We start from the raw sequence: 85,173 nt of genomic DNA, 5'->3' as shown, positions 1-85,173 counted from the left end.
TCCACGAAGCGCTGCATGTTCTGCATGCCGATGTTGTTGTACGGCTGCTGGAACACGAAGGTCGAGTTGTCGGCGTAGTCGTAGGAGACCGAACCGAGGCCCCCCTGCAACGTCGCCGACGGCAGCGGCGTGTTGTTCAGGCGCGGCTGCGCACCGTAGTAGGGGCGCAGGCCGGCGCCCACCACGTAGCTCAGCTCGTTGGTGTAGTAGCGATGGCCGTCGGTGGTGCCGAGCCCCCTCATGATCGCGACGGTCGAGAAGAACGACGGCGAGAACTCGACCACGTCGCCCGTCTTCAACGAGCGTGCCGCGACGGTCTTGCCGGCGACCGGGGTGGCGGTGGTCACCTTGTCGGTGGCCGGGTCGAAGCTCACTGCGTAGTCGTAGAACTGGGTGGCGCCGGGCACGTCGGCGCTGCGGGCCAGCACGCCGTTGGCGTCGGTCGAGAGCGCAGCATGGCCGGGGAACGAGTCGAACACCACGCTGCAGCCATCGTTCGCACCGATGATGTTGTTGTAGCCGCTCGTCGGCTTGGCCAGCGCGTTCTGCGGCGGCTTGGGCACCACGGGGCACGCGGCGATGCCCTGGCCGCCCAGCGTGTAGGTGTTGTCGTCCAGCAGGTCGCCCGGGCTCATCCAGCCGAAGCCGGTGGTGTTGGGGTTGTCGAACCCGCGAACGAAGGAATGACCGCCGCCGTACTGCGGTTGCTGGAAGTACTCGTTGACGATCACCTTGGGCTTGGTGACGCCGGTGACCTTGCTGTTGTCGATGAACTCGACACCCCAGGTGCGGAAGGCAAAGTAGTTGGCCACGAAGTTCAGGTGCGCGCCGGGCCCCTTGTCCACCGGTTTTCCGGCGGCATCGACGGTCTCGTTCGCGCCGTAGCCGGCCTCGTTCCAGTCCTCGCCGCGCTCGCGTGCATGACGCGAGCGGCCGACGAAGCCGACGCGGGTCACCAGCGTGCCGTCCGGCAGCGAGAACTGGATGGTGTCGATCGGCGCCTGCGGGGCCGCCGGCGGGATCAGGTTGCTGCCGTCGGCCGGGTGCGGGATCACGGAGGTCGCGACGGTGGAGCCGAGCGTGTTGTCGCTGCCCGGCGACTTGAAGCTCGCCTCGATGATCGAGTAGCCGTAGCCGGTGGCGCGCTTGACGCCGTTGATGCGCACGTAGCGCACATTGGCGTTCAGGTTGTAGAACTCTTCGGTGCCGCCCTTGCCGTCGGCCACGTAGCGCAGCTGGTACCAGGTGTCGCCGTCGTCGGAGACGAGGATCGCGTATTCCTTGGCGTACGCGGCTTCCCACACCAGCTTCAGGTAGCCGATCTGGGTCTTGGCGCCGAAGTCGAACTGCAGCCAGTTGGTATCCGACTGGGAGCTTTCCCAGCGGCTGTTCTGGGCGGCGTTGCCGTCGATGGCCTTGTCGGCGGTGTTGCCGCCGTTGGCGCTCGATGCGGTGGCCTTGACCGGCACGACCGCGACGCCGGGCTTGCTCATGTCGACGCCGGTCGGCAACTGCTGCGCGGGCGTCGGGGCCGGCGCGGCGGGTGTGCCGCCGGACGGGATCGACGGCGGCGGAGCCGGTGTCACCGGCTCCAGCACCGGCTCATTGGGATTGCCGCCACCGGAGGCGGGCGGTTGGGCCGGTGGTTGCGGCGCGGGCGCGCCGACGTCGGGGCTCGGTGCCGCGGCGGAATCCGCATCCTTGCCGCCGCACCCGCTGAGCACGGCAGCTGCGAGGAAAAGGGAACCCAGTGCGACCAGCGCTGCGCGCGGCCGGCCCGGTTCCTCGGGACTCTGATGCTTCATGTTCTCGCTCCTTGGATCGTCTTGTGGCTTGGGGCTTCGGCGCCGGGAAATTCAGCAATCCTCAGCGCCGGGTGCATGCGAGAAATGATGCGCAGGTTTGATGCCAGCATCAGGGCTGGTGCACGGCAGCGGGACCGGTTCCACCGTGCATGCGCTGCGGAGCCCGCGAGCGTGCGGTCCTGCCGCCGGGAGCGTGCCTTTCAGGGCAGAGACAGCCAGATACAAGTCTGACCGTTTGGGGTCGTCCGGCAGCAGTTCTGGGCGGCCGGTCCGAGGGACGTCATCGGACCGCGAGGGTGGTGCCGAAGCGGAAGGCGCCCAGCGACGCGTCCCATCCTTGTCGGCTGGCCGCATTGTCTGCATTGGCCGGCCGCACGGCGAAGCGCGCATCGCTGCCGAGCTGCCCCGCGCCATCGGGCAGTGCGATGTAGACGTCGTGCTCGCCGGCCTGCGTGCCCGCAGGAACGGTCACCGACACATCGTGCGTGAAGGTGTTGCCCGCGGTCCAGGTGCGGGGATCGACGGAGGTCGACAGCTTCACCACCGTACCGCTGGTTCGATGCTTCAGCAGCAGCAACACCGGGCGCGCCTTGAACGGCCGCGCCCAACCGGCATTGCGCACCGTGAATCGCACGGGCAACGCGGCACCGGCCGGGGCCGTCGCGGCATGTTCGGCCGAGACGAACTCCAGCCGGTAGCCCATCAGGCGCTTGACCTCGTCGTAGCACCCGTCCTGTTTCCAGCGGGTGTGGAAGGCTTCGGTGTAGTAGTCGTTGTTCAGGTAGGTCAGCGAGAACTGCCTGCCTTCCGCCAGGATGTCCGCGCAGCTGGTCCGCGGCTGCGCGCCGGCGTCGTCCGCCGGGTTGCAGGTTTCACCGCCGAAGGGCGTGACCTTCGCGAGCGCCATGGTGTAGTTGCGCTGCTGCTGCCTCGTGGTGGCGTTGTCGCTGTAGGTGCCGACGTCGGTGGCGCTGGCCAGGAAGCAGTCGTTGTGCACGCCCGAGCGCGAGGCGGCCGACCCGTTGAACGCGGTCGACTCCGCCGGTGGCGTGGCGAACCACTCCATCACGTAGGGCGGGTAGCGGAACTGGACGAACTGCTCCTGGGGCAGGGCGCCGAGCAAGGCATCGCGGATGCTCGTGCGGTTGCCGGCACTGGTCAGGCCGTTCGACGAGGTGTGCCACTCGCCCCAGGCCCCGATGAAGCCCGCTTGCAGGTAGGCGATGACGTCGGTGTTCTCCTGCAGCACCGGCTTGAGCTGGGCGATGTGGGCGAGCACCTGGCTGAGCGACGCATCGGTTGCGTTGCGGTATTCGGTTTCGCCGTCCGGGTAGTTGTAGACGAAGCGGGGGATGATCTTCACGCCCGATTGCCGCGCGTTGGCGAAGCCGGTGCGCAAGCCGTCGAGCAGCGTGGCGGGCAGGGCGGTGCTCTTGTAGGCGTCGAGCCGGACCATCGCGTAGAGAACGCGGAAGCCGTTCGCGTACGCATCGGCGCCGTCGTCCTTGCTGAACTGGTCCAGGTTCGACCAGGCCCAGCGGTAGAAGCCGCGCTCGGGGTTGGGGATCTCGGCGTTGCTCGCGGTGAACTGCGCGGACGCCATCGGAGCCGGAGAAGGTGCTGGTGCTGGTGCTGGTGCTGGTGCTGGTGCTGGTGCTGGTGCTGGTGCTGGTGCTGGTGCTGGTGCTGGTGCTGGTGCTGGTGCTGGTGCGGGGCCACCTTTCTGCGGGGCGCTCGAGCTGCCATCGCCGTCCGAACTGCCACCGCAGCCCGCCACGAGTGCCGTGCTCGCGCAAAGCGCCATCAAGGCCCTCAGCTTCCGGAATTGCGCCTTGTTTCTGTTCATGGAGTTCACGGCGTTTGCCGATGGCTTGCAGGAGCCCGGATTGTCTTGAAACTCATCCTGCGCCCTGCCATCGATGAGGCTTGGTTGCATGTCTTACTTCAGATCGCCGGGCCCGCAGCCCGCGCGATGGCGTCTGTCGGCGACTGCCCGGCATGCGCCCGATGACTGAAGGAATGCCCGATGGAAGTCCTGGCACTCGAGCGCACGCTCACCGAACTTGACCATGTTCGACTCCTGAACCTCCTGCGCCGCGACCGGCGCAGCGATGGCTCGTCCACACCCCAGCCGGCGATCGCGCAGGTCCTCGATGCCTGCGCCATCGTGCCGTCCCGCCAGGCCCCGCCGGACTTGGTGACGATGTACTCGCAGGTGCTGCTGAGGGATCTCGAGACCGGCCAGCTCAGCAAGCTCGCGCCGTGCTACCCGGCGGACGCGCAGCCCGCGGCCGGGTTCGTCTCGGTGCTGTCGCCCGTTGGCGCCAGCCTGCTCGGCCTGAGCGTGGGCGCCGTGGCGCGCTGGTCCACACCCGCGGGCGAAGCGCGGGCCGCCGAGCTCATGCACATCCTCTTCCAGCCCGAGGCGAGCGGCGACTACGCGATGTCGCCGCAGGGAGAACGCAATGAAATCATTCAATTCCATGGTGGTGGCCACCGACTTCTCGATCGATGGAAACAACGCGGTGCGCCGCGCGGCGCTGCTGGCACACGAGCACGGTGCCAGGCTGAAGCTCGTGCACGTGCTCGATCCGGCCGGCTGCAAGCCGCTGCGGGACTGGTCCTCGCCGCGCATCGACATCGATCTCAAGGCCGCGCAGGCACGCGAGTCGCTGCGCCGTTTCGCGATCGAGATCGCGGCGTTGGCGATGATCACGGCCGTCGTGCCGGGCACCGTCTGGGCCGAGCTCGCACCCGACCGCAGTGCGTTGCTCATCCATGTCTTCGATCTCGACGACGAGGCCGCCTTCATCCGGCACTTCAAGACCGACTACGAACAGCCCCTGAAGGAGATCTTCGAATGAGCGATCTGTTGTCGTTGGCGATCACCGTCACGCTGATCCTGTACGCCGTCGCCATGGGCATCGGCACGGCACGCCTGTTCCGCGGCCCCAGTGCGCAGGACCGCGTGCTGGCGATGGATTTCATCTACGTGGTCGGCATGCTGGCGATGCTGGTGCTGGCGATCCGATACGACAGCGAGATGGTCCTGGAAGGCGCCCTGCTGATGGTGCTGTTCGGCTTCGTCGGGTCGTTGGCGATGGCCAAGTTCCTGCTGCGCGGCGAGGTGATCTGAGCATGGCCGCCGTGGCCGAGATCGTGGTGGCGGCGCTGCTGGTGACCAGTGGCGCGGTGGTGCTGGTGGCCGCGCTCGGCCTATGGCGCTTGGGGGACTTCTTCCTGCGCATGCATGCGCCCGCCCTCGCGTCCACGCTCCCGGCCTGGACCGTCACCCTGGCCTCCATCGCGCACTTCAGCTCACAGGGCGCCGGCCTCAACCTGCACGCGTGGTTGATCATCATCGTGATGTCGATCACGGCCCCGGTGACGACCATCGTGCTGGCGCGTGCCGCGCTCTTCCGCCGCCGGCAGGCGGGGGAGCCCGTGTCGGGTCCCTTGAAGCGGCGCGGTTGACATCCGCTGGGTGTGGGCCTTGTCATCGGACCTGACGAGCACCGCCCTCCACGACGAAGGGGACGGCTGCATCGACCGCGAGCCCGGGCGGTGAATGGAGGGGCGCCTCGAACCGGCTGCCCAGCCGGTTCCCCGCGGGGTCCTCCAAGCTGCCATGAGCGACCAGCTTGTACGTGCCGGCTCGCCACGGCGAGTCGGGAGTGAACGTCCAGGTGCTTTCGCCAGGGGCCAGCTCGACGCGCCCGGCCACCCGGCGGTCGCGTTCATCCGCGATCGCCAGGTAGCCCGCAGCGCGGCCATCGATCGGGCCATCCAGCGTCACGACGACCGGCTGCCTCGAACCGGCGCGCACCACCGAGACCTGCCAGGCCGAAACCGCAGGGCCGGTCGTCTTCGCCGGCCCCACGTGCCACTGCTTGATGGGACGTCCGTCGAGCGCCAGCGTCACGTCTTCCCCGGCCGACAGGATCGGCCCGCGTTCGTCGTGCGCGGTCAACCCGCTCTTGACGCGTCCGGGATGCATCAGCACCGTCAGCAGCGTGCCGTCCGGTGACCAGAGCTCCTGCTCGAGAAACGGCTCCTGGACCGGCGTTCCATCGGCGCGCAACAAGGCGAGCCGGCGAAGCACCGGGCCTTCGACCTGTGCCTCGAATCGGATCGAAAGCCGCAGCAGGTTGGCGGGGACCTCGGGGCCCGAAGGCTGGACGAGGGCCACCCGGGCGGGCGGCTGCCGGGCGTGAGAGCACCCCAGCGCCACCGCGAGAGCGGTGGCGCCCAGCCACTGATGGCAACGCATGGCTCACTCCGAAGGCTGGATGTGGTCTTCGAAGCCCTCGTCCTTCATGATCATGTCCAGCCGGGGCTTGACGTACTTCAGCTGGAATGCATCGGCCTTGAAGCTGTATTCCTGGAAGGCGTACTCCGACACGTGATCGCTCAGCCGGAAGCTCAGCTCCTTGCCGATGGTGACGAGCTGCAGGGTGTCCTTCTCGAGCTGGCGGCGCACGACGATGAACGACTTCTCGTCCAGGTTGTCCACCCGCAGCACACCGGCCAGGGGCGCGGTCGATACCTCCAGGCCGGCGATCTGGCCGAACGGCACGATCTTGTCCATGCCCGGGCGGCCGCTCGCGGCCTCGACCTCGGACAGCGGGATGATGTTGGCCGCGCGTCCGAAGTTGACCAGCAACAGGAAGTCCTCGGTCTTGCCCTGCTCGGTCTTCGAGTAGGAGACCAGGCCTGCGGGCGTGTTCCCATAGCCGAGCTCGGCGATCGTCTTGCCACGTATGTGCGCGCCATCCTTCAGGTCATCGAGCGGGATGGTGACGATGGGCGTGCACGTGTAGGCCGCGACGAGGTAGGACTTCCCTCCCCAGTTCGCGAAGCTCAATGCCCGGATCGGGGCACGCGTCTCGATCAGGTTGTGGCCTGTGTGATAGATCTCGATGGAGGTCGTCGAGTGCCGGGCGTCGAACGGATACCTGACCCGCCGCAGCGTCGAGGCGAAGTCCTGGTTGGACAGGCCAGCGATGAAGATCTCGCCATCGCGCCACTTCATGTCGGTGACCGTGAAGCTTCGCTCGGGCGCGTCGTTCCAGAACTTCTGGTTCGACGTGGGCGCGTCATGAAGCGGGATCGACGTCGACTTCGCCGCCYTGAGGTCGATGCGGCGAGCATGGTGGTCGTTCGTCACCGCGAAGAGCGCGGGCGTCTTCGCGGCGCCGTAGCTGATCGCCACATAGACCTCCGCCGTTCCCGGGCGGGCGACCATGTCTTCGACCGTGAGCCTGGCGCCGCCGACCTGCCTTGAAAGCAGCGCATCGAGATCGAAGATGTTGAAGGTCGTGCCGGCCGACCTTTGCGGCGCCTGCGACAGCGTGATCGCGTGGACGCGCCCGGCTTTCCAGTCGGCGACGAACAGGACATTGCCGGGTCCGGCAGCCAGGCGGGATATCGACTTGATTTCTGCTGCCGAAGCATTCATGGCGAGACTGAGACCACAGGCAGTGGCAAGGTAAAAGGAAAGGGAAGGGGCGATGACGGAGAGACGCATGGGGAATCCTTCGTTCAACGCACGGGCGTCAAGACCGGAGCACCCTTGTTCTTCACAAGGAACACCACGAACTTCGCCGGCCGGGTCGTGCTGGCATTGCGGCCAACGACATGCACGTCGTCGGGCCCCTCGTAGAAGCTTTCACCTGCCTGCAGCGCCACGGGCTGGCCACCCTTGAGCTGCATCACGATCGAGCCCTCCAGGACGTAGACGAATGCGTGCGCGTCGTGGCGATGAACTTCGTCCGTGCTGCCGGGCGGGTAGACGACTTCCAGCATCAGGCCTTCCTTGCCCGGCAGGTCGGGGAGATCCTTGAGCGCCACCTCCTTGACCTGTGCATGCGGCGCCGCGTGCGAGTGGGGCGCGGCCAGCACGCCCAGCAGCAGCGCGCTGGCCACGGCAAGGGACTTTGCGTAGAGGGGAGGCTGCCTGTGAAGGGTGTGCTGAGTCATGGAGGCTCCTGAAGGTGTGATGGGATGGAATCGCAGCCATCGTAGGAATTGGAGTGCCGGCGCGCTAGACGCGTCGGGGGGATCGGTCTGTTGCCCGTGGGGCACCAATCGCCTGCTCAGGTCGGCGCGGCGCTGGCAGCCAGCCAGTCCTCGAAGCGGATCGCACCGAGGCGAGCGTTGTCCCCGGCTGTGAGCGACCGATCGGAGAGGAGAGCGCCGAAGTAGCGCGCGTGAACGTCCGCCACGACCTTGCGCGAATCACGCGTCGCGCGCAGGAAACGCCTGCCCAATTCGTCGAGCGGAATGGCCTCCGGGCCGCCGACTTCGACCGTGCCGTTGAGCGGCGGTGCCACTGCGAGCTCGGCGAGCGCCGCCGCCACGTCGGTCGACGCGATCGGCTGGATCAGCGYCGGCGACAGGCGGATCTCGTCGCCGACCACGCCCGCCTGGGTGATCCCGCCGACAAACTCGAAGAACTGCGTCGCACGCAGGATGGTGTAGGGGAGGGTGGACGCCTTGATGAGCCTTTCCTGCGCGACCTTCGCTCGGAAGAATCCGCAGTCGGGAAGCCGTTCACTGCCGACGATCGACAGGGCGACATGGTGGCGCACGCCGGCGGCAGCTTCTGCTGCCAGCAGGTTGCGGGTCGACGTCTCGAAGAAATCGAGGACGGCCTGGTCTTCCCAGTTCGGCGCATTCGCCACGTCGACGACCACATCGGCACCGTCGACCGCCTGGGCCAGGCCCTCGCGGGTGATGGCGTTCACGCCCGTGGCGGGCGAGGCTGCGAGCACGTCATGGCCGCGCGCCCTGAGGTTCTTCACCAGTTTCGTTCCGATGAGGCCGGTGCCTCCGATCACGACAAACTTCATGGCTTCTCTCCGATTCTTTCGACCGCAACCGTTGCCGTCGATGTGCATGGAGATTGCCTGCGCGCTCCGCGGAAGTCCTTGCCATTGCCTTGGATTTCCCTTCAGGAACGCCTGCTTGTTCGTCCAGAACGCGTTGCCGTACCATCCTCCGACGGGGGACGACACCGTGCAGTTCATGTTTGGAGACTACGTGCTCGACCCGGAGCGCCGGGAGCTTTCGCATCGCGCGCAAGTCATGCCGGTCGGGCCGCAGGTGTTCGATCTGCTACTGCATCTCGTCAGGAGCCGCGACCGCGTCGTCAGCAAGGACGACCTGCTCGCGGCGGTATGGAGTGGCCGGGTGGTCTCGGAGTCGACGATCACCAGCCACATCAACGCGGTTCGCAAGGCCATCGGCGACAGCGGCGAGGAGCAGCGCCTGGTCCGGACGATCGCCCGCAAGGGGTTCCGCTTCGTCGGCGAGGTCCAGGTCGGCGAACACGCCCCCGGCGAACCAAGGGAACTGCCGCCCGCACTCGCCCTTCCGGACAAGCCCTCGATGACCGTGCTGCCCTTCCACAACCTGAGCGGCGATCCCGAGCAGGAGTATTTCGCCGACGGCGTGGTGGAGGACATCATCGCCGCGCTGTCGCGCCTGCGCTGGCTGTTCGTCATCGCGCGCAATTCGAGCTTCACCTACAAGGGCAGGGCGGTGGACGTGAAGGAGGTCGGCCGCGAGCTGGGCGTGCGCTACGTGCTGGAAGGCAGCGTGCGCAAGACCGGCAGCAAGGTGCGCATCACCGGGCAGCTCATCGACGCGACGAGCGGCACGCATCTGTGGGCCGAGCGCTTCGAAGGCACGCTGGACGACATCTTCGAGCTGCAGGATCAAATCGCCGAAAGCGTCGTCGGCGCGATCGCGCCGCAACTCGAGCGGGCGGAAATCGAGCGAGCCAAGCGCAAGCCCACGGAAAGCCTCGACGCCTACGACTACTACCTGCGCGGCACCGCCAGGCTGCACAGCGGAACGCGCGAATCCATCGAGGCGGCACTGCCCCTGTTCTACAAGGCCGTCGAGCTCGATCCGGAATTTGCATCGGCCTATGGCATGGCGGCCTGGTGTCATTTCTGGCGCAAGGTGAACGGCTGGATGACCGATCGGCCCGCAGAGATCGCCGAGGGCACCCGCCTGGCGCGGCGGGCGGTGGAGCTCGGCCGCGACGATGCGGTCGCCCTCACGCGAGCAGGCCACGCGCTCGGGCATCTCGCCGGCGACCTCGATGGCGGCATCGCGTTGCTCGACCGGGCCGTGCTGCTCAATCCGAACCTCGCCCCCGCATGGTTCCTGGGCGGATACCTGCGCGCCCTGCACGGCGAGACGGACGCCGCGATCGAGCACCTGGCGCGTGCCGTTCGCCTGAGTCCGCTGGATCCGGAAATGTTCAGGATGCAGGCCGGCATGGCGCTGTCGCACTTCTTCGCGGGGCGCTTCGATGCCGCTTCGGCCTGGGCGGAAAAGGCCGTCGGAAATCTACCGAGTTTCCTGGCCGCGGTCAGCCTGGTGGCGGCGAGTCATGCGCTTGCCGGGCGAATGGACATGGCGAGGCAGGCGATGCAGCAGGTGCGCACGCTCGACCCGTCCCTGCGCGTCTCCAATCTCAAGGACTGGCTGCCGATTCATCGCTCGCAGGACCTGGCGCGATTCGCGGAAGGACTGCGACTGGCCGGATTGCCGGAGTGACCACGGCTGCCAGTGCGCAGTCCACACGACGTTTACCGAAGTGCTTCCTCTGTGATGCGAACGTGCGCATCGGTCAGGTGCAGCCCGTATGCCTCGATATCGTCGAGACACTGATTCGCATCGACGCCAGGTGTTCGCTCGTCCCTGACGAGCTCGATGGTCTTGAATGCCGTCCAGGGCGCGTACTTCCGAGGCAGGTTCTCACCAGATGCTTGTGCGGTGAAACCGAATACGCGACCAGGACCTCTGAAGATATGTATTTGCATTTGTCGTGTCAGTAGTTGTGATCCGAAACATCGAACAAACCTCCTTTCCCCGGTTGATGAAGTGAATTCTCTCAAAGGGGCGATGCCTTCAGGGCGAGGTCCCACGGCGCCTCCTCTCCCGCGAAGCGCTCCGCGAGGAAGTCCACCAGCATGCGCAGCGCCAGCGGTTGATGCTGGCGTGAGAGGTAGAGGGCGTGGATGCCCAGCACGTCCGGCTCGTGGTCGGGCAGCAGCGGCACCAGGCGGCCGGCGCGCAGGTCGTCGCCGAGGTAGTAGGTAGGCAGCATGCCGATGCCGGCGCCCGACAGCACGGCGCGCCGGAGCACCGCGGTCTCGTTGGTATGGAAGGCCCAGTCGACCGACACCACGATCTTCTCGCCACCGCGCGTGAAACCGTAGTGCTTGCCGATGCCGAAGGCATGGGCCACGCAGCGGTGTCGACGCAACTCCTCGGCCACCTGCGGCACGCCGTGCTGCTGCAGGTACCCGGGTGAGGCGCACAGCATCGATCGGCATTGCGCCAGCGGCCGCGCGATCATCGTCGCGTCCAGCGTGTTGGTGATGCGCACCGCGAGGTCGACGCGCTCCGCGACCAGGTCGGTGACCTTGTCGCCCACCGACAGCATCACCTCCACCTGCGGGTGCAGGCGCTGGAAATCCACCAGCGCGCTGGTGAGCTGGGCCTCGGCGAAGGAGCCGGCGGTGGTGACGCGCAGCAGCCCCGCCGGCTCACGGCTGCGCTCGCCGGCCAGGTGATGGACCTCGTCCGCGATGCCGAGCAGCTGCCGGCACGACGGCAGTGCCGCCGACCCGGCATCCGTGAGGCTGACGCGCCGCGTGGTCCGGTGCAGCAGGCGGGCGCCGAGCCAGTCCTCGACCGCCGCGAGGTAGCGGCTGACCATCGCGACCGACATCTCCAGGCGCTCGGCAGCCTGGGTGAGGCTGCCGAGATCGGCCACCTCGACGAACACACGCACGGCGGTCAGACGGTCCATTTCATCGATCCATGCAACAACGATTCAACTGTAGCAAGCTTTATCTACTGTATCGATGCAAATAGAGTTCGTCCGGTCGCAAACAGTGTTTCAACCCTCACGGAGATCTCCATGTTCCAGTTCAGCACCTTCGTCCGCGTTTTCCTGCCCGCCCTGGCGCTGGGCGTCGTCGCACCCACGGCTGCCGTGGCGCAGAGCCAGCCTGCGCTGAGCCTGAAGGTCTACAACGCCGACGGCAACAGCTTCAACGTCAACGCCGTGGTGGTCAGCGGCAAGACCGAGGCCATCGTCATCGACAGCGGCTTCACCCGTGCCGATGCGCTGCGCGTGGCGGCCAACGTGCTCGACAGCGGCAAGTCGCTGCGCACCATCTTCATCAGCAACGCCGACCCGGATTTCTACTTCGGCGCCGAAGTGCTGAAGGCGTATTTCCCGCAGGCCCAGGTGCTGACCACCCCGGCCGTGCGCGAGAAGATCCAGGCCAAGCTGGCGGGCAAGCTGGCGTTCTGGGGCCCCAAGATGGGCACCAATGCGCCGCAGAAGCCGATCGTGCCGGAACTGCTGCAGGGCACGACGCTGAGCGTCGATGGCGAGACGATCGAGGTTCGCGGTATCACCGGTGAACTGGCCCATCGCCCCTACGTGTGGATTCCGTCGATCAAGGCCGTCGTCGGCAACATCGCGATCTTCGGCAACCTGCACGTGTGGACCGCCGACACCCAGAAGGCCAGCGAGCGCAAGGCATGGTTCGCCCAGCTCGACGAGATCGAGGCGCTGAAGCCCGCCACCGTCGTGCCCGGCCACATGGCCGCCGGCACGGCGCTCGACGGCAGCAGCATCCGCTACACCCGCGACTACCTGCAGCGCTTCGATGTGGAAGCGGCGAAAGCCAAGAGCGCCGCGGAGCTGATCGACGCGATGAAGAAGGCCTACCCGCAGGCCGGGCTGGGCATCGCGCTCGACATCGGCGCCAAGGTGGCCAAGGGCGAAATGCAGTGGTGAACCCGGGGCAGTGGTGAACCCGGGCGGCCCGGCGGGCCGCCCGCAAGCGTCACCAGCCGGTGCCTGCCGGGCTCGTCGACGACGGGAAGTCGACGTAGGCGCGACTGCAATCCACGACCCTCGACGGATGGACGTAGGGCGTGGCCTTGCCGGTGACCGTGACCCGGTTGTCGGCTGACGGCAGGATCGGCAGGTTGACCCGATCGAGGGTGAGCTGAGCGTCCGACGCGATGACCCGCACCGCATCGGGCGAATCGGTCACCACATTGGTCAGCGACATGACCAGCGGATGGGCCGGGAGGCTGAAGCCGCCCGTGTCGGCCGCGAAGCCGCGCAGCGTGATGGCCGTCTGGCCCTCGATGGAGATGCTCGCCAGGAAGATGTCGTGGAAGTTGGGGACCAGCGGCCCGCCAGCAGGCAGTGCCTTGGTGCTGTAGTACGGCGTGTACAGCAGCGCATTGGTCACGTTGCGCATGCAGATGTTGTCGACGTGGATGTTGCTGACCTCGCCGCCGCGCGCGTAGTCGGACTTGATGCGCAGGCCCTCCTCCGAGCCGTCGAAGCTGTTGTCGTACACGTGGACGTTCTTCACGCCGCTGTTCGTCTCCGAGCCGATCGAGATGCCATGACCCCAGTAGATGTGGTTGTGGGCGATGACGATCCCCCACTTGCGGTCGGAGCGCACGTCGCGGTCGCCGTCGATGCCCGCGAGGCCTGAATTGGCGGGGCTCGGGTTGTTGCTGCCCTTGAGCACGATGTCGTCGTCGCCGGTGCTCACGAAGTTGAACGCGAAGACGACGTTCTTCAGGTAGCCGTCGAACGAGATCTTCGCGGCGGACTTCGTCGTGCTGCCGGTGGTCAGCGCTGCCGAGGTCGCGCTCTTGGCCGAGCCGGGGTCGAAGGCGTCGGTGTTCTTCACGTTGTCCCGCGTGAAGGTCTCGCCGGTGTAGAGCGGGTTGCCGTTGCCGGCAGGGTTCGCGTAGGCCGCCAGCGACGGCGTCTGCACCTTCACGCCCCAGACCGTCAGGCCGTCGACGCCGCTGGGAACGACGTGGAAGTTCGCGCTGTTGTTCAGCGTGATGCGGTGCAGCGTCAGGTTCTTCGCGTAGTTGAACACCATCATGCGGAAGTTCGACTGCGAGGCCGTGCCGGTGGTGCCGTTCTGCACCATGTTGCCGAGGTAGGCCAGGTCCCACCACGTCATGTTGCGCACCGACGATTTCGAGTCGACCAGCGTGCCGCCGTCGTCGCACGGCGTGCCGTCGACGGCCTGCAGGCCCTGCGCATAGGCGGCGTAGGTGTTCGAGCAGCTCATGTCGACCTTCATCAGCGGGTACAGCTTGTTGGTCGTCACGATCTCGGCGTAGCCGCGGCTGTCGATCGCGCCGTCACCGACCACGGCCGAGTTCACGAGGTTGTCGCCGTTGATCAGCGCAGTGCAATTCCCGGAGCTGCCGGCCTTGGTGGCGCTCACCGCGGTGTTCGCGCAGTACGGTCCGGCCGGCTTGGGCGAGTAGGCCATGACGTCGCGGCTGGCGAACAGCGTCACGCCCTTGTCGATCCACAGCGTCACGCCGGAAGGCAGCGTGAGCGGGCCGCTGATGAAGGCGTTGCCCGGGCCGCTGCTGCTGACCACGAGGCGCACCGCGAAGCGGGTCGCGCGGTACTGCGGTTTGGCCAGCTCTTCTCCGGACGCGCCGGCGATGTTCCTGCCCGGATCGGCCGCTGCCTGCTGCTGCGCAGTGGCGGCTGCGTCGGCCGCCGCGATCGCGGCACCGACCTCGGCATCGACCCCCGCGCCACAGGCATCGAGCGCGGCCTGGATGCGGGCCTGGTCGGGGTTGGCCGTCGCGGCGCTGACCGCAACGCYGACGCCCGGGAGCGACGGATCGGCTTCCGGCGGCAGTGCGCCGTCGGGGCGCCGCACCAGCTTGTTGCCGGCTTCCAGCGTCGCGCAGACTTGCGCGTCGACCGGCAGCACCGGCGCGGCCGGCAGGTTCGCGTCGGTGCTGGTCGTGCCGACCTGGAAGGCGTTGCCGATGCCCGGGGATGAGCTCCCCTGGGTGCTCGCCTCGGTGGCCTCGCTCCCGTCCGCGCTGGCCTCGCCGCCTCCGCCGCAGCCGCAGAGCAGCGACACCAGCAGGCAGGCGCTCAGCGCATTCACAGACAGGAAGCGTGTGATCGACGTGTTCGAGTTCATCCGTGCTCCTTGGCGACAGAAGTGAGGGGACAACCGAATACCCGGCGATCAGTGACCGTCGTGCGAGATGTCGTGTGAGACCCGGGCTCGCAGATCACCAGGTGGGACGCGCATGAAGACCGCAGGTCGCACGGACCACCTCCTGGTGGCGTTCCGTCGACCGGCACAAGGCGTCAATTAATGCCTGACATTGTTTCCCTGGCGGGATTCATGTCAAGCAAATGTGATCAGGACAAACCCCTTGTCCATGCCTGGCGGGTCCGGTGCCGATTCAGGGCAGTTGCGTCGCTTCGAAGATGCGCCGCTTCGCGTTGCGGATGTGGCTGCGAACCGCTTCGGCCGCGTCGCCCGCAGCCCGGCGCACGATCGCGTCGATCACCGCACGGTGCTCTGCCTGGGTCTCGCGCACGCGCTCGGGACTCTTCTTGTCGTGGGCGTTGCGCGCGAGCTCGATGAACTGCCGGATGGGCGCAACGCTGGTCTCGATCGACGCCACGAAGAAGGGGTTGTGCGAGCAACGCGCCATCGCGAGGTGGAACTCCACGTCTTCGTCGATGCCTGCGTGTCCGGACTCCATCGTCACGTTGAGCGCCTCGTAGGCGGCATTCAGCGCATCGATGTCGTCGCTGTTGCGGAACTCGGCGGCAGCGGCCGCCGCACCGGCCTCCACGCAGGACCGGAAGGCGTAGTAGCACTCGATGTCGGCGAGGTTGCGAATCGGCGTCATCGCCACCACCGGCGCGCCCGGCGTGCGGATGACGCTGGTGCCGGCGCGGCGCCGCGATCCGATCACGCCGTCCGCACGCAAGCGCGACAGCGCCTCCCGTATCGTCGGCCGCGACACGCCGAAGGTGGCAGCAAGTTCGCTTTCGGTGGGCAGCTTGCCGGACGGTCCGAACTCGCCGCGAAGGATCGCCTCGACCACGAGCGCGTAGATCTGCGAGGACAGGGGCCCGACGCCCCCGGCGGGAAGCAGCAACTCGTTCATCGGCGGCAGTATAGGTGTGCCCCTGGAGGCCTCTCCGGAATAATGTCAGGCATTTATGGCGGCACCTGGAACCCGAATTCCGTCTTCGCATTTCGTGCGCGGATCGCCTCTTCGGTTCGAGGAACCAGCGTCTCGAGTCCCGTCCGCACCGCCGCGGCTTGAACTTCGTCGACGAACGGGCGGAACTGCTCGTCGTAGAGGCGGAACGCCTGCGCGTGGTCGCCGCCCGCGGCTCGCATCGCCTCTCCCAACGCGGCCGCGCCGTCGATGGCGAGCGACCCGCCCATTCCTGCCGCGGGAGACGCGCAGAAGGCCGCGTCTCCCACCAGCGCGACCCTGCCCCGCGACCACGAGGGCATCCGGACCTGGCACAGCTTGTCGAAGTAGAAGTTGTCCGAGCCGGCCATGGCCCTCAACACCTCCGCAGTCCGCCAGCCCAGGCCGGCGAACTGCTCCGTCATGATCCTGCGCTGCTGCGCCTCGTCGCGGCGGTCATATGCGATCTCGCGCTCGCAGGCAAAGCCCAGGATGATGTCGGTCCTGTTCTTGTAGGCATTGAGCATCACGGCCTTGCCCGGCACGTTGAACATCTGCGCGGTATCGCGTTCGATCAGCAACTGGTCCACGATCGCGATCGAGAAGTACTGCTGGAGAAAGTGCGTGTACTGCGCCTCCTCGCCGAACCAGAGCCTGCGCACCCCCGAATGCATGCCATCGCAGCCGAGCACGAGGCCGAACGAGCGCCGGCCGCCCTTCCTGAACGTGACGTCGACGCCGTCGATCGTCTCGACCAACCCTGCGATGCTGTCCCCGAAGACGATCTCGCATCGGTCTCCCACGGCCTCGAGCAGGATGTTCAGCAGCACGTCCCGCTCGATCTCGAATTCATCCTCCGGAGGAGGATCGCCTTCCGCTCGCAACACGAGTGCGCGCTCGGTCCGGTCATCGGCGTTCTTGAATTCCCAGCGCCGCAGGCTCAGGCGATCCGCGCGGATCCGTTCGAGGATCCCCATGCGCCTGACGATGTCGACCGTGTTCCCGCGGATGTCGACTGCCGTGCCGCCGGTGCGCAAGCCCGGACCGATCTCGACGATGGTCACGTCGTAGCCCAGCTGGCTCATCCAATGCGCGGACGAGAGCCCCGCGAAGCTCGCACCCGAGATGAGCACCTTCCTGTCGTTGCCACGGGTCATCCGCCGGTCCTTTTCTCTCTGGCGCCACATCGGGCGCGATGAGTGAAAATTGTGTACTCGATAAAAGTTTAGTGCAATACATTTTTGACTGAGTCAAAAAATGTGGCTTGACGACGGGTCTCCGGCGCGAGCTTCGGCTAAGCTTCGTGCCCATGGGCGACAGACGCGAGAGCAAGAAGCGGGAGACCCGACAGCGGATTTCCGACGTGGCGACAGCGCTGTTCTTCGAGCGCGGCTTCGAGGCGGTGACGATCGACGAAATCGCGGTGGCCGCGAAGGTGTCGAAGATGACCGTCTTCAACTACTTCTCGCGCAAGGAAGAGCTGATGCTCGATCGCGAGGACGACCTGAAGCTGCTGTCCTTCCGTCAGGCGCTGCGCGAGAGGCCCGACGGGAAACCTCCCATCGAGGCGCTGCGCGCGCTCGTCCAGGAACTGAGCGGCCAGAAGCATCCGCTGTGTTCCGTCAACACGCAGGCGGTGAACTGGTGGCGGGTTCTCGCCGCGAGCCCGTCGCTTCAAGCGCGCCTGCGCGAGCTCGGGGACGAAGCGGCCGAAGGGCTGGCGATCGAGCTGGCGGGGCCGAAGCCGGACGGCCTCACGCGACTCATGGCCGGGATGATCGTGCTGACGCTGCGCACGGCGCGCGAAGAAGCGATACGCCTGATGGAGCGCGGCGGGTCTGCGAAGAAGGCGAACGCTGCGTTCCTCGCGTTGATGGAGCAGGGCCTCTCGGCGGCCGAGACGCTGGCGGTGAACCTGGCTTAGGGTGCCTTGCCCAGGACCTTCAGCGCGTTCTCCGCCGCAGCCACACCCATCTTGACGTACGCATCCGCGGTGACGCCGCCGATGTGCGGGCTGAGCGTGATGCGCGCCTCGCCGTGGAACGGATGCGGCGAGGGCATCGGTTCGGTCGCGAAGCTGTCGAGCCCGGCCGCGGCCACCTGGCCGGAGCGCACCGCGGCGAGCAGCGCCGCCTCGTCGATGAGGCCACCGCGCGCGGTGTTGACGATCAGCACGCCCCGCTTGCAGGCGGCCAGGGTCTGCGCGTTCAGCAGCCGTGCGTTGTCGGCCGTCAGCGGGCAGTGCAGCGAGATCGCATCGGCCTCGCGCCAGATCGTCGCCAGATCGGTGCGCGCGACATGCGCCGGCAGGTCATTCGCGTACGGGTCGAAGCCGAGGACGCGCATGCCCATCGCATCGGCCACGCGCGCGAAGCGCCGGCCGATCGCGCCCAGGCCGATCACGCCGACGGTGCGGCCTTCGAGCTCGATGCTCTTGTGCGTCGCCTTGTCCCAGTGGCCGCCATGCATGCGCTCGTTCAGCATCACCACCGACTTGGCGGCGGCGAGCAGCAGCGCGAGCGCCTGCTCGGCAACGGCAGCGGCATTGGCCCCGGCCGCGGCGACGACCTGGATGCCGCGGGCCCGGGCAGCGGCCTTGTCGATCGTGTCGGTGCCGCTGCCATGCTTCGAGATCACCTTCAGGCTCGGCGCAGCGTCCATCGCGGCGGCGCCGACCTGGCTGTAGCGCACGATGATCGCCACCGGATCGTGCCGCTGGCACAGCGCGATCACGTCGTGCTCCGTCGGCGTCCTGCCGGCGAACACGACCTCGAAGTCGTCGAGCAAGGCCATCGCCTGCGGCGCCAGGTCGGCACCGGTCACGACGAACACCGGCTTGCGGCTCACAGCGTCTCTCCGGCCTGGATCACGCCGGCCGCACGCAGCGCGTCCTCCAGCCAGGCGGGCCGCAGTGCCTTGCGACTCCTGATGTCGGCAATGCGCCGCGCCTCCGCGGCGACCTTCTCGGCCGCCAGCGGCAGCAGCGCCGCGGCCCGGGCCCGCTCGATCACCGTCACGCCATCGGCGTCGCCTACCACGAGGTCACCAGGGTGGACGGTCACGCCGCCGACGGAGATCGGGTGGTTGAGCCGCCCCGGGACGAACTTCGTCGGGCCGTTCGGGTTCAGGCCCGCCGCATACATCGGGAAGCCCAGTTCGCGGATGGCCTCGCTGTCGCGCACCGCGCCGTCGATCACGACCGCCGCGATGCCGAGCGCCACGCACTGCTGCGACATGATCTCGCCCATCAGCGCGCTGCCGAGGTCGCCCTTGCCGTCGACCACGATCACGTCGCCCGGCTTCGCGATCGCCATCGCGGCATGGATCATCAGGTTGTCGCCGGGCCGGACTTCGACGGTGAGCGCCGGGCCGGCGAACCGCATCGACGGCGACAGCGGCGCGATGCGGCCGTGCAGCGCGCCGCGACGGCCGGCCACGTCGGCGAGGATCGAAGAAGGGAACTTCGAAGCGCGCTCGACGGTGGCGGCGTCGACGCGTTCGATGTCGCGCATGACGTCGGGCAATGCAGCGGCCTGGCTCATCGGGATCTCCTGGATGGGTGGTTGAACGTGCCGGCGACCCGGGGTCAGTCGACCCTGGCGCCCGATTCCTTGACGACCCCGCCCCAGCGCTGGACTTCCGTCCTGATCAGCGCGGCGAACTGGTCGGGCGTGCCGCCGGCGGCATCCGCACCCTCGTCTTCGAGCTTCTTGCGCAGGTCGGCCTGGCGCAGCGCCTTGTTGAACTCGGCGTTCAGCTTCGCGATGACCTCCTTCGGCGTGCCGGCGGGGGCCAGCAGGCCGAACCAGGTGACGGCGTCGAATCCCTTGTAGCCCGACTCGTTGATGGTCGGGACGTTCGGCAGGTCGTCGACCCGCTTCGCCGAGGTGACCGCCAGCGGACGCAGCTTGCCCTGCTTGATCTGGCCGAGCAGTGTCGGCACCGACGCCATGTAGAGGTCGACGTTGCCGCTGATGACGTCGGTCAGTGCCTGCGCGGCGCCCTTGTACGGCACATGCTGTGTCCGGATGCCGGCGGCCTTCTGGAACAGCTCGCCGGTCAGGTGCGCGACGGTGCCGTTGCCGGGCGACGCGAAGTTCAGCGCGTCGGGCCTGGCCTTCGCCGCGATGACGGCATCGGCCAGCGTCTTGTGCGGCGTGCCCATGCCGGTGACCATGACCAGCGGTGCATTCGCCAGCAGGACGATGGGCGACAGGTCCTTCTGCGAGTCGTAGGGCATCTTCGCGTACAGCGTCGCGTTGATCGCCAGGTTGCTGGTCTGGCCCAGCACCAGCGTGTAGCCGTCGGCCGGGGACTTGGCCACCGCGTCCACGCCGAGGTTGCCGCCGGCCCCCGGCTTGTTGTCGATCACGAAGGTCCAGCCCGTCGCCGCGGCGACCTTCTGCGTCGATTCGCGGGCGATGATGTCCGTTCCGCCGCCGGGCGGGAACGGCACGATGACGCGGATCGGCTTGGCCGGCCACGCTTCGGCGGACGCGCCGCTGCAAAGGGCTGCCAGCGCCAGGGCGGGCAGGAGGTGTCGGCGCAAGTGCAAGTGCAAGGGCGGGGGCAGGGGCATGTCGTCTCCGTCGTGAATCGTGTCGATCCGTCTGCCCGGATCGGTGTCGCGGGTCTGTCGATGGGCTTGAGTATTGGTGCGGCGACCTCTACAGTCCAATCGATAGTTTTTTGAAATCCATCAATGGCGCTTTTGACATGGACCTGCGCGACATGCGCTACTTCGAGACCATCGCCGAGCTGCAGCACATGGGCCGTGCGGCGGCGCGGCTGCACCGCACCCAGCCCGCGCTGACGAGTTGCGTCCGGCGCCTGGAGGAGGACTGCGGGGCCGCGCTGTTCGAGAAGGCCGGCCGGGGCATCCGGCTGACGGCTGCGGGTCGCGTGCTGCTGAAGTGGGCCCAGCGCATGCGTTTCGACGTGGAAGATGCGCAGCGCGAGATCGGTGCCATCGGCCAGGGCCTGGCCGGGCATGTCCGCATCGGCATCGTGCCGACCGCGGCGCAGTTCGTGCTGCCCTCGGTGGCCCGGCAACTGCTGCAGGAGGCGCCCGAGGTGACGCTGCGCACCGTCGTCGGCCTGGTCGACACCTTGAAGCCGCAACTGCATGCCGGCGAGATCGACATGATGGTGGGAACCGAGGGCCCCACCGAAGCCGGCTACGTCTCGAAGATGCTGGTGGAGGATGCGATCGTCGTCGCCGCGAGCGCGAGCCACGAACTGTTCCGCGGCACCCCGACGCTGAAGGACTTGTCGGGCTATCGTTGGGCGCTGYAACCTCCCGGCGCGCCGACGCGCGACTGGCTCGACCACACCTTCGACCGCAAGCGGTTGCCGCGGCCGCAGGTCCAGGTCGAGAGCACGATGCTGCTGATGCTGCCCTTGCTGATCGAGCAGACCGGCCTGCTGAGTTTCATCTCGCGCCACCACCTGGGCAGCCGGCCGGGACGGTCGGGCCTGAAGGAGATCCCCCTGAAGGAGGCCACGATGCACCGCCGGCTCGTGGTGACCTACCGCGCCAACAGCTACCTGTCGCCTGCCGCAGCGCGGCTCATCGAGCTGTTCTCCACGCTCGGCGACAAGCTGTGAGGGCAACCGACCGATGCGCGTGTCGGAAGACGCCTGCACGGGATCGGCCTGTGCGCCTCTGTGAATGCGCGCGGCCACCCCTCAGCATCGAACGATGAGCAAGCTGTACAAACCCTTTTCCCCGCCCTTCGATGCGAACGCGATCAACGAGACGATCCAGCGGGCGCTCGCGTCCGCGGGGCTCGACACCTCGACGGGCCCGATGCGTGACGTGACCGAGACGATCCGGCGGGCGCTCTCGCCGGATGCGGTTCCGTACGCACCGCCCGCTGGAGTGGCGCAGCCGTCGATGGATGAAGCGCAGGTCGCGGGAAGCTTCGAGACCTGCCAGTTCAGCAACCACGCCGGGAGCCGTGCCTACAAGCTCTATGTCCCCGCGGGGAATCCGGCCGAGGCGCGTCCGGTGATCGTGATGCTGCACGGCTGCACCCAGTCGCCCGACGATTTCGCGACCGGCACGCGGATGAACCGCCTGGCCGACGAGCAGGGCTTTCTCGTCGTGTACCCCGAGCAGCCGGCGCAGGCGAACCCGTCGAAGTGCTGGAACTGGTTCAAGCCGCAGGACCAGGCGCGCGATGCCGGCGAGCCGTCGCTGATCGCGGGCATCGTCCAGCAGGTGGCGCAAGGCCACGGCGTGGATCGGGGCCGGATCTTCGTGGCCGGGCTGTCCGCCGGCGCCGCGATGGCCGTGGTCCTCGGCGAGTGCTACCCGGATCTGTTTGCCGGCGTGGGCGCGCATTCGGGCTTGCCGTATGGCAGCGCGAGCGACATCCCGTCGGCGATGGCCGCGATGAAGGGCGGGCGCAGCGGGATGCCCGGTGTGCGAGCCGCGGCATCGACGGGCCGCGCAACGCGCCCGGTGCCCACGATCGTCTTCCACGGCGATCGCGACCACACCGTGCAGCCGAGCAACGGCGCAGAGATCGTCAGGCAGGCGCAGGACGCCTACCTGGCACGTGCCGGCCAGGGCCCGTTGAATGCGATCACGCTGGAAGACGCGTCGGACGCCGGCCGGGCCTGCCGCCTCACGCGCTATGTGGACAGCGCGGGCGAGGTCCGGCTCGAGTCGTGGATCGTCCACGGGGCCGGCCACGCCTGGTTCGGCGGGGATGCCCGGGGGTCCCATGCCGACCCGCGAGGTCCGGATGCGTCGAAGGAGATGGTTCGCTTCTTCTTCGCGTTGCCGCGCGCGGGGCTCGGCGCGAGCGGTTGAAGCCGGATGGCACGCGGCAGCGGGCGCCTGTGTGTTCCATCGCACGGACATGCCGCCTGTCGGCGCGCAGGCTGCAGGGAACTCCAGGAGACCCCATGGCAAAGAGATACCGCGACAGCTATGCCGCTGCAGAAGATGCCTTCACGTCCGAGGGCGGGCACCTCGCCGACCGGATGGATGCCGGCCCGATGCGGCCCGGTGAAACCCTGCTGGAGCGCGCCACGCTGATGGCGACATTCGCCATCCGCTACAACGGCACGCACTACAGCTGCCAAGGCGTGCGCTTCCTCCACCTCACGGATGCCGTGAACCACGCCCGCCTGGTGCTGGTCCGCGAGGCGGACAGGGTGCGGCAACGCGATGCGACGACGCACCCGGGCATCGATGCGCCCGACGAGGCCGAACGAAAGACGATGTCGCAACTGGCGATCTCGTACCGCAACGGCGTCTATTCGTTTGCCGGCTTCGACTACCACCACCTGAGCGATGCCGTGCATTTCGCGACGCTGCGGCACAGCTCGGACGTCGGCGAGCATCCCGGCTGAACGAACGGGCGGACCGCCCGGGAGGGGCGGCCATCGCGACGCTATCCTGGCGCGCATGATGGATCACCTCACCCTGGTCGTCGCCGTCGGCGCGATCTGTGCCGGCTTCGTCCAGGGCCTGTCGGGTTTCGGTTTCGGCCTCACCGCGATGTCGTTCTGGGCCTGGGCGCTCGACCCGATGCTGGCGGCCGTGCTCGCGGTGTTCGGCTCGCTGACCGGCCAGGTCATTGCCGCGGTGACGGTGCGCCGCGGCTTCGACCTGCGGCGCCTGCTGCCCTTCGTGCTGGGCGGCCTGGCCGGCATTCCGATCGGCGTGGCGATCCTGCCGCGGCTCGACATCCTGATGTTCAAGGCGGTGCTGGGCACGCTGCTCGTGCTGTGGTGTCCGGCGATGCTGCTGGCCGGCAGCCTCCCGAAGATCCGGGCCGGCGGCAGGGTGGCCGATGCCGTCGCCGGCGGCCTCGGCGGCGTGATGGGCGGCATCGGCGGATTCACCGGCACGATCCCCACGCTGTGGTGCACGCTGCGCGGCTTCGCGAAGGACGAACAGCGCGCCATCATCCAGAACTTCAACCTCGCGGCGCTGGCGGTCACGATGACCGTCTACGTGGCCAAGGGCATCGTCACGCGCGACATGCTGCCGATGTTCGCGATCGTCGCGCCGGCGATGCTGGTGCCCACGCTGCTGGGCGCGCGGCTGTACATCGGCATTTCCGAGGCGACATTCCGCAAGGTCGTGCTGGGCCTGCTGACGGCGTCGGGCGTGGCGCTGCTGTGGGCGTCGCTGCCTGCCCTCATCGCGAGATGAGCGGGCCGGCGGCTGGCGCGACAATCCGCCGATGACCTCCACCGCCCTCGACGCCTTCATCGCCCAAGCATCGGCCCGCAGCGGCCGCCAGCCCGACCCGGCCGATTGCGTGCTCGCACTGGCGCCGCTGATGCTCGAGCTGATCGATCATGCCGGCAGCTTCCTGGAGCCGCAGCACTACCGCAGCAACGCGTCGGGCTACACCCGCAACCTGATCTACGACGCGCCGGATGCGAGCCTGTCGCTGTACTCGATCGTCTGGCTGCCGGGCCAATGGACGCCGGTGCACGACCACGGCAGCTGGGGCGTCGTCGGCGTCGTCGAGGGCGTGCTGGAAGAGCGCAGCTACGTGCGGCTGTCGCCCGACCGCGGCGCCGACGAAGACATCGACCTCGCGCGCGGCGGCACGATCCTGCTGAGCCACGGGGCCGTCACGAGCTTCGTGCCGAACCCGGACCACATCCACGTCACCGGCGTGCCGGCCGAGCGGCCGCGTGCGGTCAGCCTGCACCTCTACGGGCGCACGATGAACGACTTCAACATCTACGACGTCGCCGCGCGCTCGCGCCGGCGCATCAAGGTGGCGCACAACGAGAGTTGAACGCGCGCGCCGAGGGCCGTCACGGCAGGTCGACGATCTCCACCCAGTTCGGGTTCTTGCCGACCGGCAGCCGCGTGGCCTCGCCGAGCGCGCCGGTGCGCGGGTCGATCGCATGCACCGACACCGAATGCGACTCCTGCCCGGCCGCGATCAGGAAGCGGCCCGATGAATCGATCGCGAAGCCGCGCGGCGTCTTCTCGGTCGGCGTGCTGCCAGCCGGCTCCAGCTTGCCCGTCTCGGCATCCACCTTGAAGCGCGCGATCGTGCTCGACGTGCGCTCCGACGCATAGAGCTGCCGGCCGTCCGGGCTCAGGTGAAGGTCGGCGGCCCACGGCTTGCCGGTGAAACCCTCCGGCAGCGTGGTCGTGCGCTGCAGTTCGCGCAGCGTGCCGCGGCCGGCATCCCACGCGAAGACGTACAGCGACGCATCCACCTCGTTGAGCAGGTACAGGTGCTTCTGCGCCTTGTCCCAGACGAAATGGCGGGCGCCGGATTTGGGTGCTGCCTGCACGATCGCCGGATCGTTCGGCGTCAGCTGCCCCTTGGCCGCATCGAAGCGCCAGACCGACAGGTTGTCGCCGCCGAGGCTGGTGGCCAGCACGAAGCGGTTGCTCGCGTCGGCATGGATCGCATGCGCGTTCGGCGCCGTCGGGATCAGTTGCTGGATGGCCCCGACCACGCCGTTGCCGTCGATGCTGTTGACGGTGATCTTGTGCCCCGGGTACGAGGCCGCGAACAGCCATTTGCCGCTGGCGTCGACGTCGATGTTGGCCATGCTGTCGGCCAGCGGCGCCTCGCCCAGCTTCTTGAGGCGGCCACCGGCCGGGTCGATCGCGAAGCTCACCACGCGGAACGGCTGCGAGCGCAGCGCGGCGTAGAGAAAGCGCTTGTCGGGGCTCACCGCGAGCGGCATCACCGTGCCGCCGACGGCGAGCGTCTCGACCGGGCTCAGCCGGCCGGTGCTGCGGTCGAAGGCCAGCACCGACAGCTCCTGGCTGTCGGCGTTGGAGACGTACACGAAGGTGCCGGCCATCGCGGGGAGGGCGGCGGCGAGCAGCCCGCCGGCCACGATCGCCGCACGCAGCGGCGTTCCGAAGTGCAGATCCAAGTTTGTCTCCTCAGTACGCCGCGATGTGGCGGTCTGTGTGGCCAGTGGCAGCTCAGTTGCAACCCAGCCCGGCCAGCGCCTTGCCTGCACCCGCCACCGCGGGCAGCTTCTGCTTCACGCAGGCCGGGTCGTGCAGAGTGTAGGTGTACGGAATGCCGACCGGGAACGTGCTGGTGCTGACCCAGTCGGTCGCGTCGCGCGACGGCGACGACTCGCTGGCCACCCAGGTGATGCCGTAGCGGCTGAAATCGGCCGGGCTCTTCACGTTGTTGTTGCGCAGCTCCCACCAGCCGATGGTCGAGCTGTCGCGCGAGGTCACCGGGTTCTGCGCGTTCTCGAACCAGTTGCCCTCGATCAGCGAGAAGCCGCCCATGCGGATGTTGGCGCCCGAGGTGTGCACGCCGCTGTACAGGTTGTTGTACAGGTGGGTGTAGCCACCGCGTTGCAGCGGCAGCCGCGACTTCACGTTCTCGTAGAAGTTGTGGTGGTAGGTGATGAAGCGGTCGCTGGAATCGCTGTCGCTGGAGCCGATCAGCCCGACCTTCTGGTGGTCGTGGATGTGGTTGTACGAGTAGGTGATGTGGTGCGCGCCGGCCTTGTTGTCGACCAGCCCGTCGAACTCCATGTCGCCGGCGCCCGCGCACTCCTTGATGCTGCTGAACAGCGTGTTGTGGTCGACCCAGATGTAGCCGGGGGACTTGCCGCCCTGGCCCTCGATGCCGATCGCGTCGATCGAGCCCGGCAGCAGGCCGATCGTCATGTTGCGGATGATGACGTTCGTCGCGCCGCTCTTGATCGCCAGGCCGAAGTTCGCGGCCGAGCCGTCGGCCCCTTCGATCGTCACGTTGCTCTTGTTCTTGACCTCGACGATGGCGCCGGCCGGCTTCGTGCGCTGCGCGCAGGAGTCGGTGATCGACGCGAAGTCGAAGCTGCCGGTGTAGCGGATCACGAGGCCGGCCGAGCCGGTGTAGGCATCGATCGCTGCCTGCATCGCGGCCGCGGTGCTCACCGTCACGGCTGCGGCCTTGCCGCCGCCGGTCACGGTGCCGGCGAAGCCGGCGGTCAGGCCGCTCGGCGCGGGGGCCGGTGCGGGTGCGGGAGCCGGGGCCGGGGCGGGTGCCGGCGAAGGGGCGGGTGCAGGGGCCGGTGCGGGCGCGGGCGAAGGTGCCGGAGCAGGCGCGGGCGCCGGTGCAGCCACCGGTCCGACCGCGCACTTCTCCTTCTTGCCCGCGTTCGGATCCACGCCGCCGAAGGTCGCGCCGGTGCAGGCCACGGTGCCCGACAGCGTCTTCACGACCCACTTGTTCTTCACGCCGAACGACACCTGGCGGGCCGTCGTCCCGATCTTGCAGCTCTTGCCTTCGTCGGCGCACTTCGAGAAGCCGGCCGGCCAGTCGATGGCGAAGGCGGGCGTGGCGGCGGCGCAGGCGATGGCGACCAGGGTCAGTCGCAGCGGGGTCATTCTGGTTGTCATGGGGAGCTCATTCGCAGTTTGAATGGGCCGCAGGCTACCGCGGGACCCCTGTGATGAAGCGCGTTCCCAATACTCTGAAACACTGCTTGCAGCGGCGAGAGGTGCATGCCCGAGCCATCGCCGAGCCATGACCGCGCCGTGACCGGGACGCGGGCGTTGCCTCAGGGGCTCCAGAGGACGACGCGGTGCTTGCCGGCCCGCTTGGCGACGTACATCGCCTGGTCGGCGCGGGCCGTCAGCGCGTCGCCATCGTCGCCGTGTTCGGGCCCGATCGCGACGCCGATGCTCGCGCCCACCGTCACCACCTCGCCGCGGGCCAGGTGGATCGGCAGCTCGATCGCCTGCAGCACCCGCTGCAGCACGCGTTCCACCTCGCGCGCATCCTGGATGTTGCTGAGGATCAGCGCGAACTCGTCGCCGCCGAAACGGGCCACCACGTCGTTGGTGCGGATGCAGCCGAGCAGCCGCTTCGCGACCTCGCGCAGCACGGCGTCGCCGGCGTCATGTCCGTGGGCGTCGTTGACGGCCTTGAAGCCGTCCAGGTCGAGCCAGCTCACGGCCGTCAGCTGCCGGCGCCGCTGCGCATCGGCCAGGATGTAGAGCAGCCTTTCGGCGAACAGCATGCGGTTCGGCAGCCCGGTCAACGGGTCGTGCAGCGCAAGGTGGCGGGCGTGCGCCTCGCTGTCCTTCAGCGCGGTGATGTCGGTCATCGACCACAGCGATTCGTCGGCCGACACCGCCGCGCCGCTCAGGTCGATCCAGATCGCATGGCCCTGCTTGTGGCGCATGCGCAGCTGCGCCCGGAAGCGGCCGCGGGCCTGCAGCATCGGGTAGGCGCGGCGGCCGATGTCGTCGAAGGAGTCGTCGTCGAGGTAGAGCAGCCGCGCCGGCGCGCCGACCAGCTCGTGCGGCTCGTAGCCGAAGATCCGGTCCAGCGCGCGGTTCTTCCAGAGCGCGACGCGATCCTTCAGCTTCACCATGCCGACGACCTCGTTGTCGAGCATCACGCTCTGCTCCTGGGCCAACCGCGCGATCTCGCGGCGTGCGATCACCTGGCGCCGTTGCTGCACGAACAGCAGCGCGGAGAAGCCGGCGATGGTCGCGATCGCGATCGCGAGCAGTGCCGCCATCTGGCCCGCCTCGCGCCGCCAGCCCGCGAGGAAGTCGCTGGTGCCGAGTCCGACGAACACCCGGAACGACGAGCCGGGAATGCGCTGGTACGCGGTATAGCGCTCGATGCCGTCGAGCGCGGTCGGGGTCAGGTACGAGCCGCGCTCCGGGCCGGTCGCGAGGCGGCGCATCATCTCGGCGGAGACCACCACGGTGCCCAGGTTCTTCTCCTGCGCGCCGTCGATCACCGAGTAGCGCGCGATCAGCTTCAGCCCGCCCGATCGCAGCGACACGGCGCCCGCGCTGCCCAGCCCGATGCGCTTGAACCGGTCGATGAAGTGCTCGCTGGGCAGGCTCGTGTAGACCACGCCGGCAAACGATCCGTCGGCGCGGCGCAGTTGGCGGGCCACGGCGATGCCCCATTTGCGGCTGATGCGGCTCTGCACCGGCTCGGAGACCACCATCCCCTCGTGCGACTTCGCTTCGAGGAAGTAGTCGCGGTCGGCGATGCTGACCGCCGCCGTGCCTGCAGGCAGGCCGAAGCTGACGATGCCGGGTTCATCGGCGATGCGGATCGAATCGACCTGCGGCAGCAGCGAGCGCTGCTCGGCGAGGCTCTGCTCGATCTCGGCACGGCCGTCGGCATGGGTGGCGTCGAGGGCGCGCACGCGCAACGCGACGGTGGCCAGCGCGTTGTCGAGCTGCTTCAGCTCGGCGCCGAGCTCGATGGCCAGGCTGTTCGCGAGGTTCTCGGCCGATTCCCGCGCCCGCGCCTCTTCGGATTCGCGGCCCGCCTGCAAGGCCACGCCGGCGGCCAGCACCAGCACCAGGATCACCACGGCATTGCCCGCCACCAGGGCGAGGGCCAGGCGGCGCAGCGGCAATGCGATGGAGCGGTCGGGAAGCGACGGGTCGGTCATGGGCAATGGGCGGATCCTAAGGCACGCTGCCCGGTTCGCGCACCGCCCTTGCCCGGCCGGACGGCGCCGCTATTTCAGCTGTGCCGTGTAGTCCACCGGCAGCCAGCGGTACCCCGCGCCGGCCCGGCGCAGGTGGCCGAGGCCGGGGAACGGCAGGTGGGGGGCGCCGATCAGCGTGTTCTGCGCGGCTGCCTGCGCGAACACCTGGCGGCGCGTGGCGGCCGCGGCGGGCTCGTCGCTGTCGTACGCGATCGTGACGCGCGGGTCGTCGAGCTGCACGGCACCGACATGGATCAGGTCGCCGATCAGCAGCAGGCGCTGCCCCTGGCTCTCGACGGCATAGACCGTGTGCCCGGCACTGTGCCCGCGTGCCGCGATGGCGCGGATGCCGGGCAGCAGCTCGGTGCCGGCGGCGAACGGCTTCAGCCGGCCGGCTTCGGCGTAGGGATTCAGCGAGGCCATCGCGCCCTGGAAGAAGCCCTTGGCCTGTGCCGGCGCGGCCTCCATCTTCGCGGCCGACAGCCAGTACTGCGCGTCGGCCTCGTCGAGGCGCACCGTGGCGTTCGGGAACGCCACGCCGCCCGGCCCCATCAGGCCGCCGACGTGGTCGGGGTGGGCGTGGGTCAGCAGCACCTCGTCGACCTGCTCGGGCTGGTAGCCGGCGGCCCGCAGGCTTGCGGTCAGCTTGCCGAGCGTGGGCCCGAACAGCGCGCCGGCGCCGGTGTCGACGAGCACCAGCTTGTCGCCGGTGTTGACCAGGAAGCCGGTGACCGAGGTCTCGACGGGGCTCTTCAGGTGCGCGGCAGCGAGCCGCGAGGCCATCGCGCCGGACGGCGGGTGCAGCAGCGTGTCGGCCGGCAGGTCGACGGTGCCGTCGCTCAGTGCAGTGACTTCGAAGGCCCCGAGCATCACGCGGTAGAAGCCGGGTGCCTGGGTCTTGACCATCGGGGCGGCGGCCCGTGTGGCCGAGGGCGTGACGGCAGCGCCGAGTGCGGCGAGCGCGATGGCGGTGGAGGCCAATGCGCCGGCTGCGGCACGCAGGGAGAACAGGGCAGAAGACATGGGAAGCAATCTCTCGTTCAAGGAGGGAGGGAAAGGTCGATCAGGCCGAGGCGGCCAGGCCGAGCGCCGCAATGGCCCGCTCGGCCACCTGGTGGTCCTGCTCGGCGTCGCCGCCGGAAATGCCGATGCCGCCGACCAGCTGCGTGCCGTCGAAGATCGGGCAGCCGCCGCCGACAGCGACGAAGCGCGGCCGGTGCGCGAGCTGGGCCGCCATCGGGCGCTCGAGGATCGCGGTCCACTGGCGGGTCGACACGCCGTAGGAGGTCGCTGTCCAGGCCTTGTCGACCGCGATCGACGCGGTCAGGAAGCGGGCGCCGTCGTCGCGCTCGAAGGCCTTCAGCTCGCCGGTCGCATCGGTCACCGCCACCGTCACGTGGATGCCGAGCGAGCGTGCGGCGGCCTGGGCGTGGGCTATCAGCGTGGCGGCGGCCTCGCGGGTGATCGACGCCAGCGGGCGGGTGTGGATGGAAGAAGTCATGGGCATTGCTCCGTTGAAGGGTGGCCCATGATTCAATCGAAGCCTTCATCACGCAAATCGATTGAAATGATCGGAACTATCAGAGAACGTGATTTCAGGGGCGTCGACCTGAACCTGCTGGTGACGCTGCTGGTGCTGCTGCGCGAGCGCAGCGTGTCGAAGGCGGCAGCGTGCCTTCACCTCGGCCAGCCGGCGGTCAGCGGCGCATTGGCGCGGCTGCGCGAGCTGTTCCACGACGAGCTGCTGGTGCGCGGCAAGGGCGGCATGCAGCCGACGCAGCGCGGGCTCGAGCTGCAGTCGGCGCTGGCGCCGGCGCTGGCCGAGCTGCAGGCCGTCGTCTCCGATGCCCCGGCCTTCGATCCGGCGCGCAGCGACCGCAGCTTGGTGATCGGCATGCCCGACTGGATCGACACCTGGCTGCTGCCCGGCCTGGTCGCGCGGCTGGCGGCAGAGGCGCCGCAGGCGCGCATCGCCGTCGTCGCGACCGACCGCTTCCGGATCGCCGACATGCTGCTGCAGGAGCAACTCGATCTCGCGATCGGCGCCTTCCCCGCCGGGCCGGCCTGGCAGCGCAGCCGGCCGCTCGCGACGGTGCCGTACTGTTGCGTGGCGCGGCCGGGCGTGATCGGCGTGAAAGGCACGCTGACCTTGAAGCAGTTCGCCGTGCTGCCGCACCTGATGGTGACCTACCGCGGCGCGTTCCATGGCACGGTGGACGACGCGCTCGACGCGCTCGGATTGAAGCGCCGCATCGTCTGCACCAGCCCGCGCTTCTCGTCGCTGCCGCGGGTGCTGCAGCAGGTGCCGGCGATCGCCACCGTGCCGCAGGTGCTGGCGCCCGGCTGGCAGCGCGACTTCGGGCTGGTGCGGGCGGCGGTGCCGCTGAAGCTGCCGCCCAGCCCGGTGGCGATCGTCCACCACGCGAGCCGCGACAAGGACCCGGCGCTGCGCTGGCTGTGCAGCCTGATCGAGGCGGTGGTGGCCGAGTAGGGGCTGTTGCCGGGATTTCGCCCCGGCAGGGCGAAACCCTGCCAGAGCAACAACCCAGCGCCCCCTGCGACAATCTCGCGAGGAGACCCCATGACGCCGTACAAGACCCTTGAAGACGTGATCGGACAGACGCCGCTGGTGCGGCTGCAGCGCCTGCCGGGCGCCGACAACGAGCGGCGCGGCAACGTGATCCTGGCCAAGCTCGAAGGCAACAACCCGGCCGGCTCGGTGAAGGACCGGCCGGCCATCAGCATGATCCGGCGCGCCGAGGAGCGCGGCGACATCCGCCCCGGCGACACGCTGATCGAGGCCACCTCGGGCAACACCGGCATCGCGCTCGCGATGGCGGCCGCGATCCGCGGCTACCGCATGCTGCTGATCATGCCGGAGGACCTGAGCGTCGAGCGCGCGCAGACCATGAAGGCCTTCGGTGCCGAGCTGATCCTCACGCCGCGCAGCGGCGGCATGGAATACGCCCGCGACCTGGCCGAGCAGATGCAGCGCGACGGCAAGGGCCGCGTGCTCGACCAGTTCGCGAACGCCGACAACCCGCGCGTGCACTACGAGACCACCGGCCCCGAGATCTGGGCCGACACCGGCGGGCGTGTCACGCACTTCATCAGCGCGATGGGCACCACCGGCACCATCACCGGCACCTCGCGCTTCCTGAAGGAGCAGAACCCGGCCGTCCGCATCATCGGTGCGCAGCCTGCCGAAGGCTCGCGCATCCCCGGCATCCGCAAGTGGCCCGAGGCCTACATGCCGAAGATCTACGACCCGAGCTGCATCGACGAGACGGTCAGCGTCAGCCAGGACGCGGCCGAGGAGATGGCGCGCCGCCTGGCGCGCGAGGAAGGCCTGTTCGGCGGCATCTCGGCGGCCGGCGCCTGCTGGGTGGCGCTGGAGATCGCCAGGCGGGTCGAGAACGCGACGCTGGTGTTCGTCGTCTGCGACCGCGGCGACCGCTACCTGTCCACCGGCGTCTTCCCCGCCTGAGCCCACCATGAATTACGACACCCGCTTCTGCCCGAACTGCGCGACCGGCCTGCAGCCGGTGACGCTCGAAGAAGACGGCGGCCCGAAGACGCGGCTGCGCTGCCCGGCCTGCGCCTGGACGCACTGGAACAACCCGACGCCGGTGCTGGCCGCGGTGATCGAGCTGGCCGATCGCGACGGGCAGCTGCTGCTGGCGCGCAATGCCGCCTGGCCCGGCAGGTACTTCGGGCTGATCACCGGCTTCATGGAGGCGGGCGAGACGCCGCAGGAGGGCATCACCCGCGAAGTGATGGAGGAAACCTCGCTGACGGTCGATCGCCTGTCGATCATCGGGGCCTACGACTTCCAGCGGATGAACCAGGTGATCATCGCGTACCACGCGGTGGCGCGCGGCGAGATCAAGTTGTCGCCGGAGCTCGTCGAGTACAAGCTCTTCACCCCCGAGGCCGTGCAATGCTGGCCGGCCGGCACCGGCTATGCGCTGGCCGACTGGCTGACCGCGCGCGGCATCACGCCGCAATGGCGCGAGCTGATGCCGCGGCCGGTGGAACCCACTTGAAAGGACTCGCGATGGAAGCGCAGAAAGAAGTCGATGCCCGCGGCATGAACTGCCCGCTGCCGATCCTGAAGGCCAAGAAGGCGCTGGCCGACATGAACAGCGGCGAGCTGCTGAAGGTGATCGCGACCGACCCGGGGTCGATGCGCGATTTCCAGGCGTTCGCGCGGCAGACCGGGAACGAGCTGGTCGAGCAGAAGGCGGTGAACGACGAGTTCATCCACCTCTTGCGTCGACGTTAGAACTCCAGGTTCTTCAGGTACTTCCGGAAATCCGCCCCCAGCACCGGGTGAGCCAGCGCCAACTCCACGTTGGCCTCCAGGAAGCCTTCCTTGCTGCCGCAGTCGTAGCGGCGGCCTTCGTAGCGGTAGGCGAACACCTTCTCGCGGCGCAGCAGCCCGGCGATGCCGTCGGTCAGCTGGATCTCGCCACCCACGCCGCGCGGCTGGTTCGCGATCTCGGTGAAGACGCCCGGCGTCAGGATGTAGCGCCCGGCCACGCCCAGCCGCGACGGCGCTTCTTCCGGCGCCGGCTTCTCGACGATGCGGGTGATGTCGATCAGCCGGTCGTTCACTGCGCGGCCGTCGACGATGCCGTAGCGCTTCGTCTGCTCCGGCGGCACCTCCTGCACCGCCAGCATCGAGACGCGCCATTCGGCGAACTGCTCGACCATCTGCTGCAGCACCGGCTTCTGGCCCACCATCAGGTCGTCGGCCAGCAGCACCGCGAACGGCTCGTTGCCGATCAGCCGCTGCCCGCACAGCACCGCATGGCCCAGGCCCAGCGCCTGCGGCTGGCGCACGTAGACGCACTCCATGTCGTCCGGCTTCACGCTGTGCACCACGTCCAGTAACTCTTGCTTACCCGCCTGTTCGAGGGCTACCTCCAATTCGAAGGTCATGTCAAAGTGATCTTCGATGGGGCGCTTGTGCCGGCCGGTCACGAAAATCATCTCGCGGACCCCGGCGGCGTAGGCCTCCTCGACGGCGTACTGGATGAGGGGCTTGTCGACAACCGGCAGCATTTCCTTCGGTTGGGCCTTGGTCGCGGGCAGGAATCGCGTGCCGAGGCCCGCTACCGGAAAGATCGCCTTGTTGACAAACATGTGTGTCTGGTCCCTTTAAACTGTGATTTAGTCGACAAAAACCATTGTGTCACGGGCTCTTTGGAGGGCATGTGACACCGGGGCAGAGCCTCTCGAAGCCGCATGGACTTGCTGATCATCGAACCGCTGGAAGCAGAAGTCATGCAGTGGCTCGATGCGCGCTATTCGCTGCGGCAGGCGCCGGAGCTGGCGCGCGACACCCGCGCATTCCGCCAGGCGCTCTACAACGTGCGGGCGCTGATCCTGCCGCCCACCGTCGCGCTCGATGCGCAGGCGCTGCACTACGCGCCGGTGCTGCGCGCGGTCGGCCGGGTCAGCGCCGGCGCCGAGAACATCGACCTCGACGCCTGCGCGCGCGCCGGCATCGAGGTGGTGCGCAGCCAGACCGCCACCGCGCAGGCCGAGGCCGAGTTCATGATCGGCGCGCTGCTGTCGCTGCTGCGCCGCGTGCCGGTGGTCGGCTCCGACGGCATGCTGGTCGGCCGCGAGCTGGGCGCCTGCACCGTCGGGCTGATCGGCATGCCGCCGGCCGCGAAGGCGATGGCCCGGATGCTGAGCGGCTTCGGCTCGAAGCTCATCGGCTACGACCCGTCGCTGCATGCGAGCGACAGCGTGTGGAACCGCTGGCAGGTCGGCCCGGTGGGCCTGCGCGAGCTGCTGGAGCAGTCCGATGCGGTGTGCGTGCAGCTGAACTACTTCAGCCGCTACCACGGGCTGCTGGGCGAGCGCTTCCTGCCGTTCTGCAAGCCGAACCAGGTGATCGTCAGCATCGCGCACTCGGGCCTGTTCGACGAGAAGTCGCTGGCCGACGTGCTGTCCAGCGGGCGCGTCTCGGCCGTCTGGCTCGACAGCCTGGAGCCCGGCGCGCTGGAGCCGGGCCGGCCGCTGAGCGGCATGGACACGCTGCAGATCACGCCGCGGGTGGCCAGCACCACGCGCGAATCGCGGCTGCGCAGCTCGTGGGCGGTGGCCCGGCGGATCGACGAGCTGCTCGCGATCTCGGCCGGCGCACCGCGCGAGTTCAGGACGACGGACCCAGGCGTTCCGCTTGATGCCGCAGTCGATCCAGCGTTGCCGTGAAGTCGACCAGGCGCTGCTTCATTTCATCGACCACCGCCTGAGGCGCGCGCGCGACGAAGCTCTCGCTCGACAGCTTCGCGTCGCACTTGCCGATCTCGGCCTCTATGCGCTTGATCTCCTTGGCCACCCGCTCGCGCTCGGCGGCGACGTCGATCTCGACATGCAGCGCGATCCGCGTCTCGCCCTGCACCGAGACCGGCAGCTGCGCCGTCGCCGCCGCGAACGCGGCCTCGTCGTCGAACACCTGCACGCCCGACAGCCGGATCAGCGACTGCAGCAGCGGCGCGGCCTCGCGCACGAAGTCGTTGTCGCCGATCGCGTACAGCGGCACCGGCTTGGTCACCTGCATCTCGTTGCGCAGGTTGCGCGTCGCGCCGGCCAGGCCCTTGAAGCGCTCGACCCAGGCATCGGCCTGCGGGTCGACGCGCTCCAGCTGCGCCTTCGGGTACGGCGCGGTGACGATGCTCTGCCCGGAGCCCGCCGCCTTGCGGCCGGCCAGCGGCGCGACCACGTCCCACAGCTCGGCGGTCACGAACGGCATGATCGGATGCATCAGGCGCAGCACCGTCTCGAGCGTGCGCAGCAGCGTGCGCCGCGTCGCGCGCTTCGCCGCCTCGTCGCCGTTCTGCAGCTGCGCCTTCGCGAGCTCCAGGTACCAGTCGCAGTATTCCGTCCAGACGAACTGGTAGATGGCGTTGGCGACGTTGTCGAGCCGGTAGTCGCTGAAGCCCTGCTCGACCGCCGCCTCGACGCGCTGCAGCTCGCCGCTGATCCAGCGGTCGACCTTCGAGAACGACAGGTAGCCGGCGAACTCGCCGCCCGGCTCGCACTGCGCCTTGGTGTGCTCGGCGAGGCCGCAGTCCTGGCCCTCGCAGTTCATCAGCACGAACTTGGTCGCGTTCCAGAGCTTGTTGCAGAAGTTGCGGTAGCCCTCGCAGCGCTTGGTGTCGAAGTTGATGTTGCGCCCGAGGCTCGCGTACGAGGCCATCGTGAAGCGCAGCGCGTCGGCGCCGTAGGCCGGCATGCCGTCGGGGAACTCCTTCTTCACGCGCGCGGCCACCTTCGGCGCGGTCTCGGGCTTGCGCAGGCCGACGGTCGATTTCTGCACCAGCGTCGCGAGGTCGCGGCCCTCGATCAGGTCGACCGGGTCGAGCACGTTCCCTTCGGACTTGCTCATCTTCTTGCCTTCGCTGTCGCGCACCATGCCGTGGATGTAGACGGTGCGGAACGGCACGCGGCCGGTGAAGTGGGTGGTCATCATGATCATGCGCGCCACCCAGAAGAAGATGATCTCGTAGCCGGTGACCAGCACGCTGGACGGCAGGAACAGGTCCATCTCCTTCGTCTTCTCGGGCCAGCCGAGCGTCGAGAACGGCACCAGCGCCGACGAGTACCAGGTGTCGAGCACGTCCTCGTCGCGGCGCAACTCGCCGCTGTAGCCGGCGGCCTGGGCCTTGACCCGCGCGTCGGCTTCGGTGCGTGCGACGAAGATCTCGCCGCCGCTGCCGTACCAGGCCGGGATCTGGTGGCCCCACCACAGCTGGCGCGAGATGCACCAGTCCTGGATGTTCTTCATCCACTGGTCGTAGGTGTTGACCCAGTTCTCGGGGACGAACTTGACCTCACCCGAGGCCACCGCGTCGACCGCCTTCTGCGCGATCGACTTGCCGTCGGGGCCCGGCTTGCTGACCGCGACGAACCACTGGTCGGTCAGCATCGGTTCGACGATCGCGCCGGTGCGGGCGCAGCGCGGCACCATCAGCTTGTGCTTCTTCACCTCGACCAGCAGGTCCAGCGCCTGCAGGTCGGCGACGACCTTCTTGCGGGCGACGAAGCGGTCCAGGCCGCGGTAGGGGGCGGGTGCGTTGTCGTTGACCTTCGCGTCGAGGTCGAGCACGCCGATCATCGGCAGCTGGTGGCGCAGTCCGACGGCGTAGTCGTTCACGTCATGGGCGGGGGTCACCTTCACGACGCCGGTGCCGAACTCGCGGTCGACGTACTCGTCGGCGATCACCGGGATCGTGCGGTCGCACAGCGGCAGCGTGACCTGCTGGCCGATCAGCGCCTGGTAGCGCTCGTCGTCGGGGTGCACCATCACGGCGGTGTCGCCGAGCATGGTCTCGGGGCGCGTCGTGGCCACCACCAGCGAGCCGGAACCATCGGCCAGCGGGTAGCGGATGTGCCACAGCGAGCCGTCTTCCTCCTCGCTCTCGACCTCGAGGTCGGACACCGCCGACTTCAGCACCGGGTCCCAGCTCACCAGCCGCTTGCCGCGGTAGATCAGCCCCTGCTCGTAGAGCTGCACGAAGGTGTCGGTGACGATCGGCGAGAGCTTCTCGTCCATCGTGAAGTACTCGTGCTGCCAGGCCACCGAGGCGCCCATGCGGCGCATCTGCTGCGTGATGGTCGAGCCCGACTGCTCCTTCCATTCCCACACGCGGGCGACGAAATTCTTGCGGCCGAGGTCGTGGCGGCTCTGGCCGGCCGCCTCGAGCTGGCGCTCGACGACGATCTGCGTCGCGATGCCGGCGTGGTCGGTGCCCGGCACCCACAGCGTGTTGTCGCCCTTCATGCGGTGCCAGCGGGTCAACGAGTCCATGATGGTCTGGTTGAACGCGTGCCCCATGTGCAGCGTGCCGGTGACGTTGGGCGGCGGCAGCTGGATGCTGAACGAGGGCTTGTTCGCGTCCAGCGTGGGCTCGTACAGGCCCTGCTGCTCCCACAGCGGCGCCCAGCGGGCCTCGATCGGGGCGGGTTCGAACGATTTGGCGAGCTCGGTCATGGCGGTGTGGGGTCGGATCGGCGGCGGCCACCGGGGTGGCGCAGGCTGCGGGCAGGGGGAAGGCGGAATTGTAGGCGGGGGGCACCTGCTGCTATGGTGGCGGGGATCCCCGCACTGACGCGGCCACCGGGAGAGCCACCATGCGACCCCTGCCCACGAAGCTGTTCGCCTCCACCAGCCTGGCCCTGCTGACCGTGCTCGCCGGCTGCGGCGGCAACGACGACGGCCTGCCGCTGAACGGCGGCGCCCCCAGCTGCGATCTCGCGACCCAGAAATCCTGGCTCCGCGGCTACATGGCCGACTGGTACTACTGGAGCGGCAGCTCGCCGAGCCCCGATCCCGGCCCGTACGCGAGCGTGCCGGACTACTTCGACGCCTTGTTGTTCACCGGCGCCGCGCCGGTGCCGGCCGATCGCTGGAGCTACATCGAGAGCAGCGCGTCGTACAACCAGTTCTATGGCGACGGCCGCACGCTCGGCTACGGCGTCTCGGTCAACGGGCTGGAGCTGCAGTTGCCGCTGAAGGTGCGTTACATCGAGCCGCTGTCGCCCGCCGCCACCGCCGGGCTGGTGCGTGGCGACGTGATCAGCTCGGTCAACGGCCGCAGTGCCGCCGAGCTGGTGGCGGCCGATGATTTCTCGGCGCTGACGCCGGCGCAGGCCGGCGACGTGCTGACCCTCGTGATCGATGCGCCGGGCGGGCTGAAGACCGTCACGGTGACCGCCGGCACCTATGCGCTGACGCCGGTGCCGGTGACGCGGCTGCTGACGCTCGCGAACGGCACGAAGGCCGGCTACCTGGTGCTGAAGGATTTCCTCACGCAGGCCGAGGATCCGCTGATCGATGCGCTGGCGCAGTTCCGCGCGGCCGGCGCGACCGAGCTGATCCTGGACCTGCGCTACAACGGCGGCGGCCGCGTCTCGACGGCCGCGCTGCTCGCCACGCTGGTGACCGGCTCCGCCCGGCGCGACCAGGTGTTCGCGCGGCTCACGTTCAATGCGCGGCACCCGAACTCGAACGGCGCCTACCTGCTCGGCTCGGTGCCGGGCGCGGCGGCCTTCCCGCGGGTGGTGGTGCTGACCGGCGCGCGCACCTGCTCGGCCAGCGAGCTGGTCGTGAACGGGCTGAAGCCCTATGCCGAGGTGGTGACGATCGGCGGCACGAGCTGCGGCAAGCCGGTCGGCTTCCAGCCGCGCGCGTCCTGCGACAACACCTACAGCGCCGTCAACTTCGAGGCCACCAACGCGCTCGGGGAGGGCGGGTTCTGGAACGGCATCGCCGCCACCTGCGCCGGGACCGACACCTTCAGCGGCGCGCTCGGCGACCCGGCGGAATCGCTGACAGCCGCGGCCGTGGCCTACCTGCAGGACGGCAGCTGCGCGGTCGCCGGTTCCGCTGCGAAGGAACGCGCCGCACGCTGGTCGAAGCGGCTCGCCGCCGGTGCCGAGCCCGGCGATCGCCGGGGCATGTGGGCGGATTGACATGTCGCTCGGTTCGGTCTGACATGATCGGACATGCAGAGACATCTGCCAGAAGCAAGCGCGCAACGCGGGCTCACTAAGCTTCCTGCCCATGACCAAGCCGTACCACCTCTACGTCGTCGAGGACGACAACCCGCTGCGCACGATGCTGTGCGACTACCTGGAGAAGCAGGGCCTGGTCGTCACCGGCATGGCCACCGCCGAGGATCTGCTGCGCCGCATCCACCGGCTGCGCCCCGACCTGGTGGTGCTCGACGTGAGCCTGCCCGGCATGAGCGGGCTGCAGGCCTGCCAGAAGCTGCGCTCCGAAGGGGACCGCGTGCCGATCATCATCCTGACCGCGCGCAGCGAGGAGATCGACCGCGTGCTCGGCCTCGAGATGGGCGCCGACGATTTCCTCGGCAAGCCGTTCTCGGCGCGCGAGCTGCTCGCGCGTGTGCACGCGGTGCTGCGCCGCGCGATCGTGCCGCCGGGCCTGTCGCAGATGAACCAGGCGCCGGTCAAGTTCGGCGGCAGCGTCTTCGACGTGAGCGCCCGCTGCCTGTTCCGCAACGGTGCCACGCGCGTGCTGAGCACCGTCGAGTTCTCGGTGCTGGCCGAGCTGGTGGCGAACCCGGGGGTCGCGGTGTCGCGCGAGCGGCTGCTGGCGGTGTCCCACTCGCGCAGCGAATCGCTGCTGCTGCGCGCGATCGACGTCACCGTGATGCGCCTGCGCAAGCTCGTCGAATCCGATCCCGGCACCCCGCGCTTCATCCAGACGGTGCGCGGCCACGGCTACATGTTCGTGCCTGAAACCTCGCGCTGATGCACTGGCTGCCCCGCTCGCTGGCCGGCCGCGTCACCTGGCTGGTGGGGCTGATCAGCGTCGCGTCGCTGATCGCGCAGCTGCTGCTGTTGCGCACGCTGCTGTTCGAGCCGTTCAGCGAGGGCATGCTGGTCGCGGTGGTCGGCGAGGCGCACCAGGCGCAGCAGAACCTGCTGACGACGCCGCCCGACGAGCGCGATCGCGTCGCGGTGGAGTTGTCGTACGGCCCGTTCTGGGTCGGCCGCAGCGGCGCGCCCGATGGCGGGCCGGACATCGTCGGTCCGCTGCGCCAGCCGTCGATCGAGCTGCCGAGCGGGCTGCAGGACATCGTCACCCGCTCGCTCGGCCATGACGCGGTGCTCGACATCAGCGACCGCAACGGGCTGGTGCTGCGCATCGAGGCCGACATCGAGGGCGAGCGCTGGAACTTCGTGCACCGCCATGCGTCGCCGCGCAATGCGCCGACGATCACCTTGCTGGCGGTGCTGGCCCTGCTGTTCGGCACCGCGGCGCTGAGCCTGTGGATCGGCTTCCGGGTGATCGCGCTGCCGCTGAAGCGGCTGGCGCACGAGATCGCGACGCGGCGCGGCGCGCTGCGCGCGATCGAGCTGCCGGCCGGCGCGAGCGACGAGCTGCAGCAGATCGCGCGCGCCTTCAATTCGCTGGCGCGCAGCCTCGACGAGGCCGACCGCACGCGCGGCCAGCTGCTGGCCGGCGTGTCGCACGACCTGCGCACGCCGCTCGCGCGGCTGCGCCTGCGCATCGAGACGCAGTGCGACGAGCCGGTGGGCGATGCGTTGCTGCTGGACCTCGGTTCGGTGCAGCGCATCGTCGACCAGTTCCTCGCCTATGTGCAGGGCGGCGCCGACATCCAGCTCGGCCGCCTGCAGCCGCTGTGGGACACCGGGCGCGCGGTGGTCGCGATGTACGCCGATCCCGGCGTCACGCTGCGCGGCGACGGCGTCGACGAACAGCTGCCCGACATCGCGGTGCAGCGGCTGCTCAGCAACCTGATCGACAACGCGCTCGCGTACGGCCAGCGGCCGGTGATCGTCGACCTGTGCCGCTGCGAGGGCGGCGTGACGATCGCGGTGTACGACCACGGCCCGGGCCTGAGCGACGCCGAATTCGGCCAGGCGCTGCAGCCCTTCGTGCGGCTGGACCGCCAGCGCAGCTCGCTCGGGCACTGCGGCCTGGGCCTGGCGATCGTCTCGCAGATCGCGCGCCAGCTCGGCGGCACGCTGAGCCTGGCGCGTGCGGCGGACGGGGCGTTCGGCATCGCCTTGACGCTCAAGACCGCCGCCCCGCCGCCGCACGACGGGGCGGCCTGATCTCCAGCAGTCCGCTTCAGCGGTCCAGCCGCAGCACCGCCGAGGGCGCTGCCGCATCCCCCAGCATGAACAGCGTGTAGACCCCCGGTGTCAGCAGCGCCACGTTGCCGGTGTACAGCGCGCTCGACGAGGTGGCCGAGTCGACCTCCAGCGGCGTCGGGCTCGCGGTGGTGCTGTTGATCACCTGGGTCGGATCCCCCGCGGTGCCGAACGCGATGTTCGAGCTCTTGGCCAGCACGCCGTTGTTGGCCTGCAGCGTCAGCGCCGAGTTCAGGCCGTTCACGCCGTTGATCAGCCGCAGCTTCACATAGCCGCTGGTCAGCGCCGGGCTGTTGTCGTCGCTGATCAGCGCGACCTGCGGGGCCGCGGCGCTGCCCAGCACCAGCAGCGTCAGGTCGGCGCCGGGCGCGGCGGTCAGGCCGCTCGGGCTCACGTCGGTGCCGTTGATCGACACGCTGGTCGCGAGTGCGCCGGCCGGCACCTGCAGGTAGCTGCCGATCGCCGGCGGCTTGCCGGTGGAGACGGTGCCGCTGGACAGATTGATGCCGTTGACGGTGGCCGCCACCGTGCCCGAGGCCGACGCGCCGGCCACCAGCCGCACGCGCGCAAAGCCGTTCACCTGCGCCTGCAGGGTGCCCTGCTGGTTGATCAGCAGGCCGTTGACCAGCACGCCGCCCGGCGTGGAGGTCAGCACGAGCGTCAGGATCTGCTGGTCGGTCAGCGTGACCGACGGGATGTCGAGCCGCACGTCGGTCTCGTCGCCGGCGGCGGTGACGCGGATCCGGTAGGTGCCGGCGGTGATCTCGCCGTAGGTCGAGAAGCGTTCCCCGCCGATGGTCGGCGCGTTCGGGGTGGCGTTGGTCAGCGTGTCGGTCGGCGCGGTGACGTACACGTCGACATTGCCGGCCTCGTACGAGGTGTTGAAGACGCGGAACTTCGCGGTGCCCGAGGTCGGTGCCGCCTCGTTGTCGCTCAGGTAGCGGGTGCGCAGGCTGCCCGACGTGTTGTAGGCGACCAGCGTGTTGTGCACGCCGTCGCTGACCGATTGCACGGCGGATGCCACCGCGGTGCTCGAGCCGGCGGGCTTCAGGTAGAAGGTGTAGGAGCCCGAGCCGATCGTCGTGTAGTCGCCGACGGTGTTGGTCGCCACCGCCGCGTTGGCCTTCGTGTCGTTGTCGTACAGGTCCAGCGACGCGTAGGTGGAGGTGGCATTGACGAGGCGGACGTAGCCCGGGCCGTCGTCGCTGCTGCCGCCGCAGCCGGTCAACAGGAGGGGCGCGGCCGCCACGGCCGCGAGCAGGGGCGCGAACAATCTCAGCTTCACAGGTTTTCCTTTGGATCGAGGGGACGGCGGCGTCCGCCCGCAGGTGCGGGCGCGGCGCTGCCGCACCGGTCGATTCAAGCGAAACCGTGTTGCGCGCAGGTTGCGTCTTCGTGGGGGCGGGTGTCGCCGCGTGTCGGCCCTGACACACGCCGGCGATGCCGCTACATCAAAAGGTGTTCTCCCGCGTTGTCCCCACCCAGGATCACGTAGTTCACCTTGCGGATGTCGGCCAGCCGCGTGCCGCCGGCGTAGCTGATCGAGCTCTGCACGTCCTCGCGCATCTCGCGCAGCGTGTCGGCCAGCTTGCCCTTCACCGGCTCGAGGATGCGCTTGCCCTCGACGTGCTTGTACTCGCCCTTGTTGAAGTCGCTGGCCGAGCCGTAGTACTCCTTGAAGACCTTGCCGTCGGCCTCGACCGTCTTGCCGGGCGATTCCTCATGGCCGGCGAACAGCGAGCCGATCATCACCATCGCGGCGCCGAAGCGCACGCTCTTCGCGATGTCGCCGTGGTCGCGGATGCCGCCGTCGGCAATGATCGGCTTGGTCGCGACACGGGCACACCACTTCAGCGCGCTCAGCTGCCAGCCGCCGGTGCCGAAGCCGGTCTTCAGCCGCGTGATGCAGACCTTGCCCGGGCCGATGCCGACCTTGGTCGCGTCGGCGCCCCAGTTCTCCAGGTCGATCACCGCCTCGGGCGTGCCGACGTTGCCGGCGATGATGAAGGTCTTCGGCAGGCGCTGGCGGATGTGATCGATCATCTTGCGCACGCTCTCGGCGTGGCCGTGCGCGATGTCGATCGTGATGTAGTCGGCGCCGACGCCCTCGGCCGCGAGGCGGTCGATCACGGCGTAGTCGTCGGCCTTCACGCCCGAGCTGATCGAGACGAACAGGCCGCGCTCGCGCATGCGCTTCGCGTACGCGACGTTGTCCAGGTCGAAGCGGTGCATCACGTAGAAGTAGCCGTTGGCGGCCAGCCACTGCGTGATCGGCTCGTCGACCACCGTCTTCATGTTGGCCGGCACCACCGGCAGCTTGAAGCTGCGGCCGCCGAGCTCGGTCGAGGCGTCGCATTCGGCGCGGCTCTCCACGCGGCACTTGCGCGGCAGCAGCAGGACGTTGTCGTAGTCGAAGATTTCCATGGTCAGGCTCCAAAGGGTGGGGAAGAGCGCTTGACTTGGAACCCGGCCGCCCGGCAGAAGGCCTCGAAGCAATGCGAGGGCGCCGAAACGAAAAACCGGGCGCCAAAATTTGGGCCCGGTGACGAATTCTACGCGGCGGGGCTTGCCCCCTCGGCCGGCCCTGTTTCTGGCTGCCCGGCTGTCGGATGGCGTGCCTTGCCGATGAACTGCGGCGCGAACCGGTTCAGCAGCGCGACCAGGGGCACGCACGCGAGCAGCGACACCGCGCTGATCGCCGCTGCATACGCCGTGACGGCCGGCAGCGTGTCAGCCAGCGCGATGGCCTCGGCCAGCTTCGGGTTGAAGAAGTGGAAGAACACGCCGTTCAGGCCCATCAGCGGCAGGCTGTTGCGGCCGATCCAGGCCGCCACCCGCGTGGCCGGCAGCAGCATCGCGAGGCCGGTCACCGCCAGCGTGCCGGCCAGCGCGCTGAACGCGAAGCCGAGCGCGTCGCCATGCTGCGCCGCCGCCATCATCACCGCCTGCGCATCGTGCGGGTGGTTCAGCCGGTAGGTCGCGAGCAGCGCACTGGTGCAGGCGAGCGTCACCAGCAAGACCATGCCGCGGTGCGTGGCGAGCTGCTGCAGGAAGGGCCGCAGCACCTGCCCGATCGTGTAGAAGCCGAGCGCGACGATCGCCTCGCGCACGAACCAGATGCGGCTGACCTGTGCGACCCAGCCGCCCAGCGCGTCGCCGTGGTTGCACAGGAACACGCCGCCGGCGATGCAGGCGGCGGCGAACGCCAGCCGCGCCGCCACATGCCGTAGCCGCGGCAGCACCACCAGCGCCATCGCCTCGCAGACGAACATGCAGACGAGGAACCAGGTCACCCAGTTCAGCTCCGGCATGCCGCGCAGGTAGGCGGCGCCCAGCGGCTGCGCGTAGTACCACCACGCGAAGTGGTGCTTCACCGCGCTGAGCGACCACAGCGGCAGCAGCAGCAGCCCGAAGAACAGCACCGGCACCAGGCGCAGCCGGGCCAGCGTGCGCAGGCGCGGCAGCAGCGCGGCCACCGGGTGGAAGAACAGCCCGGCCAGCACGAAGAACAGCGGCATGTGGAAGGCGTAGATCAGCCGCAACTGATCGACGGCGGACGCGTTGTCGCCGGCACGGCTCTGCACCACGTGCCCGTAGAACATCAGCACGATGCCCACCGCCTTCGCGGTGTCGACCCACGGCAGGCGCTGCGTGCCGCGTGGCGTGGCGAAGCCCGAATCCATCGCTGCATCGTAGGAAGGCGCGCCGGCAGCGTCCATCCCTACAATCGACGGATGCATGACGATGGCTCCAGCGAGCACCTCTCTCCACAGCGCGACCCCGGTGCCGACGGCCGCCTCCTCGACAACCTGAACCCCGAGCAGCTCGCCGCGGTGACGCTGCCGGCCCGCCCGGCGCTGATCCTGGCCGGGGCCGGCTCGGGCAAGACGCGCGTGCTGACCACGCGCATCGCCTGGCTGATCCAGACCGGCCAGCTCACGCCCGGCGGCGTGATGGCGGTGACCTTCACCAACAAGGCCGCGAAGGAGATGCTGACGCGGCTCGGCGCGATGCTGCCGGTGCCGGTGCRCGGCATGTGGATCGGCACCTTCCACGGGCTGTGCAACCGCTTCCTGCGCGCGCACTGGAAGCTCGCCGCGCTGCCGCAGGGCTTCCAGATCCTCGACTCGGCCGACCAGCTGTCGGCCGTCAAGCGGGTCATCAAGGCGATGAACCTCGACGAGGAGCGCTTCGTTCCGAAGCAGGTCACCTGGTTCATCGCCGGTGCCAAGGAAGAAGGGCGCCGCCCGAAGGACGTGGAGCAGCGCGACGAGCAGGAGCGCACGCTGGTGCGCGTGTACGAGGCCTACGAGGCGCAGTGCCAGCGCGAGGGCGTGGTCGATTTCGCCGAGCTGATGCTGCGCACCTACGAACTGATGCGCGACAACGCCGCGCTGCGCGAGCACTACCAGCGGCGCTTCCGCCACATCCTGGTCGACGAGTTCCAGGACACCAACAAGCTGCAGTACGCCTGGCTGAAGATGTTCGCCGGCCCGCACGCCGCGGTGCTGGCGGTCGGCGACGACGACCAGAGCATCTACGCGTTCCGCGGCGCGCAGGTCGGCAACATGGCCGATTTCGAGCGCGAGTTCCACGTCGAGCAGGTGATCAAACTGGAGCGCAACTACCGCTCGTTCGGCAACATCCTCGATGCGGCCAACGAGCTGATCTCGCGCAACTCGCGGCGGCTCGGCAAGAACCTGCGCACCGAGGCCGGCCCGGGCGAGCCGGTGCGCGTCTACGAGGCCACCAGCGATTTCGCCGAGGCGCAGTGGTTCGTCGACGAGGCGCGCCAGCTGCACCGCGACGGCATCGCGCGCCGCGACATCGCGATCCTGTACCGCAGCAACGCGCAGAGCCGGGTCATCGAGAGCGCGCTCTTCAATGCCGCGATCCCGTACAAGGTGTACGGGGGCCTGCGCTTCTTCGAGCGCGCCGAGGTCAAGCACGCGCTGAGCTACCTGCGGCTGATCGAGAACTCGAACGACGACACCAGCTTCCTGCGCGTCGTCAACTTCCCGACGCGCGGCATCGGCGCGCGCTCGATCGAGCAGCTGCAGGATGCGGCGCGCCAGAGCGGGCGCAGCCTGTACCAGAGCGTCGGCGCGCTGAGCGGCAAGGCGGGCGGCAACCTGCAGGCCTTCACCGCGCTGGTCGACGCGATGCGCGAGGCGACGCGCGGGCAGACGCTGCGCGAGATCATCGAGCACATGCTGCATGCCTCGGGCCTGGTCGACTTCTACAAGACCGACAAGGAAGGCAAGGACCGGCTCGAGAACCTCGACGAACTGGTCAACGCGGCCGAGGCCTTCGTCACGCAGGAGGGCTTCGGCAAGAACGCGGTGGCGCTGCCGGTGGACGAGCATGGCGGCGCCGAGACGATCGCGGCACTCGAGCAGACGCCCGATGCCGAGACCGGCGAGATCATGTCGCCGCTCGCGGCCTTCCTGACGCATGCGTCGCTGGAGGCCGGCGACAACCAGGCGCAGGCCGGGCAGGACGCGCTGCAGCTGATGACGGTGCACTCGGCCAAGGGGCTGGAGTTCGACGCGGTCTTCATCACCGGGCTGGAGGAGGGGCTGTTCCCGCACGAGAACAGCGTGTCCGACATCGACGGGCTCGAGGAAGAGCGGCGCCTGATGTACGTCGCGATCACGCGGGCGCGCAAGCGGCTGTACCTGAGCTTCAGCCAGACGCGCATGCTGCACGGGCAGACGCGCTACAACGTCAAGAGCCGCTTCTTCGACGAGCTGCCCGAGGCGGCGCTGAAGTGGATCACGCCGCGCAACCAGGGCTTCGGCTCGGGCTTTGCGCGCGAGTACCAGGCGGCGTGGGCCCGGGGTTCGGGGCTGAACTCGATCGTCGGCGCCGGGCGGGTCGAGCCGCGGCCGCAGTCGGTGGCGCAGCCGGGCGGGCCGAAGACCACGTCCAGCCACGGGCTGCGCACCGGGCAGGGCGTGTTCCACAACAAGTTCGGCGAGGGCGTGATCGTCACGCTGGAAGGCGCCGGCGACGATGCGCGGGCGCAGATCAACTTCGGGCGGCACGGCATGAAGTGGCTGGCCTTGTCGGTCGCGAAGCTGACGCCGGTGAACTGAAAACGCAGGCTCATGGTGAACCCCGAGGCGGCCGCCGGCCGATCGGGCCGGCGGTTGTCCCATCACTCAGGTTCTTCCCGCGATTCCGTCAGGGCGCCGGCCCTGACAGCGCTTGCAAACTCCCGCAGCGCCGGGCGCCCGCATAAGCGTCTCTTATCCCGGCGATCAGCATTCGTCGTTTGATGGGCGCTTTCACACTCCGTAGAGTCCCGCCCCACACCAGGAGGCAAAGACCATGCAGGGACGCAACGCAGTGAGATTCTTCATCGTCGCGTGGACGACGGCAGCGGGCGCCTTGCTCGGCGCCTGCGGCGGCAGCGGCGACGCCGGCGGCACGGTCTCGGCGCCATCCGCCGCGACCGCATCGGCCGGCAGGCCGGAGAAGGCCGCCGCGGCGGCTGCCGCCACACCGTGGAGCCAGTACATGCTGTCCCCGTCGTCGCGCACCCTGGCCCCGGTCGTGGTCTTCAAGACCGTCGGCACGGTGCAGAACCCCAACAACCTGCTGACCGGCAACACCGCGATGATGTCGGGCCGCGGCAGCTACGTGGTGCTGGATTTCGGCAAGGAGGTCGGCGGCTTCGTCTCGCTGGACTTCCCGGCCGCCGGCAGCAACGCCGAATCGGTCGGCCTCGCCTTCACCGAGTCGAGCGAGTACGTCGGCCCCGTCAGCGACGGCTCCAACGCCGGCCTGAACGCGGGCGCGAGCAGCTCGACCGACGGCGCCATCTACGCGAGCGTCAACAGCACGACCGGCACGACCTACACGATGCCGGCGGCGAGCCTGCGCGGCGGCTTCCGCTACCTGACGCTGTTCATGAACTCCGACGGCTGGGTGCACCTCGCCAACATCCGGCTGCGCTTCACGCCGGCGCCGTTGATGAGCGACCCGAGCGCCTACCCGAACTACTTCTACAGCAACGACGACCTGCTGAACAAGCTCTGGTATGCCGGCGCCTACACGGTGCAGACCAACACGATCGCGCCCGACCAGGGCCGCAAGCTGCTCGCCACGGGCTGGGACAACACCGCCGTGGTCAGCGGCGGCACCTCGGTGCTGACCGATGCCGCCAAGCGCGACCGCACGGTGTGGTCGGGCGACCTCGGCATCTCGGCCGCGGTGGGCTATGTGTCGACCGCCGACACGCTGTCGGTGAAGAACGCGCTGCAGCGCCTGTACGACAGCCAGAAGGCGAGCGGCGAGCTGCCGTACTCCGGTCCGCCCTTCGACCTGTACAGCTCCGACACCTACCACCTGTGGACGCTGATCGGCACCGAGACCTACCACCTCTACAGCGGCGACACCGACTGGCTGCGCTCGATCTGGCCGCGCTACAAGCAGGGCATGGCCTTCATCCAGGCCAAGGTGAACGGCGCGCACGGGCTGCTGCACGTGACCGGCACCAACGACTGGGCACGGGGCGGGCAGGGCGGCGAGAACATCGCGGCGAATGCAATGCTGTACCGCGCACTCGTCACCGGCGCCACGCTGGCAACCGCGGTGGGCGAGGGCGCGACGGCCACCGCTTACGCGACTGCGGCCGCGACGCTGAAGTCGCGCATCAACGCCACGCTGTGGGACGCCGCGGCCGGCGCCTACCGCGACAACCCGGACAGCACGCTGCTGCCGCAGGACGGCAACTCGCTCGCGGTCTGGTACGGGGTGACCGACAGCGCCGACAAGCCGGCGGCCGTCGCCCGCTACCTGAACGCCAACCTCGGCACGCTGGGCGCGCTGACGCCGGAGTGGGGCGGCAACATCTCCGGTTTCGCCGGCTCGATGCAGCTGATGGCGATGTCGGCGGCCTCGCGCGATGCCGATGCGCTGGCCCTGATGCGTCGCCAGTGGGGCTTCATGCTCAACCACCCGACGCGTGGCACCGGCACTTTCTGGGAGGGCTTCGGCGCGGACGGCGGCAGCGGCGGCTATGCGCCGTGGTTCGTCAGCCACGCCCATGGCTGGTCGTCCGGGCCGACCTCGGCGCTGACCTTCTACACGCTGGGCATCAGCCCGACGACGGTGAAGGGGCAGCAGTACGGCGTGATCCCGCACCCCGGCGACCTCACGCACGTCGAGGGCCAGCTGACGTTCGACGGCAGCAAGCGCGTCAGGAACAGCTGGGACCGCGGCAGCGACGGCAGCTTCACGATGACGGTGGACAGCAGCTCGCACACCGGGTCGGTCGGCGTGATCGGCATCCCGCGCTTCGGCATCGACCGGCGCGTCAGCATCGACGGCGTGGAGGTGTGGAACGGCAGCGCCTTCAGCGGCGCAGCCGGCATCGCGAGTGCCGACCAGGACAGCCGCTACATCTACTTCCGCGGCGTCCAGCCGGGTGTGCGCACCTTCCGCACGGCAGGCACGGGTGCTGCCTGGGCGAGCTGCGCGGCCGAGGCCGGGCAGTGCGTCTTCGAGGGCGTGCGCGGCGTGCGCTACGGCAGCGGCAGCAGCTTCGTCTACGGCAGCTTCAACGGCAGCGTGGCCTGCAACAACGCGACCTTCGGTGACCCGGCGCCGAACGTCGTGAAGCACTGCGAGCTGAGCGACACCGAGCGGCCGCCGGCGATCGGCATCTGGACGCCGTGCGCGCTGGAAGGCCAGGGCTGCAGCTTCGACCGCACCCGGACCGTGGCCTATGGCGCGCAGTCGTCGTACCGCTTCCTGACGCGCAGCGGCCCGGTGGCCTGCGACAACGCGACCTTCGGCGATCCGATCTTCGGGGTGGCCAAGCGCTGCTGGGTGGGCCACCTGCCGCAGAACCCGGGCTTCGAGTCGCCGGCGGTGGCGGCGGGCAACGGCGTGCAGTACGGCGCGGCGAACGCGGGCTGGACCTTCTCGCCGGAGAGCGGCACCAGCGGCTCGGGCCTGCAGAAGAACGGCGGCGCGTTCGGCGCGGTGGCCGCGCCGGAGGGCCTGCAGACGGCCTTCGTGCAAAGCGGCGGGGCGATGAGCCAGGGCCTGCCCGACCTGTCGGCGGGGCGGTATGCGGTGCGTTTCAAGGCGGCGCGGCGGGGTTGGAGCTTCGGCGGCGTGCAGACCCTCGGCGTCTGGCTCGACGGCAACCTGCTGGGCAGCTTCACCCCGGGATCGACGCAGTTCGAGTCGTTCACGACCCCGCCGATCGCGCTCGGTGCCGGCGCGCACACGCTGCGTTTCGCGGGCCAGAACACCACGGGCGACAACACCGCCTTCGTCGACGAGGTCGTGCTGGTGACCTACTGAGCCGGCGTCACGCGCCTGTCATGGCGCCCCGCGATCATCAGGCAGCTCGGGGAGTCGTGGAGGGAGACCCATGCGTCGTTGTTGGAAGGCGTGGCTGCTGTGTGCGGCCACGCTGCTGGGTTCTGTCGCGGCCGAGGCCGGGCCGCAGGCCGCCGATCTGAAGTTCCGCGAGTTCTTCCAGCTGCCGGTCGGTCCGCGCGGCCTCGTGCCGAGCGCGCGCCTGCTGTCGCTGGACGGCCAGCCGGTGCGCATCACCGGCTACCTTGCGCACCAGGAGGCGTCGTCCGCCGCACCGGGCATCGCGTTGCTGACCCCGCTGCCGGTCTCGCTCGGCGACGAGGACGAGAGCTTCGCCGACGACCTGCCCGCCTCGACGCTCTACCTGCACCTCGCCGGCCCGCTCGCTGCGCGGACGATCTCGTACCGCCCGGGCCTCGTCTCGCTCACCGGCACGCTGCAGGTCGGCGCGCAGCGCGAGGCCGACGGCCGCAGCTCGTTCGTGCGCCTCGTGCTCGACCCCGAATCCGCATCCGTTCTCCTGGAGTCCCCGAAATGACCCGCCTTGCTGTTGCCGCCCTCCTGCTCGCCGCTGCCTCCGCCCAGGCCGCGCCGAGCGTCACGCGCCTCGTGCCGCCGAGCGAGCTGTTCACGTCGAACGACCCGAACCCGCCGGTGATCGCGCGCTTCCTGCCCGGCCAGCGCTTCGACCTGCAGGCCACCGTGCGGCTGGACGCCGGCACCACGCTCGCCTCGTTCGAGTTCGCGGTCGACGGCGTGGTGCTGAAGCCGGCCTCGGCCGTCACCAGCGTCGTGACGACCGGTTTGAGCCTGCCGGCCGGCACCAACGCCGCCGTCGTCTCGCAGCGCGCCTACTCCAACGCGAAGCCCGGCATCCACAAGCTGACCGTCAACGCGACGCAGAGCGACGGCCAGCGCGTCAGCGCCACCGGCAACTTCGAAGTGGTTGCGCTGGCCGGCGCGGGCCGCAAGGCGAAGAACATCATCATCCTGCTCGGCGACGGCATGGGCGCGGCCCACCGCACCGCGGCGCGCATCATGGCCAAGGGCTATGCGCAGGGCAAGGCGCATGCGGCGCTCGCGATGGACACCTTCCCGAACACCGGCATGGTGATGACCTCGTCGCTCGATGCGATCGTCACCGATTCTTCGCCCGGCATGTCGAACTACGTGACCGGCAACAAGGCTGCGAACAACCAGGAAGGCGTGTTCCCGGACGACACCGCCGACGCGTTCGACAACCCGCGCGTCGAGTACCTGTCGGAGTACCTGCACCGCACCCAGGGCAAGGCACTGGGCATCGTGACGACGGCCGACGTGTTCGACGCGACGCCGGCCGCCAACGCGGTGCACACCTCGAACCGCGGCAACGGCACCGGCATCGTCGACCAGTTCCTGGACGACCGCGGGCTGACCGGCCTGTCGGTGCTGATGGGTGGCGGGCGCAAGTGGTTCCTGCCGAACGGCGATGCGCTGAAGGCCGACGGCTCGCGCAACGGCCAGGCCGTCAACGGCTCGCAGCGCGACGCGAAGTCCGACTACGTGCTGCCGCCGGACCTGGTGGCCGGCTGGGGCGCGGCGCTGGGCGCGAAGGACCCGGCGCGCGACCTGATCGCCGACTTCCAGGGCGCCGGTTTCGCCTATGCGCCCGACCGCGCCGGGCTGGTTGCGGCGGCCGGTGCCGACAAGCTGCTCGGGCTGTTCTCGTACTCGAACATGAACGTCGCGTTCGACAAGATCAACAAGCGCCGCGGCGTCTCGACCATCGTCGACGACTACGGCTTCCCCGACCAGCCGATGCTCGACGAGATGGCCGAGACCGCGCTGCAGGTGCTGTCGCGCCAGAAGAACGGCTTCGTCGCGCTGATCGAGGGCGCGTCGATCGACAAGCAGGCGCACCTGATGGACACCGACCGCTGGCTGTTGGAGGTGATCGAGTTCGACCGCGCGGTGCAGGTGGCGAARGACTTCGCCGCGAAGCACCCCGACACGCTGGTCATCGTGACGGCCGACCATGAGTGCTCGGGCGCCGCGATCATCGGCGCGTCGACCAAGCCGGTGGCCGCGATCCGCGCCGCCGCCGCGCCGGCCGAGGGCGCGAGCGCGCCGAGCGCCGCGACGCTGCGCGACCCGGTGGTCGGCGTCTACCAGGCCGCGAAGTTCCCGAAGTACACGATCGCCGCCGACGGCTACCCGCAGAGCACCGACGTGGACTACAAGATGCTGATCGGCTACGGCGCCAACGCCGACCGCTACGAGAGCTGGCTCGCCAACGCGACGCCGACGCAGGATTCGCAGCAGCCCTTCGTCGGCCAGGCGCCGCAGAGCGGCTACCCGGCGAACCCGAGCGTGCGCAACCAGGGGGCGGGCTTCCTGGTGACCGGCCAGGTGCCGGGCGACCAGGCGGTGCACACCGCCACCGACGTCCCGCTGTCGGCCCTCGGCCGCGGGGCCTCGCTGTTCAGCGGCGTGATGGACAACACCGACATCTTCTTCAAGATCGCCCAGGCGGCGACCAAGGGCACGAAGTAGCCCCCGGGGGCTACGTCACACCTCCACGTCGTCCACTTCGCGGTAGACGTCGCGCATCCACATCTTCAGGCGCTGGCGGTCCATCAACCCCAGCGTCGCGTCGTTGTCGCCTTCGCGGGCATTCCAGAAGCTGATGCTCGCCGCGTCGATCTTCTGGATCACGGTGTCGTGCAGCTTGCGCATCGTCACCACCTTGGCGCCGAACGACAGCGCGCGGGCCTGCTCGCCCGATTGCTCCAGCACCGAGAAGTCGCTGCCGCGGATGTGGTTGCGCACCAGCACGTACTTGAAGCTCGGGCCGAAGCGGTCGAGCAGCTTCTTCAGCAGGTCGACCGAGTCCTTGCCGGCGTCCATCACGTGCCAGTAGTGGACCTGAGAGTTCGTCTCGTCCAGCAGGTTCAGCACGCCCGACTCGTCCATCCAGCGCACCAGCGGGTCGTGTGTCTGCGCGGCCAGGTCGACCAGCACGCGGCGGTCGGGCTGGTCCACCGCGGCCTCGACGATCGCGTCGAGCGCCTCGTAGCGGTCCACCAGCACCGGCGACGCGTAGCCGGCATAGAAGCGCATCAGCGCACCGTGCGAGCGGTCGGTGTCGAAGCCGATGAAGGGCATCTGGCGGTCGATCAGGTACTGGGCCAGCACCCGTGCCATCAGCGACTTGCCGACGCCGCCCTTTTCGCCGCCGATGAAGTGGATCTTGCTCATGCCGAAGCTTCTCCGAGGTTTGGTGGTCGGGCGACAGTATGAACGCAAGCGCGCCACGGGCCTGCCGGGCTGCCGCGCAAGGTGTTTCGAGGCGTCATGGTGCCGTCATGCGCTTGTCACGCCGCTTTCATGGTGCCTGCTTAACCTGCCGCACGCCAAGACACACCTCGACACGACCCGCCACGCGCGGTGACGTGCCTTCTCCCTCACTCTCCAAGGAAGCCTGATGAGCCACCCAACCGTCGACGCGCGTCGCCGTCTCCTGAAGCTGTTGTCCGGGGCCCCGCTGCTGCCGATGACGAGTTCCACCGCATTCGCCGGCCTGCTGGCCGCCTGCGGCGGTGGTGACGATGGTCCGGCGCCGGCCGCACCGGCCGCCACCGTGACCTCGGTCGAGTTCACCGCGATGGCCGCGCCCGCTGCCGCCGACGTGGCCGCTCCCACCGCTGCCGAACTGGCCGCGATGGGAGCGACGTCCGTCGGCTCCAAGCTGATCGCCAACTACAGCGACGGCACGACCCAGACCTTCGCGCTGAAGTACGAGCCCTTCTTCATCACCGGTGAAATGGTGCCGGACGGCAAGGGCAGCACCATCCTCGCCGGCGGCTACGTCGACATGGCCGGCCAGCCGATCCGGGATACCTCGATGGTCGGCAAGGAGCGCCAGTTCTTTTCCGATTCGCCGGACGGCAGCTCGCTGCTGACCGTGCCGAACCCGACCGTCGCCGGCCTGAAGGGCAAGGCGGTGTTCGCCGTCGTGCAGTTCGAGTACATGACGCGCAACCAGGCCGGCGCCGACACGTACGGCACGCTGCCCTCGCCGATCGCGGTGCTGACGCTCGACCAGGACCAGGCCACCGGCAAGCTGAGCCTGGTGAAGTACCACAACGTCGACACCTCGCCGGCACACGGTCTGTGGATCACCTGCGGCGCCAGCCTGTCGCCGTGGGGCACGCACCTGTCGAGCGAGGAGTACGAGCCGGATGCGGCCTTCATCGACACCAACACGCAGTTCAAGGCCTACAGCAAGAACACCTTCGGCGACGAGACCAAGGCCAACCCGTACCACTACGGCCACCTGCCGGAAGTGACGGTCAACCCCGACGGCACCGGCACGATCAAGAAGCACTTCTGCCTGGGCCGCATCTCGCACGAGCTGATCCAGGTGATGCCGGACCAGCGCACCGCGATCATGGGTGACGACTACACGAACGGCGGCTTCTTCATGTTCGTCGCCGACAAGGCGAAAGACCTGTCGGCCGGCACGCTCTACGTCGCCAAGGTCGGCGCCGGCTTCTCGATCGACCCGGCTGCCGCCGGCGCGGCGCTGACCTGGGTCAAGCTCGGCCATGCCACCAGCGCCGAGATCGAGGTTCTGGCCAATACGCTGAAGGCCAAGGACATCATGGCCGTCAGCAAGACCGATCCGCTGGACGCCACGTACACCAAGATCTTCTGCGACGGCAAGGCCAACTGGGTCAAGCTGGTGCCGGGGATGGAGAAGGCCGCGGCCTTCCTGGAGACGCACCGCTACGCCAACCTGGTCGGCGCGAGCATGGTCTTCACGAAGATGGAAGGCACGACCGTCAACGCGAAGGACAAGATCGGCTACTCGGCGCTGCAGAACATCCAGGCCTCGATGGTGAAGGGCGACGCCGCCTGGCGCGAAGAGATGGGCGTGAGCCTGGACAAGAAGCTGGTGGCCGGCGGCATCCTGGCGCACACGCTGGCCGGCGGCCAGAAGGACACCTCGGGCGCCGCGATCGACAGCGAGTGGGTGCCGGTGCAGACCAAGGCGCTGCTGGTCGGCGAGGACATCGCGGTCGACCGCCTGGGCAACACGTCGAACCCGGACAAGATCGGCAACCCGGACAACATCAAGTTCTCCGAGAAGATGCGCACGCTGTTCATCGGCGAGGACAGCAGCACGCACGCGAACAACTTCCTGTGGGCCTACAACGTCGACACGAAGAAGCTGTCGCGGCTGCTGTCGGTGCCGGCAGGCGGCGAATCGACCGGCCTGCACGCGGTCGACGACATCAATGGCTGGACCTACATCATGAGCAACTTCCAGCACCCCGGCGAATTCGTCGGCGGCATGCCGGCCGCGCTCAAGACGGGCCTGGACCCGGTGGTGAAGGCGAACTACAAGGACAAGTTCGGCGCGGCCGTCGGTTACCTGACGGGACTGCCCGAACTCGGCTGATTCGGCTGATCAGGGAGGAACGGCCACGGAGGTGGCCGGTGCTGGCCAGAAGAGGGAAGGGGCCGCGGGCGTGATGCCTGCGGCCCCTTTTTCATCAATGCGCCTGGTCCCAGTTCCGCCCGATCCCCACCTCCGCCACCAGCGGCACCTTCAGCTTCGCGACGCCGGCCATCAGCCTCGGCACCTCGGCCTTCACCCACTCGAGCTCGGCTTCCGGCACCTCGAGCACCAGTTCGTCGTGCACCTGCATCACGAGCTTCGTCGCGCGCTGCTCGGCCAGCAGCACGTTCTGCACCGCCACCATCGCGAGCTTGATCAGGTCGGCCGCCGTGCCCTGCATCGGCGCATTGATCGCCTGCCGCTCGGCACCGGCGCGCCGCGGGCCGCTGCCGCCGTTGATCTCGGGCAGGTAGATGCGGCGGCCGAACAGCGTCTCGACATAGCCCTTGTCCTTGGCCGACGCCCGCGTCTCGTCCATGTAGCGCTTCACGCTCGGGTAGCGCGCGAAATACCGCTCGATGTAGTTCGTCGCCGCGCTGCGCTCGATGCCCAGGCTCGACGCCAGCCCGAACGCCCCCATGCCGTAGATCAGCCCGAAGTTGATCGTCTTCGCGTAGCGCCGCTGCTCGCTCGTGACCGCCGCCGGCTCGATCGCGAACACCTCGGCCGCGGTCGCGCGGTGCACGTCCATGCCCTCGGCGAAGGCCTTCAGCAGGCTTTCGTCGCCGCTGATGTCGGCCATGATGCGCAGCTCGATCTGCGAGTAGTCGGCGCTCAGGATCACGTGCCCCGGCGGCGCGATGAAGGCCTCGCGCACGCGCCGGCCTTCGGGCGTGCGGATCGGGATGTTCTGCAGGTTCGGGTCGGTGCTCGCGAGCCGCCCCGTCACCGCCACCGCCTGCGCATAGTTCGTGTGCACGCGGTGCGTCTCGGGGTTCACCATCAGCGGCAGCTTGTCGGTGTAGGTGCCTTTCAGCTTCGCCAGGCTGCGGTGCTCCAGCAGCTTGGCCGGCAGCGGGTAGTCCTCGGCCAGCTTGTCCAGCACCTCTTCGTCGGTGCTCGGTGCGCCGCTCGCGGTCTTCTTGATCACCGGCAGCCCGAGCTTGGTGAACAGGATCTCGCCGATCTGCTTCGGCGAGCCCATGTTGAACGGCTGGCCGGCGAGCTCGTGCGCCTCCTGCTCCAGCGCCACCATGCGCTCGCCCAGCTGCTGGCTCTGCGCCGACAGCACCAGCGCATCGATCAGCACGCCGTTGCGCTCGATCTGCTGCAGCGCGATCGCCGTCGGCATCTCGATCTGCTGGTAGACGCGCAGCAGCCCCGGCTCGGCCTGGATCTGCGGCCACAGCGCCTGGTGCACCTGCAGCGTCATCTCGCTGTCCTCGCCGGAATAGCGCGCCGCGCGCGCCACGTCGACCTGCGCGAACGGGATCTGGTGCGCGCCCTTGCCGCACAGGTCTTCGTAGCTGAGCCCCTTGCGGCCCAGGTGGCGCTCGGCCAGGCTTTCCAGGCTGTGCGGGCGGTGCGCCTCCAGCACGTAGCTCTGCAGCAGCGTGTCGTGGACGAAGCCGCGCGCGAGGATGCCGGCGTTCTGCAGCACGTGGAGGTCGTACTTGATGTTCTGGCCGAGCTTCGGCGCGGCGGCGTCTTCGAGCCACGGCTTCAGGCGCGCCAGTACCTCGTCGATCGGCAGCTGCGCCGGTGCGTCGGCGTAGTCGTGGCGCAGCGGCACGTAGGCCGCCTCGCCCGGCTGCACCGCGAACGAGACGCCGACCAGCTGCGCGCGCATCGGGTCGAGCGAATCGGTCTCGGTGTCGAACGCTGCGAGCGGCGCGGCCTTCAGGCGCGCGATCCAGGCGTCGAGCGCCTCGAAGCTGGTGATGGTGTCGTAGCGGCCGTCGGAGGGCGGCTCGTCCGTGGCCGTGGCAGCGGGCTCGTCCGGTGCGCCGTCGCCGAACAGGTCGCCCGTGGCGCTGTCGGCCGGCGGCTTGGGCGGCTTTACTGCCTTGACCGGCGCGGGCGGCGGTGCCGCCACCGCCGTTTCCAGCTCGCGCTTCCAGCTCTTGAAACCGTAGCGGCCGTAGAAGTCGAGCAGCGCGGCGTTGTCGGTCGGCTTCAGCGCCAGCCCGTCGAGCGCCGGCCAACCGGCCAGGTGCTCGGCCAGTTCGCAGTCGTCGCGCACCGTCACCAGCTTGCGGCCCGTCGGCAGCCAGTCGAGCGCCTTGCGCAGGTTCTCGCCGGCGACGCCCTTGATGCTCGCGGCCGCGTCCATCACGCCTTGCAGCGAGCCGTACTCTGCGATCCATTTCGCGGCCGTCTTCGGGCCGACCTTCTCGACGCCGGGCACGTTGTCGACGGTGTCGCCCATCAGCGTCAGGTAATCGACGATGCGCTCCGGCGGCACGCCGAACTTCGCCATCACGCCCGGCACGTCGAGCTTCTCGCTGCTCATCGTGTTGATCAGCGACACGCGCTCGTTGACGAGCTGCGCCAGGTCCTTGTCGCCGGTGGAGATCACGACGCGGTGGCCGCGCTCGGCCGCCACCCGCGCCAGCGTGCCGATCACGTCGTCGGCCTCGACGCCGGGCACCATCAGCACCGGCCAGCCGAGCAGCTTCACCACCTCGTGGATCGGCTCGATCTGCTGCACCAGCGGCTCGGGCATCGGCGCGCGCTGGGCCTTGTACTCGGGGTACCAGTCGTCGCGGAAGGTCTTGCCCTTGGCATCGAACACGCAGGCCGCGTGCCCGGCCTTCACGTCGATCAGGGCGCGCTTGAGCATGGCCACCATGCCGTGCAGCGCGCCGGTCGGGAAGCCTTCGGCGCTGCGCAGGTCGGGCAGCGCATGGTAGGCGCGGTAGAGGTAGCTGGAGCCGTCGACCAGCAGCAGCGTGCCGGCGTCAGTGGTGGATGTGTCGGTCATCCGGCCATTGTGGCGGATGGCGCATGCGATGGAACTCGGCATGGAGGCCGGTTACTCAGGCTGGCATCCTGTCGCCGCGGCGGCGGCGCGATGGACATCGAACAACCCCTTGATGGGAGCCGGCACGCATGATCTCGAGACAGAGTCCACAACAATCGCCTCGCAACGACATTGAAGAGCCATCGACCTCGACACCATCGACCCGCGACAGCTCGGAACTTGCTGGCAAGATTCAAGACGAAAAAGCGCAAGCACGGGATGCCATCCCGTCGACAGTACCTGGCGGCTGCATGCCTTACGCGGCGTGGCGTGCCGATCAAGACATCGCCGAGCGCGAAGATGCGGCCCTGCGTGCGGGGTTCGGAATGGAGCGCGCGAGAGAGATCGCAGGGACCCCGGGATCGACCATCCGGGGTTGGGTGCACTCGGCTGGCGAATTGCCTGAGCACGAGAATCAGTAAACGGCAAAGGCTCCTCATGCTCCCACCCATCGCGCTGACCGTGCTGGTCGCTGCGCTCCATGCCGGCGTGCCGCTGGCCACTGCCGTGCAGGCCGCGGCGATCGGCCACGGCAAGCCTTCGATGATGCTGGCCCAGCCGTATGCACGTGGCGCCTTCCAGCCCGCGCTGCACTGGGTCAGCGAGAAATACGACGGCGTGCGCGGCTACTGGGATGGCAAGCGCCTGCTGACGCGCAACGGCCACCCGATCCGCGTGCCGGCCTGGTTCACGTCGGGCTGGCCGCAGCGCGCGATGGATGGCGAGCTGTGGGCCGGCCGCGGCCGCTTCACCGCAGCGGCATCGACGGTCGCCGCCGAGGTGCCGGACGACGCCGCGTGGCGCGAGATGCGCTTCATGGTGTTCGATCTGCCCGACGAGCCGGGCGATTTCGACCACCGCCTGCCGCTGATCGAGCGCCTGGTCAAGACGGTCGGCACGACGTGGATCGAGGCGGTGGTGCACGGCCGGGCCGCGGATGAAGCCGAGCTGTTGAAGCTGATGCGCCGTGTCGTCTCGGTCAACGGCGAGGGCCTGGTGCTGCACCGCGGCGATTCGCTCTACCTGCGCGACCGCAGCGATGCGCTGCTGAAGCTGAAGCCGCAGGACGACGCCGAGGCGCGCGTCGTCGGCCACCTGCCGGGCGAAGGCAAGTACGCCGGCCAGCTCGGGGCGCTGCTGGTCGAGATGCCCGACGGCCGGCGCTTCCGGCTCGGCAGCGGGCTGAAGGATGCCGAGCGCCGCCAGCCGCCGCCGATCGGTGCGACCGTGACCTACCGTTACCGCGGGTTTCATGAGAGCGGCCTGCCGCGCTTCGCGACCTTCCTGCGGGTGCGGCCCGACTGAGCTGGGGACGGGGCCAGTGGTGGTTGACCCCGGCGCGGGGCGTGCGCGGCAGCGCTGCCTACAATGCCCCCATGAAGCTGCTGCCCGTGCTGGCCTGCCTGGCCTTGTTGTCGTCGATCGCCCCCGCCCTCCATGCGGAGCCCGTGCCGGCGCCGAAGCCGATTCCGGCCCCGGTCGAGAACTTCGACACCGGCGAACCGCAGGTCGACCACCTGGTGCACGAGGACGAAGGTTCGCGCATCGAAGAGTTGCGCGTGCGCGGCGAGGTCAAGCGCATCGTCGTCAAGACCAAGGCCCCGCTGAAGGGCGAGTACGAGATCCTGCCGGACAACGCCGCCAAGGGCGTGCCGCAGGCGCCCAACGGCTCGCGCGGCGTCGCCGGCCAGCGGGTCTGGCAGGTCCTTGCCTTCTGAGCGGGCCGATGGCTGTCTTCACCGAGGTTTCGTTCGACACCGCCGCCGCGCTGGTGGCCCGCCTGCAGATCGGCGAGCTGACCGCGCTGAAGGGCATCGCGGCCGGCATCGAGAACACCAACTACTTCGCCGACACCACGCAGGGCCGCTACGTGCTGACGGTGTTCGAGCGCCTGAGCTTCGAGCAGCTGCCGTTCTACCTGCACCTGATGAAGCACCTGGCGCGCCACGGCGTCGCGGTGCCCGAGCCGCAGGCCGACGCCGCGGGCGAGATCCTGCACCAGATCGACGGCAAGCCTGCCGCGGTGGTCGACCGCCTGCGCGGCGGCCACCAGCTCGCACCCGACGAGCTGCACTGCCGCAGCGTGGGCGCCGCACTGGCGCAGATGCACCTGGCCGGCGCCGACTTTCCGCGCCAGCAGCCCAACCTGCGCGGCCTCGCCTGGTGGGCCGAGACGGTGCCGGTGGTGCTGCCCTTCCTGGCCGATGCGCAGCGCGCGCTGATCGAGGCCGAACTCGCATTCCAGCAGCAGGTGGCGGCGTCGCCGGCCTATGCGGCGCTGCCGCGCGGGCCGATCCACGCCGACCTGTTCCGCGACAACGTGATGTTCGAGGGCCACGCGCTGACCGGCTTCTTCGATTTCTACTTCGCCGGCGTCGATGCGCTGCTGTTCGACATCGCCGTGTGCCTGAACGACTGGTGCATCGACCTCGACACCGGCCGCCTGGCCGAAGACCGCGCGCTCGCCTTCGTCGAGGCCTACGACGCGGTGCGGCCGCTCGGCTCCAGCGAGCGGCGGCTGATGCCGGCGCTGCTGCGCGCCGCGGCCTTGCGCTTCTGGATCTCCCGCCTGTGGGACCTGCACCTGCCGCGCGATGCGTCGGTGCTGAAGGCCCATGACCCCACTCACTTCGAGCGCGTGCTGCGCCAGCGCGTCGAGAACGCCTGGCATCCGGCGATGGGCTGACCGATGGCTGACCGATGAAATTCCAGCATGTTCCCGCGAGCCGCGGCGCCCTCTGGGTGCGCCAGGGCGTGGCCGCCTTCGCGACGCGGCCGCTCGCCTACTCCGGCCTGCTCGGCCTGTCGCTGTTCGCGAGCTTCGTGCTCGCCTTCATTCCGCTGCTCGGGCCCTTCCTGCTGCTCGGGGCGTTCCCGTTGCTGTCGCTGGGCTTCATGATCGCCACGCGCCTGACGCTGGCCGGCCGCTCGCCGATGCCGACGGTGTTCATCGCGCCGCTGCGCGTCGACGGGCCGCGGCGGCGCGCGCAGCTGTGGCTCTATGCCGGCTATGCGCTGGCGGCCTTCCTGATCTGGTTGCTGACCTATGCCATCGCGGGCTCGCGGGTGATCGAACTGCAGCAGTTGCTGTACAGCGCCAACACCCCGCCGGAGGTGCTCGACGCGCGCCTGTCCGACGGCCACCTGCAGCTGGGCATGCTGGTGCTCTTCGCGTTGAGCTCGGTGCTGAGCGTGGTCTGGTGGCATGCGCCGGGCCTGGTGCACTGGGGCGGCATGAGCGCGTCGAAGGCGCTGTTCTTCAGCCTGGTGGCGTGCTGGCGCAACCGCGGCGCCTTCGCCATCTACATGCTCGTCTGGTTCGGTACGGCGCTGGCGGCCGTCATCCTGGTGAGCCTGGTGTCGTCGCTGCTCGGCCAGCTGGAAGTCGGCAAGGTGCTGATGCTGCCGGTCTGGCTGATGATCCTGAGCGCCTTCTACGCATCGCTGTTCTTCACTTTTGCCGACAGCTTCGAGTTGCCGTCGGCAGACACCGACACCGGGAGTCCGTCGCCATGAATGCAGCCGCCGCGCCGTCGAAGATCGCTCTTGTCACCGGTGCCGGAACCGGTATCGGCCGCGCGTGTGCGCTGGCGCTGCTGCGCGAGGGCTGGGGCGTGGTGCTGGCCGGCCGCCGCGCCGAGCCGCTGCAGCAGACGCTGGCGCAGGCGGGCGAGCGGGCCGCGAATGCGCTGGCGGTGCCCACCGATGTGGGGGATCCGGCGTCGGTGAAGGAATTGTTCGCGGCTACGCGCGAGCGCTTCGGCCGGCTCGACCTGTTGTTCAACAATGCCGGTGCCGGCACGCCGGCGATGCCGATCGAGGAGTTGAGCTACGAGCAGTGGAAGGCGGTGGTCGACGTGAACCTGACGGGCGCCTTCCTGTGCACGCAGGAGGCGTTCCGACTGATGAAGGCGCAGACGCCGCAGGGTGGGCGCATCGTCAACAACGGCTCGATCTCGGCGCATGCGCCGAGGCCGTTCTCGGCGCCTTACACCGCCACCAAGCATGCGATCAGCGGGCTGACGAAGGCCAGCTCGCTGGACGGCCGGCCGTTCAACATCGCGGTTGGCCAGATCGACATCGGCAATGCCGCCACCGACATGACCGAGCGCATGACGCGCGGCGTGCCGCAAGCCAATGGCAGCACGATGGTGGAGCCGCGGATGGATGTGCAGCATGTGGCGACTTCCCGGTGGGGGACTCGCTGCGCGAGGGCTTTCTCTTCCCTGCGGGGGCTTCCTTTCACTGCGTGAGGCTGCTGCCGGGTCTCGCCCCGGCGGGCGAGTCACTTTCATTTGCCTTGCCAAATGAAAGTGACTCGCCCGGCAGGGCGAAACCTGCCCGCACAGCGCAGCGTCCGGGGCGAGACCCGGCAGCAGCCCCACGCAGTGAACCAACCTCATGGAGTGTCGAAAGACGGCGGCGCATCCCCCGGTGCACTCCCCCAGGCCGGGATCGGCATCGGCACCAACACCGTGTCGATCACCGTGTCCTCCGCCAGTTGCGTCAACGGCAGCCAGGTGCGCGTGGACGGCTGGCCGTCGATCGCCATGTCGGCGATGTAGATGCCCAGCGTCCCCGCATTCGGCGCATTGATCGTCAGCGTGTGCCCGTTGCCCATGCGCACCACGGTGCGCGGGAACAGCGGGCTGCCGAGCACGAAGCCGCCGACACCCGGGATCTCGGGGTACAGGCCCAGCGCACCCCACACATACCAGGCCGACAGCGAGCCCAGGTCGTCGCTGCCCATCAGCCCCTCGGGACGGTTCGCATACTGTTCGTCCAGGATGCGACGCACCACCGCCTGCGACTTCCACGGCGCCCCGGCGAATGCATAGGCCCACGGCGTGCCCTGCTCGTTGGCCAGCGACATGAAGGCCTGCAACCCGGTCGAGCCGCTGTTCAGGCGCTGGAAATGCTCGTCCAGCCGCGCGACCGCGACGCCATTGCCACCCATCCGGTCGATCAGGCCCCGGTAGTTCTGCGGCACCATGAAGGTGTACTGCGCCGGGTTGCCGAAGCCGAACGTGCCGCCGTCGTTGCGGCCCGGGTTGAACGGCGCCACGAAGCTGCCCGACGCGTTGCGCGGCTGCATGTAGCCCGAACTCCCGAGCAGCGTCTTCCAGGCCTGGCCGCGCGCCAGGTAGAGATCCCGCTTGGCACCATCGCCCAGCGCGCCGGCGAACTGGCCGATCGCCGCATCGGCCAGCGCGTACTCCAGCGTGTTGGCGGCCGCCGCGCCCTGCCCGTACGGGATGTAGCCCAGGCTCAGGTACTGCGACAGGCCAGGCCGCGTCTCGCAATCGCGCGAGCGCAGGAAGGGCGTGCTGGCGCCGCGCTCCATCACCGCCAGCGCCGCCGCGGTGTCGAAGTCCGTGCTGCCGAAGGCATGCAGGCTGGACACAATCACCGCTCCCGGGTCGCCGAACATCATGCAGCTGTCGCTGTTCGCGATCGGCCAGCGCGGGAAGCCGGCGTTGCTGGCCAGCGCATCCACCACCAGCGATTGCGCCATGTCGCTGCCCTGCTTCGGTGCGAGCCACGCCACCAGCTGCATCTGCGAGCGCGAGGTGTCCCAGCCGGAGAAGGTGGCGTACTTGTCCCAGCCGCTGGTCGTGCGGACGACGTTGTCGAAGCCGACGTACTGGTTGTTGACGTCGCTGAACAGCGTCGGGTGCAGCAGCGCGTGGTACAGCGCGGTGTAGAACTTCACCTCGTCGTCAGGCCTGCCGTTGCCGTCGACCTGGATGCGCCCGAGCATCTCGCCCCAGGTGTCCCGGGCCTGCTGGCGCACGCCGTCGAAGTCTGTGCCGGCCAGCTCGGCCTGCAGGTTCAGCCGGGCGTTCGCCACGCTCACATACGACACCGCGATGCGCAGCTGCACCGGCGTGCTGTCGGCGAACGTGACCCAGCCGCCGGTCTGCGGGCCGAGCACCGTGGTGCGCGAGCCGGGGCTCACAGCCGATGCGCGGTAGGTGCCGAAGCTGCTGAACGGCCGGTCGAAGCGGCCGTGGAAGTACACGGTGTAGCGGCCGTTGCCGCACACGCCCGCGCCCTCCACGACGCCTTCGATCGTGTTGTCGCCGACCAGCTGCAGCTGGGCATTGCGCCCGGTGCTGGCGTTGCGGCCGACATTGAGGATCACGCTTGCGATGGCGCTGTCCGGGAAACTGAAGCGCGCGAAGCCGCCGCGGCGCGACACCGTCAGCTCGGCGCCCTGGCCATTGCTCGCGGTCACGCCGTAGAACCCCGGCGAGATCTGCTCGCCGGCGTGCGTGAACGGCATCTGGTAGCGGGCAAGGTTGGCGGCGGGCGAGGGGCCGACGGGGCCGGCGAAGGGCAGGATCGAAACATCCTGCTGCACCGGGCAGCCGGTGCCGCTGGCATGGACCAGGCTGAAGCCCTGGATGATGGGCTTCGCGTAGTTGTAGCCGCCGTGGGCGTTGGCCTCGCCGTAGCCGGTGTCGGGGCTGAACTGCACCATGCCGAAGGGCAGGGCCGCGCCCGGGTAGGTGCTGCCCGACAGGGTTTCAGGCGGCCGGTCCTGCAGGTTCGGAAACCCGATGCCGGTGCCGATGTAGGCGTTGACGCGGGCCAGCGGGTCCACCGTAGCCGCCGAGGCCGCCGGGTCGGCGGCAGCAGCGCGTTCGGTCAGCGCGGTGGGTGACGACAGTGGCGACGATGGCGACGAATCAGGCGAACCGCCGCCTCCACAGGCGGCCAGCAGCAGGCTGGTCGCGAGTGCGATGAGCTTCTTCATGGACTCCCTCCGTGTTCGAGTGCGGGGAAGTCTAGGTTTTCGCCTCGGAAAGGAAACCCCCTCCAAAGGAGGGGCGCGGCTACTCGAGCTTCCAGCTCATCGGAATCTCGGCGGTGTAAGGCCGCGGTTGGCCATCCTTGAAGCGGCGCTGGAAGCGGCCCGACTGGTAGTACGCGATCACGAGGGGTTCGAACAGCTCCTGCGATGGCACGTCGGTGCCGTCTTCCAGCGTTACGACGGCGGGCTTGAAGTCGTGCTTCATGGTCTTCACGCGCTGCGCGTAGCCCTGCCCGTCAACCCAGATCCGCACGACGATCTCGCCTTCGACGCCGGCCTTGGCGGCTGTCGGCGGATAGTGAAGCTGGATCGGGCCCGGTTCGAACATGCCGTTGGCCGAGGTGCCGCTGACTTCCGAAGCCACCCGGCGTTTCGGCGGGTCGGTGTCGAAGGCGCCGCGGACGACGGACAGATTGAATTCGCGTCGCAACGCGGCGCCGTCCTCCCCAGGCACCTTGTCGATCGCCTTGACCATGGCCTGCAGGTCGGCGCAGATCTCGGGCGTGATGACCTCCGGAAAGTTGCCGGATACCAGCCCGATCAACCGCCCACGCTGTTCCTGCGGGACTGCGATCAACATCTCCAGGCCCCCCCGCGCCAGCTGTTCCTCGGTGGCCGACGGACGCGGCTTCTCGTTGGCCAGTGCGCCGACGTAGGCGCGCTTCAGGATGCGGAAGTAGCCGGACAGCTCGGCTTCCGTGTACGGCCGCAGGCCGTCCAGCTGCTCGACGCGGGTCGCCGCCATCAGCCGCGCGCACGTCTGGCCGGAGCCGTCCAGCCACCGCAGCAGGACACTGCGGGTCAAGGTCGCGAGGTCTTCGTCGTCCAGCAGGGCCACACCGGCGCTGATCGTCTCTTCGTAGTAGCGCGCCCATTCGCGGTAGACGCCGTCGCTGCTGGTGGCCTGCGTCCTGTCGAGCCAGGCACGCGTGACCGCGATGAAGCCTTCGTCCTGGAACAGGTCGGCCAGGTACTCGGCCGCGGCGTCTTTGGCCGGCGGCAACGGTGCAAGCCCGATCAGCGACTCTTTCGCGGCGGCCGTCGCACGCAAGCGGGTCAGCGCCTCGCCGCGCAGCTCCGGCAGCCCGGGCTTGGCCTGCGCCACCGCCGCGAACACCGACAGCGCGCAGGCCGCCGCCAGCAGCCATGCGCTGCGCATCCCCCGGCGGCGCGTCACTTCAGCCGGACCTTGTGCCGTGCCAGCTGCGCCCGCACCTGGTCGGGTGCCGTGCCGCCCAGCACGTTGCGTGCGTTCAGCGAGCCGCGCAGCGTCAGCACATCGAAGACGTCCGGGCCGATCGCCGCATGGAACCCCTGCAGCACGTCCAGCGGCAGGTCGCCCAGGTCGCGCTCTTCGCTCAGCGCGAACTTCACCGCATGCGCCACCACCTCGTGCGCATCGCGGAACGGCAGGCCCTTCTTCACCAGGTAGTCGGCCAGGTCGGTCGCCGTCGCATAGCCCTTCAGCGCCGCACGCTCCATCGCCTCGGGCTTCACGACGATGCCGGCCACCATCTCGGCCATGATGCGCAGCGTGTCGCGCACCGTGTCGACCGCGTCGAACAACGGCTCCTTGTCTTCCTGGTTGTCCTTGTTGTACGTCAGCGGCTGGCCCTTCATCAGCGTCAGCAGGCCCATCAGGTGGCCCACCACCCGGCCGCTCTTGCCGCGCGCCAGCTCGGCCACATCGGGGTTGCGCTTCTGCGGCATGATCGACGAGCCGGTGCAGTAGCGGTCGGCCAGGTTGATGAAGCCGAAGTTCTGGCTCATCCACAGCACGATCTCTTCGGCCAGCCGCGACACATGCATCATCGTGATGCTCGCGAACGACGCGAATTCGATCGCGAAATCGCGATCACTCACCGCATCCAGGCTGTTCTGGCACACGCCGTCGAAGCCCAGCGTCTTCGCGACGCGCTCGCGGTCCAGCGGGTAGCTGGTGCCGGCCAGCGCCGCCGCGCCCAGCGGCAGCACGTTCACCCGCTTGCGCACGTCGGCCAGGCGCTCGGCATCGCGCGCGAACATCTCCACGTACGCCAGCAGATGGTGCGCAAAGCTCACCGGCTGCGCCACCTGCATGTGCGTGAAGCCCGGCAGGATGGTCTCCACATGCCGCTCCGCCACGCCCACCAGCGCCTGCTGCATCCCCGCCAGCAACGGCAGCAGCGCATCGATCTCGTCGCGCAGCCACAGCCGCACGTCGGTCGCCACCTGGTCGTTGCGCGAGCGGCCGGTGTGCAGCCGCTTGCCGGCATCGCCCACCAGCTGCGTGAGCCGCGCCTCGACGTTGAGGTGCACGTCTTCCAGGTCGAGCTTCCACTCGAACGCGCCGGACTCGATCTCCTGCGTGATCTGCGCCATGCCGCGCCGGATGTCGGCCAGGTCCTGCGCGCCGATCACCGCCTGCGCCGCCAGCATCTCGGCATGCGCCAGGCTGCCGGCGATGTCGGCCTTCCACAGCCGCTTGTCGAAGCCGACGCTCGAGGTGTAGCGCTTCACCAGGTCGCTCATCGGCTCGGAGAACAGGGCCGACCAGGCTTCGGATTTCTTGTCGAGTTGATTGGCAGACATCGTCGGGGGCGCTCGGAACGGGGCGTCGTGTAACGCTTGGTAGGCTCGGTTGCCGGGCGGCGCCAGTTGGCGACAATGCACTGGTGGCCGCAGGCACCGGGGGAAGCCCCGGATTCTATTCGGCCCACCCCGCCATGCCCGAACCCCACGCGACCACCTCCGCCTTCGCCCCCACGCCCAGCCGCCCGGCGCCGCTGTGGTCCGAGTCGACCCGGCCCGACGAGCAGCGCGGCAGCAGCATCTTCAATTCCACCAACTTCGGCGCGGTGCCGCTGGCCCGCCAGCCGCTCGGGCCGGTGTCGGCCTTCGACGTCTGCCACGTCGGCGTCGTGCTGCGTGCATTGTTCTTCGTGCACGCCGTCGTCGCGATCGGCGTCAGCTTCGCGGCGCCCACGCTGTCGGCCTGGCTGAACCTGCTCGGCCAGGCTACCGGCGTCGCATTGCCGGCGGTGCTGCTGTGGCTGGTCTCGGTGTGCCTGCTCAAGCGGCCGCTCGCCCGGTTGCCGGTGGCCGGCCAGTGGTGCGCCGCGGTCTGCATCGGCGGCCTGAGCGGCGCGTTCGGCTGGGCGCTGCTGGTGGCGGTCGACATCCGCCTGCAGGACACGATGCGGCTGGCCGCGCCGCTGCTGGCCGGTGCCGCGCTCGCCGCCGCGCTTTTCTACTGGCTGACGCTGCGCGCCCGCGCCCGGCTGCCGGCCGACACCGCGGCCCGGCTGGCCGAATTGCAGTCGCGCATCCGCCCGCACTTCCTGTTCAATACGCTCAACACCGCGATCGCGCTGGCCCGGCTCGATCCGGCCCGCACCGAGCACCTGCTCGAGGACCTGGCCGAGCTGTTCCGCGTCGCGCTCAGCGCGACCGACGAATCGGTCAGCCTGAGCGAAGAGATCGCCCTCGCGCAGCGCTACCTGGCGATCGAGCAGATCCGCTTCGGCGAGCGCCTGCAGCTCAGCTGGGACCTCGACGAAGACGCCGGCGCCGCACGCGTGCCGCCGCTGCTGCTGCAGCCGCTGGTCGAGAACGCGGTGCGCCACGGCGTCGAGCCCTCGCCCGACGGCGGCGTGATCCGCATCCGCACGCGCGTCAAGCGGGCGCATGCGGTGGTCAGCATCGCGAACACCGTGCCGCGTTCCGGCTCGCGCCCCGGCAGCGGCATGGCGCTGCGCAACGTGCGCGAGCGGCTGAAGCTGATGCACGACGTCGCCGCGCAGTTCGAGACCCAGCTCGACCGCGACGTGTTCCGCGTCCAGATCGTGGTGCCGCTGTGAATTGCCTGTCATGAACACCCCCTCCGCCCTGGCGCCGCTGCGCGTGCTGCTGGTCGATGACGAGCCGCTGGCGCGGCTGCGCCTGCGCGGCCTGGTCGGCGATTGCGTCGAACCGCGCGCCGAGGTGGTCGGCGAGGCCGGCAATGCGCAGCAGGCGCTCGAATGGCTGGCCGCGAACGCCTGCGACCTGCTGCTGCTCGACATCCACATGCCCGGCCCCGACGGGCGCCAGCTGGCCGCCCAGCTGCGCCGCCGCAGCGACCCGCCGGCCATCGTGTTCGTCACCGCACACGCCGAGCATGCGCTGCAGGCCTTCGAGCTCGATGCCGCCGACTACCTGACCAAGCCGGTGCGCCGCGAGCGCCTGCAGGCGGCGCTGCAGCGCGTCGTGCAGCGGCTGGCACCGCGAGCGGCACCTGCCGCGGCGGTGCCCGACGACGAACCGGTGATCCTCGTGAACGACCTCGGCCGCAAGCTGCGCGTGCCGGTGTCCGAAGTGCTGTACCTGAAAGCGGAGTTGAAGTACGTGACCCTGCGCACCGCCACCCACACCCATGTGCTCGACGATGCACTGACCGACCTGGAGCAGCGCCTGGGCGACCGCTTCCTGCGCATCCACCGCAACGCGCTGGTCGCGCGGCGCGCGCTGCGTGCCCTCGAGCGGCGCACGCTGCCGGGCGAGGATGGCGGCGAGCCGGCCGAAGGCTGGGTGGTGCGTGTCGCGCCGGTCGACGACTGGCTGGTGGTGTCGCGGCGGCAGGTCGCGGCCGTCAAGGAGGCGATTGCCGAGGGGGGTGTATGAGCGCGCCGCCCGGCAATGCGGTCCGCGCGACGGTGGGCCTGGCCTTGGTCGCCCTGCTGTTCGCGCTCGTCTGGCAAGGCTCGCCGCAAGCCCCGGTGCCACCGGTCGAGCCGGTCGTCGCCGAGGCTGCCGACGCCGCAGCGTCCGCACCGCAGACCTTCCCGATGCCCGGCCCGCCGTTGATGGACGGCTTCGCGGCCGTCTACGGCAACGCGGCATCGGCCGCCGCCGCCGCGGCCAGCACACCGCTCGCGGCCGACGAGATCGAGGTCTGCGGCATCGGCCGCGTGAAGGCGAAGGGCGGCCAGCCGCTCGACCGCACGCTGTTCACGACGGCCGGCGACGCGGCCCGTCGGCGCCTGGTCACGACCCTGGCCCAGCAGCCGGACGAGCTGGCCCGCGCCGCCGGCCTGCTGCTGCAGCGCGACGAAGGGCCGCCGCATGCGAATGCGCCGCAGGCCTGTGAAGGGGCCGATTGCAACGCGCCGGCCGAACCCGGGGAATCCGAGTTGCAGCGCCAGGCGCGCGTCGGCGCCAATGCGTCGCAGCGCGATGCGCTCGCGCAGATGGCGGTCGCGACGCGCTCGCCGGCCGTCTACACGCTCGCGTGGCGGGCGTGCCGGGCGAGCCCCGGCGGTGCCTGCCAGATGCTGTCGACACGCCAGCTCGCGACGCTCGACCCGAACAATGCCGACGCCTGGCTGGAGGTCGCTTCCGAGGCCGACCAGCACGGCGAGACGGGCCTCGTCGACGAGGCCTTGTACCGGGCGTCGAAGGCGACGACGGCCGACCTGCGCTGGGGCCAGGTCAGCGCGCTCGCGCTGCGCAACCTGCCGCCGGGCACGCCTGCCATCGAGCGCCGCGCGGTGATGGCACGCGCGGAGGCGATCGAGTCGGCGCTGGCGATGCCGGGGCTGAAGACGCTGATGCAGCACTGCGATGCGAATGCGGTGCGCGACGGCAACCGCCTGCAGGTGTGCGCCGACATCGCCGAGCTGCTGTCGAAGCGCTCGACCACGCTGCTCGACATGGCGATCGGCCAGGCCCTCGGGGCGCGCGTCGGCTGGCCGGCCGAGCGCCTGCAGGCGCTGCGCCTGGAGCGCGATGCGATGTCGCAGGCACTGAAGCCGATGGCCGCCGCGCCCGGCACCGAGTGGTCGTGCGCGCAGATCGAGCGCGAGACCCGGTGGGTGCTCGACATGAGCCAGTTCGGCGAGATCGGCGCGGCGCGCATGCTGATCGCCCGCACCGGGCAGGACGTCGCCGCGCTCGCGAAGCAGTACAGCGACGACCGCGCGGCGGCTGCCGCGCGCGCGGCGAGTGCGCCGGCCTCCGGCGTCGTCGCACTCGCGCGCTGAGGGTCCGCCGCCCGTCAGGCGGCGAGTTGCTGCTTCAACGCCGCGGCCCCGGGCCCGAACGCATACGCATCCATCCCCAGGCACCCGTAGGTCACCGCCTCGTGCAGCCGTTCGGGCGCGTGCGCACGGCCGCCGGCGCCGGCCGCCACGTACCACGGCAGCAGGTGCTCGTCGGTCGGGTGCATGTCGACTGCCGCGGGCGCCTGACGGCGGTAGTCGAACAGCGCCTCCCAGTCGCGGGCGGCGCTGCGCTCGAGCATCCAGCGGCGGAAGCCCGCGCTCTCGGCGATCTCGGCCGCGTCGAGCGCCGGCCGGCCGTTGCTGAAGATGCGGCGCAGGTTGTGCGTGATGCTGCCGCTGCCCATCACCAGCACGCCCTCGTCGGCCAGCGAGGCGAGCAGTTCGCCGAGCGCGAACTGCTGCGCCGGCGGCAGGTTGGGCACCCACGCGAGCGGCAGCACCGGGATGTCGGCCTGCGGGCGCATGAAGCGCAGCATGCTCCAGATGCCGTGGTCCAGGCCGCCTTCCTCGCTGTGGTGCACCGGCAGGCCGGCCGCGCGCAGCCGCGCCTCGACCTGCGTGGCCAGTTCCGGTGCGCCGGGCGGGCTGTACTGCAGCTGGTACAGCGCGTCGGGGAAGCCGCCGAAGTCGTGCACCGCCTGGTGCGTGGCCGCGCCCAGCAGCACCGGCTCGCGCGCCAGGCTGTGCGCCGACACCGCGAGGATGGCCTTCGGGCGCGGGTGGTGGGCGTCGAGCGCCGCGCCCAGGCGCTGCAGGAACGGGCCGGTGGTGCCGGGTTCCAGCGCCAGCATCGGCGAGCCGTGGGACAGGAAGATCGCGGGCAGGGTGTTCATGCCCCCATTGCAGCACCCCGCGTGCCCCGCACGGTTCGTCGGATTTGCACGCAGGGTTCAGCCCGGTTGCTGGCCTAGGCCAGTTTCCCCCGGGCCTGCGCCTCGTCCTTGCGGCGCTCGGTGACGGTGCGGCCGGCGACCCCCCAGTTGTCGGTCTCGACCTCGTCGATGATCACGAAGGTCGTCGCCGGGTCCTTGCCCAGCACGCGGACCATCATCTCGGTGGCTTCGGCGATCAACTGCTTCTTTTGCTGCAGCGTGACGCCTTCACGGGTGACTTCGATGCGGATGATCGGCATGGCGGTTCACCAGTGACCGGCGGACTGCCCGCCATCGACGTGCAGGATCTCGCCCGTCACGAACGAGGACTTCTCGAGGAACAGCACCGCGTCGACGATGTCGCTCATCTCGCCCATGCGGCCCACCGGGTGCAGGCCGCTCAGCGCCGCATGGTTCTCCGGCGGGTGCATCGGCGTCTTGATGATGCCGGGCGAGACCGCGTTGACGCGGATCCCGCGCGACGCGTACTCGATCGCGAGCGCGCGGGTCGCGGCATTCAACCCGCCCTTGGTGATCGAGGCCAGCACCGCCGGCACGCCGTTGATCGGCTGGTCGACGATGCTGGTCGTGATCTGCACGATGTGGCCGGACCCTTGCGCCTCCATCCGCCGCACCGCGCGCTGCGTCACGTGGAAGAAGCCGGTGAGGTTGATCGCGATGTTCGCCGACCAGTCGTCCGCGGTGAACTGCGTGAACGGCTTGGCGGTGAAGATGCCGGCGTTGTTGACCAGCGTGTCGATGCGGCCGAAGCGGTCGACGCCTTCGCTGAAGATGCGCTCGGCGGTCGCCGGGTCGGCGATGTCGCCGGCGATCGCGAGGATGCCGGGGTCGTCGCTCGGGCGGATCGAACGCGAGTTGGCGACCACGCGCCAGCCGGCCTCGCGGTAGGCCTTGACCAGCGCGGCGCCGATGCCGCTGGAAGCGCCGGTGATGACGGCCGTCTTGGGATCGTGTTTCATGGTGAACGGGCTCCTGTGAACAAGAAGGAAAGGACAGGGCTTCACTGTAGGAACCGGGCCCCTGGGGATAAAGGGGGTTCGCTTACCATCTGCCGCTACACGGTGTAATCAATGCGGCCGCTGGGTGCGATGACATGAAACGGCAGTTCGACGACGTGATGCTGGGCAGCATCGAGCTGTTCTGCCTCGCGGCCGAGCACCAGGGCTTTACCGCGGCCGCGACGATCGCGGGCGTGACGCCGGCCGCGGTCAGCCGCTCGATCGGCCGGCTCGAAGGGCGGCTGGGCGCGCGGCTCTTCGTGCGCACGACGCGCCAGATCCGCCTGACCGATGCCGGGCGTTCCTACTTCGAGCGCTGCCGCGCCGCGCTGGACCAGCTGGTCGATGCCGAGCGCGAGGTCGGCGGCCAGCAGGCGCAGGCCTCGGGCACGCTGCGCATCAGCGTGCCCACCACCTACGGCCACCACCGGCTGCTGCCGATGCTGCCGGCGTTCATGCAGGCCCATCCGGACGTGAAAGTCGAGCTGCACGTCAGCAATCGCAACATCGACTTCGGCGGCGAGGCTTTCGACCTCGCGATCCGCGTGCGCGCCCCCGACGACTCGACGCTGATCTGCCGGCACCTGGAAGACGCCGAGCTGGTGATCGTCGCCGCGCCGGACTACCTGGCGCGCCGCGGCACGCCGGCGACACCGGAGGACCTGGCCGGCCACGACTGCATCCAGTTCGAACTGCCGAGCAACGGCCGCCCGATCCCCTGGCTGATCCGCGAGGACGGCCGCGACGTCGAGATGCTCACCACCGGCCGCTATACCTGCGCCGACGACGTGCTGGCCGGCGTGACGCTGGCCCGCCATGGCGCGGGCGTCTTCCAGGCCTACCGCTTCGTCGTCGAAGGCGACCTGGCGGCCGGCCGCCTGACCGAGCTGCTGGCGCCGTTCGGCGGGCGCTCGCGGCCCTACAACCTGCTGTACCCGCATGCACGGCATGTCCCGCTGAAAGTCCGGGCCTTCGTCGAGTACTTGCTCGAACGCAAGCGCCAATGGGACGATCCGGTCCCGATCCGAAAGAAATCCCGATGACGTCTGCCGATTCCGCTGCTCCCGTGTCGCCTGCGCCTGCCCGCCCCGCATCGGCCTGGACCCTCGCCTGGCGGCAGGCCGCGCGCGACTTCCGCGCCGGCGAGCTGCGGCTGCTGCTGGTTGCGGTGATGCTGGCGGTGGCGGCGCTCAGCGCGGTCGGCTTCTTCGCCGACCGGCTGAATGCCGGCCTCGCGCGCGATGCCCGGCAGATGCTGGGCGGCGACGCGATCGTCGCGAGCGACCAGCCGGCCCCGGCCGACATCGCCGAGCGTGCACGCGGCCTCGGGCTCACGCTCGCGCAGACGGCCACCTTCCCGAGCATGGGCCGTGCGCCCGACGACAAGGGCGGCGCCTCGCGGCTGGTGGCCGTCAAGAGCGTGACCAGCGGCTACCCGCTGCGCGGCAAGCTGACGCTGGCCGACGCACCTGGCGGTGCGCAGCGCACGGTCGCGAGCGCGCCGGCCGCCGGCACGGTGTGGGTCGATGCCGGCGTGCTCGATGCGCTGCAGCTGAAGGTCGGCGATGCGCTGCTGCTCGGCGATGCCAGCCTGCGCATCGCGTCGATCATCGTGATCGAGCCCGACCGCGGCGCCGGCTTCATCAGCTTCGCGCCGCGCGTGATGCTCAACGAGGCCGACCTGCCCGCCACCGGGCTGGTGCAGCCCGCCAGCCGCGTCACCTACCGCCTGGCCGTGGCCGCGCCGGAGGGCCGCGCAGCCGCGCTGCGCGAGTTCGTCAGCTGGACCGAGGCCCAGCTGAAGAGCCGCCAGCTGCGCGGCATGCGCGTCGAGTCGCTGGAGACCGGCCGCCCCGAGATGCGCCAGACGCTGGACCGCGCGCAGAAGTTCCTGAACCTCGTCGCGCTGCTGGCGGCGCTGCTGGCGGCGGTGGCGGTGGGCATCGCGGCGCGCGACTTCGCCGACCGGCACCTCGACGACTGCGCGATGCTGCGCGTGCTCGGCCAGCCGCAGCGCACGATCGCGCTGCAGTACTTGCTGGAGTTCGGCATCGTCGGCGTGCTCGCCAGCGTGGCCGGCGTGCTGCTCGGCTTCGCGGTGCACTACGTGTTCGTCTGGCTGCTGGCCGGGCTGGTCGACAGCGCGTTGCCGGCCGCGAGCGGCTGGCCGGCGCTGTTCGGCATCGGCGTCGGCTTCACGCTGCTGATGGGCTTCGGCCTGCCGCCGGTGCTGCAGCTGGCCCAGGTGCCGCCGCTGCGCGTGATCCGCCGCGATGTCGGCGCGCTGAAGCCAGCCTCGATCGCGGTGCTGGCGGCCGGTGCGATCGGCTTCGCGGCGCTGCTGCTCGCGGTGTCGTCCGACCTGACGCTCGGGCTGATCGCGGTCGGCGGCTTCGCTGCAGCGATCGCGGTGTTCGCGCTGCTGTCGTGGATCGCGGTGCAGCTGCTGCGCCGTGCGGTGCCCGAATCGCGCGCGCCGCGCTGGCTGGTGCTGGCCACACGGCAGATCGCGGCGCGCCCGGCCTTCGCGGTGCTGCAGGTGTCGGCGCTCAGCGTCGGGCTGCTGGCGCTGATGCTGCTGGTGCTGCTGCGCACCGACCTGATCTCCAGCTGGCGCGCCGCGACGCCGGCGGATGCGCCGAACCGCTTCGTGATCAACATCCAGCCCGAGCAGGGCGAGGCCTTCCAGGCGCGGCTGAAGAGCTCCGGCGTCGCGCGCTACGACTGGTACCCGATGATCCGCGGCCGGCTGGTCGCGGTGAACGGCAAGGCGACCAGCGCCGACGACCTGCAAGACGAGCGCGCCAAGCGCTTGCTCGACCGCGAGTTCAACCTGAGCCACGACGCGAAGCTGCCCGATCACAACACCGTCAGCGCCGGCCGCTGGACGCCAGACGAGGCGGGCGGCCTGAGCGTCGAGGAGGGCATCGCCGAGACGCTGCACCTGAAGCTCGGCGACACGCTGCGCTTCGACATCGCCGGCATCGCGGCCGAGGGCAAGGTCACCAGCCTGCGCAAGGTCGACTGGGGTTCGATGCGCGCGAACTTCTTCGTGATGTTCCCGAACGCGCGGATGCCGGACCTGCCGGCCACCTACCTGACGGCGTTCCGCGCGCCGGCGACGCCGGGCTTCGACAACGCGCTGAGCCGCGAATTCCCGAACATCACCGCGGTCGACGTGTCGGCCTCGCTCAGCCAGGTCCAGCAGGTGCTCGACCAGGTGATCCGCGCGGTCGAATTTTTGTTCGGCTTCACGCTGGCGGCCGGGCTGGTGGTGCTGTTCGCCGCGGTCACCGCGACGCGCGAGGCGCGCGCCCGCGAGTTCGCGGTGATGCGCGCGCTGGGCGCGAGCGCGCGGCTGCTCGGCCAGGTGCAGCGCGCCGAGTTGCTGGGCGTGGGCGCGCTGGCGGGTTTCCTCGCGTCGGTGGCGGCGGCCGTGGTCGGCTGGGCGCTCGCGAAGTACGTGTTCCAGTTCAGCTGGAACCCGTCGCCGTGGTTGCCGCTCGGTGGCAGCGTGGCCGGTGCGCTGCTGGCGCTGGCGGCCGGCTGGTGGGGGCTGCGCGAGGTGGTGTCGCGGCCGGTGGTCGAGACGCTGCGCCGCGCGGCGGAGTGAACCGCGGTTCCGAGGTCACGGATCGCTCGATTTCTCGAGGGTCGCCGTGAACTTCGTGCTGGCCGGATCGGGGGGGTTGGGGCGCTCGTCCGGCTTGGCTCCCGCTCGCACGCGCAGCGATGTGGCGCTGATGCGCTCGATCGTCCACAGCATGCGGCCGAGCTCGCGTCCGTCGGCAGCCACGGTGAAGAAGTCGATCCACATCGGCGACTTGCCCTGGTCGACCTGGTAGCGCAGCGAGCCCCCGGACGCGGCGTGCCCGCCCCAGGTCTCTCCGTTCATCTCCAGCGAGGCATAGCCGTCGGCGTCCAGGTGCAGCAGGGCCTTGGCTCCTGTCGAGTCCGTTCCGCGCCACGAGCCGATCAGGTCCGGTGCGATCGTTGTTCTGGCGTCGCAGTCCAGTGTCGCGGGGTCGTCCAGGTCCACGAGCGCGGTGGCTCCCGAGACCATCACGAAGGCTCTTGCGGGCTTGCGGCTGAACCACAGAGTCCGCTGTCCGGAGTCGGCGGCGCTGGCCTGGATCCAGCCGAGGGGGCTCCACGTCGTCCGGATCCGCACGGCCTCGTCGGCAGGCACCGTGCCGAGCAGTTCGGTGGTCGTCTCCTCGGACTTGGAGAGGAAGGCCTGGACCGTCAGGAACTGCCCGGCATCGAACCCGGCCCTCATGCCGATGCGGTACAAGGCCTGCTCGTCAGCATCCAGGACCAGGATCGCGGCCATCGGTACCCACTGGGGATGGGTCGAGGTCGTGAGGATGCGGAGCGATCCGGTGACGGTGTTGCCGGCATTCGGCGTCTTGATGGGGCAAGACAGGTACATGCCGGGCGAGGCCTTCAGCTCGACGGGAACGGAATGGGACAGCAGCGGCAGCATCAGCAGGGGAATGCCGAGGAGCTTGGTGAGTGTCATTCGAGGCACGCAGCGGTTGCGGAGGCTGCATTCTCCGCGAGGCGGACGCAGGCGCCGCGCGAGCCGGGTGCGGTTGCGCAGGCTCAGGCGAGCCGGAACACCGACACCGCGTCCGCCAGCACGCGAGCCTGATCCTTCAGGCTTTCCGCGGCCGCCGCACTCTCCTCGACCAGCGCCGAGTTCTGCTGCGTCATCTGGTCGAGCTGCGTCACCGCGGCATTGACGTTGCCGATGCCGTCGCGCTGCTCCGACGACGCGGCGGTGATCTCGCCGATGATGTCGCTGACGCGTTGCACCGAGCCGACGATCTCGCCCATCGTCCTGCCGGCATCGGCCACCAGGCGCGAGCCGGCGTCCACGCGGTCGACGCTGGCACCGATCAGGCCCTTGATTTCCTTGGCCGCCTGCGCGCTGCGCTGCGCGAGGCTGCGCACTTCGCTGGCGACCACCGCGAAGCCGCGGCCCTGTTCGCCGGCACGGGCCGCTTCCACCGCGGCATTGAGCGCGAGGATGTTGGTCTGGAACGCGATGCCGTCGATCACGCCGATGATGTCGCTGATCTTCTTCGAGCTGGCGTTGATCTCGTCCATCGTCGAGACGACCTGGGCGACGACCGAGCCGCCGCGCGCCGCCACTTCCGCGGCCGATGCGGCCAGCTGGTTGGCCTGCAGGGCCGAATCGGCGCTCTGCTTGACGGTGCCGGTCAGCTGCTCCATCGATGAGGCGGCCTGCTGCAGGTTGCTCGCGGTCTGCTCGGTGCGGTGGCTCAGGTCCTGGTTGCCGGTCGCGATCTCGGCGCTCGCCGTCGCGATGTTGTCGGTCGATTGCTTGACCTGTGCGACCAGCGTGCGCAACGCGTTCTGCATGCCGTCCATCGCGTGCAGCAGCCGGCCGATCTCGTCGTCGCCGCGCGGCTCCACCGCCTGCGACAGGTCGCCCTGCGCGATGCGCTGGGCCAGCCCGCTCGCATGTGCGATCGAGGCGTTGATGCTGCGCACCGTCAGCATGGTCAGCGGCAACAGCACTGCGAGCGCCAGCAGCACGCCGCCGGCCAGCAGCGCCGACTGGGTGCCGATCGCCTGCTCCACCGCCGCCTGCCCGGCCGCCACATGCTCGCGCGAGGCGTCGGACAGCACGCCCAGCGTCTTCTCGACCGCCTCGATGTTGTCCTTCAGCTGCCCGGCGTAGGCACCGGCGACGGCGCCGTCGATGGTCGCGCGCTCCAGCTGGTCGATCACCGGCAGCATGCCGTCGTGGTACTGCTTCAACTGTTCCAGCGCCGCGGCGACCGTCTTGGCCGGCTCGGCGTCCAGGCGCTTGCCCAGGCCGCCCAGCCGCGCCAGCGTCTCGGCATGCGCCTTCGTCCACAAGGCCTTGTTGTCGGTGACCTCGTTGACGTTGTTGAAGTTGATGATCATCTCCTTCTCGAAGCGGCGCAGCCGGCCGAGCGTCGTGCGCAGCTCGCTGATGTCGGAGGCCATGCCGAAGTCGTCGGCCACCAGCGTGCGCACGGTGCCGCGCGTGCCGTGCAGCGCGGCCCAGCCGATGCTGCCGATCAGGCCGAGCAGCAGCAGCGAGAAGCAGGTCGCGAAATAGAGGCGCGAGCGGATCGAGAGGCGGGAGAGAAAGGCCATGGCTCGCGCTGCCGCATCAGTGCTTGCTGTCGATCAGGCCCATCTCGGCGCTGGCCATCAGCTCCTCGATGTCCATCAGGATGAGCATGCGGTCGTTGACGCTGGAGATGCCGGTGATGAAGCTGGTGTCGACGGCGGAGGCCATCTCGGGGGCCGGCTTGATGGAGTCGCGCGAGAGTTCGAGCACGTCGCTGACCGAGTCGACGACGGCACCGACGACGCGGCCGCGCACGTTCAGCACGATGACGACGGTGAAGCTGTTGTAGTCGTTCGAGTCGCAACCGAGCTTCAGGCGCAGGTCGACGATCGGGACGATCACGCCGCGCAGGTTGACCACGCCCTTGATGAAGGCCGGGGAGTTGGCGATGCGGGTGGGCGCCTCGTAGGAGCGGATCTCCTGCACCTTCAGGATGTCGATGCCGTATTCCTCGGCACCCAGGCGGAAGGTGAGGAACTCGCCGCCGGACTGGGCGGCGGTGGCCGCGCGGGCGGCTTCGTGCCGGGCCACGTGGGAAGCTTCGTGGATCATGTCCATGGTGGGGTCCTGTGCAGAGCTGGAGAACGTTGGGCGGGTACGGTGCCGGTGTGGTGTCTATCGGCCGGCCGGCGGCAGACTGAAGGTCGAGACCACCGATGCGAGACGTTGTGCCTGGTCGCGCAGGCTCTCGGCGGCGGCGGCCGATTCCTCGACCAGCGCAGCATTCTGTTGCGTCATCTGGTCGAGTTGAGTGACTGCCGTGTTGATCTGGCCGATGCCGTCGCTCTGCTCGGACGATGCGGCGGTGATCTCGCCGATGATGTCCGAGACGCGCTGCACCGAGCCGACGATCTCCTGCATCGTCTGGCCGGCATCCGCCACCAGGCGCGAGCCGGCATCCACCCGCTCGACGCTGGCGCCGATCAGGCTCTTGATTTCCTTCGCGGCGTCGGCCGAGCGGCCGGCCAGGCTGCGCACCTCGCTGGCGACGACCGCGAAGCCGCGGCCCTGCTCGCCGGCACGCGCGGCTTCCACCGCGGCGTTCAGCGCCAGGATGTTGGTCTGGAACGCGATGCCGTCGATCACGCCGATGATGTCGGCGATCTTCTTCGAGCTGGCATTGATCTCGTTCATCGTCGAGACGACCTGCGAGACCACCGAGCCGCCGCGTGCCGCGACTTCGGCCGCCGACGACGCGAGCTGGTTGGCCTGGCGGGCCGAATCGGCGCTCTGCTTGACGGTGCCGGTCAGCTGCTCCATCGACGAGGCGGCCTGCTGCAGGTTCGAGGCCGTCTGCTCGGTGCGGGCGCTCAGGTCCTGGTTGCCGGTCGCGATCTCGGTGCTGGCGGTGGAGATGCTGTCGGTGCTCTGGCGCACCTGGCCGACCAGGCGGCCGAGCGATTCCTGCATCGTCTTCAGCGACTGCAGCAGCTCGGCGGCTTCGTCCTCGCCCTGCACGTGGATGTGCTGCGTCAGGTCGCCGGCGCTGATCGCCTGGGCGATCCGCTGGGCCTGCGCGATCGGCTTCGTGACCGAGCGGGTCACGCGCCAGGCCAGCAGCGCGGCCAGCAGCATCGCGCCGGCGCCGCCCAGGCCGAGCGCGAGCATGCCGACGAAGCCGGCGCGGTCCGCCCGCTCCTTGGTGTCCGCCATGCTGTCGCGCTGGCCCTGGATGAGCTTCTCGACGCTGTCGCTGTAGGCCTTGGCCGCAGGGAACAGCTTGTCCATCACCTCGGCCGTCACGTCTTCGCCGGCTTCCTTGCGCTTGAGCAGGCCGTTGCGCAGGCCCTGGTAGGCGTCGCGCTGCACGTTCACCGCCTCCAGCAGCCGCTTGTCGGCGTCGGAGGTGGCGATCTCCTGCATGCGCTTCAGGCGCTCGGTCTGCGCCGCCACGACGTCCTTCATCTCGGCGCGCACGCGGGTCTTGATCTGTTCGTCGTTCGCGAAGAACACGACCCAGTTGCGGGCGGTGTTGGACTCGATCGCGCGGCCCCAGCGCTCCGACAGCGACAGCTTCTCGGTGTCGAGCACGCCGAGCTCCTCCGACAGCGTGCGCATCGTCGAGATGCGATCGAGGCCGAAACCGACGGCCGCGGCGCACAGCAGTGCGATCGAACCGAACCCGACCGCGAGACGCGGACCCAGGCGCATGGCAGACAACGAGAACATCGCGAACTTCCCTTCTTGTTGGAGCCGCCTCCCAGGCGGCCTGTCGATCGTTCGGAGTGCAGGCCCGGCCGGCGGGCTCAGGCCTGYTGGAGACGGAAACTACCGACCGCCTGGGCCAGCCGGGCCGCCTGGTCCTTCAGGCTTTCGGCGGCAGCGGTCGATTGCTCGACCAGCGCGGCGTTCTGCTGCGTCATCTGGTCGAGCTGGTTGACGGACTGGTTGACCTGGCCGATGCCATCGCTCTGCTCGGCGGCGGCGGTGCTGATCTCGCCGATGATGTCGCTGACGCGCTGCACCGAGCCGACGATCTCGTTCATCGTCTTGCCGGCGTCGGCCACCAGGCGCGAGCCGGCCTCGACGCGGTCGACGCTGGCGCCGATCAGGCCCTTGATTTCCTTGGCGGCGTCGGCGCTGCGCTGCGCGAGGCTGCGCACTTCGCTGGCGACCACCGCGAAGCCGCGGCCCTGTTCGCCGGCACGCGCCGCTTCGACGGCTGCGTTCAGCGCCAGGATGTTGGTCTGGAACGCGATGCCGTCGATCACGCCGATGATGTCGCTGATCTTCTTCGACGAGGCATTGATCTCGTCCATCGTCGTGACGACCTGCGAGACGACCGAGCCGCCGCGTGCCGCGACCTCGGCGGCCGACGAGGCCAGCTGGTTGGCCTGGCGGGCCGAGTCGGCGCTCTGCTTGACGGTGCCGGTGATCTGCTCCATCGACGAGGCCGCGCGCTGCAGGTTCGATGCGGTCTGTTCGGTGCGGGCGCTCAGGTCCTGGTTGCCGGTCGCGATCTCGCTGCTGGCGGTCGTGATCGAGTCGACCGAGCTGCGCACCGAGCCGATCATCTGCTGGAAGCGCTGGCGCATGCCTTCGACGTTGCGGATCAGCGCGCCGATCTCGTCACGCTGCTCGCTGTGGCAGGGCTGCGTCAGGTCGCCGGCCGCCAGCACCGTGACGGCGCGCGACAGCTCCTGCAGCGGGCGGCCGACCCAGCGGCGCATCATCAGGAACAGCCCGCCGCCGAGCAGCAGCGCGGCGATGCCGAGCAGCGTCGCGAACGGCACGATGGTGGCCCAGTGGGTCTTCATCGCCTCGCCGTCCGACACCTCCGACACCACCCACTGGTTGCCGGCCTTGGCCTTGCGCAGCACCGCCCAGTGGTCGTCGTGTTTCGTCTCGAGCACCGCGCCGCCGTCCTTCGCCCAGCCGCCGGGGGCGGTCTCGAGGCGGGCCAGCAGCGCCTTGGCGTCCGGGTAGGCCTCCAGCACCTTCTTGCCCTTGGCGCTCGGGTGCACGACGAAGACCGCCTCTTCAGGCGACTTCTTCGGGTCGATCACGTAGACGCCGCCGCTGTCGAAGAAGCGGATGTCGCTCGCCAGCTTGTCGATCGCCGCCTGGAAGGCGGAGGTGTCGAAGCCGATGAACAGGATGCCGATGACCTTGCCGCCCGCGTCCTTGATCGGCTCGTAGCGGGTCATGTAGGGCGTGCCGAACAGCACCGCGCGGCCGGTGTAGGTCTGGCCGGCCATCATCAGCGCATGCGCCGGATGGCTGGCGCCGAGCATCGTGCCGACGGCGCGCTCGCCGTTTTCCTTCTTCAGCGAGGTGGTGATGCGCTGGAAGTCGTCGCCTTTGCGGGCGAACACGGTGGCCACGCCGCCGCTGCCCTGCGCGAACTCGTCCACCTGCGTGAAGTTGCCGTTCAGCGGCGTGTCGCCGACCTTCAGCGTGGTGCTCGCCTCGTCCAGCGTGAAGGGCTGCTTGAACTCGTTCTTGAAGTTGGCGAAGAACTTCTCGACCAGCACGCGCGAGGTCATGTCGAACGCGTCGATCGAATCGGCGACCGACTGCGTCTTGTCGGCCACCCAGGTGACGATGCGCTCGCGCGAGCGGTCGGCGGCCACCAGGCTCATCGTGGCGCAGATCGCGAACAGGACCACCGACAGGCTCAGCGCCCCGATGATCGAAACCTTGCGCGCGACCGAGCCGCGGCTGTCAAGCGCCGTGTTCATGAAATCCTTGGGGAGAGAAGAGAGGAATGCGGGGAAACGTCAGGGGCTGTCGATCAGGCCCATCTCGGCGCTGGCCATCAGCTCCTCGATGTCCATCAGGATGAGCATGCGGTCGTTGACGCTGGAGATGCCGGTGATGAAGCTGGTGTCGACGGCGGAGGCCATCTCGGGGGCCGGCTTGATGGAGTCGCGCGAGTGTTCGAGCACGTCGCTGACCGAGTCGTCGACGGCGCCGTCGCAGCGGCCGCGCTCGTTCATCTCGATGACGACGGTGCAGCTGTTGTAGTCGTTCGAGTCGCAGCCGAGCTTCAGTCGCAGGTAGACGATCGGGACGCTGACGCCGCGCAGGTTGACCACGCCCTTGATGAAGGCGGGGGCGTTGGCGATGCGGGTGGGCGCTTCGTAGGAGCGGATCTCCTGCACCTTCAGGATG

General features: G+C 69.3%; 72 protein-coding genes and 1 pseudogene. 36 read left to right on the top strand and 37 right to left on the bottom strand.

Features of this window, described 5'->3' with window-relative positions:
* Both AC1D1T_RS03740 and AC1D1T_RS03735 read right to left on the bottom strand, forming a co-directional pair.
* Positions 1-1,805: discoidin domain-containing protein (locus AC1D1T_RS03740; RefSeq protein WP_477991434.1), on the bottom strand; the 1,805-nt coding region annotated here is incomplete at its 3' end.
* Between the two features lie 280 nt (positions 1,806-2,085).
* On the bottom strand, positions 2,086-3,408 hold the full coding sequence (locus AC1D1T_RS03735; RefSeq protein WP_465113718.1) for a DUF4832 domain-containing protein: 1,323 nt from the start codon (positions 3,406-3,408) through the stop codon (positions 2,086-2,088).
* Positions 3,409-3,422: 14 nt separating this feature from the next.
* Here AC1D1T_RS03735 and AC1D1T_RS03730 point away from each other — a divergent pair, with 14 nt between their 5' ends.
* The 5 genes and pseudogenes from AC1D1T_RS03730 (at position 3,423) to AC1D1T_RS03710 (ending at position 5,279) form a co-directional block, all read left to right on the top strand.
* Complete coding sequence (locus AC1D1T_RS03730) at positions 3,423-3,728, top strand: hypothetical protein (RefSeq protein WP_477826705.1); 306 nt, start codon at positions 3,423-3,425, stop codon at positions 3,726-3,728.
* A gap of 103 nt (positions 3,729-3,831) precedes the next feature.
* Positions 3,832-4,146 (top strand): annotated as a pseudogene (locus tag AC1D1T_RS03725) (GreA/GreB family elongation factor); the annotation flags it as partial.
* Positions 4,147-4,270: 124 nt separating this feature from the next.
* A complete protein-coding gene (locus AC1D1T_RS03720) occupies positions 4,271-4,669 on the top strand; it encodes a Na+/H+ antiporter subunit E (RefSeq protein WP_477842393.1) in 399 nt (132 codons plus the stop codon).
* Positions 4,666-4,941, top strand: a complete 276-nt coding sequence (locus tag AC1D1T_RS03715; protein ID WP_477826709.1) for a K+/H+ antiporter subunit F — start codon at positions 4,666-4,668, stop codon at positions 4,939-4,941. The genes AC1D1T_RS03720 and AC1D1T_RS03715 overlap by 4 nt, the downstream gene beginning before the upstream one ends.
* 2 nt (positions 4,942-4,943) lie before the next feature.
* The gene (locus AC1D1T_RS03710; protein ID WP_477826706.1) at positions 4,944-5,279 is read left to right on the top strand and encodes a monovalent cation/H(+) antiporter subunit G; all 336 of its coding nucleotides are present in this window, start codon (positions 4,944-4,946) and stop codon (positions 5,277-5,279) included.
* A 22-nt stretch (positions 5,280-5,301) separates the two neighbouring features.
* Here the strand turns inward: AC1D1T_RS03710 and AC1D1T_RS03705 are convergent, their stop codons facing one another.
* From AC1D1T_RS03705 to AC1D1T_RS03690, 4 genes are all read right to left on the bottom strand, one after another.
* A complete protein-coding gene (locus AC1D1T_RS03705) occupies positions 5,302-6,075 on the bottom strand; it encodes an Ig-like domain-containing protein (protein WP_477842389.1) in 774 nt (257 codons plus the stop codon).
* Positions 6,076-6,078: 3 nt separating this feature from the next.
* Positions 6,079-7,332: a hypothetical protein gene (locus tag AC1D1T_RS03700; RefSeq protein ID WP_477991432.1), complete on the bottom strand. Its 1,254-nt coding sequence runs from the start codon at positions 7,330-7,332 to the stop codon at positions 6,079-6,081.
* 14 nt (positions 7,333-7,346) lie between these two features.
* Positions 7,347-7,784 (bottom strand): cupin domain-containing protein, encoded by a 438-nt coding sequence (locus AC1D1T_RS03695; RefSeq protein ID WP_477825272.1) that lies wholly within the window; start codon positions 7,782-7,784, stop codon positions 7,347-7,349.
* Between the two features lie 116 nt (positions 7,785-7,900).
* Positions 7,901-8,656 (bottom strand): SDR family oxidoreductase, encoded by a 756-nt coding sequence (locus tag AC1D1T_RS03690; protein WP_477991430.1) that lies wholly within the window; start codon positions 8,654-8,656, stop codon positions 7,901-7,903.
* 166 nt (positions 8,657-8,822) lie between these two features.
* Here AC1D1T_RS03690 and AC1D1T_RS03685 point away from each other — a divergent pair, with 166 nt between their 5' ends.
* Positions 8,823-10,376: a winged helix-turn-helix domain-containing protein gene (locus tag AC1D1T_RS03685; RefSeq protein WP_477825274.1), complete on the top strand. Its 1,554-nt coding sequence runs from the start codon at positions 8,823-8,825 to the stop codon at positions 10,374-10,376.
* A gap of 337 nt (positions 10,377-10,713) precedes the next feature.
* Here the strand turns inward: AC1D1T_RS03685 and AC1D1T_RS03680 are convergent, their stop codons facing one another.
* Complete coding sequence (locus tag AC1D1T_RS03680) at positions 10,714-11,637, bottom strand: LysR family transcriptional regulator (protein WP_477825270.1); 924 nt, start codon at positions 11,635-11,637, stop codon at positions 10,714-10,716.
* A 111-nt stretch (positions 11,638-11,748) separates the two neighbouring features.
* On the opposite strand from AC1D1T_RS03680, the gene AC1D1T_RS03675 reads away from it, so the two are divergent.
* Entirely contained in the window at positions 11,749-12,639 is an 891-nt protein-coding gene (locus tag AC1D1T_RS03675) for an MBL fold metallo-hydrolase (protein WP_477825269.1), read from the top strand.
* A gap of 49 nt (positions 12,640-12,688) precedes the next feature.
* Here AC1D1T_RS03675 and AC1D1T_RS03670 read toward each other — a convergent pair whose 3' ends face one another.
* From AC1D1T_RS03670 to AC1D1T_RS03660, 3 genes are all read right to left on the bottom strand, one after another.
* Positions 12,689-14,839, bottom strand: coding sequence for a glycoside hydrolase family 28 protein (locus tag AC1D1T_RS03670; protein ID WP_477991428.1), 2,151 nt, complete (start codon positions 14,837-14,839; stop codon positions 12,689-12,691).
* Between the two features lie 271 nt (positions 14,840-15,110).
* A complete protein-coding gene (locus AC1D1T_RS03665; RefSeq protein ID WP_052212876.1) occupies positions 15,111-15,827 on the bottom strand; it encodes a FadR/GntR family transcriptional regulator in 717 nt (238 codons plus the stop codon).
* A gap of 53 nt (positions 15,828-15,880) precedes the next feature.
* Positions 15,881-17,020 (bottom strand): FAD-dependent monooxygenase, encoded by a 1,140-nt coding sequence (locus tag AC1D1T_RS03660; RefSeq protein WP_477825267.1) that lies wholly within the window; start codon positions 17,018-17,020, stop codon positions 15,881-15,883.
* Between the two features lie 107 nt (positions 17,021-17,127).
* On the opposite strand from AC1D1T_RS03660, the gene AC1D1T_RS03655 reads away from it, so the two are divergent.
* Entirely contained in the window at positions 17,128-17,787 is a 660-nt protein-coding gene (locus AC1D1T_RS03655; protein WP_477991426.1) for a TetR/AcrR family transcriptional regulator, read from the top strand.
* On the opposite strand, the gene AC1D1T_RS03650 is transcribed toward AC1D1T_RS03655, so the two are convergent.
* The 3 genes from AC1D1T_RS03650 to AC1D1T_RS03640 are packed head-to-tail and all read right to left on the bottom strand — an operon-like array spanning position 17,784 to position 20,442.
* Positions 17,784-18,710: an NAD(P)-dependent oxidoreductase gene (locus AC1D1T_RS03650; RefSeq protein ID WP_477825266.1), complete on the bottom strand. Its 927-nt coding sequence runs from the start codon at positions 18,708-18,710 to the stop codon at positions 17,784-17,786. The two genes, AC1D1T_RS03655 and AC1D1T_RS03650, sit on opposite strands and share 4 nt — an antisense overlap.
* Entirely contained in the window at positions 18,707-19,405 is a 699-nt protein-coding gene (locus AC1D1T_RS03645; protein WP_477825265.1) for an RraA family protein, read from the bottom strand. The genes AC1D1T_RS03650 and AC1D1T_RS03645 overlap by 4 nt, the downstream gene beginning before the upstream one ends.
* Before the next feature lie 44 nt (positions 19,406-19,449).
* On the bottom strand, positions 19,450-20,442 hold the full coding sequence (locus AC1D1T_RS03640; RefSeq protein WP_477825264.1) for a tripartite tricarboxylate transporter substrate binding protein: 993 nt from the start codon (positions 20,440-20,442) through the stop codon (positions 19,450-19,452).
* A 137-nt stretch (positions 20,443-20,579) separates the two neighbouring features.
* On the opposite strand from AC1D1T_RS03640, the gene AC1D1T_RS03635 reads away from it, so the two are divergent.
* The 5 genes from AC1D1T_RS03635 (at position 20,580) to AC1D1T_RS03615 (ending at position 24,637) form a co-directional block, all read left to right on the top strand.
* On the top strand, positions 20,580-21,470 hold the full coding sequence (locus AC1D1T_RS03635) for a LysR family transcriptional regulator (RefSeq protein ID WP_477991424.1): 891 nt from the start codon (positions 20,580-20,582) through the stop codon (positions 21,468-21,470).
* A 94-nt stretch (positions 21,471-21,564) separates the two neighbouring features.
* Positions 21,565-22,683: an extracellular catalytic domain type 1 short-chain-length polyhydroxyalkanoate depolymerase gene (locus AC1D1T_RS03630; protein WP_477826217.1), complete on the top strand. Its 1,119-nt coding sequence runs from the start codon at positions 21,565-21,567 to the stop codon at positions 22,681-22,683.
* Positions 22,684-22,778: 95 nt separating this feature from the next.
* Positions 22,779-23,228, top strand: a complete 450-nt coding sequence (locus tag AC1D1T_RS03625) for a hypothetical protein (protein WP_477826218.1) — start codon at positions 22,779-22,781, stop codon at positions 23,226-23,228.
* A 58-nt stretch (positions 23,229-23,286) separates the two neighbouring features.
* The gene (locus AC1D1T_RS03620) at positions 23,287-24,036 is read left to right on the top strand and encodes a sulfite exporter TauE/SafE family protein (protein ID WP_477826219.1); all 750 of its coding nucleotides are present in this window, start codon (positions 23,287-23,289) and stop codon (positions 24,034-24,036) included.
* A 31-nt stretch (positions 24,037-24,067) separates the two neighbouring features.
* Positions 24,068-24,637, top strand: a complete 570-nt coding sequence (locus tag AC1D1T_RS03615) for a cysteine dioxygenase family protein (protein WP_465113705.1) — start codon at positions 24,068-24,070, stop codon at positions 24,635-24,637.
* 19 nt (positions 24,638-24,656) lie between these two features.
* On the opposite strand, the gene AC1D1T_RS03610 is transcribed toward AC1D1T_RS03615, so the two are convergent.
* The 5 genes from AC1D1T_RS03610 to AC1D1T_RS03590 form a co-directional block, all read right to left on the bottom strand.
* Positions 24,657-25,739: a lactonase family protein gene (locus AC1D1T_RS03610; RefSeq protein WP_465113777.1), complete on the bottom strand. Its 1,083-nt coding sequence runs from the start codon at positions 25,737-25,739 to the stop codon at positions 24,657-24,659.
* A 58-nt stretch (positions 25,740-25,797) separates the two neighbouring features.
* Entirely contained in the window at positions 25,798-27,207 is a 1,410-nt protein-coding gene (locus AC1D1T_RS03605; protein WP_477991422.1) for a pectate lyase family protein, read from the bottom strand.
* Positions 27,208-27,380: 173 nt separating this feature from the next.
* Positions 27,381-29,249, bottom strand: coding sequence for a sensor domain-containing diguanylate cyclase (locus AC1D1T_RS03600; protein WP_477991420.1), 1,869 nt, complete (start codon positions 29,247-29,249; stop codon positions 27,381-27,383).
* A gap of 69 nt (positions 29,250-29,318) precedes the next feature.
* Positions 29,319-30,311, bottom strand: a complete 993-nt coding sequence (locus AC1D1T_RS03595) for an MBL fold metallo-hydrolase (protein WP_477828584.1) — start codon at positions 30,309-30,311, stop codon at positions 29,319-29,321.
* 40 nt (positions 30,312-30,351) lie between these two features.
* Positions 30,352-30,789 (bottom strand): GlcG/HbpS family heme-binding protein, encoded by a 438-nt coding sequence (locus tag AC1D1T_RS03590; protein WP_477991418.1) that lies wholly within the window; start codon positions 30,787-30,789, stop codon positions 30,352-30,354.
* 66 nt (positions 30,790-30,855) lie between these two features.
* Between AC1D1T_RS03590 and AC1D1T_RS03585 the strand changes: the two genes are divergently transcribed.
* The 4 genes from AC1D1T_RS03585 (at position 30,856) to AC1D1T_RS03570 (ending at position 33,573) form a co-directional block, all read left to right on the top strand.
* Positions 30,856-31,779 (top strand): LysR substrate-binding domain-containing protein, encoded by a 924-nt coding sequence (locus AC1D1T_RS03585; RefSeq protein WP_477844229.1) that lies wholly within the window; start codon positions 30,856-30,858, stop codon positions 31,777-31,779.
* Between the two features lie 90 nt (positions 31,780-31,869).
* Positions 31,870-32,775 carry a cysteine synthase CysM gene (cysM, locus tag AC1D1T_RS03580; protein WP_047509633.1) on the top strand — a complete coding sequence of 302 codons (906 nt, stop codon included), beginning with the start codon at positions 31,870-31,872 and terminating at the stop codon, positions 32,773-32,775.
* 7 nt (positions 32,776-32,782) lie between these two features.
* The gene (locus AC1D1T_RS03575; protein WP_047509631.1) at positions 32,783-33,334 is read left to right on the top strand and encodes an NUDIX domain-containing protein; all 552 of its coding nucleotides are present in this window, start codon (positions 32,783-32,785) and stop codon (positions 33,332-33,334) included.
* An 11-nt stretch (positions 33,335-33,345) separates the two neighbouring features.
* Positions 33,346-33,573, top strand: coding sequence for a sulfurtransferase TusA family protein (locus AC1D1T_RS03570; RefSeq protein WP_465113699.1), 228 nt, complete (start codon positions 33,346-33,348; stop codon positions 33,571-33,573).
* Here the strand turns inward: AC1D1T_RS03570 and galU are convergent.
* Positions 33,570-34,436 carry a UTP--glucose-1-phosphate uridylyltransferase GalU gene (gene galU / locus AC1D1T_RS03565; RefSeq protein ID WP_465113698.1) on the bottom strand — a complete coding sequence of 289 codons (867 nt, stop codon included), beginning with the start codon at positions 34,434-34,436 and terminating at the stop codon, positions 33,570-33,572. The two genes, AC1D1T_RS03570 and galU, sit on opposite strands and share 4 nt — an antisense overlap.
* A 102-nt stretch (positions 34,437-34,538) precedes the next feature.
* Here galU and AC1D1T_RS03560 point away from each other — a divergent pair, with 102 nt between their 5' ends.
* Positions 34,539-35,516, top strand: coding sequence for an NAD(P)-dependent oxidoreductase (locus AC1D1T_RS03560; protein ID WP_477827319.1), 978 nt, complete (start codon positions 34,539-34,541; stop codon positions 35,514-35,516).
* On the opposite strand, the gene AC1D1T_RS03555 is transcribed toward AC1D1T_RS03560, so the two are convergent.
* Positions 35,458-38,298: a valine--tRNA ligase gene (locus AC1D1T_RS03555; protein ID WP_477991416.1), complete on the bottom strand. Its 2,841-nt coding sequence runs from the start codon at positions 38,296-38,298 to the stop codon at positions 35,458-35,460. The genes AC1D1T_RS03560 and AC1D1T_RS03555 overlap by 59 nt on opposite strands.
* A 140-nt stretch (positions 38,299-38,438) precedes the next feature.
* Between AC1D1T_RS03555 and AC1D1T_RS03550 the strand changes: the two genes are divergently transcribed.
* From AC1D1T_RS03550 to AC1D1T_RS03540, 3 genes are all read left to right on the top strand, one after another.
* Entirely contained in the window at positions 38,439-39,779 is a 1,341-nt protein-coding gene (locus tag AC1D1T_RS03550; RefSeq protein WP_477824811.1) for a S41 family peptidase, read from the top strand.
* Positions 39,780-39,870: 91 nt separating this feature from the next.
* Entirely contained in the window at positions 39,871-40,584 is a 714-nt protein-coding gene (locus tag AC1D1T_RS03545; RefSeq protein WP_047592312.1) for a response regulator, read from the top strand.
* Positions 40,584-41,915: a sensor histidine kinase gene (locus tag AC1D1T_RS03540; RefSeq protein WP_465113695.1), complete on the top strand. Its 1,332-nt coding sequence runs from the start codon at positions 40,584-40,586 to the stop codon at positions 41,913-41,915. Before AC1D1T_RS03545 ends, AC1D1T_RS03540 begins: the two co-directional genes overlap by 1 nt.
* A gap of 16 nt (positions 41,916-41,931) precedes the next feature.
* Here AC1D1T_RS03540 and AC1D1T_RS03535 read toward each other — a convergent pair whose 3' ends face one another.
* From AC1D1T_RS03535 to AC1D1T_RS03525, 3 genes are all read right to left on the bottom strand, one after another.
* On the bottom strand, positions 41,932-43,239 hold the full coding sequence (locus tag AC1D1T_RS03535; protein ID WP_465113694.1) for a DUF4397 domain-containing protein: 1,308 nt from the start codon (positions 43,237-43,239) through the stop codon (positions 41,932-41,934).
* 161 nt (positions 43,240-43,400) lie between these two features.
* Complete coding sequence (locus tag AC1D1T_RS03530) at positions 43,401-44,378, bottom strand: GMP reductase (RefSeq protein WP_465113693.1); 978 nt, start codon at positions 44,376-44,378, stop codon at positions 43,401-43,403.
* A 128-nt stretch (positions 44,379-44,506) separates the two neighbouring features.
* Positions 44,507-45,637 carry an acyltransferase family protein gene (locus tag AC1D1T_RS03525; protein ID WP_477824809.1) on the bottom strand — a complete coding sequence of 377 codons (1,131 nt, stop codon included), beginning with the start codon at positions 45,635-45,637 and terminating at the stop codon, positions 44,507-44,509.
* A 51-nt stretch (positions 45,638-45,688) separates the two neighbouring features.
* On the opposite strand from AC1D1T_RS03525, the gene AC1D1T_RS03520 reads away from it, so the two are divergent.
* The 4 genes from AC1D1T_RS03520 (at position 45,689) to AC1D1T_RS03505 (ending at position 53,825) form a co-directional block, all read left to right on the top strand.
* Positions 45,689-48,052, top strand: coding sequence for a UvrD-helicase domain-containing protein (locus tag AC1D1T_RS03520; RefSeq protein WP_477991414.1), 2,364 nt, complete (start codon positions 45,689-45,691; stop codon positions 48,050-48,052).
* 235 nt (positions 48,053-48,287) lie between these two features.
* Positions 48,288-51,275: an alpha-L-rhamnosidase-related protein gene (locus AC1D1T_RS03515; protein WP_477838709.1), complete on the top strand. Its 2,988-nt coding sequence runs from the start codon at positions 48,288-48,290 to the stop codon at positions 51,273-51,275.
* A 70-nt stretch (positions 51,276-51,345) separates the two neighbouring features.
* On the top strand, positions 51,346-51,831 hold the full coding sequence (locus AC1D1T_RS03510) for a hypothetical protein (protein WP_465113689.1): 486 nt from the start codon (positions 51,346-51,348) through the stop codon (positions 51,829-51,831).
* On the top strand, positions 51,828-53,825 hold the full coding sequence (locus AC1D1T_RS03505; protein ID WP_477824806.1) for an alkaline phosphatase: 1,998 nt from the start codon (positions 51,828-51,830) through the stop codon (positions 53,823-53,825). The genes AC1D1T_RS03510 and AC1D1T_RS03505 overlap by 4 nt, the downstream gene beginning before the upstream one ends.
* 15 nt (positions 53,826-53,840) lie before the next feature.
* Here AC1D1T_RS03505 and AC1D1T_RS03500 read toward each other — a convergent pair whose 3' ends face one another.
* Positions 53,841-54,530: a P-loop NTPase family protein gene (locus tag AC1D1T_RS03500; RefSeq protein ID WP_047509600.1), complete on the bottom strand. Its 690-nt coding sequence runs from the start codon at positions 54,528-54,530 to the stop codon at positions 53,841-53,843.
* A 226-nt stretch (positions 54,531-54,756) separates the two neighbouring features.
* Here AC1D1T_RS03500 and AC1D1T_RS03495 point away from each other — a divergent pair, with 226 nt between their 5' ends.
* The gene (locus AC1D1T_RS03495) at positions 54,757-56,736 is read left to right on the top strand and encodes a PhoX family protein (protein ID WP_477824805.1); all 1,980 of its coding nucleotides are present in this window, start codon (positions 54,757-54,759) and stop codon (positions 56,734-56,736) included.
* Between the two features lie 94 nt (positions 56,737-56,830).
* On the opposite strand, the gene polA is transcribed toward AC1D1T_RS03495, so the two are convergent.
* Positions 56,831-59,659, bottom strand: coding sequence for a DNA polymerase I (gene polA / locus AC1D1T_RS03490; RefSeq protein WP_477838703.1), 2,829 nt, complete (start codon positions 59,657-59,659; stop codon positions 56,831-56,833).
* A gap of 477 nt (positions 59,660-60,136) precedes the next feature.
* Here polA and AC1D1T_RS03485 point away from each other — a divergent pair, with 477 nt between their 5' ends.
* From AC1D1T_RS03485 to AC1D1T_RS03465, 5 genes are all read left to right on the top strand, one after another.
* Complete coding sequence (locus AC1D1T_RS03485; RefSeq protein ID WP_465113685.1) at positions 60,137-61,003, top strand: DNA ligase; 867 nt, start codon at positions 60,137-60,139, stop codon at positions 61,001-61,003.
* Between the two features lie 71 nt (positions 61,004-61,074).
* Positions 61,075-61,416 carry a hypothetical protein gene (locus tag AC1D1T_RS03480; protein ID WP_156155042.1) on the top strand — a complete coding sequence of 114 codons (342 nt, stop codon included), beginning with the start codon at positions 61,075-61,077 and terminating at the stop codon, positions 61,414-61,416.
* Between the two features lie 8 nt (positions 61,417-61,424).
* Positions 61,425-62,384 carry a homoserine kinase gene (locus tag AC1D1T_RS03475; protein ID WP_477991411.1) on the top strand — a complete coding sequence of 320 codons (960 nt, stop codon included), beginning with the start codon at positions 61,425-61,427 and terminating at the stop codon, positions 62,382-62,384.
* Positions 62,385-62,398: 14 nt separating this feature from the next.
* Positions 62,399-63,214 (top strand): BPSS1780 family membrane protein, encoded by an 816-nt coding sequence (locus AC1D1T_RS03470; RefSeq protein WP_156155041.1) that lies wholly within the window; start codon positions 62,399-62,401, stop codon positions 63,212-63,214.
* Positions 63,211-63,951 (top strand): SDR family oxidoreductase, encoded by a 741-nt coding sequence (locus AC1D1T_RS03465; protein ID WP_477991409.1) that lies wholly within the window; start codon positions 63,211-63,213, stop codon positions 63,949-63,951. Before AC1D1T_RS03470 ends, AC1D1T_RS03465 begins: the two co-directional genes overlap by 4 nt.
* A gap of 146 nt (positions 63,952-64,097) precedes the next feature.
* Here AC1D1T_RS03465 and AC1D1T_RS03460 read toward each other — a convergent pair whose 3' ends face one another.
* The 3 genes from AC1D1T_RS03460 to argH all read right to left on the bottom strand — a co-directional run bounded on the left by AC1D1T_RS03460 (position 64,098) and on the right by argH (position 69,086).
* The gene (locus tag AC1D1T_RS03460; RefSeq protein ID WP_477824901.1) at positions 64,098-66,458 is read right to left on the bottom strand and encodes a GH92 family glycosyl hydrolase; all 2,361 of its coding nucleotides are present in this window, start codon (positions 66,456-66,458) and stop codon (positions 64,098-64,100) included.
* Between the two features lie 79 nt (positions 66,459-66,537).
* Positions 66,538-67,692, bottom strand: coding sequence for an energy transducer TonB (locus tag AC1D1T_RS03455; protein ID WP_477991407.1), 1,155 nt, complete (start codon positions 67,690-67,692; stop codon positions 66,538-66,540).
* A complete protein-coding gene (gene argH, locus AC1D1T_RS03450; RefSeq protein WP_477824899.1) occupies positions 67,689-69,086 on the bottom strand; it encodes an argininosuccinate lyase in 1,398 nt (465 codons plus the stop codon). The genes AC1D1T_RS03455 and argH overlap by 4 nt, the downstream gene beginning before the upstream one ends.
* 134 nt (positions 69,087-69,220) lie before the next feature.
* On the opposite strand from argH, the gene AC1D1T_RS03445 reads away from it, so the two are divergent.
* From AC1D1T_RS03445 to AC1D1T_RS03435, 3 genes are read left to right on the top strand one after another with little or no spacing between them, the layout of a single operon-like run.
* Positions 69,221-70,354, top strand: a complete 1,134-nt coding sequence (locus tag AC1D1T_RS03445; RefSeq protein WP_047510981.1) for a sensor histidine kinase — start codon at positions 69,221-69,223, stop codon at positions 70,352-70,354.
* Positions 70,355-70,364: 10 nt separating this feature from the next.
* On the top strand, positions 70,365-71,156 hold the full coding sequence (locus tag AC1D1T_RS03440) for a LytR/AlgR family response regulator transcription factor (protein WP_465113681.1): 792 nt from the start codon (positions 70,365-70,367) through the stop codon (positions 71,154-71,156).
* A complete protein-coding gene (locus AC1D1T_RS03435) occupies positions 71,153-72,514 on the top strand; it encodes a hypothetical protein (protein ID WP_477840586.1) in 1,362 nt (453 codons plus the stop codon). Before AC1D1T_RS03440 ends, AC1D1T_RS03435 begins: the two co-directional genes overlap by 4 nt.
* Before the next feature lie 14 nt (positions 72,515-72,528).
* Here AC1D1T_RS03435 and AC1D1T_RS03430 read toward each other — a convergent pair whose 3' ends face one another.
* The 3 genes from AC1D1T_RS03430 to AC1D1T_RS03420 all read right to left on the bottom strand — a co-directional run bounded on the left by AC1D1T_RS03430 (position 72,529) and on the right by AC1D1T_RS03420 (position 74,387).
* Entirely contained in the window at positions 72,529-73,368 is an 840-nt protein-coding gene (locus AC1D1T_RS03430; protein WP_465113679.1) for a dioxygenase family protein, read from the bottom strand.
* A gap of 74 nt (positions 73,369-73,442) precedes the next feature.
* Positions 73,443-73,667, bottom strand: a complete 225-nt coding sequence (locus AC1D1T_RS03425; RefSeq protein ID WP_477824897.1) for a tautomerase family protein — start codon at positions 73,665-73,667, stop codon at positions 73,443-73,445.
* Positions 73,668-73,673: 6 nt separating this feature from the next.
* On the bottom strand, positions 73,674-74,387 hold the full coding sequence (locus AC1D1T_RS03420; protein ID WP_477824896.1) for an SDR family NAD(P)-dependent oxidoreductase: 714 nt from the start codon (positions 74,385-74,387) through the stop codon (positions 73,674-73,676).
* Between the two features lie 134 nt (positions 74,388-74,521).
* On the opposite strand from AC1D1T_RS03420, the gene AC1D1T_RS03415 reads away from it, so the two are divergent.
* Complete coding sequence (locus AC1D1T_RS03415; RefSeq protein WP_477824895.1) at positions 74,522-75,469, top strand: LysR family transcriptional regulator; 948 nt, start codon at positions 74,522-74,524, stop codon at positions 75,467-75,469.
* Positions 75,466-78,039, top strand: a complete 2,574-nt coding sequence (locus tag AC1D1T_RS03410) for an ABC transporter permease (RefSeq protein ID WP_477824894.1) — start codon at positions 75,466-75,468, stop codon at positions 78,037-78,039. The genes AC1D1T_RS03415 and AC1D1T_RS03410 overlap by 4 nt, the downstream gene beginning before the upstream one ends.
* A 15-nt stretch (positions 78,040-78,054) precedes the next feature.
* On the opposite strand, the gene AC1D1T_RS03405 is transcribed toward AC1D1T_RS03410, so the two are convergent.
* From AC1D1T_RS03405 to AC1D1T_RS03380, 6 genes are all read right to left on the bottom strand, one after another.
* Positions 78,055-78,948 carry a hypothetical protein gene (locus AC1D1T_RS03405; protein ID WP_477840584.1) on the bottom strand — a complete coding sequence of 298 codons (894 nt, stop codon included), beginning with the start codon at positions 78,946-78,948 and terminating at the stop codon, positions 78,055-78,057.
* Between the two features lie 83 nt (positions 78,949-79,031).
* Positions 79,032-80,582, bottom strand: a complete 1,551-nt coding sequence (locus AC1D1T_RS03400; protein WP_477824892.1) for a methyl-accepting chemotaxis protein — start codon at positions 80,580-80,582, stop codon at positions 79,032-79,034.
* A gap of 16 nt (positions 80,583-80,598) precedes the next feature.
* Complete coding sequence (locus tag AC1D1T_RS03395) at positions 80,599-81,117, bottom strand: chemotaxis protein CheW (protein ID WP_047511018.1); 519 nt, start codon at positions 81,115-81,117, stop codon at positions 80,599-80,601.
* 57 nt (positions 81,118-81,174) lie between these two features.
* Complete coding sequence (locus AC1D1T_RS03390) at positions 81,175-82,728, bottom strand: methyl-accepting chemotaxis protein (protein WP_465113671.1); 1,554 nt, start codon at positions 82,726-82,728, stop codon at positions 81,175-81,177.
* 77 nt (positions 82,729-82,805) lie between these two features.
* Positions 82,806-84,740, bottom strand: coding sequence for a methyl-accepting chemotaxis protein (locus tag AC1D1T_RS03385; RefSeq protein ID WP_477991405.1), 1,935 nt, complete (start codon positions 84,738-84,740; stop codon positions 82,806-82,808).
* A gap of 39 nt (positions 84,741-84,779) precedes the next feature.
* Positions 84,780-85,173 (bottom strand): chemotaxis protein CheW (locus tag AC1D1T_RS03380; protein WP_477991403.1); only part of this gene is annotated, 394 nt, incomplete at its 5' end.

The sequence above is a fragment of the Rhizobacter sp. P2_H3 genome, from assembly GCF_056403355.1.
The sequence above is the reverse complement of the archived record's forward strand: the minus strand, read 5'-3'. Positions and strand labels throughout refer to the sequence as shown.

Excerpts from the sequence above, each read along its gene's own strand:
- AC1D1T_RS03720 (WP_477842393.1), top strand. The coding sequence starts at position 4,271 with ATGAAATCATTCAATTCCATGGTGGTGGCCACCGACTTCTCGATCGAT.
- AC1D1T_RS03425 (WP_477824897.1), bottom strand. The coding sequence starts at position 73,667 with ATGCCGATCATCCGCATCGAAGTCACCCGTGAAGGCGTCACGCTGCAG.
- AC1D1T_RS03575 (WP_047509631.1), top strand. The coding sequence starts at position 32,783 with ATGAATTACGACACCCGCTTCTGCCCGAACTGCGCGACCGGCCTGCAG.
- AC1D1T_RS03390 (WP_465113671.1), bottom strand. The coding sequence starts at position 82,728 with ATGTTCTCGTTGTCTGCCATGCGCCTGGGTCCGCGTCTCGCGGTCGGG.
- AC1D1T_RS03510 (WP_465113689.1), top strand. The coding sequence starts at position 51,346 with ATGCGTCGTTGTTGGAAGGCGTGGCTGCTGTGTGCGGCCACGCTGCTG.
- AC1D1T_RS03680 (WP_477825270.1), bottom strand. The coding sequence starts at position 11,637 with ATGGACCGTCTGACCGCCGTGCGTGTGTTCGTCGAGGTGGCCGATCTC.
- AC1D1T_RS03550 (WP_477824811.1), top strand. The coding sequence starts at position 38,439 with ATGCGACCCCTGCCCACGAAGCTGTTCGCCTCCACCAGCCTGGCCCTG.
- AC1D1T_RS03485 (WP_465113685.1), top strand. The coding sequence starts at position 60,137 with ATGCTCCCACCCATCGCGCTGACCGTGCTGGTCGCTGCGCTCCATGCC.
- AC1D1T_RS03475 (WP_477991411.1), top strand. The coding sequence starts at position 61,425 with ATGGCTGTCTTCACCGAGGTTTCGTTCGACACCGCCGCCGCGCTGGTG.
- AC1D1T_RS03410 (WP_477824894.1), top strand. The coding sequence starts at position 75,466 with ATGACGTCTGCCGATTCCGCTGCTCCCGTGTCGCCTGCGCCTGCCCGC.
- AC1D1T_RS03695 (WP_477825272.1), bottom strand. The coding sequence starts at position 7,784 with ATGACTCAGCACACCCTTCACAGGCAGCCTCCCCTCTACGCAAAGTCC.
- AC1D1T_RS03540 (WP_465113695.1), top strand. The coding sequence starts at position 40,584 with ATGCACTGGCTGCCCCGCTCGCTGGCCGGCCGCGTCACCTGGCTGGTG.
- AC1D1T_RS03480 (WP_156155042.1), top strand. The coding sequence starts at position 61,075 with ATGAAGCTGCTGCCCGTGCTGGCCTGCCTGGCCTTGTTGTCGTCGATC.
- AC1D1T_RS03620 (WP_477826219.1), top strand. The coding sequence starts at position 23,287 with ATGGATCACCTCACCCTGGTCGTCGCCGTCGGCGCGATCTGTGCCGGC.
- AC1D1T_RS03590 (WP_477991418.1), bottom strand. The coding sequence starts at position 30,789 with ATGACTTCTTCCATCCACACCCGCCCGCTGGCGTCGATCACCCGCGAG.
- AC1D1T_RS03530 (WP_465113693.1), bottom strand. The coding sequence starts at position 44,378 with ATGGAAATCTTCGACTACGACAACGTCCTGCTGCTGCCGCGCAAGTGC.
- AC1D1T_RS03435 (WP_477840586.1), top strand. The coding sequence starts at position 71,153 with ATGAGCGCGCCGCCCGGCAATGCGGTCCGCGCGACGGTGGGCCTGGCC.
- AC1D1T_RS03710 (WP_477826706.1), top strand. The coding sequence starts at position 4,944 with ATGGCCGCCGTGGCCGAGATCGTGGTGGCGGCGCTGCTGGTGACCAGT.
- AC1D1T_RS03440 (WP_465113681.1), top strand. The coding sequence starts at position 70,365 with ATGAACACCCCCTCCGCCCTGGCGCCGCTGCGCGTGCTGCTGGTCGAT.
- cysM (WP_047509633.1), top strand. The coding sequence starts at position 31,870 with ATGACGCCGTACAAGACCCTTGAAGACGTGATCGGACAGACGCCGCTG.
- AC1D1T_RS03515 (WP_477838709.1), top strand. The coding sequence starts at position 48,288 with ATGCAGGGACGCAACGCAGTGAGATTCTTCATCGTCGCGTGGACGACG.
- AC1D1T_RS03660 (WP_477825267.1), bottom strand. The coding sequence starts at position 17,020 with ATGACCCGTGGCAACGACAGGAAGGTGCTCATCTCGGGTGCGAGCTTC.
- AC1D1T_RS03595 (WP_477828584.1), bottom strand. The coding sequence starts at position 30,311 with ATGTCTTCTGCCCTGTTCTCCCTGCGTGCCGCAGCCGGCGCATTGGCC.
- AC1D1T_RS03555 (WP_477991416.1), bottom strand. The coding sequence starts at position 38,298 with ATGACCGAGCTCGCCAAATCGTTCGAACCCGCCCCGATCGAGGCCCGC.
- AC1D1T_RS03445 (WP_047510981.1), top strand. The coding sequence starts at position 69,221 with ATGCCCGAACCCCACGCGACCACCTCCGCCTTCGCCCCCACGCCCAGC.
- AC1D1T_RS03640 (WP_477825264.1), bottom strand. The coding sequence starts at position 20,442 with ATGCCCCTGCCCCCGCCCTTGCACTTGCACTTGCGCCGACACCTCCTG.
- AC1D1T_RS03715 (WP_477826709.1), top strand. The coding sequence starts at position 4,666 with ATGAGCGATCTGTTGTCGTTGGCGATCACCGTCACGCTGATCCTGTAC.
- AC1D1T_RS03405 (WP_477840584.1), bottom strand. The coding sequence starts at position 78,948 with ATGACACTCACCAAGCTCCTCGGCATTCCCCTGCTGATGCTGCCGCTG.
- argH (WP_477824899.1), bottom strand. The coding sequence starts at position 69,086 with ATGTCTGCCAATCAACTCGACAAGAAATCCGAAGCCTGGTCGGCCCTG.
- AC1D1T_RS03420 (WP_477824896.1), bottom strand. The coding sequence starts at position 74,387 with ATGAAACACGATCCCAAGACGGCCGTCATCACCGGCGCTTCCAGCGGC.
- AC1D1T_RS03570 (WP_465113699.1), top strand. The coding sequence starts at position 33,346 with ATGGAAGCGCAGAAAGAAGTCGATGCCCGCGGCATGAACTGCCCGCTG.
- AC1D1T_RS03500 (WP_047509600.1), bottom strand. The coding sequence starts at position 54,530 with ATGAGCAAGATCCACTTCATCGGCGGCGAAAAGGGCGGCGTCGGCAAG.
- AC1D1T_RS03465 (WP_477991409.1), top strand. The coding sequence starts at position 63,211 with ATGAATGCAGCCGCCGCGCCGTCGAAGATCGCTCTTGTCACCGGTGCC.
- AC1D1T_RS03625 (WP_477826218.1), top strand. The coding sequence starts at position 22,779 with ATGGCAAAGAGATACCGCGACAGCTATGCCGCTGCAGAAGATGCCTTC.
- AC1D1T_RS03495 (WP_477824805.1), top strand. The coding sequence starts at position 54,757 with ATGAGCCACCCAACCGTCGACGCGCGTCGCCGTCTCCTGAAGCTGTTG.
- AC1D1T_RS03600 (WP_477991420.1), bottom strand. The coding sequence starts at position 29,249 with ATGACCGACCCGTCGCTTCCCGACCGCTCCATCGCATTGCCGCTGCGC.
- AC1D1T_RS03645 (WP_477825265.1), bottom strand. The coding sequence starts at position 19,405 with ATGAGCCAGGCCGCTGCATTGCCCGACGTCATGCGCGACATCGAACGC.
- AC1D1T_RS03665 (WP_052212876.1), bottom strand. The coding sequence starts at position 15,827 with ATGAACGAGTTGCTGCTTCCCGCCGGGGGCGTCGGGCCCCTGTCCTCG.
- AC1D1T_RS03560 (WP_477827319.1), top strand. The coding sequence starts at position 34,539 with ATGGACTTGCTGATCATCGAACCGCTGGAAGCAGAAGTCATGCAGTGG.
- AC1D1T_RS03605 (WP_477991422.1), bottom strand. The coding sequence starts at position 27,207 with ATGACCCCGCTGCGACTGACCCTGGTCGCCATCGCCTGCGCCGCCGCC.
- AC1D1T_RS03415 (WP_477824895.1), top strand. The coding sequence starts at position 74,522 with ATGAAACGGCAGTTCGACGACGTGATGCTGGGCAGCATCGAGCTGTTC.
- AC1D1T_RS03735 (WP_465113718.1), bottom strand. The coding sequence starts at position 3,408 with ATGGCGTCCGCGCAGTTCACCGCGAGCAACGCCGAGATCCCCAACCCC.
- galU (WP_465113698.1), bottom strand. The coding sequence starts at position 34,436 with ATGTTTGTCAACAAGGCGATCTTTCCGGTAGCGGGCCTCGGCACGCGA.
- AC1D1T_RS03400 (WP_477824892.1), bottom strand. The coding sequence starts at position 80,582 with ATGGCCTTTCTCTCCCGCCTCTCGATCCGCTCGCGCCTCTATTTCGCG.
- AC1D1T_RS03705 (WP_477842389.1), bottom strand. The coding sequence starts at position 6,075 with ATGCGTTGCCATCAGTGGCTGGGCGCCACCGCTCTCGCGGTGGCGCTG.
- AC1D1T_RS03585 (WP_477844229.1), top strand. The coding sequence starts at position 30,856 with ATGATCGGAACTATCAGAGAACGTGATTTCAGGGGCGTCGACCTGAAC.
- AC1D1T_RS03545 (WP_047592312.1), top strand. The coding sequence starts at position 39,871 with ATGACCAAGCCGTACCACCTCTACGTCGTCGAGGACGACAACCCGCTG.
- AC1D1T_RS03430 (WP_465113679.1), bottom strand. The coding sequence starts at position 73,368 with ATGAACACCCTGCCCGCGATCTTCCTGTCCCACGGCTCGCCGATGCTG.
- AC1D1T_RS03675 (WP_477825269.1), top strand. The coding sequence starts at position 11,749 with ATGTTCCAGTTCAGCACCTTCGTCCGCGTTTTCCTGCCCGCCCTGGCG.
- AC1D1T_RS03470 (WP_156155041.1), top strand. The coding sequence starts at position 62,399 with ATGAAATTCCAGCATGTTCCCGCGAGCCGCGGCGCCCTCTGGGTGCGC.
- AC1D1T_RS03630 (WP_477826217.1), top strand. The coding sequence starts at position 21,565 with ATGAGCAAGCTGTACAAACCCTTTTCCCCGCCCTTCGATGCGAACGCG.
- polA (WP_477838703.1), bottom strand. The coding sequence starts at position 59,659 with ATGACCGACACATCCACCACTGACGCCGGCACGCTGCTGCTGGTCGAC.
- AC1D1T_RS03460 (WP_477824901.1), bottom strand. The coding sequence starts at position 66,458 with ATGAAGAAGCTCATCGCACTCGCGACCAGCCTGCTGCTGGCCGCCTGT.
- AC1D1T_RS03615 (WP_465113705.1), top strand. The coding sequence starts at position 24,068 with ATGACCTCCACCGCCCTCGACGCCTTCATCGCCCAAGCATCGGCCCGC.
- AC1D1T_RS03395 (WP_047511018.1), bottom strand. The coding sequence starts at position 81,117 with ATGGACATGATCCACGAAGCTTCCCACGTGGCCCGGCACGAAGCCGCC.
- AC1D1T_RS03525 (WP_477824809.1), bottom strand. The coding sequence starts at position 45,637 with ATGGATTCGGGCTTCGCCACGCCACGCGGCACGCAGCGCCTGCCGTGG.